This window comes from Variovorax sp. NFACC27, from assembly GCF_048301545.1.
GTDB classification, from domain to species: Bacteria; Pseudomonadota; Gammaproteobacteria; order Burkholderiales; family Burkholderiaceae_C; genus Variovorax; species Variovorax gossypii.
The window spans coordinates 2,293,555-2,408,897 of record NZ_CP157613.1 but is presented as its reverse complement, the minus strand read 5'-3'; the positions used below and the strand labels follow the sequence as shown (position 1 = coordinate 2,408,897).

Annotated in this window: 76 protein-coding genes and 1 pseudogene (1 of these 77 running past the window's edge); 29 read left to right on the top strand and 48 right to left on the bottom strand. The window is 68.9% G+C overall.

Annotated features, from left to right (window positions below):
• The 8 genes from ABL840_RS11275 to ABL840_RS11240 all read right to left on the bottom strand — a co-directional run.
• Positions 1–342 carry the beginning of a M81 family metallopeptidase gene (locus ABL840_RS11275; protein WP_093199003.1) on the bottom strand. It extends 1,131 nt beyond the left edge of the window, so 342 of the gene's 1,473 nt are visible here — the first part of the coding sequence; it begins with the start codon at positions 340–342; its stop codon lies beyond the left edge, outside the window.
• A complete protein-coding gene (locus ABL840_RS11270) occupies positions 339–1,454 on the bottom strand; it encodes an ABC transporter substrate-binding protein (RefSeq protein ID WP_176947444.1) in 1,116 nt (371 codons plus the stop codon). The genes ABL840_RS11275 and ABL840_RS11270 overlap by 4 nt, the downstream gene beginning before the upstream one ends.
• Positions 1,451–2,707 (bottom strand): Zn-dependent hydrolase, encoded by a 1,257-nt coding sequence (locus ABL840_RS11265; RefSeq protein ID WP_093301131.1) that lies wholly within the window; start codon positions 2,705–2,707, stop codon positions 1,451–1,453. Before ABL840_RS11265 ends, ABL840_RS11270 begins: the two co-directional genes overlap by 4 nt.
• A 37-nt stretch (positions 2,708–2,744) precedes the next feature.
• Positions 2,745–3,452: an ABC transporter ATP-binding protein gene (locus ABL840_RS11260; RefSeq protein ID WP_093301133.1), complete on the bottom strand. Its 708-nt coding sequence runs from the start codon at positions 3,450–3,452 to the stop codon at positions 2,745–2,747.
• On the bottom strand, positions 3,449–4,222 hold the full coding sequence (locus ABL840_RS11255; RefSeq protein WP_093301135.1) for an ABC transporter ATP-binding protein: 774 nt from the start codon (positions 4,220–4,222) through the stop codon (positions 3,449–3,451). Before ABL840_RS11255 ends, ABL840_RS11260 begins: the two co-directional genes overlap by 4 nt.
• A complete protein-coding gene (locus ABL840_RS11250; RefSeq protein WP_093301218.1) occupies positions 4,219–5,205 on the bottom strand; it encodes a branched-chain amino acid ABC transporter permease in 987 nt (328 codons plus the stop codon). Before ABL840_RS11250 ends, ABL840_RS11255 begins: the two co-directional genes overlap by 4 nt.
• Before the next feature lie 11 nt (positions 5,206–5,216).
• On the bottom strand, positions 5,217–6,077 hold the full coding sequence (locus ABL840_RS11245) for a branched-chain amino acid ABC transporter permease (RefSeq protein WP_093198984.1): 861 nt from the start codon (positions 6,075–6,077) through the stop codon (positions 5,217–5,219).
• A 93-nt stretch (positions 6,078–6,170) separates the two neighbouring features.
• On the bottom strand, positions 6,171–7,376 hold the full coding sequence (locus ABL840_RS11240; protein WP_093301137.1) for an ABC transporter substrate-binding protein: 1,206 nt from the start codon (positions 7,374–7,376) through the stop codon (positions 6,171–6,173).
• 311 nt (positions 7,377–7,687) lie between these two features.
• Here ABL840_RS11240 and ABL840_RS11235 point away from each other — a divergent pair, with 311 nt between their 5' ends.
• Positions 7,688–8,452, top strand: coding sequence for a FadR/GntR family transcriptional regulator (locus tag ABL840_RS11235; protein WP_093198978.1), 765 nt, complete (start codon positions 7,688–7,690; stop codon positions 8,450–8,452).
• Between the two features lie 11 nt (positions 8,453–8,463).
• Here ABL840_RS11235 and ABL840_RS11230 read toward each other — a convergent pair whose 3' ends face one another.
• Positions 8,464–9,438, bottom strand: coding sequence for a LysR family transcriptional regulator (locus tag ABL840_RS11230; protein ID WP_093301139.1), 975 nt, complete (start codon positions 9,436–9,438; stop codon positions 8,464–8,466).
• Positions 9,439–9,543: 105 nt separating this feature from the next.
• On the opposite strand from ABL840_RS11230, the gene ABL840_RS11225 reads away from it, so the two are divergent.
• The gene (locus ABL840_RS11225; RefSeq protein ID WP_093301141.1) at positions 9,544–10,899 is read left to right on the top strand and encodes an aspartate aminotransferase family protein; all 1,356 of its coding nucleotides are present in this window, start codon (positions 9,544–9,546) and stop codon (positions 10,897–10,899) included.
• A gap of 109 nt (positions 10,900–11,008) precedes the next feature.
• The gene (locus ABL840_RS11220) at positions 11,009–12,451 is read left to right on the top strand and encodes an MFS transporter (RefSeq protein WP_093301143.1); all 1,443 of its coding nucleotides are present in this window, start codon (positions 11,009–11,011) and stop codon (positions 12,449–12,451) included.
• A 15-nt stretch (positions 12,452–12,466) separates the two neighbouring features.
• Here the strand turns inward: ABL840_RS11220 and ABL840_RS11215 are convergent, their stop codons facing one another.
• Positions 12,467–13,768, bottom strand: a complete 1,302-nt coding sequence (locus ABL840_RS11215) for an SUMF1/EgtB/PvdO family nonheme iron enzyme (protein WP_093301144.1) — start codon at positions 13,766–13,768, stop codon at positions 12,467–12,469.
• A 174-nt stretch (positions 13,769–13,942) separates the two neighbouring features.
• Here ABL840_RS11215 and ABL840_RS11210 point away from each other — a divergent pair, with 174 nt between their 5' ends.
• The 3 genes from ABL840_RS11210 to ABL840_RS11200 all read left to right on the top strand — a co-directional run bounded on the left by ABL840_RS11210 (position 13,943) and on the right by ABL840_RS11200 (position 16,613).
• Positions 13,943–14,482 (top strand): TRAP transporter small permease subunit, encoded by a 540-nt coding sequence (locus tag ABL840_RS11210; protein WP_093198965.1) that lies wholly within the window; start codon positions 13,943–13,945, stop codon positions 14,480–14,482.
• A 62-nt stretch (positions 14,483–14,544) separates the two neighbouring features.
• Positions 14,545–16,095: a TRAP transporter large permease gene (locus tag ABL840_RS11205; protein ID WP_093301145.1), complete on the top strand. Its 1,551-nt coding sequence runs from the start codon at positions 14,545–14,547 to the stop codon at positions 16,093–16,095.
• On the top strand, positions 16,092–16,613 hold the full coding sequence (locus ABL840_RS11200) for a hypothetical protein (RefSeq protein ID WP_093301147.1): 522 nt from the start codon (positions 16,092–16,094) through the stop codon (positions 16,611–16,613). Before ABL840_RS11205 ends, ABL840_RS11200 begins: the two co-directional genes overlap by 4 nt.
• A 10-nt stretch (positions 16,614–16,623) precedes the next feature.
• On the opposite strand, the gene ABL840_RS11195 is transcribed toward ABL840_RS11200, so the two are convergent.
• On the bottom strand, positions 16,624–16,935 hold the full coding sequence (locus ABL840_RS11195; protein ID WP_418116249.1) for a hypothetical protein: 312 nt from the start codon (positions 16,933–16,935) through the stop codon (positions 16,624–16,626).
• Between ABL840_RS11195 and ABL840_RS11190 the strand changes: the two genes are divergently transcribed.
• Positions 16,934–17,068, top strand: a complete 135-nt coding sequence (locus ABL840_RS11190; protein ID WP_418116248.1) for a hypothetical protein — start codon at positions 16,934–16,936, stop codon at positions 17,066–17,068. The two genes, ABL840_RS11195 and ABL840_RS11190, sit on opposite strands and share 2 nt — an antisense overlap.
• A 15-nt stretch (positions 17,069–17,083) precedes the next feature.
• Here ABL840_RS11190 and ABL840_RS11185 read toward each other — a convergent pair whose 3' ends face one another.
• The 4 genes from ABL840_RS11185 to xseB all read right to left on the bottom strand — a co-directional run bounded on the left by ABL840_RS11185 (position 17,084) and on the right by xseB (position 21,353).
• Positions 17,084–18,163: a TRAP transporter substrate-binding protein gene (locus ABL840_RS11185; protein WP_093198950.1), complete on the bottom strand. Its 1,080-nt coding sequence runs from the start codon at positions 18,161–18,163 to the stop codon at positions 17,084–17,086.
• Positions 18,164–18,276: 113 nt separating this feature from the next.
• Positions 18,277–20,148, bottom strand: coding sequence for a 1-deoxy-D-xylulose-5-phosphate synthase (gene dxs / locus ABL840_RS11180; protein WP_093301150.1), 1,872 nt, complete (start codon positions 20,146–20,148; stop codon positions 18,277–18,279).
• Between the two features lie 21 nt (positions 20,149–20,169).
• Positions 20,170–21,090 carry a polyprenyl synthetase family protein gene (locus ABL840_RS11175; protein WP_093301151.1) on the bottom strand — a complete coding sequence of 307 codons (921 nt, stop codon included), beginning with the start codon at positions 21,088–21,090 and terminating at the stop codon, positions 20,170–20,172.
• Positions 21,087–21,353 carry an exodeoxyribonuclease VII small subunit gene (gene xseB / locus ABL840_RS11170; RefSeq protein ID WP_007829283.1) on the bottom strand — a complete coding sequence of 89 codons (267 nt, stop codon included), beginning with the start codon at positions 21,351–21,353 and terminating at the stop codon, positions 21,087–21,089. Before xseB ends, ABL840_RS11175 begins: the two co-directional genes overlap by 4 nt.
• Positions 21,354–21,619: 266 nt before the next feature.
• Here xseB and ABL840_RS11165 point away from each other — a divergent pair, with 266 nt between their 5' ends.
• The 8 genes from ABL840_RS11165 (at position 21,620) to ABL840_RS11130 (ending at position 30,160) form a co-directional block, all read left to right on the top strand.
• Positions 21,620–22,762 carry an aromatic ring-hydroxylating oxygenase subunit alpha gene (locus ABL840_RS11165; protein ID WP_093198941.1) on the top strand — a complete coding sequence of 381 codons (1,143 nt, stop codon included), beginning with the start codon at positions 21,620–21,622 and terminating at the stop codon, positions 22,760–22,762.
• Positions 22,763–22,827: 65 nt separating this feature from the next.
• A complete protein-coding gene (locus ABL840_RS11160; protein WP_240652138.1) occupies positions 22,828–23,760 on the top strand; it encodes a DMT family transporter in 933 nt (310 codons plus the stop codon).
• A 49-nt stretch (positions 23,761–23,809) separates the two neighbouring features.
• Positions 23,810–24,718 carry a sulfurtransferase gene (locus tag ABL840_RS11155; RefSeq protein WP_093198938.1) on the top strand — a complete coding sequence of 303 codons (909 nt, stop codon included), beginning with the start codon at positions 23,810–23,812 and terminating at the stop codon, positions 24,716–24,718.
• A complete protein-coding gene (locus tag ABL840_RS11150) occupies positions 24,715–25,296 on the top strand; it encodes a DUF2796 domain-containing protein (protein ID WP_093198935.1) in 582 nt (193 codons plus the stop codon). The genes ABL840_RS11155 and ABL840_RS11150 overlap by 4 nt, the downstream gene beginning before the upstream one ends.
• A gap of 4 nt (positions 25,297–25,300) precedes the next feature.
• Positions 25,301–26,047, top strand: coding sequence for an ABC transporter ATP-binding protein (locus ABL840_RS11145; protein ID WP_093301153.1), 747 nt, complete (start codon positions 25,301–25,303; stop codon positions 26,045–26,047).
• Positions 26,044–27,306, top strand: a complete 1,263-nt coding sequence (locus ABL840_RS11140; RefSeq protein ID WP_093198930.1) for an ABC transporter permease — start codon at positions 26,044–26,046, stop codon at positions 27,304–27,306. Before ABL840_RS11145 ends, ABL840_RS11140 begins: the two co-directional genes overlap by 4 nt.
• Positions 27,307–27,375: 69 nt before the next feature.
• Complete coding sequence (locus ABL840_RS11135) at positions 27,376–27,963, top strand: DUF3299 domain-containing protein (protein WP_418116247.1); 588 nt, start codon at positions 27,376–27,378, stop codon at positions 27,961–27,963.
• A 169-nt stretch (positions 27,964–28,132) separates the two neighbouring features.
• Positions 28,133–30,160 carry a DUF3300 domain-containing protein gene (locus tag ABL840_RS11130; RefSeq protein ID WP_418116246.1) on the top strand — a complete coding sequence of 676 codons (2,028 nt, stop codon included), beginning with the start codon at positions 28,133–28,135 and terminating at the stop codon, positions 30,158–30,160.
• A gap of 43 nt (positions 30,161–30,203) precedes the next feature.
• On the opposite strand, the gene ABL840_RS11125 is transcribed toward ABL840_RS11130, so the two are convergent.
• The 7 genes from ABL840_RS11125 to ABL840_RS11095 all read right to left on the bottom strand — a co-directional run bounded on the left by ABL840_RS11125 (position 30,204) and on the right by ABL840_RS11095 (position 38,068).
• Complete coding sequence (locus tag ABL840_RS11125) at positions 30,204–31,472, bottom strand: glutamate carboxypeptidase (protein WP_093198925.1); 1,269 nt, start codon at positions 31,470–31,472, stop codon at positions 30,204–30,206.
• Between the two features lie 144 nt (positions 31,473–31,616).
• On the bottom strand, positions 31,617–32,711 hold the full coding sequence (locus ABL840_RS11120; protein WP_093301156.1) for an asparaginase: 1,095 nt from the start codon (positions 32,709–32,711) through the stop codon (positions 31,617–31,619).
• A 41-nt stretch (positions 32,712–32,752) separates the two neighbouring features.
• Positions 32,753–34,213, bottom strand: coding sequence for an N-acyl-D-amino-acid deacylase family protein (locus tag ABL840_RS11115; protein WP_093301158.1), 1,461 nt, complete (start codon positions 34,211–34,213; stop codon positions 32,753–32,755).
• The gene (locus tag ABL840_RS11110; protein ID WP_093198914.1) at positions 34,213–35,199 is read right to left on the bottom strand and encodes a Bug family tripartite tricarboxylate transporter substrate binding protein; all 987 of its coding nucleotides are present in this window, start codon (positions 35,197–35,199) and stop codon (positions 34,213–34,215) included. Before ABL840_RS11110 ends, ABL840_RS11115 begins: the two co-directional genes overlap by 1 nt.
• 64 nt (positions 35,200–35,263) lie before the next feature.
• Complete coding sequence (locus tag ABL840_RS11105) at positions 35,264–35,992, bottom strand: aspartate/glutamate racemase family protein (RefSeq protein WP_093301160.1); 729 nt, start codon at positions 35,990–35,992, stop codon at positions 35,264–35,266.
• Positions 35,989–36,939, bottom strand: coding sequence for an N-carbamoyl-D-amino-acid hydrolase (locus ABL840_RS11100; RefSeq protein WP_093301162.1), 951 nt, complete (start codon positions 36,937–36,939; stop codon positions 35,989–35,991). Before ABL840_RS11100 ends, ABL840_RS11105 begins: the two co-directional genes overlap by 4 nt.
• Positions 36,940–37,141: 202 nt before the next feature.
• The gene (locus tag ABL840_RS11095; protein WP_093301163.1) at positions 37,142–38,068 is read right to left on the bottom strand and encodes a LysR family transcriptional regulator; all 927 of its coding nucleotides are present in this window, start codon (positions 38,066–38,068) and stop codon (positions 37,142–37,144) included.
• A gap of 109 nt (positions 38,069–38,177) precedes the next feature.
• On the opposite strand from ABL840_RS11095, the gene ABL840_RS11090 reads away from it, so the two are divergent.
• Positions 38,178–39,800 (top strand): alpha-amylase family glycosyl hydrolase, encoded by a 1,623-nt coding sequence (locus tag ABL840_RS11090; RefSeq protein WP_093301165.1) that lies wholly within the window; start codon positions 38,178–38,180, stop codon positions 39,798–39,800.
• Positions 39,801–39,804: 4 nt separating this feature from the next.
• Here the strand turns inward: ABL840_RS11090 and ABL840_RS11085 are convergent, their stop codons facing one another.
• The 4 genes from ABL840_RS11085 to ABL840_RS11070 are packed head-to-tail and all read right to left on the bottom strand — an operon-like array spanning position 39,805 to position 46,554.
• The gene (locus ABL840_RS11085) at positions 39,805–42,102 is read right to left on the bottom strand and encodes a CocE/NonD family hydrolase (protein WP_093301167.1); all 2,298 of its coding nucleotides are present in this window, start codon (positions 42,100–42,102) and stop codon (positions 39,805–39,807) included.
• Entirely contained in the window at positions 42,099–43,862 is a 1,764-nt protein-coding gene (locus ABL840_RS11080) for an ABC transporter ATP-binding protein/permease (RefSeq protein WP_093301221.1), read from the bottom strand. Before ABL840_RS11080 ends, ABL840_RS11085 begins: the two co-directional genes overlap by 4 nt.
• A complete protein-coding gene (locus ABL840_RS11075; protein ID WP_093301169.1) occupies positions 43,859–45,265 on the bottom strand; it encodes a glycoside hydrolase family 15 protein in 1,407 nt (468 codons plus the stop codon). The genes ABL840_RS11080 and ABL840_RS11075 overlap by 4 nt, the downstream gene beginning before the upstream one ends.
• Complete coding sequence (locus ABL840_RS11070) at positions 45,262–46,554, bottom strand: glucoamylase family protein (protein ID WP_240652135.1); 1,293 nt, start codon at positions 46,552–46,554, stop codon at positions 45,262–45,264. The genes ABL840_RS11075 and ABL840_RS11070 overlap by 4 nt, the downstream gene beginning before the upstream one ends.
• 130 nt (positions 46,555–46,684) lie before the next feature.
• Here ABL840_RS11070 and ABL840_RS11065 point away from each other — a divergent pair, with 130 nt between their 5' ends.
• Entirely contained in the window at positions 46,685–48,829 is a 2,145-nt protein-coding gene (locus ABL840_RS11065) for a glycoside hydrolase family 3 N-terminal domain-containing protein (protein WP_093301173.1), read from the top strand.
• A gap of 32 nt (positions 48,830–48,861) precedes the next feature.
• On the opposite strand, the gene ABL840_RS11060 is transcribed toward ABL840_RS11065, so the two are convergent.
• The 10 genes and pseudogenes from ABL840_RS11060 to ABL840_RS11015 form a co-directional block, all read right to left on the bottom strand.
• On the bottom strand, positions 48,862–49,878 hold the full coding sequence (locus ABL840_RS11060; protein WP_093198886.1) for a patatin-like phospholipase family protein: 1,017 nt from the start codon (positions 49,876–49,878) through the stop codon (positions 48,862–48,864).
• A 242-nt stretch (positions 49,879–50,120) separates the two neighbouring features.
• Complete coding sequence (locus ABL840_RS11055) at positions 50,121–51,536, bottom strand: alpha/beta hydrolase family protein (RefSeq protein WP_093307101.1); 1,416 nt, start codon at positions 51,534–51,536, stop codon at positions 50,121–50,123.
• 22 nt (positions 51,537–51,558) lie between these two features.
• Entirely contained in the window at positions 51,559–52,731 is a 1,173-nt protein-coding gene (locus ABL840_RS11050; RefSeq protein WP_093307100.1) for a hypothetical protein, read from the bottom strand.
• Positions 52,728–53,642, bottom strand: a complete 915-nt coding sequence (locus tag ABL840_RS11045) for a TauD/TfdA family dioxygenase (protein ID WP_093429399.1) — start codon at positions 53,640–53,642, stop codon at positions 52,728–52,730. Before ABL840_RS11045 ends, ABL840_RS11050 begins: the two co-directional genes overlap by 4 nt.
• Before the next feature lie 33 nt (positions 53,643–53,675).
• Positions 53,676–54,656: a TauD/TfdA family dioxygenase gene (locus ABL840_RS11040; protein WP_093307098.1), complete on the bottom strand. Its 981-nt coding sequence runs from the start codon at positions 54,654–54,656 to the stop codon at positions 53,676–53,678.
• An 86-nt stretch (positions 54,657–54,742) separates the two neighbouring features.
• A pseudogene (locus ABL840_RS11035) lies at positions 54,743–62,743 on the bottom strand (amino acid adenylation domain-containing protein); the annotation flags it as partial.
• Between the two features lie 236 nt (positions 62,744–62,979).
• Positions 62,980–66,525, bottom strand: a complete 3,546-nt coding sequence (locus ABL840_RS11030; RefSeq protein ID WP_093307096.1) for a non-ribosomal peptide synthetase — start codon at positions 66,523–66,525, stop codon at positions 62,980–62,982.
• Positions 66,522–82,634, bottom strand: coding sequence for a non-ribosomal peptide synthetase (locus ABL840_RS11025; RefSeq protein WP_093307095.1), 16,113 nt, complete (start codon positions 82,632–82,634; stop codon positions 66,522–66,524). Before ABL840_RS11025 ends, ABL840_RS11030 begins: the two co-directional genes overlap by 4 nt.
• Entirely contained in the window at positions 82,631–83,941 is a 1,311-nt protein-coding gene (locus tag ABL840_RS11020) for an MFS transporter (RefSeq protein WP_176947630.1), read from the bottom strand. Before ABL840_RS11020 ends, ABL840_RS11025 begins: the two co-directional genes overlap by 4 nt.
• Before the next feature lie 749 nt (positions 83,942–84,690).
• A complete protein-coding gene (locus ABL840_RS11015; RefSeq protein WP_176947629.1) occupies positions 84,691–85,494 on the bottom strand; it encodes a cupin domain-containing protein in 804 nt (267 codons plus the stop codon).
• A 149-nt stretch (positions 85,495–85,643) separates the two neighbouring features.
• Here ABL840_RS11015 and ABL840_RS11010 point away from each other — a divergent pair, with 149 nt between their 5' ends.
• Genes ABL840_RS11010 through ABL840_RS10975 form a run of 8 tightly spaced genes read left to right on the top strand, consistent with a single transcriptional unit; the run spans position 85,644 to position 95,412 of the window.
• Complete coding sequence (locus ABL840_RS11010) at positions 85,644–86,801, top strand: NAD(P)/FAD-dependent oxidoreductase (protein ID WP_093198862.1); 1,158 nt, start codon at positions 85,644–85,646, stop codon at positions 86,799–86,801.
• Positions 86,802–86,856: 55 nt separating this feature from the next.
• The gene (locus ABL840_RS11005; protein ID WP_093307092.1) at positions 86,857–88,308 is read left to right on the top strand and encodes a M81 family metallopeptidase; all 1,452 of its coding nucleotides are present in this window, start codon (positions 86,857–86,859) and stop codon (positions 88,306–88,308) included.
• Between the two features lie 50 nt (positions 88,309–88,358).
• The gene (locus tag ABL840_RS11000) at positions 88,359–89,948 is read left to right on the top strand and encodes an ABC transporter substrate-binding protein (protein ID WP_093307109.1); all 1,590 of its coding nucleotides are present in this window, start codon (positions 88,359–88,361) and stop codon (positions 89,946–89,948) included.
• A gap of 60 nt (positions 89,949–90,008) precedes the next feature.
• A complete protein-coding gene (locus tag ABL840_RS10995; RefSeq protein WP_093307091.1) occupies positions 90,009–90,944 on the top strand; it encodes an ABC transporter permease in 936 nt (311 codons plus the stop codon).
• Between the two features lie 21 nt (positions 90,945–90,965).
• A complete protein-coding gene (locus ABL840_RS10990) occupies positions 90,966–91,883 on the top strand; it encodes an ABC transporter permease (RefSeq protein ID WP_418116245.1) in 918 nt (305 codons plus the stop codon).
• Positions 91,884–91,896: 13 nt separating this feature from the next.
• The gene (locus ABL840_RS10985; protein WP_093307089.1) at positions 91,897–92,928 is read left to right on the top strand and encodes an ABC transporter ATP-binding protein; all 1,032 of its coding nucleotides are present in this window, start codon (positions 91,897–91,899) and stop codon (positions 92,926–92,928) included.
• Positions 92,925–93,917 carry an ABC transporter ATP-binding protein gene (locus ABL840_RS10980; protein WP_093307088.1) on the top strand — a complete coding sequence of 331 codons (993 nt, stop codon included), beginning with the start codon at positions 92,925–92,927 and terminating at the stop codon, positions 93,915–93,917. The genes ABL840_RS10985 and ABL840_RS10980 overlap by 4 nt, the downstream gene beginning before the upstream one ends.
• 31 nt (positions 93,918–93,948) lie before the next feature.
• A complete protein-coding gene (locus ABL840_RS10975; protein WP_093307087.1) occupies positions 93,949–95,412 on the top strand; it encodes an N-acyl-D-amino-acid deacylase family protein in 1,464 nt (487 codons plus the stop codon).
• A 108-nt stretch (positions 95,413–95,520) separates the two neighbouring features.
• On the opposite strand, the gene ABL840_RS10970 is transcribed toward ABL840_RS10975, so the two are convergent.
• The 5 genes from ABL840_RS10970 to ABL840_RS10950 all read right to left on the bottom strand — a co-directional run bounded on the left by ABL840_RS10970 (position 95,521) and on the right by ABL840_RS10950 (position 99,573).
• Entirely contained in the window at positions 95,521–95,733 is a 213-nt protein-coding gene (locus ABL840_RS10970; RefSeq protein WP_093198843.1) for a hypothetical protein, read from the bottom strand.
• A 151-nt stretch (positions 95,734–95,884) separates the two neighbouring features.
• On the bottom strand, positions 95,885–96,784 hold the full coding sequence (locus ABL840_RS10965) for a ZIP family metal transporter (protein WP_093307086.1): 900 nt from the start codon (positions 96,782–96,784) through the stop codon (positions 95,885–95,887).
• Positions 96,785–96,901: 117 nt separating this feature from the next.
• A complete protein-coding gene (locus ABL840_RS10960; protein ID WP_093198838.1) occupies positions 96,902–97,798 on the bottom strand; it encodes a dienelactone hydrolase family protein in 897 nt (298 codons plus the stop codon).
• Positions 97,799–97,901: 103 nt separating this feature from the next.
• Positions 97,902–98,645 carry an aspartate/glutamate racemase family protein gene (locus tag ABL840_RS10955; protein ID WP_256228307.1) on the bottom strand — a complete coding sequence of 248 codons (744 nt, stop codon included), beginning with the start codon at positions 98,643–98,645 and terminating at the stop codon, positions 97,902–97,904.
• Positions 98,646–98,682: 37 nt separating this feature from the next.
• The gene (locus tag ABL840_RS10950; protein WP_093198835.1) at positions 98,683–99,573 is read right to left on the bottom strand and encodes a transporter substrate-binding domain-containing protein; all 891 of its coding nucleotides are present in this window, start codon (positions 99,571–99,573) and stop codon (positions 98,683–98,685) included.
• A gap of 177 nt (positions 99,574–99,750) precedes the next feature.
• On the opposite strand from ABL840_RS10950, the gene ABL840_RS10945 reads away from it, so the two are divergent.
• On the top strand, positions 99,751–100,995 hold the full coding sequence (locus ABL840_RS10945; RefSeq protein WP_418116244.1) for a D-amino acid dehydrogenase: 1,245 nt from the start codon (positions 99,751–99,753) through the stop codon (positions 100,993–100,995).
• On the opposite strand, the gene ABL840_RS10940 is transcribed toward ABL840_RS10945, so the two are convergent.
• The 6 genes from ABL840_RS10940 to polA form a co-directional block, all read right to left on the bottom strand.
• A complete protein-coding gene (locus ABL840_RS10940; RefSeq protein ID WP_093307084.1) occupies positions 100,928–102,502 on the bottom strand; it encodes a PepSY domain-containing protein in 1,575 nt (524 codons plus the stop codon). The two genes, ABL840_RS10945 and ABL840_RS10940, sit on opposite strands and share 68 nt — an antisense overlap.
• Positions 102,503–102,518: 16 nt before the next feature.
• Entirely contained in the window at positions 102,519–104,756 is a 2,238-nt protein-coding gene (locus tag ABL840_RS10935) for a TonB-dependent receptor (protein WP_093307083.1), read from the bottom strand.
• Positions 104,757–104,873: 117 nt separating this feature from the next.
• Positions 104,874–105,230, bottom strand: a complete 357-nt coding sequence (locus tag ABL840_RS10930; protein WP_093307082.1) for a hypothetical protein — start codon at positions 105,228–105,230, stop codon at positions 104,874–104,876.
• A gap of 41 nt (positions 105,231–105,271) precedes the next feature.
• Complete coding sequence (locus ABL840_RS10925) at positions 105,272–106,174, bottom strand: LysR family transcriptional regulator (protein WP_093198818.1); 903 nt, start codon at positions 106,172–106,174, stop codon at positions 105,272–105,274.
• A gap of 20 nt (positions 106,175–106,194) precedes the next feature.
• Positions 106,195–107,487 (bottom strand): M20/M25/M40 family metallo-hydrolase, encoded by a 1,293-nt coding sequence (locus ABL840_RS10920; RefSeq protein ID WP_418116243.1) that lies wholly within the window; start codon positions 107,485–107,487, stop codon positions 106,195–106,197.
• Between the two features lie 66 nt (positions 107,488–107,553).
• Positions 107,554–110,373: a DNA polymerase I gene (gene polA, locus ABL840_RS10915; RefSeq protein ID WP_093307081.1), complete on the bottom strand. Its 2,820-nt coding sequence runs from the start codon at positions 110,371–110,373 to the stop codon at positions 107,554–107,556.
• A 97-nt stretch (positions 110,374–110,470) separates the two neighbouring features.
• Between polA and ABL840_RS10910 the strand changes: the two genes are divergently transcribed.
• The 3 genes from ABL840_RS10910 to ABL840_RS10900 all read left to right on the top strand — a co-directional run bounded on the left by ABL840_RS10910 (position 110,471) and on the right by ABL840_RS10900 (position 112,841).
• A complete protein-coding gene (locus ABL840_RS10910) occupies positions 110,471–110,842 on the top strand; it encodes a hypothetical protein (RefSeq protein WP_093198812.1) in 372 nt (123 codons plus the stop codon).
• Positions 110,843–110,903: 61 nt separating this feature from the next.
• Complete coding sequence (locus tag ABL840_RS10905; protein WP_093307080.1) at positions 110,904–111,965, top strand: homoserine kinase; 1,062 nt, start codon at positions 110,904–110,906, stop codon at positions 111,963–111,965.
• Positions 111,966–111,974: 9 nt separating this feature from the next.
• Complete coding sequence (locus tag ABL840_RS10900; RefSeq protein WP_093307079.1) at positions 111,975–112,841, top strand: BPSS1780 family membrane protein; 867 nt, start codon at positions 111,975–111,977, stop codon at positions 112,839–112,841.
• Positions 112,842–112,884: 43 nt separating this feature from the next.
• On the opposite strand, the gene ABL840_RS10895 is transcribed toward ABL840_RS10900, so the two are convergent.
• Positions 112,885–115,308: a UvrD-helicase domain-containing protein gene (locus ABL840_RS10895; protein ID WP_093198803.1), complete on the bottom strand. Its 2,424-nt coding sequence runs from the start codon at positions 115,306–115,308 to the stop codon at positions 112,885–112,887.
• Positions 115,309–115,343 lie beyond the last annotated feature (35 nt).

Below are 115,343 nucleotides of genomic sequence, written 5' to 3'. Positions count from 1 at the left end.
TTCGCCGTCGGCGCTGTTCTGCGCCACCATCGCGCCGTGCAGGTCGAGCAGGATGGCGTCGCAGCCCGGGGCCGCGTCGACGATGCGTTGCGTCAACAGGTCGTAGGCCCGTGCATCGACCGGCCCGCTCGGATTGGCCGAGGCCGACACCGGCGTGACCACTTCAGCGCCTGCCGCCTCGGCCAGTTCGATGAAGGCCGACATCGCGGTGCGCATGCCCTTGTTGTCCTTGTAGGCCTGCTCGCCGAAGGTCGGGCCGTCGGGCCCGAAGGCCGCGAGCGGCGTGGGCACCGGCGAGAAGGTGTTGGTTTCGTGGTTGAGACGTGCGATCAGTACTTTCATTGCGCAAACTTTCCACCGCTGGCCAGCATGGTGATGTCGCCGAAGCTGGAGCCGTTGCGGTTGTCGGGCCTGAAGGCGAGCGTGTATCCGCCCAGGTCCATGGGAGGCGAAGTCTCGATGCTGCGCCGCAGCGACTCGGTGGTCACCGGCCCCTTCACGCGCTGCAGCGCTTCCGCGAATGCCTTGGCCGTGATGTAGCCCTCCAGGCCCAGGTAGGAGCCCTCGCCCTCGCTGCCCGCGCTCCTGCGCGCGCGCTGGTATTCGTCGACGATGGGAAAGCGGGTCTTCCAGAAAGGCGGCATCACCTGCGACAGCACGATGCCGCGGCTCTTGTCCCCCAGCTCCTTGTAGAGCAGGAAGGAACTGGCCACCGAGTTCGTGTAGATCTGCGGATGCACCGGCGCCGCGACCAGCGCGCGGATGACGTTGATGGCCGGCATGCCCGCCGCGATGACGTACACCGCCTGCGCGCCGCTGGCGATGACCTGCTGCGCGGTGCGCGCCGGTTCCTTCTCCTGCGGATCGAAGCGCAGCGAGAGCACCGGGGACAGCCCGTTCTTCTGCAGCGCCTCCAGCGCATCCTTCTCGATGCCCTTGCCGTAGGCGTCGTCGCTCGACACGACGGCGATGCGCACCACGCCCACCGTCTTCAGGTGGTTCATCACGCGGTGCACCTCGTCGGCGTACGACTCGCGCACGTGGTAGATCGGCACCTTCGGCCCGCGCAGCACGGCCGCGCCGGTCAGCCCGCCGAAGATGAAGCTGTCGTACTTCGCCGCGACGGGCACCATGGCCGCGCCGATGCCCGTGCCCATGGTGCCGAAGAGGCAGACCACGCGGTCGGTGCCGAGCAGCTTCTCGGCGTTGGCCGCCGCCTTGTCCGGCGCGTAGACATCGTCGTAGGTGATCAGCTTGACGGGCCTCCCGCCGACGCCGCCGGCCTTGTTCAGCTGGTCGAACAGCAGCTTCTGGCCTTCCATGAACGCCAGGCTGTTCGGCGCCAGCGGTCCGGTCAGCACGGCGGACTGGCCGACGAGGATGGGCTCGGCGGCCGGCGTCGCCGCGGCCCACGCCAGGGTCAGCGCCGCGAGGGCAAGACGCCAGGCCTTCACGACGCGACTCCCGCGCTCTGCAGCATCGCCTGCAGCAGCACGTTGCAGCCGGCTTCGAGATGGTCGGGCTGCGCGTCCTCGATCTCGTTGTGGCTGATGCCGTCGAGGCAGGGCACGAAGATCATGGCCGCAGGGCACACGCGCGCGAGGTACACAGCGTCGTGACCCGCGCCGCTGATCACGTTCATCCATGTCATGCCCTGCGCCTGCGCCGCATCGCGCACGGCCGACACCAGCTTCGGCGTGAAGGGCTGCGGCGGGAAGTACACGACCTGCTCCACCGAGATCTCGACCTTGGCCTTCGCCGCGATGCGCTGCACGGTTTCCTTCAGGGCGGCGTCGAGGGCCGACAGCACCACGTCGTCGGCCGCGCGCAGGTCGACGCTGAGCTTCACGCGGCCCGGGATCACGTTGCGCGAGTTCGGATACGCGTCGATCCAGCCGACCGTGCCGCGCCCATGCGGCGCATGGGCAAGCGCGATGCGGTTGACCTCGATCACGAGCTCGGAGGCTGCGAGCAGCGCGTCCTTGCGCAGCTCCATCGGCGTGGGGCCGGCATGGGCTTCCATGCCTTGCACCACCACGTCGTACCAGCGCTGGCCCAGCGCGCCCTCGACCACGCCGATCACGCGTTCGTTGGCTTCGAGCACCGGGCCCTGCTCGATGTGCGCCTCGAAGTACGCGCCCACGGGCGACGCGGCGGCCGAGGCCGGCGTGCTGCCCGCGTAGCCGATGGAGGCCAGTGCCTCGGACACGCTCACTCCGTCGTTGTCGCGCTGCGCCAGTGCATGCTCGAGCGTGAAGGCCCCGGCGAACACGCCGGAGCCCATCATCACGGGCACGAAGCGCGAGCCTTCCTCGTTGGTCCACACCGCCACTTCGAGCGGCGCCTCGGTCTCGACCTTGGCGTCGTTCAAGGTGCGGATCACTTCGAGCCCGGCGAGCACGCCGTAGTTGCCGTCGAACTTGCCTCCCGTGGGCTGCGTGTCGATGTGGCTGCCGGTGGTGATGGGCGGCAGCGCGTTGTTGCGGCCGGCGCGGCGCGCGAAGATGTTGCCGATGGCGTCCACGCGCACCTCGCAGCCTGCCTCGCGGGCCCAGCGCGAGAACAGGTCGCGCCCCTGGCGGTCGAGGTCGGTCAGTGCGATGCGGCAGACGCCGCCTTTCTCGGTGGCGCCGAGCTGCGCCAGTTCCATCAGCGAGTTCCAGAGCCGCTGGCCGTCGATGCGGAGTTCGTCGTGTGAGTTTTTCATGGCTTTTCCAGGAAGAAGGAAGGGACTGCGGGAAGCCTCAAGCAAGGCCCACGCCCAGGTAGCGGTCTTTCACTTCATGGTCGGCCATGAAGGCTTCGTTGCCGGCCTCGTGCACGATCACGCCCTGCTCCACGATGTAGTGGCGGTCGGCCAGCTGCACGCAGACTTCGAGGTTCTGCTCGACCAGCAAGATCGCCACGCCGGCCGCCTTGATGGTCTTGAGCTGCGCCACGATCTCCTCGACGATCACCGGCGCCAGGCCTTCGACCGGCTCGTCGAGGATCAGCAGGCGCGGGTGGTTCATGAGCGCGCGGCCGATGGCCAGCATCTGCTGCTCGCCGCCCGAGAGCTGCCCGCCGCCGTTGCGCCGGCGCTCCTTCAGCCGCGGAAAGATGCGGTAGATGTCGGCCAGCTGCCAGGGCGACTGGCGCCGCAGGCCGAGCAGCAGGTTCTCTTCCACCGTCAGCAGCTTGAAGATGCCCCGATGCTCCGGCACCAGGCACACGCCGCGCGTGGCGATGCGGTGCGCCGGCATGCCCGCGATGTCGGCGCCCTGGAAGCGCACGCGTCCGCCGGTGGGCGCGACCGCGCCAGCGATGCTCTTGAGCGTGGTCGACTTGCCCGCGCCGTTGCGCCCCAGCAGCGTGACCAGCTCGGCCTCGCCCACGGTCATCGACACGCCCTGCAGCACGTGGCTCTTGCCGTAGTGCGCGTGCAGGCCCTCGACTTCAAGGATGTTGCTCATGCCTTGCCTCCGGTGATCATGTTGCCCAGGTAGGCGGTGCGCACGCGCGCATCGGCACGGATGTCGCCCGGAAGCCCCTCGGCGAGCACGCGGCCCAGCTGCATCACGGTCACGGTGTCGGAGATGTCCATCACGATGTTCATGTTGTGCTCGATGAGAACCACGGTGTGCGCGTCGCGCAGGCCGCGGATCAGCTGCTTCATGTCGTCGAGGTCATCGATGCCCATGCCCGAGGTCGGCTCGTCGAGGAAGATCGCCTTCGGCCTTGCGGCCAGCGCCATGCCCACTTCGAGGCGGCGCTGCTGGCCGTGCGAGAGCTCGCCGGCCGGCGTGTTGGCCAGGCGTTCCAGCCCGATGCGCTGCAGCACCTCGTCCACGACCTGCGTGCGGGCCAGCTCGCCGACCGGCGCCCGCCAGCAGTTCATGGCCTGGCGCGGCGAAATGCCCTGCGCCGCCACGCGCAGGTTCTCGCGCACCGGCAGGCTCGCGAACAGCGCCGTGACCTGGAACGAGCGCGCCATGCCACGCTGCACGCGCTTGTGATCGGGCTCGCGCGTGACGTCGTGGCCGTCGAACAAAATGCGCCCGCCGGTGGTCATGCCGGTGCCGGTGCCGGTGAGCATGTGGAACAGCGTGGTCTTGCCCGCGCCGTTGGGGCCGATCACCGAGTGCACGGTGTTGCGCCGGATCTTCAGATCGACCCCGCCGAGCGCGGCGAACTTGCCGTAATGCTTGGTGACGCCGACGGCTTCGATGAGAACGTCGCTCATGCTTTTTCTCCTTGCGCGGCAGGCGAAACAGGCGAGGCAGGAGCAACAGGCGCGGCCGGAGCCGCCGGCGTCTTGCGGAAGATGCGTTTCCAGGCGCCCTCACCCAGCCCCCAGAGCCCGCGCTGCATGCCGATGCTCACGCCGATCAGCAGCAGCCCCAGCAACAGCAGCCAGCGCGGCCACAGCGTGGAGAGCCAGTCGGCCAGCAGCACGTAGAAGGCCGAGCCCAGCACCGAGGCGAACAGGTTGCCGGTGCCGCCGATCACGGTGATGACCAGGATCATCTCGCTCGTGTGGTACTCGGCGTTCGACAGCGGCGCGATGCCGGTCATCATCGCGTGCAGCCCGCCCGCGAGGCCGGTGACGGCCCCCGAGATCACGAAGGCCAGCAGCTTGAAGCGCTTGAGGTCGTAGCCCACCGCGGCGGCGCGGTCCTCGTTGTCGCGGATGGCCAGCAGCGTGCGGCCGAAGACCGAATCGGTCACGCGCAGCAGCAGGCCGAAGGCGACGAGGAACATCACGGCGACGAAGGCGTAGTACTTCCAGGGCGTGTCCATGAAGCCGGGGCGCGGCACGTCGAGCAGGCCGTTGTCGCCGCCGGTGAGGCCGGTGGCGGTGTAGGCGATGAAATAGAACATCTGCGCGAAGGCCAGCGTGAGCATCACGAAGTAGGTGCCACGCTGGCGGATGGCAACCCAGCCCACCACAGCCGCGCCGAGCGCGCCCATGGCCACGGCAGCGGCCAGCGCGAGCGGCATCGGCAGCTGCAGCCGCGTGAGCAATATGGCGATGGTGTAGCTGCCCAGCCCGAAGAAGATGCCCTGCCCGAAGGACAGCAGCCCGGTGTAGCCCAGCAGCAGGTTGCAGCCCAGCGCGGCCAGAGCGTAGATGAGCACCTCGCTCGCGAGCGAACCCGAGCTCAGCACCAGCGGCAGGCCCAGCACGGCGATGAGTGCCAGGAGGAAAGTGATTTTTCTCGGCATGGCGTGTCCGTTCATGCTTTCCGGCCGAGGAGGCCATGGGGGCGCAAGAGCAGCACGGCCGCCATCGCGATGTAGACCATCAGGCTCGCACCCGGCGGCCAGATGGTGCTCATGAGGCTCTGCACGATGCCGATCAAGAGGCCGCCCACGAGCGCACCGCCGAAGCTGCCGAGCCCGCCGATCACCACGACCACGAAGGCCACGGCCAGCGCTTCCACGCCCATGAAGGGCTCTGCGCCGCGGATGGGCGCGGCCAGCACGCCGGCCAGCGCCGCCGTGGCCGCGCCGAGCGCGAACACCAGGCTGAACACACGGAACACGTTGATGCCGAGCAGCGACACCATCTCGGTCGATTCGCTGCCCGCGCGCACCGCGCTGCCCAGGCGCGTGCCTTCGAGCACCCACCACAGCAGCACCGCGAGCACGGCGGTGAAGCCGATCACGAAGAGCCGGTACTTGGGATAGACGAACGAGCCCCACATGACCACGCCCTGCAGCAGGTCGGGCGTGGCGACGCTGTTGCCCAGCGGGCCCCAGAACACGATCACGATCTCCTGCACCGCGAGCGCCAGGCCCACCGTGACGAGGATGTGGAACTCATGCGCCTTGGCGTACACGCGGCGCAGCAGCAGCTTCTCGGCCAGCCAGCCCAGCGCGCCCACGAAGAGCGGCACCAGCACCAGCGCGAGCCAGAAGTTCATGCCCCATTGAAGGGCCTGGAAGCAGAGATAGGCGCCCAGCAGGTAGAAGGCCCCGTGCGCGAAGTTCACGAAGCGCAGCAGGCCGAACACGATGGACAGGCCGACCGCCAGCAGGAAATACAGCATGCCGATGCCGATTCCGTTGATGGTCTGTAGCAGGTAGACGGACATGGGAGTCGAGGGGTACGCGCAGGTACGTGCGGGCGGACCGGGGCCCCGCCGCACACCGAGCGGGTGCGGGCGAAGGCATCGGTCCGGGCGGCGTCAGGCCAGCTTGCAGCCGGTCTTGTCTACCGGGAGGAAGGACTTGCCCGAGCTGACCACGTCGACGTAGTCCGCCGCGCCCTTCATCTTCGACTTGGCCTTGCCCTTGAGCAGGTAGTAGTCCTTCACCACCTGATGGTCGGCCTTGCGGATTTCCTCGCTGCCCGTGAGCCCGTCGAACTTCATGCCCTCGAGCGCGGCGATCACCGCCTTCTGGTCGACCGAGCCGGCCTTCACGATGCCGTCGATCAGGATCTTGGTGCAGATGTACGAGCCGGCCAGGCTGTAGTTGGGCACGATCTTGAGCTTGTCGGCGGTGCGCTTCACCAGGTCCTTGTTGAGCGGCGTGTCGGCGGTGTGCCAGTACTGCGCGCCGAAGTAGACGCCGTCGCACAGGTCGGCGCCCAGCTCGTCGAACTGCTCGAGCCCCGAGGCCCAGGCCATCAGGATCGTCATGTTCTTGTGCATGCCGAAGCTCACGGCCTGGCGCAGCGCGGCCGACGACTGCGCGCCGAAGTTCAGCAGCAGCAGCACGTCGGGCTTGGCGGCCATGGCGTTGGTGAGGTAGCCGCTGAACTCCTTCTCGGTGAGCGAGTGGTAGCTGTTGCCCACGTGCTCGATGCCCTTCTCCTGGAAGATGTTCTTGGCGGCACTCAGCAGGCCGTCGCCGAACACGTACTGCGGCGTGATGGTGTACCAGCGCTTGGCCTTCGGCATAGAGGCGATCAGCGGGCGCACCGTCTGTTCGATCGCGCCGAAGGTGGGCACCGACCAGCGGAAGGTGGCGGGGTTGCAATCCTTGCCGGTGATCTCGTCCGCGCCGGCGGTGGTGATGAAGAGGCCGCCGGCCTTCTCGGCCTCCTTGCCCATGGCCAGCGCTTCCGACGACAGGATGCCGCCGGCGAAGAACTTCGCGCCCTGCTGCTGCGAGGCTTCCTGCACCTTGCGCACCGCCGTGGCCGGCTTGCCCTCGGTGTCGAGCACCGTGTAGGCCAGCGGGCGCTTCAGCACGCTGCCGTACTGCTCGATGGCCAGCTTCATGCCCAGGTCGGCGAACTTGCCGTTGGCGGCGAAGGCTCCCGACATCGGGACCGGGCAGCCGAAGCGGATCGCCTCGGCCGATTGTGCGAAGGCGGCGCGGCCCGCGAGCAGCGAGGCGGGGGCAGCCGACAAAGCGGCCAGCTGAAGAAGTTGTCTGCGTTGCATGAGTTCTCCGGTCGTGGTGGGAAGTAAGGAAAAGGGACGCCAGCGATCGCGGCGAATTTAAGCGGATAAATTGGATTAATATGTTGGTAAAAACCCGCTAGCAACAGCCGTGCCAAAATCTGCGGCGCTCCCCTTGGGGCCCAATACCTGCTTACAGGTCACCTTCTGTTTTTCCATCGCTCCGAACGCATGAATTCGTCTCCATCTGATCGTGAAATGCCGCGGAACCGGCTTTGCCGGGCCGCTGGCATTGCCCCCGGCGAGGGGATGGGCGAAGCGACACGAAGTGCGCGCAGCCTGGGGGTGAGCGAATGAAAGTGGGGCAGAACCGTCCCAAGCGGCAAAAGCTCTCGGACGTCATCGTCGAAGACGTCAAGCGCTGGATCGTGGCGGAGCGCAAGCAGCCCGGCGACCGGCTACCGAACGAGAAGGAACTGATCGAGCTCTTCGGCTATTCGAAGAGCACTGTGCGCGAGGCGCTGAAGGCGCTGGAGGTGCGCGGCCTGATCTCCATCCGCACCGGCCCCGGCGGCGGGGCCTACCTGCAGCAGGTGTCGGTCGAGCACGCCTCGGAGCCGCTGCGCAACTTCCTGCACTTCCACCATCTCGACGGCCATCACATCTACCAGCTGCGCAAGGCGCTGGAGCCCGAGCTCGCCGTGAGCGTGGTGGGCAAGCTCACGCCGGAGCAGTTCGAGAAGCTGGAAGAGAACGTGCGGCTGTGCACGGTCGAGCCGACCGGCGAGGACGAACTGCGCGCCCAGCGCGAAGCCGAGCTGGCCTTCCACACCATGCTGGCGGAGAGCTGCCCCAATCCGGTGCTCTCCTTCATGTGCCGCTTTCTCAACGACCTGCTGCGCGACCTCGTCGTCTACAAGAAGGCGCTCGACCATCATCACTTCGGCGAAGCGAACGTCGACTACCACACGCAGCTGCTGGCCGCCTACCGCAGGGAAGACGCCGACGAGGTGCGCCGGCTGATGACCGAGCACATGGTCGACGCCGAGCAGCACATGCACGAGATGGAAGCGCACATCGGCGCCAAGCACCTGCTGCTGCCGAGCGGGCAGCGCTGACCCGCTGACTTCTACTTCCGGTGCGCCTGCTCCAGGCACTCCTGGAACGCCAGCACCGCCCGCGACGGCTTCGGCGAGCGCCGCAGCAGGCTGACGAAGCGGCACGCGTAGTTGAAGCGCGCCGGCAGCACCGCCTTCATGAGCCCGCGCTCTTCGAACACCTGCGCGTAGTGGTCGGGCAGGAAGCCCAGGAAGCGCCCCGAGAGAATCAGCGTCGCGATCGCCTCCTGGTCGAAGCCCGTGGCCATGCGCGACAGCTTCGCGCGGTGGCTCAGCTCCATGTTGGGCGAGTGGTAGCCCAGCCCCGCGAAATGATGTTCGCGCAGCCGGGCCCAGGTGAGCCTGTCGTGGCTCACGCCGAAGAGCGGATGCCCCGCGCCGCAGTACAGCAGCATGGTCTCGTCGAACAGGTCGGCGTAGACGAGGCTCTTGGAGGCGCGGTGCGCCGGAATGATGCCGATCTGGAAGTTGCCCTCCAGCACGCCCTGCTCGATGGCGTTGATCGAGCCCACGTGCACGGCAAGCCGCACCTCGGGCGCGATCTCGGTGAAACGCGCGATCGCCTCGCCGATGCGGGCCTGCGGATTGGTCGCGGTCTTGTCGAACAGCGCCACGTCGAGCTGCCCGCCCATGCGGTTGTGGATGTCGTCGATGCTGCCGCGGAAGGCGTCGACCGAGGCCAGCAGGCGCAGCGTCTCGTCGTACACGCGCTGCCCTTCGGCCGTGAGCGCGAAACCCGCCCTGCCCCGGCGGCACAGCACCAGTCCGAGGCGCGTTTCCAGGTCCTTCACGTGGCGGCTCACGGTGGAGGTGCCGATGTTCAGCTCCAGCTCGGCGGCAGCCATGCCGCCGCAGTCGACCACGCTCTTGAACACCTTGAGCAGGCGCAGGTCCATGTCGCTGAGCTGCCCCAGGACGGCGCGGTTGCGGGCACCGCTTTGGGTACCGGCTTCGGTGGCGGTTCGGGCTTTGGCCTTTACTTGCATGAAACGTCAAGTGAACATTGATATTGCGCCATTCTCCACACTGAAGGCTCTGCGAACAATCGGCGCATCCCATCACCCCCGGAGCCCGCCAGCGCGGGAAACGCCATGACCATCGCAACGCCCGTCACCGAATCGACGCCCGCCGTGCGCACCGACGCCGCCTGGCTCGACGCGCACTGGATGCCCTACACCGGCAACCGCAACTTCAAGGCCGATCCGCGGATCGTCGTGGAGGCCAAGGGCGCCTACTTCACCGACTCCGACGGCCGCAAGATCTTCGACGGCCTCTCGGGCCTGTGGTGCTCGGGCCTGGGCCATGGTCGCCCCGAGATCACCGAGGCGGTAAGCCGCCAGATCGCCAAGCTCGACTACTCGCCCGCCTTCCAGTTCGGCCACCCGCTCTCCTTCGAGCTGGCCAACAGGATCAAGGACATGACGCCCGCCGGCCTCGACTACGTGTTCTTCACCGGCTCGGGTTCGGAAGCCGCCGACACCTCGCTGAAGCTGGCGCGCGCCTACTGGCGCACCAAGGGCCAGGCGAGCAAGACCCGCCTGATCGGCCGCGAGAAGGGCTACCACGGCGTCAACTACGGCGGCATCTCGGTCGGCGGCATCGCGGCCAACCGCAAGCTCTTCGGCCAGGGCGTGGAGGCCGACCACCTGCCGCACACGCAGCTCGCCTCGAATGCCTTCACGCGCGGCATGGCCGACAACGGCGCCGAGCTGGCCGACCGCCTGCTCGACATCATCGCGCTGCACGACGCATCGAACATCGCGGCCGTGATCGTCGAGCCCTTCGCGGGCTCGGCCGGCGTGGTGATCCCGCCCAAGGGCTACCTGAAACGCCTGCGCGACATCTGCACCGCCAACAACATCCTGCTGATCTTCGACGAGGTCATCACCGGCTTCGGCCGCTGCGGCGCGCTCACCGGCGCCGAAGCCTTCGGCGTGACGCCCGACATCATGAACATCGCCAAGCAGATCACCAACGGTGCGCAGCCGATGGGCGCGGTAGTCGCGAGCAAGGACATCTACGACACCTTCATGGCGGCGGGCGGCCCCGACTACATGCTCGAGTTTCCGCACGGCTACACCTACAGCGCGCATCCGGTGGCCTGCGCCGCCGGCATCGCGGCGCTCGACGTGCTGCAGAAGGAAGACATGATCGGCCGCGTGCAGGCACTGGCACCGCACTTCGAGAACGCGGTGCACAGCCTCAAGGGCAGCAAGCACGTGACCGACATCCGCAACTACGGCCTCGCCGCCGGCCTCACGATCGCAGCACTGCCGGGCGAGCCCGCGCGCCGCCCCTACGAGATCGCGATGAACTGCTGGAAGAAGGGTTTCTACGTGCGCTACGGCGGCGACACCATCCAGCTCGCCCCGCCCTTCATCGCCGAGAAGGCCGAGATCGACCGCCTGGTGAACGCACTGGCCGACGCGCTGGCCGAGACGGCCTGATCCTTTAGCGCTACAGGGGCCGCCGCACCGCCGACCAGGCGACGGCCCGTGAGCGGCGCGGTCCTACACCCCCGCGGCCCGCAGGTTCCCAGAATCTGCCGGGCTGCCGATGACAACGCTGCAAACAGACATCCCCGCCCGCCTCGACCGCCTGCCCTGGTCGCGCTGGCACTGGCGCGTGGTGATCGCGCTGGGCGTGGCCTGGGTGCTCGACGGGCTCGAGGTCACGCTGGTGGGCTCCATCGGCGCGGTGCTGGAGCGGCCCGACACGCTGGGGCTCACGGCCGGCGAGATCGGGCTGTCGGGCTCGGTGTACGTCGCGGGTGCGGTGCTCGGCGCCCTGCTCTTCGGCCGGATGACCGACCGGCTCGGGCGCAAGAAGCTCTTCCTGATCACGCTGGCGGTCTACACCGTCGGCACGCTGGCCACGGCCTTTTCTCCTGACTTCGCCTTCTTCGCGCTGTGCCGCTTCGTCACCGGGCTTGGCATCGGCGGCGAGTACGCGGCCATCAACTCGGCCATCGACGAGCTGATTCCGGCGCGCGTGCGCGGGCGCGTCAACCTCGCGATCAACGGCAGCTTCTGGATCGGCGCGGCGCTGGGCGCGGCGCTCAGCCTCGTGCTGCTCGACGCGCGCGTGATCGGGCCCGTGTGGGGCTGGCGCGCCGGCTTCGCACTGGGCGCGGTGCTGGCGGTGGCCATCCTGCTGGTGCGGCGCCACGTGCCAGAGAGCCCGCGATGGCTGGTCGCGCATGGGCGGGCCGAGGAGGCGAAGCGCATCGTCGAGCGCATCGAGGCGGAGGTCGAGGCGCAGCACGGGCCGCTGCCGGCAGCGCAGGGCTTCGTCGTGAACTACACGGCCGCGCGCCCCAACAGCCCGCCGATGCGCCAGGTGGCGCGTGTGCTGCTCAAGCGCTATCCGCAGCGCAGCGTGGTCGCGCTGGCGCTGATGATTTCGCAGGCCTTCTTCTACAACGCGATCTTCTTCACCTACGCGCTGGTGCTCACGCGCTTCTACGGCGTGCCCGAAGGCAGCGTGGCGCTCTACATCTTTCCCTTCGCGCTGGGCAACGTGCTGGGGCCGCTGCTGCTGGGCCCGCTGTTCGACAGCGTGGGCCGGCGCCGGATGATCGCGCTGACCTATGTGCTCGCGGGCGTCGGCCTCGCGCTCACGGGCTGGGCCTTCATGCAGGGCTGGCTCGATGCGCGCGGGCAGGCGCTGTGCTGGTCGGCGGTGTTCTTCCTGGCATCGGCCGCGGCGAGCTCGGCCTATCTCACGGTGAGCGAGGTGTTTCCGCTGGAGATGCGGGCGATCGCCATCGCGATCTTCTACGCGGTGGGCATGGGCGCGGGCGGCTTCGCGGCGCCGCTGCTGTTCGGCCTGCTGATAGAGACAGGCAGCCGCGGCGCGGTGATGGTGGGCTACTGCATCGGCGCCGGGCTGGTCATCGTGGCAGGGCTGCTGGCGTTGCGCCATGCGGCGGACGCGGAACGCAAGCCGCTGGAGGAAGTGGCGCCGCCGCTGTCCTCGGAAGCCGGCGGCGAGCGCTGAGCTGCTCCGCTGCGGCTAGAGCGCGCAGGTCCTGAAGCCGATGAAGCCATCGTCGCGCCCGGGAAAGGCGAAGTCGCGGCGGCGCGGCGACCGCAGGCGCGCACGCGTCGCGAACGAGGCGCCGCGCAGCACGCGCGCCCGTCCGAAGGCGGCGGCCGGATCGAACTCGGTGCCGGCGCTCCACGGGTCGGCCCGGTAGCCGGGCCAGGGCTGCAGGGTGCCCGCGGTCCACTCGTGCACGTCGGCCCAGCGGAAGCCGCGGCGCGCCGCCGTGTGCGCGGCGATCTCCCATTCGACCTCGGTCGCCACGCGCCGCCCGGCCCAGCGCGCCCAGGCATCGGCCTCCCACCAGCTCAGGTGCACGGCGCTGTGATGGCCGGCCGCGCGCACGGTGGCACCGAAGCGCTGCTGCAGCACCGAGCCGCCGGTGCCGTTGCGCGCCGCGCCGATCTGCTCGACATGGCGCGGCCCGCGCCGCCCCTCGATCTGCGCCGAGAGCCAGCGCCAGCCTTCGCCGTGCCAGAGCTCCTCGCGGTCGTAGCCGCCGTCCTCGACGAACTCGATGTACTGGTTCCAGGTGACGGGCTGGGCGTCGATCTCGAACTCGGGCACGTCCACCCGGTGCGCCGCGCGTTCCTGCGCGAAGGCGAAGCCGCTTTCGGGCATGCCCAGCTCCCAGCGCGTGGCCGGCAGCAGCAGCGGCTCGCGCGTGACGGCGATGGGCGCCTGCTCGACGCCCAGCGGCAGCCCCATGGTCTGCGCCATCACCACGAACTGCTCGCCGCGCATGTCCTCGTGGAACAGGGCGAGGCGGTAGAAATACAGGCCGGCGTCGGTTTCGGCGGCGTTGTCGAGCAGCTCGAGCGTGCTCTCCAGTGTTTCGAGCAGGTAGGCCTTGGTCTGGGAGAGGTCCGGCAGGTCGGGCGGCCAGCGGCGTCCCGGGCCTGAATGGGCCGGATTCCACCAGTCGTCGGCACCCGGGTCGATGGCGGCCAGCCGCGTGGGTCGCATCGGGCAGTCGGCGCCGAAGGCACGCTGGGTGTTGCGCCCGATCCACCATTCGGCGAACCAGCCGATGTGGCCGGCCAGCCAGGCCGCGGGCACCACGCCGTCTTCCCCGGGCTCCGGCGGCCGGGAAAGCGCCTCGGAGCCCAGCGCCTGTTCGTAGAGCGACAGCAGGTGCAGCGTGTGGTTGCGCGCGTCGATCAGCGCCAGCGACAGCAGCTCCTTGCCGGCCCGGCACATGTCGGGCGAATCGATCGAATGGGGCTGGCCAGCTGCGCCCGAAGGCGTGGAAGGCGGAAGACGCGAAGACATGGAAGATTATGGCGACCGGCCACCCGCCCCGCCGGCCGCCCGGCCCGCATTCCGGGTAAACCCCTCCCCAGGTTGCAAGGCAATACAAAGGTTCACCGGGGTAACATCGCGGGCTTTGCGCAGCCCCCACCAGGGGCCGGCGCTCCATCATCGGGATTCGTGGGAGACACCCCCTTGTCTGCATTCCTCAAGTTCGCGACCGGCATGGACTGGATCAGCGAAAAACTCGGCAAGATCGCCGGCTACGCCGTCCTCGCGGCATCGCTCATCTCGGCCGGCAACGCACTCATCCGCTACGGGCTCGACTTCAGCAGCAACTCCTGGCTGGAGATCCAGTGGTACCTGTTCGCCGCCACCGTGATGCTGGGCGCCCCCGTGGTGCTGCGCTTCAACGAGCACGTGCGCGTGGACATCATCTACGGCAAGCTCAAGGGCTACGGGCCGGTCTACGTCGACCTCTTCGGCCTCATCTTCTTCCTGCTGCCGGTGATGGGCCTCTTCACCTACCTCACCTGGCCCTTCTTCTGGAACATGTGGGTCACGGGCGAGATGTCGGGCAACATCGGCGGCCTCATCCGCTGGCCCGCCGCGCTGCTGATGCCCGTGGGCTTCGCGGCGATGTTCCTGCAGGGCGTCTCGGAAATCATCAAGCGCATCGCCTACCTGCGCGGCCTGATCGAGATGGACACGCACTACGAGAAGCCGGTGCAGTGACGGGCGCAGTTCTTCGCGCGCCTTCCGCCATCGCCCTCTCCCGCACCGCAGGATAAGTAGAAATGCACATGGAAAATTTCGCCCCGATCATGTTCGCGGGGCTCGTGGTGATCATGCTGATCGGCTTCCCGGTCGCGTTTTCGCTCTCGGCCCTCGGCCTGATCTGCGGTTTCTTCGCCATCGAGATGGGCTGGTTCCCGGCCGGCTTCATGGCCAACCTGCCGCTGAACGTCTTCGGCATCCTGTCGAACGAGACGCTGCTCGCGATTCCGTTCTTCACATTGATGGGAGCCGTACTGGAGAAATGCGGGCTGGCCGAGGACATGCTCGACTCCATGGGCCAGCTCTTCGGCCCGGTGCGCGGCGGCCTCGGCTACTCGGTGATCATCGTGGGCTTCATCCTCGGCGCCATCACCGGCACGGTGGCCGGCCAGGTGATCGCGATGGCGATGATCTCGCTGCCGATCATGATGCGCTACGGCTACGACATGCGCTACTCGACCGGCGTGCTCGCCGCGTCGGGCACCATCACGCAGCTGGTGCCGCCCTCGCTCGTGCTGATCGTCATGGCCGACCAGCTCGGCACCGACGTCGGCCAGATGTACAAGGGCGCCTGGGGTCCGTCGATCCTGCAGGTGCTGATCTTCGCGATCTACACCTTCATGGTCGGGCGCATCCGCCCGCACTTCGTGCCGGGCCTGCCGGCCAGCGCGCGCACGCTCAACGGCTGGGCGCTGTGGGGCAAGTGCCTGCGCGGCATCATCCCCTCGGCCATCCTGATCTTCGCGGTGCTCGGCTCGATGGGCGGCCTGCCCTTCATGGACAAGGCCATCGCCACCCCGACCGAAGCCGGCGCCATGGGCGCGGTGGGCTCGCTGGTCCTCGCGCTGATCCACCGCCGCCTGAACTGGCAGCTGCTGAAGGACGCCATGGAAGGCACCATGCGCCTGACGGCCATGGTGGTGTTCATCCTGATCGGCTCGCGCGTGTTCTCGCTGGTGTTCCAGGGCGTGGACGGCGCCAAGTGGATCGAGCACATGCTGTCGGGCCTGCCCGGCGGCCAGGTCGGCTTCCTGATCGCGGTGAACATCTTCGTGTTCTTCCTCGCGTTCTTCCTCGACTTCTTCGAGATCGCCTTCATCATCCTGCCGCTGCTGGGCCCCGTGGCCCACAAGCTGGGCATCGACATGGTGTGGTTCGGCGTGCTGCTGTGCGTGAACATGCAGACCTCGTTCATGCACCCGCCCTTCGGCTTCGCGCTGTTCTATTTGCGAGGCATAGCGGACACGCTCTTCAAGAACGGGGCGCTACCCAAGAAGGTGGAGTCGCGCGACATCTACCTGGGCGCCGTGCCGTGGGTGGCGATGCAGCTGCTGCTGGTGGCCATCGTGATCTTCTTCCCGCAGACGGTCACCGTGTTCCTCGAGAAGGAAAAGGTCGTCGACATCGACAAGGTCAACCTCGACATGCCGGTGGAAGAGCAGCCCAGCTCGCCCGACAACAACGGCGTGAACATGGAAGACCCGTTCGGCAACGAGAAGAAGGACGAGTCCTCCACGCCGCCGCCGTCCACCGATGCGCCGCCGGCTTCCGGTGAAGCCGCCAAGCCGTGAGCGACCAAGCCCGCGGCCCCGCTGAAAAACCAAAACAACAAGACAACGACAACAGCCCCGGCGACGAAGCAGCCGGGGCCATCATCGAAAGCCCCGCCTTCCCGCCGCTGCTGCGCACGCTGGCGGTGGTGCTGGTGATCGATCTCTTCGTCTTCGCCGCCTGGAGCCTGCCCTCGCTGCGCACGGCCGACTGGTCAGCCAGTGCGCTGGTGGTGATGGGCATCGCGGCGCTGTGCGTGGTGTGGGTGGGCTACTGGATCGTCTACAGCCGCACCCGGCTCGAAGGCGACGTGCTGGTGCAGACCTGGCTCTGGGACAAGCGCGTGAGCGCGCAGGAAGTGGCGCAGCTCAAGCTGGTGCACATCCGAATGCTGGAGCGCGTGATCGCGCCGCGCCTGCTGGTGCGCCGGCGCTTCGGCGGCATGACGTGGTTCCACTCGGCCGACGCAAGCGTGCTCGTCGCCTTCGGCGAGCAGGTGGCGAAGCGCTCGATACCGCCATCGCCGCCGCAGACGTAGCAGCAGCGCCTTATCGGTGGAGCAGCCGCTCCATCGCTTCGCGGATGGCCCGCGGCTTTTCGACACCGTCGCCGCCAGCCGGGCAACTGGCCGCCTGCGCCCTCTCCTTGCCCTTCGGCCCCACCGTGGCGTGGAGCCGCTCGCAGTCGCAGCGCAGCCGCCCCTTCAAAGCCTTGGTGCGCGCATTGCGCAGCTCGGCCACCCAGCACGAATCGCCGCAGCCGCACGAGCGGTATTCGAGCACCTCGTCCGGCGTGTTCCACGGCAGCGTGTAGCCGCCCGTGCCGCCGGTGGCCTGGGCGCCCGAAGCGAGCATGGCCATGAACAGCATCGCGGCGAAAGACGGCATTCGGGGCATCGGGCGAGTTCTGGAGATTGGAGAGCGGAGCATCGACGAAAAAAAGCCCCGCCGATACCGGCAGGGCTTCCATCCCGTTCGAGACGAGGCGCCGTGAAGGCGCCGCTGCCTCTTACAGCTTCTGCTGCTGCATGAAGCGGTCGAAGGTACCTTCGGTGTAGCGGAACCAGGCGTTCTGGTCGGCCAGGAATTTCGACCAGTCGCCGTAGATCTTCTTCCACTCGGGGTTGGTGTTGTTCAGGTCCGAGTAGATCTGCTGGGCCGACTTGAAGGCGGCGTTCATCACGTCCTGCGAGAACGGGCGCAGCTTGGTGCCCGATCCGACGAGCTGCTTCAGCGCGATCGGGTTCTTGGAATCGTACTTGGCCGTCATCGTGATGTTGGCGTGCGAGGCAGCCGCTTCGACGATGGCCTTGTACTCGGCCGACAGGCCTTCCCATGCCTTGGTGTTGATGTAGAAGTCCAGCTCGGGGCCGCCTTCCCACCAGCCGGGGTAGTAGTAGAACGGGGCGATCTTGTTGAAGCCCAGCTTCTGGTCGTCGTAGGGGCCGACCCACTCCAGGCCGTCCAGCGTGCCCTTCTCGAGCGCGGGGTACAGGTCGGCGCCGGGAATGGATTGCGGGATCACGCCGAAGGGCTCGAGCACCTTGCCGGCGAACGGGTTGGTGCGGAACTTCAGGCCCTTCAGGTCGGCGACCGACTTGATTTCCTTGCGGAACCAGCCGCCCATCTGCGCGCCGGTGTTGCCGCCCGGCAGGTTGATGATGTTGTACTTGGCGTAGAAGGCGCGCATCAGCTTCAGGCCGTTGCCTTCGTACATCCAGGCGTTCTGCTGGCGGGTGTTCATGCCGAAGGGCACCGCGCAGCCCAGGCAGAAGGTCGGGTCCTTGCCGTAGAAGTAGTACGGAGCCGTGTGGGCCATTTCGACCGAGGCGTTCTGCACGCCGTCGACCACGCCGAACGCGGGCATCAGCTCGCCACCGGCATGCACGGAAATCTGGAACTTGCCGCCCGTCATGTCGCTGACGCTCTTCGAGAACACCTCCGCGGTGCCGAAGATGGTGTCCAGCGACTTGGGAAAACTCGACGCCAGGCGCCAGCGAACGGTGGCTTGCGCGTGAACCGCGGGGGCGATGCCGGCAGCCAGAACGCCCGCGATGCCGGCGTTTTTGATGAGGGAACGACGATCCATTAGATAGCTCTCCGAGTTCTTTGAAAAAACGAAACGCGGCTTGTGACCGCGTTGGGGACTTTTGTGTAAGTCCCGGGGATTGTAAAAACGCGCTTACACGCCCCGGGGCGGGTTTACCCTGCGCTGTTGCTGCTGCCGCGAACGAAGCGCTCACGGATCGACGCCTCGATGCCGATCGCGTCCAGCCCGATCGATGCGAGCAGCTTCGCCGGATCGCCATGCTCGATGAAGCGGTCGGGCAGGCCCAGCTGCAGCACCGGCTTCTGCACGCCGGCCGCCTGCAGCGCCTCGAGCACCGCGCTGCCCGCGCCGCCCATGAGCGCGCCCTCTTCCAGCGTGACGATGGCATCGTGCGTGCCCGCGACCTTCAGCAGCAGCTCGACGTCGAGCGGCTTGGCCCAGCGCATGTTCACCACCGTGGCGTCTAGCGACTCCGCTGCCGTGAGAGCCGGATACAGCAGCGTGCCGAAGGCCAGGATGGCGATGCGCTGGCCCTCGCGGCGGATCTCGCCCTTGCCGAAGGGCAGCGCGTCGAGCGTGAGGTGCGGCGCGACGCCGGCGCCCGAGCCACGCGGATAGCGCACGGCCACGGGATGGTTCTGCTCGTAGGCACTGGTCAGCAGCTGGCGGGTTTCGCGCTCGTCGGCCGGACAGGCGATGCTCATGTTCGGAATGCAGCGCAGGAACGGGATGTCGTACGCGCCCGCATGCGTCGCACCGTCGGCGCCCACCAGGCCCGCGCGGTCGAGCGCGAACACCACCGGCAGGTTCTGGATGGCGACGTCGTGGATCAGCTGGTCGTAGGCGCGCTGCAGGAAGGTCGAATAGATCGCGACCACCGGCTTCAGCCCTTCGCAGGCCAGGCCGGCGGCGAAGGTCACGGCGTGCTGCTCGGCGATGCCGACGTCGTAGTAGCGATCGGGGAAGCGCTTCTCGAACTCGACGAGGCCCGAGCCCTCGCGCATCGCGGGCGTGATGCCGACGAGACGGCCGTCCGCCGCGGCCGTGTCGCACAGCCACTGGCCGAACACCTGCGTGAAGGTCTGCTTGGGCGCCGAGGCCGGCTTGACCAGCCCCACCTGCGGATCGAACTTGCCCGGGCCGTGGTAGGCCACCGGATCGGCCTCGGCCAGCTTGTAGCCCTGCCCCTTCTTCGTGACCACATGCAGGAACTGCGGGCCGTCGAGGTGCTTGAGGTTCTCGAGCGTGGGCACCAGCGAGTCGAGGTCGTGGCCGTCGATCGGGCCGACGTAGTTGAAGCCGAACTGCTCGAACAGCGTGGCCGGCACGACCATGCCCTTGGCATGCTGCTCCAGCCGCTTGGCCAGCTCGAACAGCGGTGGCGCGTTGCGCAGCACGCTCTTGCCGACGCTCTTGGCGGCGGCGTAGAAGTTGCCGCTCATCAGCTGCGCGAGATAGCGGTTGAGCGCGCCCACCGGCGGGCTGATCGACATGTCGTTGTCGTTCAGGATCACGAGCAGCTTGCAGTCGCACACGCCCGCGTTGTTCAGCGCCTCGAAGGCCATGCCGGCCGTGAGCGCGCCGTCGCCGATGATGGCCACGGTGTAGCGGTCCTCGCCCTTCTGCTTGGCGGCCATGGCCATGCCCAGCGCCGCCGAGATGCTGGTCGACGAGTGGGCGGTGCCGAAGGTGTCGTACTCGCTCTCGGTGCGCTGCGGAAAGCCCGAGATGCCGCCGATCTGGCGCAGCGTGGGCATGCGCTCGCGCCGGCCCGTGAGGATCTTGTGCGGATAGGTCTGGTGGCCCACGTCCCACACCAGCCGGTCGTGCGGCGTGTTGAAGACGTGGTGCAGCGCGACCGTCAGCTCGACGGTGCCCAGGTTGGAACTCAGGTGGCCGCCGGTGCGGGAGACGTTGTCGAGCACGCAGGCGCGCACCTCGTCGGACAGCTGGCGCAGCTGGGCCCGGTCGTATTTGCGGATGGGCGAAGGGTCGTGGAGTGTGGGAAGCAGCGGTGCAGCCATGGGGGAAGGTTTGTTCTTTGCTCAGCGGTCGCGGTCGACCACCATGTGGGCCAACGCGCGCAACGCAGCGGTGTCAGCCAGGCCGCTACGTTCGAGCGCGGCGAGCGCGTCGGCCAGCAGCTGGCGGGCCTGGGCGCGGGCGCCGTCGAGGCCGAGCAGCGACACGTAGGTGGGCTTGTCGGCCGCGGCGTCCTTGCCGGCGGTCTTGCCCAGGGTCTGCGAGTCGGCCGTGACGTCGAGAATGTCGTCGACCACCTGGAATGCGAGGCCGATGGCCGCGCCGTAGTCGCGCAGCGCGGCCAGCGCCGTAGCACTCACCGTGCCGCAGGCGGCGCCCATCTCGACGCTGCCCTGCAGCAGCGCGCCGGTCTTCAGGCGGTGCATTTCGCGCAGTTGCGCTTCGTTCAACGCGACGCCGACGCTGGCCAGGTCGATGGCCTGGCCGCCGGCCATGCCCTGGCTGCCGGCGGCGCGCGCGAGCAGGCGGCACAGCTGGGCCTGGGTGGCGGCGGGAATCTCGTCACCCTCGGGTGTCAGCAGCTCGAAGGCCAGGGCCTGCAGCGCGTCGCCGGCCAGCAGGGCGTCGGCCTCGCCGAACTTCACGTGCACCGTGGGCTTGCCGCGGCGCAGCACGTCGTTGTCCATGCACGGCAGGTCGTCGTGCACCAGCGAATAGGCGTGGATCAGCTCGGTGGCGCAGGCCGCGCGCAGGGCGGCAGCCTGGTTGCCGCCGACGGCCTCGCTGGCGGCCAGCACCAGCAGGGGCCGCAGTCGCTTGCCGCCGTCGAGCACGGCATAGCGCATGGCGTCGCCCAGGAGCACCGGGGCATCGACGCCGACCCAGCGCGACAGCGCCGATTCGACGTTCGCCAGGTGAGGCTCGCTCCAGCCGGCGAGCGTGCGGGCGTCCCAGTGGCCGGAATTCAGCGTGGCGGCGCTCATTCAGGCGTCCAGACCTTGAGGCTGCCCGAATCGAGCACCTTGATCTGGTCTTCGACCGCCTGCAGCTTGTCGCGGCAGAAGGCGAGCAGCGCCGCGCCGCGCTGGTAGCTCACGAGCAACTGGTCCAGGGGCAACTGGCCCGATTCGAGTTCCGCAACCAATTGCTCCAGTTCCTGAAGCCCGGCTTCGTAACTGGCAGGCAGCGGACCCGTGTCGGGCGTTGCCGCCGGGCTGGACGAGGAAGGAGGGGGCACCTTGGGCATGCAAGCGAAACGTGGGTGAAACGGGGCATTTTAGGACCGGGACCGGAACAAATGGCGGGCGGGCCGCCCCCCTGCCCTCGCGGAGGCTGATCGCACATTGCGAAACGGCGCGGGAAGCCCCGGGGGCCGAAAAAATGGCCCCGGGTACAATGCGAACTTCTCTCGTTGACGACGTTCAACACTGCTCCGGGCCGCCGAATCCTCATGGCGGCGCCTTCCGTTCTTTTCTTCCTTTTCTCCCTGTGGGGAGCTTGGTCAGGTCCTCCATGTCTGATTTAAGTCTTCAACTGCAGCAGGCCGCGAGCCAACTTCCAGTTTCCGCGTATTTCGACGAGGCGCTCTATGCCCGCGAAATGCAGAACCTTTTCTCGCGAGGGCCCCGCTATGTCGGCCATCGCCTGGCCGTGCCCGAAATGGGCGACTTCCACACCCTGCCCCAGGAGCACCAGGGCCGTGCGCTCGTCCACACGCCCAAGGGCGTGGAGCTGATCTCCAACGTCTGCCGCCACCGCCAGGCCCTGATCCTGCAGGGCCGCGGCCAGCTCGAGAGCCAGTCGGGCGGCAACATCGTCTGCCCGCTGCACCGCTGGACCTACGCCGCGAGCGACCCGCGCACCACCGGCACGCTGATCGGCGCCCCCCACTTCGAGCAGGACCCCTGCCTGAACCTGCACAACTATCCGCTTACCGAATGGAACGGCCTTCTGTTCGAGAAGAACGTCGACGGCTCCGGCCCCGACGTGGCGGCCGACATGGCGGGCCTCGGCCCGCAGGCTGACCTGGATTTCAGCGGCTACGCGCTCGACCGCGTGGAGCTGCACGAGTGCAACTACAACTGGAAGACCTTCATCGAGGTCTACCTCGAGGACTACCACGTCGGCCCGTTCCACCCGGGCCTGGGCAGCTTCGTCACCTGCGACGACCTGCGCTGGGAGTTCAAGCCCCGCTATTCGGTGCAGACGGTGGGCGTGGCCAACCGCCTGGGCCGCGCGGGCAGCCCGGTCTACCAGAAGTGGCAGGAGCAGCTGCTCAAGTACCGCGAGGGCAAGCCGCCGAAGTACGGCGCCATCTGGCTGACCTACTACCCGCACGTGATGGTCGAGTGGTATCCGCACGTGCTCACGGTGTCGACCCTGCACCCCGTGAGCCCGACGAAGACGCTCAACATGGTCGAGTTCTTCTACCCCGAGGAAATCGTCGCCTTCGAGCGCGAGTTCGTCGAGGCCCAGCAGGCCGCCTACATGGAAACCTGCGTGGAAGACGACGAGATCGCCGAGCGCATGGATGCCGGCCGCCGCGCGCTGATGCTGCGCGGCGACAACGAGACCGGCCCGTACCAGAGCCCGATGGAAGACGGCATGCAGCAGTTCCACGAGTGGTACAGAGCTGCCATGCAGCAACCGGCCTGAACCCGAGCCCCTTTCCGCCCCGCATTTGCCGGGGCTTTCTTTTTTCTTGATCCGGATTCGAAACGATGCAAGCGCTGTGGATGGTGCTGGGGGCCTTCCTGTTCGCCACGATGAGCGTGGTCGTGAAAGTCGCCTCGGCGTGGTTCAACAGCGGCGAGATGGTGCTCGGGCGCGGCCTGATCGGCATCGTCTTCCTCTGGCTCCTGGCGCGCAACCGCGGCGTGCCGCTGGCCACGAAGTACCCGGGCATGCATGCCTGGCGCAGCACCATCGGCGTGGTGTCGCTCGGCGCGTGGTTCTATGCCATCGCCCACATGCCGCTGGCCACGGCCGTCACGCTCAACTACATGAGCAGCGTGTGGGTCGCGGCCTTCCTGGTCGGCGGCGCGCTGCTGGCCTGGGTGCCGGTGCCCGGGCGCGACGGCCGCGTGGAGCGCCCGCCGCTGCAGGGCACGCTGGCGATGACGGTGCTCGCGGGCTTCGTGGGCGTGGTGCTCATGCTCAAGCCCACCGTCAACGGCAATGAAGGCTTCGCGGGGCTGCTGGGCCTGCTGTCGGGCCTGACGGCCGCCTTCGCCTACATGCAGGTGGTGGCGCTGTCGCGCATCGGCGAGCCCGAGCTGCGCACCGTCTTCTACTTCGCGGTCGGCTCTGCCGTGGCCGGCGGCATCGCCACGGCATTCACCGGGTTTTCGGGCGGCGGCTCCTGGACGTGGCAGCATGCGCTATGGCTGCTGCCCATCGGCCTGCTCGCGGCGCTCGGACAGCTCTGCATGACCCGCGCCTACGCCACCGCCAAGACGCAGGCCGGCACGCTGGTGGTCGCCAACCTGCAGTATTCGGGCATCGTGTTCGCGGCGTTCTACGGCGTGGTGCTGTTCGACGACCGCATCGACTCCGCCGGCTGGGCCGGCATGGCCCTTATCATCGCCAGCGGCATTGCTGCAACCGTGTTGCGACAGCGGGCGGTGCCCAAGGCGCCGGCCGAGGAACACTGAAGCACGCAACTGCATTTCCAGATCTCGAGACTTCGAAGGAGCAAGCGCCATGTACACCACCCTCATCTCCGTCGAACAACTCCGGCAGCTGCAGGCCGGCGGCAAGCCCTTCATGGTGTTCGACTGCAGCTTCGACCTCATGAAGCCCGAAGCCGGTGCGCAGCAGTACGAGGCCGCGCACATTCCGGGCGCGCTCTACGCCAACCTCGACACCGACCTCAGCGCGAAGCACGGCGCTCCCGGAGCCCACGGCGAAGTGGTCGTGGCAACCGAGGAAGGTCCTCCCGCCTCGGGCGGGCGCCACCCGCTGCCCAGCCGCGAGAAGTTCGCGGCGTGGCTCTCCAGCGTCGGCTTCGCCAACGAGATGCAGGCCGTGGTCTACGACCGCAACGGCGCCAACTACTGCGGCCGCCTGTGGTGGATGCTCAAGTGGATGGGCCACGACGCCGTGGCCGTGCTCGACGGCGGACTGCAGGCCTGGCAGGCCGCGGGCGGCGAAGTCACGAGCCGCGAGGAGCCCGCGCGCTTCCAGTCGAACTTCGTCGCAGGCGAGCCGATTGCAAGGCTCGTCACCACCGACACGGTGGTGCGCCGGCTGGGTCAGCCTGACCAGAACCTGATCGACGCACGTGCCGGTGCACGTTACCGCGGCGAGGTGGAACCTCTGGACCCGATCGCCGGTCACATCCCCGGGGCCCTGAACCGGCCTTTCGCCGAGAACCTCGGCCCCGACGGCAAGTTCAAGCCGGCATCGCAATTGCGTGCCGAGTTCGAAGCGCTGCTCGCGGGACGCGACGCGGCGACCGTCGTCCACCAGTGCGGCAGCGGCGTGAGCGCCGTGCCGAATCTGCTTGCCATGCAGATCGCGGGATTCGGGACGACCGCGCTCTATGCCGGCAGCTGGAGCGAATGGAGCAATACGCCGGGGCTGCCGACCCGGCAAGGCGCTGAACCATGAAGCACATCCGACTCCGACGTACCACCGGTCTCGCAATCGCAGCCGCCGCGATGTTCGCGGCCGCCCCGTTCCTCACCGCCCAGGCCCAGCAGCAGCACGCACACGTGCACGGCCAGCTCAAGCTCGACGTGGCCGTCGACGGCCCCACGGTGGTGATCGACATGGAATCCCCGCTCGACAACATCGTCGGCTTCGAGCGCGCCCCCAAGACCGACGCCGAGAAGAAGATCGTGGAAGACGCCGTCGCCCAGCTGCGCGCGGCCGACAAGCTCTTCATCGTCGACCCGGCCGCCAACTGCAAGCTGGGGCCGGTCGACCTGCGCTCCGGCGCGCTGGGCCTGGGCAACCCAGATCCCAGCGAGCCCGTCGGCCATGCCGACCTCGACGCAACCTTCTCCTTCAACTGCACCAACGCGGCCGCCGCGAAGTTCATCGACCTGAACCTGTTCGGTGCATTCAAGGGCCTGCGCCAGATCGACTCGCAGATCGCCACCGCGCAGGGCCAGTTCAAGCGCCAGCTGAAGCGACCCGCCGGTGCGCAGGCGGCCCAGCCCGCACGCCTGAGCTGGGGCAAGTGACACCGTGAACGACCTTCCACAGGCCGAAACCTCGGCCTTGCGCGTCGTGCTCGCCGCCGAGGCTCTGCGCTTCAGCTGGCCGGCCGCCAAGGCGCCATGCATCGACATAGAGGCCTTTCGCATCACAGCCGGCGAATCGGTGTTCCTGCACGGCCCGAGCGGCTGCGGCAAGAGCACGCTGCTGTCGCTGCTGGCCGGCGTGCTGGTGGCCGACGAAGGCCGCGTCGCGCTGCTGGGCCACGACTGGTCGAAGCTCTCGGGCACCCAGCGCGACCGCAGCCGCGTGGCGCACGTGGGCTACATCTTCCAGCAGTTCAATCTTCTGCCTTACCTGAGCGTGATCGACAACGTGCTTCTGCCCTGCCGCTTCTCGCAGCGGCGCGAGGCCAACGCATCGCGCAGCGGCAGCTCGCGCGGCGAGGCCGAACACCTGCTCGACCAGATGGGCCTGGACCGCAACCTGTGGAAGCGCCAGGCGCTGCAGCTCTCGGTCGGCCAGCAGCAGCGCGTGGCCGCGGCGCGCGCGCTCATCGGCCAGCCCGAAGTGGTGATCGCCGACGAGCCCACCTCCGCGCTCGACGAAGACCGGCGCGAAGCCTTCCTCGACGTGCTGCTCACGGCCTGCGCCGAGCACCACAGCGCGCTCGTGTTCGTGAGCCACGACCAGCGCATCGCGCAGCGCTTCGCGCGGCACGTGCTGCTTCCCGAAATCAACCGCGCGGCCACCAGCGCCATGGCGGTGGACGCATGAAAGCACTCTTTTCCATTGCATGGCGCAGCGCCTGGAACCGGCGCTTCACGCTCGCGCTGACGGTGTTCTCGATCGCGCTCTCTACATTCCTGCTGCTCGGCGTCGAGCGCATCCGCACCGAGCTGCGCGAGAATTTCGCGTCGTCCGTCTCGGGCACCGACCTGATCGTCGGCGCGCGCACAGGCTCCACGCAGCTGCTGCTGTACTCGGTGTTCCGCATCGGCGCGGCCACCAACAACATCTCGTGGAAGAGCGTGCAGGCGCTGTCCGCGCATCCGGGCGTCGACTGGGTCGTGCCGCTGTCGCTGGGCGATTCGCATCGCGGCTTCGCTGTGCTCGCCACCTCCACCGACTACTTCACGCACTTCCGCTACGGCGACAGGCAGACGCTGAAGCTGCGCGAGGGCAAGCCCTTCAGCGAGCTGTTCGACGCGGTGGTCGGCGCCGAGGTGGCCGACAAGCTCGGCTATCACGTGGGCCAGAAGATCACGCTCGCGCACGGCAGCGGCGAGCTCAACGTGGCCGAGCACGCGGACAAGCCCTTCACCGTGGTCGGCGTGCTCGCGCGCACCGGCACGCCGGTCGACCGCACGGTGCACATCGGCCTCGCGGCGATGGAAGCCATCCATCTCGAATGGGTGGGCGGCGCACCGATGCCGGGCGTGCACATCCCGGCCGAGCAGGTGCGCAAGTTCGACCTCACGCCCAAGAACGTGACTGCCGTGCTGGTGGGCCTGAAGAACCGCGCCGCCGTGTTCGGCGTGCAGCGCTGGATCTCGACCTACACCGGCGAGCCGCTGATGGCCATCCTGCCCGGCGTGGCGCTCGATGAACTGTGGAGCGTGATCGGCATCGGCGAGAACGCGCTGCTGCTGATGTCGGCACTGGTCGCGCTGGTGAGCCTCGCAGGACTCGTGTCGGTGGTGATGGCCGGACTCAACGAACGCCGCCGCGAACTCGCGGTGCTGCGCGCCGTCGGTGCGGGCCTGCGCCATGTGCTGGCATTGCTCGCGCTCGAAGGCGCGCTGGTCACCGTGCTTGGCGTTGCGCTGGGCCTGGTGATGGCGGTGCTCGGCATCGCCCTGCTCTCGCCATGGCTGCAGTCGCAGTTCGGGCTGACACTGAGCCTCTCAGAACCTACACTGAACGAATGGCTGCTGATGGCAAGCCTGCTGGTCGCCGGATGGCTGGCGAGCCTCTTGCCCGGCATCCGCGCCTATCGCCTCTCCCTTGCAGACGGCCTCTCGCCGAGGATTTGAACCATGCCCTTCGCACAAGAAAAGACGTTGTCGACGTTGTCCACGAGCAAAGCTTTCACGCGGCTTTCAATGCTGCTCGCAGGCGCCGGCCTCGCCGCTGCCGCCTGGGCCGCCGAGCCCGCGCCCAAGGACACCACCGCCGCCAACCCGCTGGGCGGCAAGGCCGCACCTGCTGCCGCGGCCAAGGCCGCGCCGGGCCAGCCGCGCCAGATCACCTGGGAAGAACTGGTGCCCAAGGACTGGGACCCGGCCAAGGAGTTCAAGGGCATGGACCTGAGCGCGCTCGACGACGGCGATCCGCGCGCCAACGAGCTGCTCATGAAGATGCAGGAGGTGTCGAACAACGCGCCGACCAATCCGGCGATGAACGGCACCGAGATCAAGATCCCCGGCTTCATCGTGCCGCTGGAAGAAGCCAAGGGCGAGGTCACCGAGTTCCTGCTGGTGCCCTACTTCGGCGCCTGCATCCACACGCCGCCGCCGCCGGCCAACCAGATCCTGCACGTGGTGCCGCAGAAGGGAGCCAAGTTCCGCGCCATGGACACCGTGTGGGTCACCGGCAAGCTTCAGACCCTGCGCAACGATTCGATGATGGGCGTGAGCGGCTACCACGTGAGCGCCGCCACCGTCACCAAGTACACCGGCGGCTCGAAGTAGAAGACCTGGAAGGTCGCGGCCTCCGGGCCGTGTGGTTCTGCGCCGACAGGCTTGACGGCACGGAACCGACACAGACCGTTGCATCCGCGGCGCAGGCTCTGTCATCGCCTGCCGCCGCGCTCCGTTGAAGAAGTCCGGGCACGACGCCGGCGTCTTCATGGAAATCCAGATGACAAATCTCCCCACCGCCCCGCGGCTGTTGACGATCTCGCTGTGCATCGGCGCCCTCGTCCTCGCAGGCTGCGACAAGTCCCCCTCGAACACCCCCGCGGCCGTTGCTTCGGCGCAGGATCCGGCGACCACCATCCCCGCGCCCTCCGTGCCGCAGACGCAGCCGCCTGCCGCCGCCCCCGTACCGGCCGCCTACACGCCGCCCAGCGCCGACAAGCTCTACGAGATGGTCGCACCCATCGCGCTCTATCCCGACAAGCTGGTGGCGCAGATCCTGGCCGGCGCCACCTATCCCGACCAGATCACCGCGGCGCACGAATGGCTCGCGCAGAACCGCAACCTCAAGGCCGGCCCGCTGGCCGACGCGGCCAACCAGCAGCCCTGGGACCCGAGCGTGAAGTCGCTCACCGCGTTCCGCCCCGTCATCGACCAGATGGCCGGCAACATTCCGTGGACCCAGGCACTCGGGCAGGCCTACTACAACGACCCGGCCGACGTGATGAACGCGATCCAGGTCATGCGCCAGCGCGCCGCGAAGGCGGGCCGGCTCAAGAACAACGACAAGATGCGCGTGGTCACCGACGCGCCGCCTCCGAACTACGCGCCCGCCCCCGACCTGCAGCCCGTGTACGCGGGCCCGGCGGTGATCGAGCCGCCGCAGGAGTTCATCACCATCGAGCCGATGCAGCCCGACCTTGTGTACGTGCCTGCCTACGACCCGCAGGTGATCTACGGCGCGCCGCAGCCGGTGTATCCGGGCTATGCCTACGCGCCGCCTGTCCAGGTGGTGTCGCCGGGCTACAGCGGCGGCCAGGTGCTTGCCGCCGGCGCGCTCGCGTTCGGCGCGGGCGTGATCGTGGGCGCCGCGCTCGAGCGCCACGACTGGGGCTGGCATTCGTGGAACATGAACTGGGGTGCGCCGCGCTGGCGTGACCGCGACCGCGGCCCCGCGCCGGTGGCGCCGGCCTTCGCGCGGCCCGCGGTGGTCTACAACAACAGCACCTACGTCTCGCGCTCGACCACAGTGGTCAACAACGTGCGCAACGTCAATGTCTACAACAACAATGCCGGACCGCGCGGCGTGTTGCCGCCGGGAGCGCCGCCCAATTTCGCCGCGGGCCCGGGCGCCGCGCAACAGTTGCAGCAACAACAGCGGGCTCTCTTCGCCCAGCAGCAACAGGCCCAACAACAGGCGCAGCAGCAACAGCGCCTCCAGCAGCAGGCCGCGCTCGCGCAGCAGCAGCAACAACAGGCGCGTTCGCAGCAGCAAGCCCAGCAGCGGCAACAGGAACAGGTCCAGCGCCAGCAGGCAATGCAGCAACGCCAGGCGCAGGACCAGTCCCGCCAGCAACAACAGCAGGCAGCCCAGCAGGAGCAGGTGCGCCGCCAGCAACAGGCCCAGCAGCAAGCACAGCAACAGGCGCGCGATCAGCAGGCAAGGCAGGCGCGTGGCCTGATGCAGCCCCAGCAACAGCAGCAGCCGGGCCAGCAGGCACAGCTCGCACACCAGCGCCAGCAACAACAGGCCGCGCAGGAACAACAACGCCAGCAGCAGGCCCAGCTCGAACAATCACGCCGACAGCAGACGCAGCAGGACCAGATGCGTCGCCAGCAGCAGGCGGATCAGCAGGCGCGTGCGCAACAGCAAGCCCAGCGGCAACAGGAACAGATCCAGCGCCAGCAGGCCATGCAGCAACAACAGGCTCAGAACCAGGCCCGCCAGCAGCAACAGCAGATGGCCCAGCAGGAGCAGATGCGCCGTCAGCAGCAGGCGCAGCAACAGGCCCAGCAGCAGGCCGCGCGCGCGCAGCAACAACAGCAGATGCAGGCCATGCAGCAACAGCGCCAGCAGCAGATGCAGCAGCAACAGGCCCGCGCACAGCAGCAGGCGCAGCAACAGGCTCAACACCAGCAGCAGCAGGCCGAGCAACAGCAGCAACGCATGGCTGCCGCGGCCGCCGCACGGCAACAGCAACAACAGCACCAGCAGCGCCGGCCCGGCGACCCCAGGCAGCAGCAGCAATAGCGCGCCCGCGCTACCGCCCGGGCGGCGGCGCGCACCCTCAGCCTCAGTTCTTGCCGATCTCGGTCAGCAGGCGCGTGACGAGATAGATGCGCGGCACGATCGAGTCGACCTCGATGTACTCGTCGCGCGCGTGGTAGCCGAAACCCGCGAGGCCGAAGCTCTCGACCACCGTGGCCTTGCCCGAACGGCCCGCGTAGCCCGCGTCGGTGCCGCCGCCGGTCATCGGCGCCAGCGCGAGGTCGCGGTCGATTTCCTTGTAGATGGCCTGCGCCTTCTCGGCGAGAGCCCGGCCCTTGTCGCCCGCGATGAAGGCCGGGCGGCCCACCTCGACCTTCACCGTGGTCTCGGTGTCGGGAATCAGCTTGCCCGAGGCGATCTTCGCCTGCAGCGCCTCGGCGAGCTTCTTCTCGGCGCCGGGCTGCGTGATGCGGATGTCGCCCTGCGCCTGCGCCTTCTCGGTGATCTGGTTGAGCGGGCCGGTGGCGCGCGCCACGGTCCAGTTGAGCGTGGCGCCGGGGATGTCCTTGGCAAGGTCCTTGGTCTGCAGCATCTGGTACGACAGCTCGTACAGAGCGTTGCGGCCCAGTTCGGGCGCGGCGCCCGCGTGCGATGCGCGGCCCTTCACCTCGAGCGTGGCGGTGGCGATGCCGGCCGCGCCTAGCAGCAGCGACTCGCCCTTGACCACCGACTTCGCGGCCGTCGGCTCGAACGAGAGCACCGTGTCGTGCTGGTCGGCCGTGGTCGCGATCAGTTCGCCCGAGCCGACCGAGCCCACTTCCTCGTCGGGGTTCATCAGCACGGTGAGCGTGTCGTAGTCGCGCCAGCCGGCGTCGGCCAGGATCTTCACCGAGGCCAGCATGACCGCCAGGCCGCCCTTGTCGTCGGCGATGCCGGGGCCGTAGATGCGGTTGCCGTCGACCTTGTACGGCTGGCTGCCCAGGATGCCCGCCGCGTACACGGTGTCCATGTGGCCCTGCAGCATGATCTTTCGCTTGCCCGTGCCCTTGAGAGTGCCGATCACGATGTCGGCGCCCGCGCCGGCCGTGGCCTTGCGGCGCTCGGTCTTGAAGCCGGCGGCCTTCAGCCGGCCTTCCACCACGTCGGCCATCTTGAGCAGGCCGTCGACGTTGAGGCTGCCCGATTCGATCAGCACCATTTCCTTGAGGTTGTCGATCACCGCCGGCTGCGCCTTCTCGGCGGCGGCGAGCAGCTTCGCATCGGGCGCGGCGTGCGCACCGGCGGCGGCGCCGAGCGCGAGGCCGCAGGCCAGGGCCATGGAACGAAGCGGAAAGGAGGGCAAACGCAAGGTCATGGTGTTTTTCTCGGGAGTGGATGACGGCGCACAGCATAGCCAGGAGCCCCCGCATGACGAGCAAATCGGAGACACGCCGCGACCGCGGCTGGCTGCGAGGCTGTGAGACTGTCAGGTGCCGGGATTCAGTCCCGCCCCCGGTACTCAGTACTGTTCGAAGATGCGCTGGAGTTCCTTGGGGTCGTTGGTCCTGGTCAGCCCCAGCATCAGGAGGATCCGCGCCTTCTGCGTGGTGTGCATCATCGAGGTCACGAAGCCGGCTTCGGCGAACTGCCCGGTCGGCGTCACGATGCCGCTCACGGCGCGGGAACCGACGACGATGGCCACGCCTTTCTGCTGCGCGGCCTTCAGGCTCTGCATCGTGACGTCGGGCATGTTCGCATGGCCCACGCCCGCGTTGACGATGCCCTTGGCGCCGGCGGCCACGGCCGCGTCGACGAGCACGCCGTCGGAACCCAGCGTCGTGTAGTTGATGTCCACGCGCGGCAGCTTCTGCAGGCCGGACACGTCGAACTCGCTGTGCACCGTGTGCCGCTTCAGGGGCTGCGCGACGAAGAACGGCGTGGAGTTCTGCATGTACCCCAGGTCCCCGCCGTCCAGGCTCTTGAAGGTGGCGACGTTGGTCGTGTTGGTCTTGGTGACGCTGAACGCGCTGCTGATCACCTCGTTCATGCTCACCATCACGCCCTTGTCCCTGGCCGCGGGGCTCGCGGCCAGCGCCACCGCGTTGACCAGGTTCAGCGGGCCGTCCGCGCTCATGCCGGTGCTCGGACGCATGGAGCCCACCAGCACGACGGGCTTCGCGCTCTTGACGACCAGGTTGAGGAAGTAGGCGGTTTCCTCGAGCGTGTCGGTGCCGTGGGTGATCACGATGCCGTCCACGTTCTTCGACGCGAGTATTTCGTTGGTGCGCTTTGCCAGCGTGAGCCAGTTGTCGATGCCCAGCTTGGAGCTGCCGACATTGAAGATCTGCTCGCCCGTGATGTTGGCGAACTTCTCGATCTCGGGCACGGCGGCCACCAGTGCCTCGATGCCCACGGGCTTGAGCCCCTTGCTCAGCCCGTAGTCCGTGAGCGCCAGGCTGTCCGCGCCCCGGCTGGCGATGGTGCCGCCCGTGGCCAGGATCACCACGTTGGGCTTGGCCGGTGTCTGCGTCTGCGTTTGCGCGGTGGCTTGCCCGGCGCCTCCGAGGAGGCCGATGGCTGCCAGAAACGTCAAGGCGATTTTCTTGGGGTTCATGATTCGACGGTTTTGAAGGAAGGAGGAAGAGAAAGCCCGGATCAGTGCCGTTCGAGCACCCTGCCCGGCCGCAGGCCGGTGGCGCGCTGTCCGTCCCAGACCCGTTGCCCGTTGACCCAGACGCCCTCGATGCCGCGGCTGGCCTGGACGGGGTTGTCGAAGGTCGCGAGGTCCGTCACGCGCTGCGGATCGAAGACCACCAGGTCGGCACGCAGGCCGGGTTGCAGCAGGCCCCTGTCGCGCAAGCCGTAGTTGGCCGCGGCCAGGCCGGTCATCTTGTGGACGGCTGCTTCCAGCGTCAGCAGGCCCTTGTCGCGAACCAGCCGCGACAGCACCCGCGTGAAGGTGCCCCACTGGCGAGGATGCGGATGCGGGTCGAAGGGCAGCCCGTCGGAGCCGACCATGGTGCGCGGGTGCGCCAGGATGCGCTCGACGTCGCGCTCGTCCATCAGGAAGTAGATGGCGCCGGCGGGGGCGAGCCGCTGCAGCATCGCGTCGTCGTCCAGGCCCCATTCGTGCTGGAGCTCCGCGAAGTCGCGGCCCTGGGCCGAGGGATCGCCCTTGGACCAGGCGATGAGCGTGCGGCGCGCCAGCCGTACGCGGTCGAGCCGCAGCATGGTCGAGGTGGCCGGATAGGGATGGCAATCGAGGCAGACCGGCTGCATCGCGCCGGCCTCCTCGATCCGCGCAAGGGTCTGCACCGACCGGCCATGGTTGCGTTCGCCGGCCAGCTTGTGGTGCGAGAACACGACGCGTGCCGCGAGCGAGCGCCCGATCTCCAGGGCTTCCTCGATCGCTTCGTCGATCCGGTCGGATTCGTCGCGCAGATGGACCGCATAGATCATCCCTCCCCGGCCTCGCATCGTCTCGCCGATGTCGATGATTTCCTGGGTGGTGGCGTGCTGCGCGGGCGGATAGAAAGTGCCGGTGGACATTCCGAACGCACCCGCATCCAGCGCTTCGGCCAGCAGCCGACGCATGCCGGCGCATTCTTCCGGGGTCGCGGGCCGCTGCAGGTCGTTCATCGTGCTCACGCGCAGGCTGGCGTGCCCCACGAGGGGAATAACGTTGACCGCCGCGGGAGCCGCCCGCAGGGCGTCCATCCAGGCAGAGAAGGTCGGGTAGCGGAACAGCTCGGGCGGCCCGAGCAGGTCCAGCGGCTGCGGCAGCGGGCAGCCCGGCGGCACGGGCGCCAGGCTCACGCCGCAGTTGCCGGTCACCACGGTGGTCACGCCCTGGGAGACCTTGGGCACCATGTCCGGGTGGGCCAGCAGGTAGCCGTCGTCGTGCGTGTGCGAGTCGATGAAGCCGGGCGCCACGGCCAGTCCGTCGAGCTCGATGCTCTCGGCGCCGGCGACTTCGGCATCAGGCGCCAGGATGGCCGCGATGGTGTCGCCCTCGAGCAGCACGTTCGCACGGCGCGGCGGTGCGCCGCTGCCGTCGATCACCGTGCCGCCACGCAGCAGCAGCAACGGCCGCGATGGGGTCGAGAGGCCCGCCATCAGTCGAGCTTCTCGATGCGGTTGCGCTCGATCAGCTCGCCCCAGCGCCTGGTCTCGCGGTCGATGGTGCGCTGGAAGTCGGCGGGCGTGCCGCCGGCCGGCACGGCGCCCAGCTTGGCGAGGCCCTCGCGCACGCTGGGGGTGGCCAGCGCCGCGTTGATCGCGGCATTGAGCTTCTCGATCACCTCGCGCGGCGTGCCGCGCGGCGCGACCACGCCGCCCCAGGCCACGGTCTCGTAGCCCTTGATGCCCGCTTCGTCCAGCGTGGGCACGCTCGGCAGCAGGGAGATCCGCCTGGCGCTGCTCACCGCGAGCGCGCGCACCTTGCCGGATGCGACCAGCGGGCCGACCTCGGAGGAGTTGGCGAACAGGTAGTCGATGCGCCCGCCCATCAGGTCCTGCAGCGCAGCCGGGCCGCCGTTGTACGGCACGAAGAGCACGTCGATGCCGGCCATGCTGCGGAACAGCTCGCCGCCCATGTGGCCGGTGGTCCCGATCCCGGGTGCGCCGAAGGACAGCTTGCCCGGTTGCTTGCGCGCCGCAGCCACCAGCCCGGACACGTCCTGGATGGGCGAGTCCTTGGGCACGATCAGCACGTTGTAGAGGTCGAACGCCTGGGCCACCGGAACCAGGTCGCGCTCCACGTCGTAGGGCAGTTTCCTGAAGAGCGTCCGGTTGACCGCCAGCGTGTTGACGTTGCCGTAGCCGATCGTGTAGCCGTCGGCCGGCTTGCTCTTGATCTGCATGATGCCGATGTTGCCTGCCGCGCCGGGACGGTTCTCGATGACGACCGGCACGCCGAGCGATTTCGAGACCTCGTTGGTCACCAGCCGCGAGAGCACGTCGGGCGAGCCGCCGGCCGCCGAGGGCACGACGAAGGTGATGGGCCGGTCGGGCCATGCGGCCCACGTCGGGGCCGAAGTTGCCAGCAGGCCGAAGGCGGCGGCCAGCGCGGCCATCGGGCGGGAGAACTTGCAAAGAGTCATCGGAAGGAGTTCTTTCTTGGAAGTGGATGGAAATGCGCGGGCGCGGATCCCGGCTGCGGCGGCTTCAGTTCTTCTGGCGGCAGTGCGCGATCGCCGCGAGCGCCAGGGCATCGATGGAGTCCGTGAGCACGCAATCGAACTCGCCGCGCCTGTCGTGCGGAACCGCCAGCGGCAGCTCGGTGCAGCCGAGCACCACGGCCTTCGCACCGCGCGCCACCAATGCCCGGATGCCGCCGGCGGCCGGCTCCCACGCGGCATCGAGACGGCCGGCCTTCACCGCGGCGATGGACGCCACGCAGTGGCGCCGCACTTCGTCGGGTTCGGGAACGATCGCCTCGTACCCCGCCTGCTGCAGCGTCCGCTGGTAGAGCCCGAGCGCCAGCGTGGCCGGCGTGCCGAGAACGCCCACCGTGCCCCGCAGGATTCCGTGGCGTCGCAGGTTCTGCACCACCGCCTCGGCGATGTTCAGCACCGGCAGCCGGGTCGTTTCCTTCAGGTCGTCGAACCAGAGGTGCGCGGTGTTGCAGGGCACGGCGATGCAGCCGGCGCCGGCCGCTTCCAGCAGGCGGATGCCGCGCTGCATGGCCGGCAGCGGGCTCTCGCCGCCCTGAAGCATGGCGCTCGAGCGATCGGGAATGCGCGGGTCGTTGCACAGGATCGTGGGAATGTGGTCCTGGTCGACCGCCGCTTCGGTCAGCTGCACCATCCGCAGCGCGAAGGTCGCGCCGGCCAGCGGGCCCATGCCGCCCAGGATGCCCAGCGCCCTCGGCGCGGATGCGGGCAGCCCGCTCATGGCAGCGGATCTCCGGCGCCGGTGCGCTCGACGATCAGGCGGTAGTGCTCGGGGCGGCGGTGCTTGGCGAAGTTGAAGACGTGCTCGCGGAAGTGCGCGCCCAATGCCAGGTCGGCGCGCACGCAGATCACCTCGTCCTCCTCGCTCACCGTCCGAGCGACGATCTCGCCGGTCGGCGCCACGATCACGGAGCTTCCGATCATGTGGTGCCCGTCCTCCGAGCCGCACTTGGCGGCCGCGGCCACCCAGATGCCGTTCTGGTAAGCGTTGGCCTGAAGCGATATCAGGTGGGTGGTGGTGCGCAGGTGCGTCGGTTCGTTCCAGTGGATGTTGAGCGAGGGCGTGTTGTAGCCGAGCACCACGACCTCGGCGCCCTGCAGCGCCATCACGCGGTAGGTCTCGGGCCAGCGGCGGTCGTTGCACAGGCACATGCCCATGCGCACGCCGTCGGTGTCGAAGGCGCGGAAGCCCAGGTCGCCGACCTCGAAGAACTTCTTTTCAAGATGCTGGAAGGGAGCCTCGGGCTTGTGCTCCGAATGGCCCGGCAGGTGGATCTTGCGGTAGCGCCCAGCGATGTTGCCGTCGCGCCCCACGATCACCGCCGAATTGAAGCCGCGCCCGTCCTCGGTGAGCTCCGCGTAGCCGAGATAGAAGCCCACGCCGAGCCTGCGGGCCTCGTCGAACAGCGGCTGCGTCACCGGGCCCGGCATGCTGCGCTCGAAGAAGCGCTCGTGGGCGTCTTCCTCGGTCATCCAGTAGCGCGGGAAGAAGGTGGTGAGCGCGAGCTCGGGGAAGGTCACGAACTCCGCGCCGCGGCTGTGGGCCTGGCGCAGCATGTCCACCAGGCGGACCACCACGGACTGCCGGCTGTCGGACAGGTGGACCGGGCCCATCTGGGCGACGGCGAGGCCGAGAAAACGAGGGGGAGAGCCTGGGCGCGATGTCATTTGAACCTTCTTCGTTGCTACCGTGTTGCCGGTGCAATCGATTATTCGAAGCGGTTCGCGCGACGTCGAATGCCGATTTGTCGCTTGGGTTTAACAGCGTGCTAAAGGCCTGCCTTGCGATGGTGCGCACGCGCGGGCCTGCACCGGCGCAGGGCACGGAAAGCCGCGCGAAGTGGTGCCCGGGCGGCGGGCGCCCTGGGGTTCAGCGCAGAATCTCGTCGTCGTCCGCGAGCGGCAAGGCCAGCCCGCGCTGCAGCAGGACGCTGTGCAGCGCACGCAGCAGCGCCTGGGCCGCGGTCGACAGCGGCTCGGTCTGCAGGTACACCAGGTCGGCCACGATCGGAAGCGCGTCGCGCACCGGTATCGCCATGAAATGCGACCCCAGCCAGCCCTGCAGGGAATACTCGTCCACCAGCGCGATGCCCGCGCCGGCATGCACCAGCGAGCAGGCGTACTGGGGCGAGGTGACTTCCACGCTGATGCGCGGCGCGGCATCGCGGGTCGCGAACATCTGGTCGATGCGCAGGCCCAGCGGCGAGCCGTGCGGATAGCCGATGAACTCGTGGGGCAGCAGCTCGTCCAGGCCGACTTCCTCGTATCCGGCCAGCGGGTGGTTGCGCGGGCAGATGCACATCAGGCGGCTGCTCGCCAGCGGCTTGGTGGCGAGGTTCGGATGGTCGACCGGAAAGGTGGAAATGCCCAGGTCGGCCCGCTGCTGCAGGATGCGTTCCTTCAAGGCCTCGTGCGTGAGGCAATGGAAATGAACCTGCACGTCGGGCATCGCGTTGCGCAGCTGCGCGATGGCCAGCGGCACCAGCGTCTGCCCGATGCTGGGGCTCGAGAGGATGCTCAGCAGGCTGCGCCGCCGCAGCGCGAGCTCGTGCGAAAGGCTGCCGATGCGCTGCACGCCCCCGTAGACCTGCTCGACTTCCAGGTACAGGCGCCGCGCCTCTGCAGTCGCATGCAGGCGTCCCTTCACCCGTTCGAACAGCAGGAAGCCCAGCCGGGTCTCGGTATGAGAGAGCAGCCGGCTGACGGCAGGAATGGAAACGTGGAGCAGCCGTGCGGCACCGCTGACGGAGCCGGTGATCATCACCGCACGGAATACCTCGATCTGTCGCAGGTTCATGCCTGATTTTCCGATATCGGCCCGCCGGGGGGCCAGCGGGTCCCCGCTGATGTCCCGCCCGCTTTCTGGAGACAATGGACCGATGCAAACCGGGCATGAGGGGATCGCAATGTCAGCCGACGACTGGTGGAAGCATGGAATCGTCTATCAGGTCTACCCGCGTTCGTTCCAGGACAGCGACGGCGACGGCATCGGCGACCTGGACGGCATCCGCGAGCGGCTGGATCATCTGGTCTCGCTCGGCGTCGATGCCGTCTGGATCTCGCCGATCTACCCGTCGCCGATGGCCGACTTCGGCTACGACATCTCCGACTACTGCGACATCGATCCGCGCTTCGGCACGCTCGATAGCTTCGATGCGCTGGTGCGGGAGGCCCACGCGAGGGGGCTCAGGCTCATCCTGGACTTCGTACCCAACCACACGTCGGACCGCCATCCGTGGTTCGCGCAGAGTCGCAGCTCGCGCGGCGATCCGCGGCGCGACTGGTACATCTGGCGCGACCCGGCGCCGGACGGCGGACCGCCCAACAACTGGCTCGGCAACTTCGGCGGCCCGGCCTGGACCTTCGATGCGGCCACCGGCCAGTACTACGCCCATTCGTTCCTGAAGGAGCAGCCCGACCTCAACTGGCGCAACCCCGAGGTGCGCGCCGCGATGTACGAAGTGCTGCGCTTCTGGCTCCGGCGCGGCGTCGACGGGTTCCGCGTCGACGTGCTCTCGCAGATCGTCAAGGACGCACAGTTCCGCGACAACCCGCCGAACCCGGACTTCGTCGAGGGCCAGGACCCGTTTCTGCGCCTGACGATGCTCTACAACACCGACCTGCCGGAGGTGCAACCGATCGTGGCGGAGATGCGCCGCGTGGTCGACGAGTTCAGCGACGCCCGCTCGTCGCGCGTGCTGATCGGCGAGCTCTATCTGCCGCTCGACCGGCTGGTCGCCTACTACGGCCTCGATGCGGAAGGTTTGCAGCTGCCCTTCAACTTCCAGCTGATCTCGACCGAGTGGCAGGCGGCGCACATCGGCCGCTTCGTGCGCGACTACGAAGCCGCCCTGCCCCCCGGCGCCCAGCCGAACTGGGTGCTGGGCAATCACGACAAGTCCCGCATTGCGAGCCGCGCCAGACCACGGCTGGCCCGGCTCGCGGCCATGCTGCTGCTCACGCTGCGCGGCACGCCGACGCTCTACTACGGCGACGAGATCGGCATGACGGACGTCCCCATCCCCGCCGACGAAGTCCAGGACCCGTTCGAGAAGAACAAGCCCGGCATGGGCCTCGGGCGCGACCCGGTGAGAACGCCCATGCAGTGGAGCGCCGCGGAACATGCGGGCTTCACGACCGGTACGCCGTGGCTGCGCCTGGCGGCCGACTGGCCCACGCACAACGTCGAGGCCCAGTCGCATGACCCGCGCTCCATGCTGACGTTCTACAGGCGCCTCATCGCGCTGCGCCGCGCGCAGCCTGCGCTGCACCGGGGCACCTATGAAGCGCTCGAGGCCGGAGACGAGCTGCTCGCCTATGCGCGCGACAGCGAAGGACAGCGGCTGGTGGTGATACTGAACTTCGGCACCACCCCGGCGCCGATGCCACAGACGCTGATGCCGCACATGCCGCGCCAGCCGGTCGTGCTGGCATCGACCGACCCCGAACGCGCCGAATCGATCGAAGGCCCCCTGGTGCTGGCACCCGGCGAAGGCATCGTGATCGGCAAGGGTCCGGCGACGCGCTGACGAATCAGGACTTGGCGGCCTGGATCTCGACGTAGCTGCGCGCATGCCAGCGCACGCGCACGGGCCACTTCGCGTCGGCGATGGTTTCGGAGTTCACGTCCTTGCCGCTGCCGTAGTTGACCTGCCGGTCGGGGCGCCTGTTGAGGCTGACCAGCAGCACGATGCGGCTGCCCGCCGCGAGCCTGGAAGCCGTCACGCGCTCGGTGGTGAACGCAAGCAGCTGACGCTCGCCGGCCCGAAGGAGCCGCCGGCGCACGCGATGGCCGGCGTAGCTGGCGCGGAAGTCGTAGGGGTCGAACAGCAGCTGGTACTCGCCGCTCGCCGTCTGCTCGTACAGCGAGACGTTGAAGTCCATGTCCTGCCGCGAGGGCGTGATGTCGAACACGCCGCGCAGGCTGCCGGCGATCTCGGTGTCTTCCGGCAGCGGGTCGCTGACGAAGCTGATGCTGTTGCGCGCCGGCAGCTGGCTCGCGCGCAGTGCGTCCGGCCACGGGATGCGCGCGTCGCGTCGATCGGCCAGGTCGACCGAGAGCCGCGCGTTGCCGCCGCCCTCGGACGGCGACGGCAGCAGGCCGTGCGGCTCGTCTCGCCCCCGGGTGTCGAGATAGAAACGCAGCCGGGTGCGCTCCGGCGCCTCAAGCACCGGCGCATGGCGCCACCGGTCCGCGCCCATCACCTGGTAGTTGACGCGGTCCAGCAGCAGCGAGGGCTTGTCCGCGCCCTTCAGGACGTGGTCGAGCCACTGGTAGCGCAGCTCGGGCAGGTCGACGCGCGCGACCGGGTCCAGCGTGTAGCCGCGCAGCGCCGGCACCGTGCCGCGCCGGATCGAGATCGCGTCGTAGGGGCCGAGCAGCAGCGTGGTGTCGGCCTGCGGCCGGTTGCGGCGATGCTCGTTGTGGAAGTAGAGCGCGCCGGCGTCGGCGCCGAAGTAGCCGGCGAAGCTCAGCACCGGGATGTCGATGCGCGCGAACTGCTCCGCCGACGGCAGGAACTTCTGCCAGTAGCGGTCGTGGCTCGGGTGCGTCAGCCAGGTCCGGACGAGCCTGCTGCGCTTGCCCAGCAGGACGCGGTCTATGTCCCAGTAGGGGCGATTGCCGCGGTGCCAGCGCGCGTCGAGGGCCTGCCAGATCGCATCGGGGCCCGCATCGGCGTCGGCGCCGGCAGCGGCCGGCAGGGGTTCGGCAGCTGCGTGCTCCTGCGCCCAGCGGACCATCGCGTTGCGGAAGATCTGCCCCGCCATCGGGAAGTCGATGCCCGGCGCCATCGGCGCGATGGTGGCAATGGCCTTGAGCGCCGCCGGTCTCCTGCGCGCGGCAGCCCAGGCGGCGTAGCCGGAGTAGCCGTCGCCGAGCATGGCGACGCGGCCGTCGCTCCACTCCTGCCGGGCGATCCAGTCGATGACGGCGGCGGCGTCCTCGCCGTCGCGAACGAACGGCCACGCGGCGCCCTTGCCGTCGGGCGTGCGCCCGCGCACGTACGCCGTGATGCCGACATAGCCCTTGGCGGCGCTCAGGCGCGCGTCGTCCTCGGCCGGGTCGAGCGTGAAGCGCAGCAGCGCCGGCAGGGCCGTGTCCGCGCGGCCGGGCCGAACCAGGCTGGCATGGATGACGCCGCCGCGCACCGGAATCCTGAGGTCGGCCTCCGCCACGTAGCGGCCGCGGTTTTCCGCCGCGAACAATTCGGGCAGCAGCGCACTGAAGCTGCGGCGCGAATCGTAGGAAAGCCAGGTCCGCACGAGCGCCAGGGCGTCGGCCTCCGGGAGGCTGCCCTTCGCGCGCCAGAGGTCGAAGGCCCGGCGCAGTTGCTCCCTGTAGGTCGCCAGCGGGGTTTCGAGCCGGGTCATGATGGCCTGGGCCTGCGCGTTGTCCAGCGGCGACACCAGCTCACGGAACGAGCGCGCGTAGGCCTCGGCGAAACCGACGCGCCCCTCCGCCTCGAGCATGCGCGCGTTCGAATAGATGCCGTCGAGGATCGCCCGCTCGACCAGGCCGTCGAAGGGCTTGCCCTTGCGGCGCTCGCGCAGGGAGCGACTGCTGTCCTGCGCCGCGCGGTAGGCACCGCTGACGATCTGCAGGGCCGTCACGTTGGCCAGGAAGGCATCCTTGTCCGCGTCCTGGTACACCGGCAGGATGCGCTCGGCCAGGTCCCGCATCAGGCCCTCGGCGGCGGCATCGTCCGGGTCGCGCGGCGGCCGGAAGCCGAAGTCCGCCGCCCTGGACCAGGTGGGCCAGGCGGGCAGCGCGAGAACCACCCGCATGAGGGCGCGGCGCGCGCGGCTGACGGTCGACACGGGGCGTCTCATGGTCGCTGCTCCTCGGGAACTGCGTGCGGCGCCTTGACCAGATGAACCACCTGCGTGAACAGCCGGTCGTGCGCCCCGCCGGCCGAGCCGATGTGAATGATGCCCGTGCGCGTGAGCTTGCCAAGTGCGCTGACGATGAGTTCGAGCGTGTCGTCGTCGAACGCGCCGAAGGCTTCGTCCATCACCAGCCAGGGCGGTGCCTGCAGCACCACGCGGGCGAAGCCCAGCCGCAGCTGCTCGTCCATGCTGAGCTCGCTTTCCCAGCGGGCCGTCCTGTCCAGCAGCGGCTCCAGGCGCTGCAAGCCCACGCTCTCCAGGGCGGCCACCATCGCTTCTCTCGGGTAGGTCGTCGGCTCCATCGCATACGACAGCACTTCGGCCAGCGTGCCGCGCGGAATGTAGGGCGTGCCGCGCGGCATGTAGTGGATCGTCTCGCCGTCGGGCCGGCGCACCGTTCCCGAGCCCCAGGGCCACAGGCCCGCGATCGCCCGGAACAGCAGGGTCTTCTCGGTGCCCGGCGTGCCCAGGATCAGGGCGCACTGGCCGCGCTGCACGACGAGCGCCGGAACGTCCAGCCGGTCGTGGCCGCTCCAGGAACGGACCTCGAGCGCTTTCATCGCGAGCGTCCCGGCGTCGCCCTCCTCGTAGGCGACGCGGCTGCCGCCGGCCTGCGCCTCCAGGTCGTCGGACGCCAGCATCCGGCGCAGGTCGGTCACGCGCAGCAGCGTGGCGCGCCAGTCGGCAATGATGCTGAAGTTGTCGACGAACCAGCGCAGCGACGACTGCGCCTGCGTGAAGGCCGCGGCGGCCATCATCAGGCCGCCGAACGAAACCTTGCCCGAGAAGTAAAGCGGCGCGGCCACCAGCGTCGGCGCGATGACGGTGACCCAGCCGAAGCCCGCGGTGGCCCAGGTCAGGTTGGTCAGCCCCAGCACCACCCGCGACGTGGCGCGCAGCACGTCGCCGAAATGCACGGCGACGCGACGCTTCTCGTCGGTTTCGCCGCCGGCCAGGGAGATGCCGTCGAGGTGCTCGTTGATGCGCGTCAGCGAAAAGCGCAGCTCGCCCTCGCGGGCGTAGCGCTCGGCGTTGCGCGAGATCAGGCCGTTGCCGACCCAGTAGGTGACCAGCGAGCCGGCGACCGCATAGGCGATCGCCGCCCACAGCATGAAGCCCGGCAGCACATGGTCCTGGCCATTGAAGAAGATGCTGAAGTCCTTGGAGAGAACCCACAGCACGCTCGCGAAGCTGCCGAACAGCATCGCCGACTGCAGCAGGCCCACGCCGAGGTTGACCGACAGGTCGCACAGCTTCAGCGTGTCCTCGTGCATGCGCTGGTCGGGATGGGCACCCATCGGGCCGCTGGCCTGCAGCCAGAACGCCCGGCGCGGCTGCAGCCAAAGCCCCACGAGGTCGTTGACCACGGCCTCGCGCAGCCTCAGCTGCAGGGTCTCGCCCAGCCACCTCTGCGCGACGTTCAACACCAGCAGTGCGCCCGCGATCACCGCGAAGACGCCGACCTGCACGATGAATTCGCTCAGGTCGCGCCTCGAGATCGCGTCGTAGAAAGGCTTGTTCCAGCTGTTGAGCTCGATCTGCCCGTACGCCGTGAGCCCGACCACCACGACGATCGCACTCATCAGCACGACAAGCTTCTTCGCGACCGGGGACACCCGCAAGGCACCCAGCAATTCGCCGACCTGACGGAAGACGCCGGCCTTCGCGACCGGCTCGACATGGTTTTCCGGCCTCGCGCTCATCGCCCCCGCGTTGCCCTGGAGGCGGCGGCCGCGATGCGGCGCGCCGAGACGCACGAAATGAAGGCGGCGTGGCTCCAGGCGAGCTGCTTCGCCGAGGTCTGCGCGCCGCTGTGCTGGTCGAACTGCTCCGACAGGTCGCCGCTGTCCGGCGTGTATGCGCGCACGGTGGCCAGGTAGGCGTCGCCGCGCGCCATCCACTGGCTCCAGCGGCCTGCGTCGTCGCCCTCCGCCGCCGCGGCGCGGAAACAGAACTCGGCGGCGCCGAGCGTCGAGAAGTAGTACGCGCCGCCCGAGCAGTACACGTCGCCGGCGTACCGCCCCATCGCCGTGCCGCGGCCTGCGGCACGGCCGTGGTTGATTGCATAGGCCTCATCGAACAGCGCGTCGAGCCGCTCCAGCGTGGCCTGCATGCGCGCATCGGAGGGGCCATGCGCGAACTCGCTGCCGAGGCTGTGGATCGCCGACAGGATCACGGCGATGTCCAGCGCCTTCGGGCTGGGTCGTGCGTCCGCGAGAACACGTGATCGGTAGTAGCCGTGCGCCAGGGCGCGATCGTCGTCATCTCGTTCATCCACCCAGTACCCGTCCAGCACTCGCAGCACGGCCTGCGACTCTTCACGGCATCGCTGCGCCTGCGCCGTCTCGCCCTGCGCCTCCAGCCATGCCGCGCCCTCGGCCAGCGCCGCGGCCGAGACGCGCAGCGTGTAGTAGTGATGGCCGCTTTCCTCTTCCCAGATGTCGAACGACGGCTCGCGCCAGCGGCGCAGCGTGAAGTCGAGGTCGAAGCGGATCAGCGGCGCGACCTCGGCCAGCAGTGCCGCATCGAGATGCCCGCCGCCCGCCCAGCGCAGCAGCGCCAGCGCGCGCAGCGGCGGTCCGTCGTGCTGGGGGCGCGCCCAGCGGAGGATGTCGAGCGTGCCGTCGGGGTTCACGCGCGTCTCGGCGACGACCGCGTCGCCGTGGACGCCTGCGAGCTCATGGTCCTCGCGCAGATACTGCAGGAGTTCGGGCGCCACGCGCGCCCTGCGGTCCTGCACCGCGGTCACCGCGCGGCCGTCGAGTCCGTTCAGGGCCAGGCTGAAGCGGATGAAATCGCGCAGGTGCCGCAAGGCTTCGTCGCCGATGCGCCGGTCGGCATGGAGCAGGCGCAGCGCATCGATGACGACGGCGGAGTCGCGGAACCAGTGAAAGAAGTAGTCCGGGTCCGGGTCGTAGTTGCCGAGGACGGGCGAGGCGACGATGGCACCGGCGACCGGCCGCACGGTCTGGCCGAAGCCTTCGCGGTGCTTGACGATCGACACCGGCGAGATGCTCGACAGCATCGCGCTCGCCGAATGCGAGAGCTGCCGCTCGATCCAGGCCTCGAAGGCCGGGTCTTGCCGGTTCGCCGCGCCGAAGCTCACTCAGGCGACTCCAGGTGCGGGCTGCTGAAGTCCAGCCGGCGCAGCCCGGCCTGCACTTCGGGCACGCTCATGAACAGTTTCCACAGAAGGCCCGTGCGATGGTTCTCCATCATCACGACGATCGGGCCCTGGTCGATGGCAAGGTAGGTGTCCGCGAACCAGCCGCGCGACTCGCAGAACGCGTCGACGAAGCCGTAGTCCCTCCACACGCGCTCGCCATGCGCGGTGAGGAAATGCCGCAGCACCTTCATCACCTCGGCGGGCGCGTACGGCAGGCTGGCCAGCGCGGCCGTCGGCGAGATGGTGCCGTTGTCGTTGTTCGGATCGTGCGCGAGATAGCCGTCAGGGTCGTCGCTCGCGGTCAGGCCCCAGCACGATTCGCCGTAGCCCGCGAAGCCCCGGGGATTGGCGATGCAATGCGCGCGGTTGACCTGCACGTGCCGGCTGTTGAGCTCCCAGTAGTCCGCGTAGCGATCCTTCAGGCCGCGCGGATCGAGGCCGCAGAACGAGTAGTGCGCGAAGAACAGCGGACCGCCGTTCGGCGGGCCCAGCGGCAGCTCGATGCCGTGGTACGAGCGGCCGTTGAGGAAGTCGGGGCCCGAGGCGAAGCCGCGGTGGTAGACCCGAGGGTCGATCGCATGGCGCGGCGCGGCAGCCGCCAGGAAGTAGGTGATGAGGCACTCGTTCCAGCCGTGCACCTCGTGGTTCATGGCCCAGCCGTGGTTCGGGCTCCAGTGCCAGTACAGCACGTCGCGCCCGCCCTGGGTGAACCAGTTCCACTCGACCTCGTGCCACAGCGTGTCGAAGTCGGCGCGCAGCCGGCGCACCATGGCCGTGTCCTCGTTGAAATACTGGCGCGCGCAGAGCAGGCCCATGCAGAGGAACGAGGTCTCGACCAGGTCGCCCGCGTCGTCCTTGGGGCTCATCGGGATCGTCTCGCCGCTCGCCCCGTCCATGAAGTGCGGGAAGGTGCCGTGGTAGCGCCTGGCGCGAAAGAGGGCGTCGCGCATGCGCCCGAGGCGCTCCAGCGCCGCGTCCCGTGAGACCCAGCCGCGCTCCACCGCGACGATCAGGGCCATGATGCCGAAGCCCGTGCCGCCGATCGCGACCCTTTCGTCGGCCAGGTCTTCGCCCGTGGCGCGGACCAGCGTGCGGCGGTCGAGCGCCAGGCCGCTGGCGGCATCCGCGCCCTCCCAGAAATAGCGGAAGGTCCGGCGCTGCACGGCGTCGATCAAGGCTTCATCGGGCAGGGCAGCCAGTGCCCCGGGGCTCTTGTCATCCTTCAGCACGAACGCTTCCTTTCGTGGTTGTACCGGCATGTCACTTCCGGTTTCATCGAGGCATCGACGCCACACGGCCGATGGTCCTCACCCGCAGCATGCCATCATTAGGTCCCCTGGGTTCTATTCGAAATCCCTGATGAGTCGCATCGATACCCTCATGGCCCGGATGACGCTTGCCGAAAAGCTGGGCCAACTGACGATGACTGCCTCCAGCTACACGGTCACCGGACCGGTGCTCGCGGGAGACTCCACGCAGTCGATCATCGACGGCACCGTCGGCAACCTGCTGAACATGGTGGGCGCCGGGCCCACGCACGAGATGCAGCGGCTGGCCGTCGAGAAGTCGAGGCTGGGCATTCCGCTGCTGATCGGCCTGGACATCATCCACGGCCATCGCACGCTCTTCCCCATCCCGCTCGCGGAGGCCGGCGCCTTCGACGAAGAGCTCTGGGAGCGCACGGCACGCGAGGCCGCGCGCGAAGGCGCCGCCGACGGCCTGGCGATGACCTTCGCGCCAATGCTCGACGTATCGCGCGATCCCCGCTGGGGCCGCACCGCGGAAGGGCCCGGCGAAGACCCCTGGCTCAACGCGCGCATCGCGCAAGCCAAGGTGCGCGGCTTCCAGGGTGCCGACCTGTCGTCGGCCGAATCGCTGGCCGCCTGCGCGAAGCATTTCGTCGCATATGGCGGGGTCAATGCGGGGCGCGAGTATGCGTCGGTCGACATCTCCGAGCGCACCTTGCGCGAGGTGCATCTGCCGGGCTTCGCGGCAGCCGTGCGCGCCGGCGTCGCGACGCTGATGCCCGCCTTCACCGATCTCAACGGCGTGCCGATGACGGCGCACATCCCCTTGCTGCGCGACTGGCTGCGCGGCGAGATGGGCTTCGACGGCGTCATCGTCAGCGACTACAACGCGATCGCGGAACTGATCAGGCACGGCGTGGCAGCCGATCTCGTCGATGCCGCAGTGCTGGCATTGAAGGCCGGCGTCGACATCGACATGATGGCCGACGCATACCGCAAGGGCCTGCCGGTCGCGATCGAGCAGGGACGGGTGACCATAGAGGAGATCGACGCGAGCGTGCGCCGCGTGCTGCGGCTCAAGGAGCAGCTCGGCCTGTTCGACGACCCCTACCGCCGCGGCGCGACGCCCGAACCAGCCGAGGTCGTCGTGAAGCGGCACGCGGTGGCGCGCGACGCCGCGCGCAAGGCCATCGTCATGCTGAAGAACGAGGGCGACACCCTGCCCTTGCCTGCGACGGCAAAGACGCTGTGCGTCATCGGCCCGCTGGCCGATGCAGTCACCGAGATGAAAGGCCCATGGTGGGGTGCCGGCGAGCACGAGCCGGCCGTCACCGTGCTGGCCGGCCTGCGCGCCGCGCTGCCGCAGGCCGACATACGCCACGCGCCGGGCGTCGCCATCGAAAGCGACGACGACAGCGGCATCGAAGCCGCCGTCGCGCTGTGCGACGGCGCCGAGGCCGTCGTGCTGTGCCTGGGCGAGCGTGCAACGATGAGCGGCGAGGCGGCGAGCCGAGCCACGCCGGCGCTTCCGGGCCGGCAACAGGCGCTGGCCGAAGCGGTGACGGCACGCGCGCACGCGCTCGGCATCCCCGTCGTCGCGATCCTGTTCTCGGGTCGCCCGCTCGTCGTTCCCTGGCTCTCCCAAAACGCCGATGCGCTGCTGGCAGCGTGGTTCCTCGGCGTCGAAGCCGGCCATGCGATCGCCGACGTTGTCACTGGCCAGGTGTCGCCCAGTGGCCGCACGCCGATGAGCTGGCCGCGCGCCGTGGGGCAGGTGCCGATCTTCTTCGGCCAGCGTCCCACCGGCCGGCCGATGAACCCTGCCGACTACTTCACGAGCAGGTACCAGGACGTCGAGAACTCACCGCTGTATGCCTTCGGCCATGGCCTGACCTACGGCCGGTTCGTCTACGACGAGCTTCTTGTCGAGCCGCGGAGCGTGCGCGAGCAGGACACGCTGAAGATCGGCGTGAGGCTGCGCAACGTCGGCGCGCGCGAGGCCGAGGAGACTGTCTTCCTGTTCGCTCGCGGCAAGCTCGGCCGTGTCACCCGGCCTCTGCTGGAACTCAAGGGCTACGCGAAGCTGCGGCTGAAGCCCGGCGAAGCCGGCTCGGTGAGCCTGGAGCTGCCGGCGTCCGAGCTGCGCTATCTCGGGCCGGACCTGCAGCCCCTGTTCGAGGCGGGCGAGGTCGAGATCCTCGTCGGGCCGAGCGCCGAGCAATCAGGCTTGCTGCGCCAGACCGTCGAGCTGCGTTGAAGCCCGGGCCCGGGCGGCAGGCAACGGCCGGGTCAGGTCCAGTTCTCCTGCACCCAGCTGCGCACCTGCGCCCACTGCGTCGAGGTCTCGATGTAGTTCAGCGTCGCGCTCACCAGCTCACCCACGTTCTTGTAGTCGTCCAGGCCGAACGGCTGGGCGAGCGGCAGGTTGGCGCGCATGTAGTTGCCGCCGAGCAACTGGCCGGCCTGGGTCGCCGCCAGTTCCGCGGTGGCGTCCATCGTGAGATTGAGCAGTGCCGTGGCCGGCACCACGCCATTGCTGAACGGCCAGAGCCAATGCGTGACGCCCCAGTCGAGCGGATTCGGCACGGCGCTGGTCGGCACGCCCACCGGGTTGGCGCCGGTGCCCAGCGACAGCATCACGATGTCCGACGTGGCGCTGGCGTAGCCCTGGTAAATGGCTTCCACGATCGCCGTCATCGAAGGGTTGTTGGCGAAGGTGCCGCCGTCGGCGAAGTAGCCGAAGTCGCCCACCTGGTAAGGCGGGAAGTAGGTCGGCGCAGCCGAGGTGGCCAGCGCGGCCTCCACCATGCTGATGCCGCGATAGGCGTTGCTCGGGCCGTTGGAGATGGTGCACGGCTCCCAGCTGTTCTGGCTCGCGTCCCACAGCCGCGCGGAGTTGACCGCCACGAAGCGGCTCGCCGAGGACAGCGCGCCGTTGCCGACCAGCGTCTCGGCGACCGACTGCAGGCCGGTGTTGACGTACTGGCACTTGAAGATGCCCGGGCCGCTGCCCAGCAGCTCCTCGGGCGACTGCGCGGGTGCCTTGTCCTGCTGCTTGGCCTGTGCGTCCAGCAGCCAGCCGTTGGGCTTGAAGATGGTGGAGCCCTTGGTCTCGTAGAGATCGACGATGGCGTCGATGCCCACGTCGTTCACGAGGCCCAGCGAGATCAGGCCGCCGGTGGAAGTGCCGGCGAAACCGTTCGCGTTGGCGACGATGCCGAAACTCTTGTCCAGGTCCTGGATCATCAGTGCCGTGATGACACCGCGAATGCCGCCGCCGTCGCAGCAGAGAATCTTGAAAGACATGGCTGTGCTCCTTGCTCGGGTGAATGGATGTCAGCGCGCCTTCTCCTCCTCTCCTTCTCCCCCACTACTCACCTGCCTTCACGCCCTGACGGAAATCGAAGGCCAGGGCACTGTGGCCCCTCTTCATGCGTCGATCCATTTCGTCCCATTACAGATTCGCAGGCTCGGATCGCATCGAACGGGAATGAGAACCTAAGGACTCCCGAGGCTGCCGGGGCCCAATGAAAAAGGCATCAGTTCGGCTACGGTCGAGTCCCTTCGCCCGACCGCGACGATAGTGCTCCGCCGCCCAGCCCGGAATGCCGCGCCGCCGCAGCAGCGACATCGGCCGGCGCATCCGGCAACGGTCCCGCGAGAAACGCAGCCAGCACGTCGTTGCCGGCCGCCTGCGTAAGCGCGGGGCCGCGCGACCCGCCGATCAGCACCACGGCGGCGAAGCGCGCCGGCGCCGACAGGTACAGCGGCACGTCCGTGAAGCCATAGTGATTCGCCTCGGCGATCTGGTAGCGATACCCGCCCGCGCGCGCATGCTGCACGAGCGAGAGATTGCCTTGCAGGTAGTGCCGCGAATGCCGCGTCTCGCGATGATCGCTTTCCAGCAGAAGAAACGGCACCGGCATCGGGTCGATGGCAGCGCGGCCGTACAGCGTGCCGTCGATGTTCGCGACAGCGCGAATGCGCGCATCGCCCATGGCCGCCTCGACCGCGCTCGCGCCGCCGAAGGAATGGCCGATCGCGGCGATGCGCTGCGGATCGAGCCGCTCCGACAGCAGCGGGCCGAAGGCGCCAGGCCGGCCGATCTGTCCGGCGACGAAGCGCAGGTCGGCCGCCCGCACCGACTGCCGCTCGCTCATGTAGCGCAGGCGATCCGGATCGTCGGGCAGGAAGCGCTCGACCGGCGTCGCGAGCCGGCCATCGGCCAGTTCGACCACTGGCGCTTCGTAGGCATGGTCCAGCGCGAGCACCACGAAGCCACGGCTCGCCAGGTCGGCAAGAAGTCCGGAATAGAACGCGCGCGACGCGCCATACCCCGGCGAGAACAGCACCACCGGCCAGCGCGTCCGTTGCGTGGCCACCGGCGCGTCGACGCGCGCATGCGTGTCGATTCGGTCGTAGCGCTGCATCACCAGTCCGGGTATCAGCGACACGAAGGACGGCAGCCGGCCGAGGCCGTCGATGTAGCGCGGCGCCGCGCCCTGCCCTGACACTGCCGGATACCAGGCCTGGACCACGACGTTGCGCCGGTCATCAGGATCGGCGGTCGCATCTTCCGCCCGCTCGCCGTCCACCCATCGGAACACCTGGGTGCCGACCGCATACGGCCCGCGCAGCGCGGGCAGCTCCGGCACCGGCACGAAGCTCCACGCAAGCAGCGTGACCATGGCCAGCCCCGCCACGCCGCCACGACCCAGCCATGCCAGCGCGCGTCGCGGCGACGGCCGGCTTCGCCTCCAGCCCAGCACCAGCAGTGCCGCAAGCAGCGCATGGACAGGCAGGTATTGCCAATAGAGGCCATCGCGCCAGAGCTGGAAGACGCAAGCCACCAGCAACGCAACCGACACGGCGATGACCACGCGCCCATTCACCCGCCTCGTCACCGCCGCGATCAGCGCAAGGCCGACCGCGACCAGGACGATCGCGCCATCGAGCATCGACATCGCCCGGCTCCGTTGTCGTCCGTCAGCCGGCGTACCTGGCCAGCATGCCCAGCTTCTCGTTCAGCGCGGCCTGGAAATGCTCGCGCTGCGAGGGCACCCACATCGGCGCGTCGAAGGAGGCGACGATGCGATGGCTCTCGATCCGGATCGTGCCCGCGAGCGGCTCGCGCACCGCGAAGTCGTCGCCCTGCGGCTCGATCCTGAAGCCCAGTGCCTCTACCTCCTTCAGCTGTGCCTTGAGCGCTTCGCGCAATAAGGCCGGGCGTCCCGCATGAGCAACGGCGATCTCGATCGGCCGCAGTTCCGGCAACGGCAGCAGCACCGGGGCGACGAGCTTCGACGGCCCGCCTGCAGCCGGAAAGCGCAGCTTCGCCGCCGCATCGAGCACCAGCGCGCGCGCCGCCGCGACTTCGTCGTCGGACTCATAGCCGCTTTGCGCGGTGACGAAGTTGTCGGTCAGCACCTCGACCGACTCCACGCCGCCGCCTGCCGCCACCGCGAGGCGGAAGCTCATCACGCCCTGCACGTCCCTGAAGGGCTTCAGCGGCTCCGCGAGCGCGCGATGGAATCCGGTGACCACTTCCCGTGCGGCTGCTTCGTCCAGCGGCCCCGTCACCACGGGCGAAGCGGCGCGCAGATGCCCGACCAGCGCGATGCGCGCCTCCAGCGGGTCCATGCTGCCCTGGATGGTGGGCGTGCCGTGGACGATGCGGTCGTCGAACAGCAGCAGCTGGTTGAACTGCGCCGGCACCAGCTCGTACAGCGCCTCGCCGTGCACGTGGTGCTTCTTGTAGCTGGGCACGCCGTCGCGCATCAGCAGCGTTTCGCCGCCGGCGAACTTGCGCGACTGCCAGCGCGTGAGCGAGTAGACGAAGCCCAGCGTTCCGTTCTGGAAGTCGCTGTGCAGGCCCAGCGTGCAACCGTTGACCATCAGGTGCAGGTTGGGCTCGCCGGTCGGCACCAGCCCGGCGTGTTCCATGCACCACTGCCTCAGGTGCCGGTCGAAGCGCCGCCACAGCGGCAGCGGAAACACCTGCTGCGGCGTCGTGCGCAGGTAGGTGTACATGCGCGGATCGCAGAAGTACTGCCACTGGACCGACTGCCGGTAGGCGTTGCCGACCTTCTCCTCGTAGGCCGCGCGCATGGCCTCGGCCTCCGGAAAGAAGTCGGCGGCGATGTGCTGGCGCCGGATCACGCGGCCACCTCGCGCATGTCGCCGAGCGCCACGCGCACCTGGCGGTTGCCGCTGTACGGCAGGCGCCCGTGGGCCATCAGCAGGTTGTTGACCAGCAGCACGTCGTGGGCCTCGGTGGGAATGCGGACCGAGCACTCCATCAGCACCCGGTCGATGGTGCGCACCCATTCGGTCGGAATCGGGCTGCCGTCGCCGAAGAACACGGTGCGCGGAAACTGGTCGCGGCGGAAGTGCTTGCCCAGCATCGCATCGACCTCGGCCGGCAGCGCATCGGGGTGGTGCAGCAGGATCTGGTTGAACCAGGCCTCGGTGCCGCGCTCGGGAATGCGCAGCACGGCATGGGTGCGGTACGACACGGTGAGATCGTTCTCGGAGATCGCGTCGATCTCGTGCCCGCTGCCCGCGATCTTCATGCGCAGCTCCTGCAGGGTCTCGACCTTGAAGAACTGCTGCCACGAGGTGTCCAGCCCTCGGATGAAGCGCCGCCGGTAGACCAGCCCCAGCTCGCGGAAGCGCTCTAGCATCTGCGCGGGCAGCCGCTCGATCACCTGGCGTCCGTCCGACAGGGTCCACTCGCCGCCCTCGGTGGCCGGCTCAAGGCAGAAGAACAGCTGGCGCGAAGGCCAGCTCTGCGTATGCGAGGCCTCGTTGTGGAATCGGATCTCCAGGTGCCTGGGGTACGGCGTGGAGAAGTAGACGTTGTCGCTCGCGCTGGCCAGCGGCAGGTCGCCGTAGTGCCTGTAGAGCGCGTCGCAGGCCGAGCCAGCGCAGTCCTCGAAGCCGGGCAGGCCGCCGACCTCGAAGCCGCGGAACAGCACGTGGCCGTCCCTCCACAGCGCCTCGTCGATGCGATCGCGGTTCTGCCGTATCCAGGGCGCTAGCGGCTCGCGGGAAGCTGAAGTGATTTGCATGGGTTCGTTCACACATTCGGTTCGTTGATCTCTTCAGGACATGGCCACCAGGATGCGGCGCGGCCCGTCGAATGGCAGCCGCCCGTGCGCCGCGAGGAGGTTGTCCACCACCAGCAGGTCACCCTGGCGCCACGCGAAAGTGCGCCGCTGCGCGCGCAGCACCTCGCGCACGTCGGCGAGCGTGGCGCTGTCGATGCGGCCGCCGTCGCCGTAGTAAGCCGCCATCGGCAGCCCGGCCTCGATGCGCGCATCGACCTTGGCGCCCATCGGCGTGTTGGAGGCATGGAACAGGTGCACCTGGTTGAACCAGACGCGCTCGCCGCTCAGCGGATGCACGCGCGTGGCCGGCCGCCGCTCGTGGATGCGCAGGCCGCCGCCGGGCTGCCACTCGCAGCCGATGTCCATCTCGCGGCAATGCGCCTCGACCTGCTCGCGGTCGGCGGTCTCGAAGGCCTTGCTCCAGGCGTTGTAGGGCGCGTGCGCCGGCGCGAGGTTGCGCACGTACATCAGCTCGCGGCGCTCGAACTCCTCGACGATGGAGACCGGCATTGCCTGCAGCACGCGCCGCGAGTCGGCCAGCGGCGTCTCGCCGCCCGTCTGCGGCGGGGTAGCGCAGAAGAAGTAGAGGCGTTGCGGCCAGCGCAGGCTGTACGACATCTCGTTGTGCAGCGGTATCTCCAGTTGCTTCGGGTACTCGGTCGAGGTGTAGACGCCGTCGGCCACCTTGCTGCGCGGCGAGGTACCGCCCGCGTAGTCGCGCAGCTGCTGCGACGCCATCGCCGCGACCGCGCGCCGGAAGTCCTCGGCCTCGCGCAACGGAAAGCCGCGAAACAGCAGCGCGCCGGCACGCAGCAGCATGGGTTCCAGGCGCGGCATCGCTTCACCGAACCAGCCTTCGGCATCGGCCGCGCTGCCGCCGGCCAGCTCCGCATCGGCGTGGATGAGATGCGGAAAGTCGTCGTCGAAGTCCTCGGCCTCGCGCAGGTCCGCGACGGTTGCTGCCGCCCCGCTCATGCGCGCTGCCCCAGGTACCAGTGCCGCCCGACGATCTCGATCACCCGATCGACGTGCGGCTGCCTGAGGATCGACAGGTGATCGCTGCCGGGCACGTCGAAGCTGCGCAGCCGGGGCTCATGCGTGCGCCAGGCGTCGAGGCTCACGGCTTCGTCTCCATCATCGGAAACCGCCCGCAGCAGCAACGCGAGGCCGGTGAACTCGCCCTCGGGGCGATAGCCGATCGCGCACTGGCGGCAGAACATCTCAAGCACCGGCGCGAAGTCCGCGCGCCGCGCGCTGGGCGGCAGGAGGCGGGCGCGCCGCATGGCCTCGAAGACCGATGCCGTCTGCTCGCCTGCAGGCAGCGCGGCCAGCGTGCCGGCGTCGAGCCCGTGCTCCTTTCCGCCCTGCAGCCGGATCAGCGCCAGGTACTCGCGCAGCGCGTGGGCGCGGTCGCCGAAGCCTTCGGCGCGCGGCGCATCGGTGTCGACGAGCACCACCGGTGCGACCGTGGCACCGGCCTCGGCCAGCTGCCGTGCCGTTTCCAGCGCGACCCAGCCGCCGAAGGAATGGCCGATCAGGTGATAGGGCCCCCGCGGTTGCAGCGCGCGTATCGCATCCACATGCCGCCGCGCCGCCTCCTGCAGCGTCGGCGGCTCGCCGTCGCGGCCCAGCAGCGCGGGCGCCTCCAGGCCGATGAAGCTGGCATCGCCGGGGCTGCGCGAAGCGAAGTCGAGGAACGACGTTGCGTTGGCGCCCGCACCCGGCAGGCAGAACACCTTGCGTGCATGGGCGGTGCCGTTGCTCCCGCTCCTGATGGTCACCACGGCACCTGGCGCTGGCGGGCGGTTGGCCATGGCCGGCTGCGCTTGCGTGCCATCGAGCCGCTCGAGGATCGAGTCGATCGCCCCACCGACACGCGCTGCGTGTCGGCCGTCCATCATGATGCTCCAGTGGTCGCCGCCCACCGGATGCACCTGCAGCCGGTTGCCAAGCACCGGGCTCCAGCCGTTGGCCGGATCGCCCGTATCGCCTGCCGGTAGCGCCGAGAACAGATGCGCATCGATCTCCAGCGGCCGCGCGTGATAGCGATGCGCCGCCGCGCGCAGCTCGAACCAGAGCCCCGCGCGCGCGTCGAACTCCGCCGGGCTCATGTCCTTCTTCAGCCACCCCTCGGCGCGCGCCAGCGCGATCGCGGCGGGCAGGCCGTCGGTGGCGAGAAGCCGCTCGATCTCGCCCGCCTCCAGCTTGCGCCCGTAGTACTCGGCGAAGGCCACCAGCAGCAGCTTGCGGTCCTGCTCGCCCAGCTCGGAAACGCCGCGCTCGCCCTCGCCGCGGTGCCAGCTGTCGATCAGCCCGAGGAACTCGACCTGCTCGCCCGCCGAGAGCAGCTGCCGCGCGACCTCGAAGGCCAGCACGCCGCCGGCCGACCAGCCCGCGAGCCGATACGGCCCCTGCGGCAGCGCCTCGCGGATCAGGCGCACGTAGCCGGCGGCCAGGTCCTCGTAGCGGCTTCCGGCCTGCACCGCGTCGCGGTCGGCGCGGATGCCGTAGAGGCCGATTTCCGGATCGACGTGCCGCGCCAGCCGCTCGTACGACAGCACCTCGCCGCTGGGTTCGTGGATGAACACCAGCGCGCGCCGCGTGGCGCCACCCTTGCGGATGGTCACCCACTGTGCGTTCGGACCGGCCTCCGCGATGTCTTCGCGCGGCTTGCCGATAAGCTCGGCCAGCGCGCTGAGCTGCTGCGCCAGCAGCACGTCCTGCAGCGCGACCTCGTAGCCCTTCTGCTTCAGCCCCTCGATGACCTGGAACACCATCAGCGAGTAGCCGCCCAGGTCGAAGAAGTTGTCGTGCCGGCCGATGCGCTCGACGCCCAGCAGCTGCGACCACAGCGCGGCGATGGTGCATTCCGCCTCGCCCCGCGGCGCCTCGTAGCGGCCGAGCGCCAGGCCCTGAGCGTCGGGCGCCGGCAGCGCCTTGCGGTCGAGCTTGCCGTTGGGCGTGAGCGGCAGCGCAGCTAGCGTCACGAAGGCCGAAGGCAGCATGTATTCGGGCAGGTGCGCGGCCAGGCCAGCGCGCAGCTGCATCGGATCGGGCGTCTCCGTGCCGGCCACCACGTACGCGACCAGGCGCCTGTCGCCGGGGCTGTCCTCGCGCGCGACCACCGCCGCCTCGCGCACCCCCGGCAGCCGCGCGAGGCGTGCCTCGATCTCGCCGGGCTCGATGCGAAAGCCGCGCAGCTTGATCTGCTGGTCGTTGCGGCCGAGGTATTCGAGCGTGCCGTCCTCGCGCCAGCGGCCGAGGTCGCCGGCGCGGTACATGCGTGCCTGCGCGTCGTCCACGAGCGGATCGCGCGGGAAGCGCTCTGCAGTGAGTTCGGCCCGGCCGAGATAGCCGCGCGCGACGCCGGCACCGCCGATGTGGATCTCGCCCGCCACGCCGACCGGCACCGGCTGCCCCGCCGCGTCGAGCAGGTAGATCCGCGCGCCCGGCATCACCTGCCCGATGTGCGGACGGCGCCCGTCGATGACACCGCAGCTCGCGTCCACGGTGCATTCGGTCGGCCCGTACATGTTGAAGAAGAGCCGCCCTTCGACGGCCGCCAGCGTGCCCCAGGTGGCCGCGTCGATCGGCTCGCCACCGAGCAGCAGCTTGCGCAGACTCGGCGCGCGGCCTTGCAGGAGGCCCGCGCCCTGCATCAGCCGCAGGTGCGAAGGCGTGCACTCCATCGCCTCGATGCGATGGGTTTCCAGAAAGCCGAGCAGCTCCTGCGCGCCGAGTCGGTCCGCCTCGGGCAGCAGGAACACGCTGCGGCCGAAGGCGAGTTGCCCCCAGGCCTTCACGGCCATGTCGAAGCCGAAGGAGGAGTTCCACGCCACGCGCCGGCAATCGGGTGCCGTGCCGTGCACGCAGGCCTCCATCGCGCGCAGGAAGAAGGCCACGTTGCGGTGCTCGACCATCACGCCCTTGGGCTCGCCGGTCGATCCGGAGGTGTAGATCACGTAGGCCAGGTGCGAGGGCGTGAGGCCGACGGCGGCCGGGTCCGGGTTGGTGGACGGCGCCGTGGCCCAGTCCGGCTGTTCGGCGTCGAGCAGCACGCGAGCGCATCGTTGCGGCACCTGCAGCCGTGCGTCGAGGCGCTGCTGGGTCAGCAGCACGACCGCACCGCTGTCTTCCAGCATCTGCGCCAGGCGCTCGTCCGGATGAACCGGATCGAGCGGCACGTACGCGCCGCCGGCCTTGAGCGTGGCCAGCATCGCCACGACCATCTCGAGGCTGCGCTCGGCGCAGATCGCAACCCTGTCATCGGGCTTCACGCCGAGCGCGCGCAGGTGATGGGCGAGCCGGTTGGAGCGCGCATTGAGCTCGCCGTAGCCCAGGCTCTGGCCCGCGTATTCGATCGCCTGCGCATCGGGCTGGCGCGCCGCCTGTTCCTCGATGAGTGCATGCACCAGCACCGGCTGGGCTGTGACGGCATGGCTTTCGTTGAAGCCTTCCACGATCGCCGCGCGCTCGTCGGCGTCGAGCAGGTCGATGCGGTCCACCGGCTGGCTGTCGTCGGCGACCATGGCGCGCAGCACCGCTTCCAGGCAACGCCATTGGCGGCGCACCGTGGCCTCGTCGAACAGGGCGCTGGCGTAGTTGAGCTGGCCGGCGATGCCCTCCCCGTTCTCGCGCAGCTCCAGCGAGAGCTCGAACTGCGCACTGTCCGCGCCGCCGCCCAGGCTCTGCGCCTGCAGGCCGGGCAGGTCGAGCCCGGCCTCGGGCGTGTTGTGCCACGACAGCATCACCTGGAACACCGGATGGTGGGCCAGCGAACGCGGCGGGTTGAGCGCCTCGACCAGCCGCTCGAAGGGCACGTCCTGCAGGCTTTGGGCCTGCACCGCGGTCTGCCGCGCCTGTGCCAGCAGCGCGCCCACGCCCGGGCTGTCCGAGAGGTCGATCTTCAGCGCCTGCGTGTTGACGAAGAAGCCGATCAGCGGCTCGACCTCCACGCGGTTGCGGCCGGCGTGCGAGCTGCCGATCACCACCTGCTCCTGCCCGCTCAGGCGGCCCAGCACCACCGCCCATGCCGCGAGCAGCGTCATGTACAGCGTTGTACCATGGCGCTGGCCCAGCGCGCGCAGGCCCTGGCCCAACTCGGCGTCGAGTTCGACCGCGATGTTGGCGCCACGATAGTCTTGCACCGGCGGGTGCGGCCGGTCGGTCGGCAGGTCGAGCAAGGCCGGCGCGCCGCGCAGCTGCCGCACCCATTGCTCCAACTGCTGCTGCAGCAGCGGCCCCTGCAGCCATTGGCGCTGCCACATGCCGAAGTCGGCGTACTGGATGGCCAGCGGCGGCAGCGGGTCGGAGCGGCCTTCGCGAAAAGCGCCGTACAGCGCAGAGAACTCCTTCGCCAGCACCCCGCCCGACCAGCCGTCGGACACGATGTGGTGCATGGTCACGAGCAGCACGTGGTCGTCAGGACCGAGCACGAGCAGGCGGCCCCGGATCAGCGGGCCCAGCGCGAGATCGAACGGGCGCAGCGCCTCCTCGCGCACGATGCGCTCCAGCGCCTCGTCGGTGATGCCGCGCCGGTCTTCATGCAGCAGCGCGAAGCCGCGCGGCGCGTCGATGACCTGCCGAGCCTCGCCCCCGATGCCGACGAAGCGGGTGCGCAGCACCTCGTGGCGCTCGACGATGCGATCGAAGGCGGCCTGCAGCGCCGCAACGTCCAGCGGGCCGCGCAGCCGCACCGCGTCGGGCACGTGATAGGCCTTGCTCGCCTCGGGGTCGACCCGCGCGATGAACCACAGCCGCTGCTGCGCGAAGGACATCGGCAGCGGTGCCGAGCGGTCGGCGCGCGCGATCGCACCCAGCGTGTTCTGGCTCGCCTCGGCCACGTCGCGCGCCAGGTCGGCGAGCTGTGGATGGGTGAACAGCACGGGCAGCGGCAGTTCCACGCCGAGCCGCTCGCGCAGCTGCGAGACCAGCCGCACTGCGAGCAGCGAGTGACCGCCGAGCTCGAAGAAATTGTCGTTGCGCCCGACGCGCTCCATGCCGAGCAACTCGCACCAGATCTGCGCGAGCGTGTCCTCGATCTCGCCGATCGTCGCCTCGTAGCTGCGATGGGCGAAGGCGAGACCCTCGGGCGCCGGCAGCGCCTTGCGGTCGAGCTTGCCGTTCGGCGTCAGCGGCAGGGCCACGAGCGACACGAAGGCGCCCGGCAGCATGTGCTCGGGCAGGCGCGCGGCCAGTTGCTGGCGCAGCCCGGCCGGGTCGATGGCGTCCTGCGCGCCGTTCGCGACGACGTAGGCGACAAGGCGCTTCTCGCCGGGCACGTCCTCGCGCGCGACCACTGCCGCTTCGCGCACACCGGGCAGCTCGTCGAGGCGCGCCTCGATCTCGCCGGGTTCGACGCGGTGGCCACGGATCTTGAGCTGGAAGTCGTTGCGCCCGAGGTATTCGATCGTGCCGTCGTCGCGCCAGCGGCCGAGGTCGCCGCTGCGGTACATGCGCGCGAATTTGTCGTCCGCGAACGGATCTCGCAGGAAGCGTTCGGCGCTCAGCGCGGGCTGGTTCAGGTAGCCGCGCGCGACCTGTGCGCCGGCGATGTGGATCTCGCCTGCCACGCCGCGCGGCACGGGCCGGCCTTGCGCGTCGAGCAGGTACAGCCGGCAGTTGTCGACTGGCGTGCCGATGGGCGGCAGGTCGCTCCACTCCTCAGCGGGGCCTGAGAGCGTGTACGTCGTGACCACGTGGCTCTCGGTCGGACCGTAGTGGTTGTGCAGGCGCGCCTTGCCGCCGCCTTCGAACAGCCGCCGCATCGCCGGCGGGATGCGCAACTGCTCGCCCGCGACGATCAGGTCGCGCAGCGTCGGCGGCAGCGCCGCCCCGTCCTGCGACCACAGCTCGCTCAAGGCGTTGAGCGCAATGAAGGGCAGGAAGAGCCGCTCGACACCCTGCTCGCCGAGCCAACCGGCCAGCGCGGGCAGGTCGCGTCGCAACTCCTCGGGCACCGGCACCAGCGTGCCACCCGTGGCCAGCGTGGAGAAGATTTCCTGGAACGCGACGTCGAAGCCCGGCGCCGCGAACTGCAGGGTGCGCGCCGCGTCGGGCAACTGCTCACGCTGCCAGGCCAGCAGGTTGGCCAGGGCACCGTGCGGCATCGCCACGCCCTTGGGCACGCCGGTGGAGCCGGAGGTGTAGATCACATAGGCCAGGTGCTCGCCACGCAGGCCCAGCGCGTGCGGATCGGGCCGGGGCGCGGCGGCCTGTGCCCATGGCGCTGTGGCGATGTCGTCGAGCAGTACGCACTCGCAGGTCGGTGGCGTGCCGAGGCGGCCTGCCAGCCGCTCCTGCGTCAGCAGCACGAGCGGCGCGCTATCGGCGAGCATGTGCATCAGGCGTTCGTCGGGCAGCGCCGGGTCCAGCGGCACATAGGCCCCGCCAGCCTTGAGCGTGGCCACGATCGCGATCACCGCCGCGGCCCCGCCCTCCAGGCAGATCGCCACGCGCTGATCGGGCACCACGCCGAGCGTGCGCAGATGATGGGCCAGCTGGTTCGAACGGGCCTCCAACTCGCCATAGCCCAATCGTTCGGTGGCGGATTCCAGCGCGACCGCGTGCGGGTCGCTGTCGGCCCGGCGCTCGAACAGCGCGTGCACCAGTTCGCCGATGTCTCCATGGTCACGGCGGGTGGCATTGAAGCCGTGCAGCACCTGCTCGCGCTCGGCCGCCGGCAGCGTCTCGATGTCACGCATCGGCGTGTCGGGCGCCTGGTCGAGCGCGCGCACGAGGTGTTCGAGGGTTTCGCGCATCCAGCCGGCGATGCGCGCGGCGTCCACCAGCTTCACGATCTCGGCGGTAATGGAGAAGCCCTGGCCGTGGTCGTCCACATGCAGCACGAAGGGGTAGTTGGTGCGGTCGCGGCTCTCCAGATGACGGATGCCGGCGATGCCTTCCTCGCCCTGCACCGCCTGCTCGCGGCTGTGGCGGTAGTTCAGCAGCGCCGAGAACAGCGGCGTGTTCGCGGGCAGGCCGCTGCAGCGCTGCGCCAGCGTCAGCGACGCGTGCTCGTGGCGCAGCAGTTCCGCGAGCGCGGCGGCCGTCTCGCCGAGCGCCGCCCCCGCGCTGAGCCCCTCCAGCCGCACCCGCAGCGGCAGGGTGTTGATGAACATGCCCATCGCGCGGTCGGCGCCTTCGCCGCCCTGCAGGCGGCCGAGCAGCACGGTGCCGAACACCACGTCGCCACCGCCGTTGCCGCTGCAGCGCGCCAGCACCTGCGCCCAGGCCAGGTGGAACACGCACGCGGCGCCGACACCGCGCCCGCGCGCCACGCGCCGCAGGTCTGCGCACAGCGCCGGTTCGAGCCGCAGCTTCGCCTGCACCGCGTCGCTGCCGTTGCCCTGCACGTCGAGCAGATCGAAGGGCGCGGTCGGCTGCACGACGTCGCCCAGCATCGCGCGGAAGAACTGCTCATGCTCGGCTTCGCGCGCGCCCAGCCGGGCCTGCGCGACGAAGTTGCGGAAGGGCACGGGCTGCGGCAACTCGGCGCGACGGCCCTGCATCACGAGGCCGACTTCGTGGGCCAGCAGCTCCAGCGTGACGTGGTCCATCGCCAGGTGGTGATAGAGCATCTGCAGCAGCCAGCGTCCACCTGCCTCATCGAAGGCCGCGAAGCCGCGCATCATCGGCGCGCGGCGCACGTCGAGGCGATAGCGGGCCGGGTCGGCATGGGCCTGCAGCCGCGCCTGCAGGTCGCCGCCGTCGAACTCCAGCGTCTCGACTTCCAGCCGCGCCCGGCGCCACACCACCTGAACCGGCTCGGCCAAGCCGTCCCACTGCACGGCGGTGCGCAGCACATCGTGGCGCGCGATGGCTTCATTCATTGCGGCGACGAAGCGGTCCAGCAGCTCACGGCTGTCGAAGGCCATGAGCAGCCGGGTCAGGTAGGCGTCGCCCTGCTGCTGCAGCAGGTGATGGAACAGGATGCCCTCCTGCAGCGGCGCGAGCGGATAGATGTCCTGCACGTTGCCCGCACCACCCGGCGTGGCGGCGACGATGCGGTCGATCTGGGCCTGCTCCAGCCTCACCAGCGGCAACATGCGCGGGGTGATGCGCGGCTGCTGCTCCTGCTGCCGTGTTGCTGCAGCAGCGCGATCATCGTTGGCGGCGACCCAGCTCATCAGCGCCTGCTTGTGCAGCTTCAGCGATGCCATCACGCCGGGGGTCAGCACGCCGCGCGGCGCCTTCAGAACCAGCTCGCCCTGCTCGATCCGCGCCAGGACCCTGCGCTCTTCGAGCAGGCCGATAAGGGCCGGCGCGTCCAGTGATTGCGTGCTCGCGACTTCCAGATTCACAGTCTGAACTCCTCAGTTTCCGATTCGGTGTCCCATCCGGCTTCCTGCTGGGCAAAGTGGGCCGGGATGGCGTTGTGCGGTACGTGGACCTCGGCCACGTCCGGTGCGGTGCGAACGGCGGCAGCCATCGCTGCCAACGCCGGCCGGGCGAAGACCGCGCGCACGTCGATGGCCCAGCCGCGCCTGCGCAGCTGCTCCAACATCTGCACCGCGAGCAGCGAGTGCCCGCCGAGCGAGAAGAAGCTGTCATGGCGGCCGATGCGCTCCACGCCCAGCAGCCGCGACCAGATCGCGGCCAGGGCCTGCTCCACCTCGCCCTGCGGAGGCACGAAGGCGCGGCGGTCGAAGGCTTCGTCTCCCGGCGCAGGCAGCGCCTTGCGGTCGAGCTTGCCGTTGGCGCTCAGCGGCAGCGCAGCGAGGCGCACATAGGCGGCGGGCAGCATGTGTTCGGGCAGGTGCTCGCCGAGCAGGCGGCGCAGCCGCGCGGGCTCCGGCGCTTCACCGGATGGGGCCGGCACCACGTACGCGACCAGCGACGGCGTGCCGGACCGGTCCTCGCGCGCCAGCACCGCGGCGTCGGCGATCCCGTCGATCGCGCGCAGCCGCGCTTCGATCTCGCCCGGCTCGATGCGCTGCCCGCGCAGCTTGATCTGGAAATCGGCGCGGCCCAGGTATTCGATCGCGCCGTCGACGCGCCAGCGGCCGAGATCGCCGCTGCGGTAGAGCCGGCCGCTCCCGCCGAAAGGGTCGACGATGAAGCGCTGCGCCGTCAGCTCCGGCTGGTTCAGGTAGCCGCGCGCCACCTGCACGCCGCCGATGTAGAGCTCGCCGGCAACACCGATCGGCACCGGGCGCAGCGCATCGTCGAGCAGGTACAGGCGGGTGTTGGCGATCGGTTTGCCGATCGGCACCGAGTCGCCGTCGTCGCTCCCGCAGATCCAGGCGCTCACGTCCACCGCCGCTTCGGTCGGGCCGTAGAGGTTGTGGAGCTGCGCGTGTGGCAGGCTCTCGCGGCACCGGCGCGCGAGCCCGGCGGAAAGCGCCTCGCCGCTGCAGGCCACGCGCCGCAGGCTGGCGCAGGCGGCCGCGTCACCGGCTTCATCGAGCCGGGCAAGAAATAGCTGCAACATCGAAGGCACGAAGTGCAGCGTCGTCACGCCGCCCGCGCGGATCAGCTCGCAGAGGTAGGCAGGGTCCTTGTGTCCGTCGGGCCTCGCCAGCACCAGCCGCGCGCCCGCCATCAGAGGCCAGAAGAACTCCCACACCGACACGTCGAAGCCCAGCGGCGTCTTCTGCAGCACCACGTCGTCCGGCGTCAATGCGTAGGCCTGCTGCATCCAGTGCAGGCGGTTGACGATGCCCCGGTGCTCGTTCATCACGCCCTTGGGCCGACCTGTGGAGCCGGAGGTGTAGATCACGTAGGCGAGATGGCTTTCGTGAAGACCTGTGTCGGGTACATCGGCTTCGGCGCCGGCGAAAGCCTCCATGGGATCGTCGCGATCCACCGACAGCGTGCGCACCGTCGCCGGCAAGGCAGATGCAAGTTCGGCGTCGGCCAGAACCACCACCGGGCCGGCTTCTTCAATCATCTGCAGCGACCGTCGCGGAGGATGCGAGGGATCGAGCGGCAGGTATGCACCGCCTGCCTTGAGCACCGCCAGCAGCGCCACGACCAGCATCTCGCTGCGCTGCATGAAGATGCCCACACGCGCGTCGGGCACCACGCCCATTGCGCGCAGTTGCAGCGCCAGCCGGTCGGCGCGTGCATCGAGCTCGGTGTAGCTGAGGCTGCGGCCTTCGAACACCACGGCGGTTGCGTCGGGACTTCTCGCGGCCTGGCGCTCGAACAACTGGTGCAGCAGGCCGTGCGGGTAGTCAGCAGCAGTCGCGTTGAAATCGCCAGTCACCTGCCGGCGCTCGTCTTCCGGCAGCACGTCGATGCGCCGCAGCGGCCGCCGGGGCTCTGCCTCGAGCGCATCGACCAGCGACCGCAGCGCCTGCTCGACGAAGCCACGGATTCGCCGCGCATCGACGCTGCGGTCGATCTCGGCGGTGATGCCGAAGCCGTCGCCGTGGTCGTCCACGTGCAGCACGAAGGGATAGTTGGTGCGGTCGTGGCCGCCAAGCGATTCGATGCCCGGCACGCCCGTGGCACCGTCTTCGCCCTGGCGCTCGCTGTAGCGGTAGTTGAGCAGGCTGGTGAAGAGCGGTGCATCGGCCGGCAGCCCGCTGCAGCGCCGCGCGAGGCTCAGCGAGGCATGTTCGTGGTGCAGCAGCTCGGCCAGGTCGGCGTGCACGCGGCGAAGCGCGGTCTCGGTGTCGTCGTCGATGCGCACGCGCAGCGGCAGCGTGTTGAGGAACATGCCCATCGCCCGCGTCGCCTCCGCGCCGGCCTGCAGGCGGCCGAACAGCACCGTCCCGAACACCACGTCGTCCCGGGCGCTGCAACGCGCCAGCACCAGCGCCCAGGCCAGATGGAACACGCTGGCCGCGCCCACGCCGCGCAGGCGCGCCTGTTCGCGCAGGCGCCGCGCGAGCCCGGGTTCCAGCCCGGCGCGCGACTGCAGCACGCCGCTGCCGTCGCCGCGTACCTCGTCCAGCCCGAAAGGCGCGGTGGTTGCCTCCACGTCACCCAGCACACGACGGAAATAGGCTTCATGCACGGTCTCCGCCCCGCCCTGCCGTGCCTGCGCGACGAAGCGCCTGAAGGGCACCGGCACGGGTAACTCGTTGCGGCGACCCTGAAGAATCAGCATGACCTCGCGCACCAGCAGCTGAGAAGCCGTGTGGTCGAGAATCAGATGGTGGTGCAGCAGCTGCAGCAGCCAGCGACCGCTGCCCTCTTCCTCGATGGCGTGGCCGCGCAGCATCGGGGCGCGCCGCACGTCGAGGCGGCAGCTGCGCGGATCGGCCAGCGCGCGCAGACGTTCCCGCGCCACTTCGGCGGGCGCCGAGGCCAGCATCGCGATCTCCAGATTCGCCTCGCGCTGCACCAGCTGCACGGCTTGCTGCAGCTCTTCCCAATGCACGCTGGTGCGCAGGATGTCGTGGCGCGCGATCACTTCGCGCAGTGCCTCAACGAATCGCTCGAGCCGCTGGCGGCTGTCGAAGCGCAGCAGGGTCGGCATGACGTAGGCGTCGCCTCCGTCCTCGCTCTCGCGGTGAAGGCGGTGATGGAACAGGATGCCCTCCTGCAGCGGCGCGAGCGGATAGATGTCCTGCACGTTGCGCACGCCGCCGGGCACCTTCGCCACGAGGCGGTCGATCTCGTCCTGCCCCAGCGCGAGCAGCGGCAGCATCTCCGGCGTGATCGCCTCGGCCGACTCGTCGATGCGGTAGTCGAGCCGATCGACACCCCGGCCCTCGCGCAGCAGCGCGATCAGCTCGGCCTTGCGCTCGCGCAGCGCCTGCACCAGTGTCGTGTCGGCGAGCAGCCGCGCGTCGCCCTGCAGCGCGAGCTTCTCGCCGTCGAGGCGCAGCGTGAGGCCGCGCGAAGCCAGCGCTTCGAGCAGCTCCGACGATGTCACGTTCTGATGGCTCACAGGACGATCTCCTCGATCTGCACGGTGGCCGCGGCAAGCTCGGCCAGCGTCGCCGCGTTGAACACCATCTGCACGTCGACCTGCAGTTGCTGCTCTCCCATGGCGTGGATCAGCTGTATCGCGAGCGCCGAATGCCCGCCGAGCTCGAAGAAATTGTCGTGGCGGCCGACCTGTGCCACCCCGAGCAGCTCGCCCCAGAGCGCCGCCAGCCGGACCTCGATTTCGGTCTGCGGCGCGGCGTAGGCCCGACGCGCAAGGCCGCTGTCGTCGGGTGGCGGCAGCGCCTTGCGGTCGAGCTTGCCGTTGGCGTTCAGTGGCCAGGCCGCGAGCACCACGTAGGCGGCGGGCAGCATGTAGTCAGGCAGCTGCGCACCGAGCTGCGCGCGCAGCTCGGAAGGCTCCGGTGTCATGCCCTGCCCTGCCAGCAGATAGGCGATCAAACGGGGCTCGCCGGGCTGGCTCGCATCGGCCATCACCACGGCCTCGCGCACGCCGTCCAGCCGCGCGAGCCTTGCCTCGATCTCGCCGGGTTCGATGCGGTAGCCGCGGATCTTCACCTGGTGGTCGTTGCGGCCCAGGTACTCGATGCTGCCGTCGGCGCGCCAGCGGCCCAGGTCGCCGGTCCTGTACATGCGCGCTCCGCCGCCGGTATCGAAGGGATCGGGCAGGAAGCGCTCCGCCGTGAGCTCCGGTCGCCCAAGGTAGCCCCGCGCGACACCGGCGCCACCGATGTGGATCTCGCCCGCGACGCCGATGGGTACCGGCTCGCCATGCGCATCGAGCAGATAGACGCGCGCGCCCGGCATCGGCCGGCCGATGTGCGGCACCACGCCTGCGACCGGGCCGCAGGTGGCGTCCACGCTGCACTCGGTCGGGCCGTACATGTTGTGGAACTGCACCGATCCGGCCTCGGCAAGGGCTTGCCAGGTATCGGCGTCGAGCGCCTCGCCGCCCAGCAGCAGCTTGCGCAGCGAGGTGCCGCGCCGCTGCGGAAAGCCGGCCGAGCGCAGCATGCGCAGGTGCGAGGGCGTGCACTCCATCGCCTCGATGGCGTGGCGCTCCAGGAAATCGAGCAGCGCCTGCGCATCGAGACGGGTGCGCTCGGGCAGCAGGAACACGCTGCGGCCGAAGGCCAGCTGGCCCCAGGCCTTCACGGCCATGTCGAAGCCGAAGGAGGAGTTCCATGCCACGCGCCTGCAGTCCGGCGCGGGCCCGTGGATGCGCTGCTCCATCCCGCGCAGGAAGTTCAGCACATTGCGGTGCTCGACCATCACGCCCTTGGGCTCGCCGGTCGAGCCCGAGGTGTAGATCACGTAGGCCAGGTGCGCCGGGGTCAGCCCCACCGCATCGGGATCGGGGTCGTGCCCTGGCTCATCCGTCCATGGAGACGTGGCGCCATCGAGCACCAGCACCGCGCATCCTTCGGGCACCGCCAGGCGCCCCAGCAGGCGGGACTGGGTCAGCACCGCCGCCGGCGCGCTGTCGCGCAGCATGTGGGCGAGTCGGTCGTCGGGATGCACCGGGTCCAGCGGCACGCAGGCGCCGCCGGCCTTGAGCGTGGCCATCAGCGCCACGCCCATGTCCACGCTGCGCTCCAGGCACAGCGCGACGCGGTCGTCGGGACGCAGACCCAGGCCGCGCAGGTGGTGGGCGATGCGATTGGCGCGGGCGTTGAGCGTGGCGTAGTCCAGCGCTTCGTCTTCGCACGCAAGCGCCAGCGTTCGCGGCTGGCTCGCGGCCTGCGCCTCGAACAGGCGATGCAGAAGTTCACCTTCGCCGCTTTCCCCGGCTGCGGCATTGAAGCCGTGCAGCACCTGCTCGCGCTCCCGTGGCGCCATCAGGCCGATGCGCTCCACCGGCACGGAGGCATCGGCTGCCATGCCGCGCAGCATCGCCACCAGTGCATGCCAGTGGCGCCGCACCGTGGCCTCGTCGTACAGCGCGGTGGCGTAGTTGAACTGGCCGGCGATGCGATCGCCCTCGGGTTCCAGGTCGAGCGAGAGATCGAACTGCGCGCTGCCCGCATGGCTGGCGAGGTTGTCGAACTCCAGCCCTTCGAGCGCCAGCCGTGCGCGCGGGGTGTTCTGCCATGCCAGCCGGACCTGGTAGACCGGGTTGAAGGCGCTGGAGCGCTGCGGGTTCAGCGCTTCCACCACCTGCTCGAAGGGCACGTCGCGGTGCTGCTGGGCCTCCAGCGCGACCTGCTTCGCTTGCAGCAGCAGCCCGCCCACGTCGAGGCCCTCGTCGACATCGAAGCGCAGGGCCTGTGCGTTGACGAAGAAGCCGATCAGCGGCTCGAGCTCGGTGCGGTCGCGCCCCGCGACGGCGCTCCCGAGCACCACGCGCGGCTGGCCGCCCAGGCGCGCGAGCACCGCCGCCCATGCCGCCAGCACCACCATGTAGACGGTGACACCGTGGCGCTGCGCCAGGGCGCCCAGTTCGCGGGTCAGTACCTCGTCGATGCCGACCTCGATGCTCGCGCCGCGATAGTCCTGCTGCGGCGGGCGTGGCCTGTCGGTGGCCAGGCCGATCAGCGGCGGAGCATCGCGCAGGCGATCCACCCAGTAGCGCAGCTGCGCCTGCGCGGCTTCGCCCTGCAGGCGCCGCCGCTGCCATGCAACGTAGTCGCCGTACCGGATCGGCAGCGCCCGCAGGGGATCGGGTTCACCACGGCTGAACGCACCGTACAGCGCAGAGAACTCGTGCGCCAGTACAGCCAGCGACCAGCCGTCGCAGACGATGTGATGCATCGTGAGCAGCAGCACATGCTCGTGCGCGGCCAGTCGCAGCAGGCGTACGCGCAACGGCGGCTCGCGCTCCAGGTCGAAAGGCGCGGCGGCCTCTGCCTGGCACAGCGCGCGCAGGGTGCTGTTGCCGAGTTCGTCGAGACCGTCGATCTCATGAAGGCTCACCGCCACGCTCTGCGCCTCTTCGATGCGCTGGCGCGGCTGGCCGTCGACCACTACGAAGCGCGCGCGCAGCGACTCGTGCCGCGCGACGATCCTGTCCAATGCACGCTGCAGCGCGATGCGGTCCAGCGCGCCGCGCAATCGCAGCGCGGCAGGCAGGTGATAGGCCGCGCCGGCCTGCACGTCGATGCGCGTCACGTACCACAGGCGCTGCTGCGAATGCGAGAGCGGCAGCAGCACGCCGCGTTCCGCGGCGACGATCGGGTCGGCCGCCTCGGGCACTGCGCGCATCACCTCCGCGGCAAGCTCCGCGAGCCGTGGCCGCGCGAACACCGTCGTGAGCGCCAGCTCGATGCCGAAGCGCTGGCGCAGCTGCGAGATCATGCGCACCGCCAGCAGCGAATGGCCGCCGAGGTCGAAGAAGCCGTCGTCGCGGCCGATGCGGGCCACGCCGAGCAGCGACTCCCATATCAGCGCCAGCGCCTGCTCATGCTCGCCCTCGGGTGCGCGGTAGCCGCGCCGTGCATGGGCTTCGTCGTCGGGTGCGGGCAGCGCGGCGCGGTCGAGCTTGCCGTTGGCGTTCAGCGGCAGAGCGTCGAGCGGCACGAAGGCGGCAGGCAGCATGTACTCGGGCAGGCGTTCGGCCAGGCGCGCGCGCAGCTGCGACGGATCGTTCGGCGGGCCGAGCGGGTCGGCAACCACATAGGCCAGCAGGTGCCGTTCCTCATCGCGTTCCGGCGTGGCGATCACCGCCGCTTCTAGGATGCCGTCGATGCGCATCAACTCGGCCTCGATCTCGCCCGGCTCGATTCGGAAGCCACGGATCTTCAGCTGCCGGTCGTCGCGGCCGAGGAACTCGATGGAGCCATCGGCGCGCCAGCGGCCGAGGTCGCCGCTGCGATACATGCGCGGCGACGATGTGCCCGCAGGAGCGGCCACGAACGGGTCGCTTGCGAAGCGCTGCGCCGTCAGCTCAGGGCGATTCAGGTAGCCACGCGCCACGCCGGCTCCGCCGATCCAGATTTCGCCGACCGCACCGAGCGGCACCGGCTCGCCGTGCGCATCGAGCAGATAGACGCGTGCGTTGGCGACCGGGCGGCCGATATCGAGCGGCGAGTCCCCGGCGCGGCAGCGCGCGACGGTGGCGTTGATCGTGGTTTCCGTCGGCCCGTAGGCATTGGCCAGCGCGGGGCGATGGCCCCCGCGCCGCCACCATGCATCGAGCGCGGCCGCTCCGACCGCATCGCCACCGATCACGATCTGGCGCAGCGACGGCGGAAACACCGCTTCGGACGACAGCGCCAGCCGCTGCCAGAACAGCGTCGGCAGGTTGGCCACGCTGAGCCGGTGCTCGCTGCACAGCTCGCACCAGCGCGCGGGCTCGGCGAGCCATTCGTCGGTGCGCAGCACCAGCGTCGCGCCATGGCTGAGCGCGCCGAAGATCTCCTCGCCCGCGACGTCGAAGCTCAGGCTGGAGAACTGGAGCACCCTGTCCTCCGCACCGAAGCCGTACAGCGCCTGCAGTGCCGCGATCTGGTGGGAGAGCTGCCGGTGCTCGACCATCACGCCCTTGGGCGTGCCGGTGGAGCCGGAGGTGTAGATCACGTACGCGAGGTGCGAGCCGTCTTCGGGCAGATCCCTTGCTTCGGGCAGGTGCACGGGATCGTTCGCCAGCGGCTCGTACCCGTCGAGCGCGATCGTCGTGCAGCGCGGCGGCGGACGCAGGCGCGGGCGCAAGGTGGAATGGGTCAGCAGCACCGCCGGCGCGCAGTCTTCGAGTTGCCAGGCCAGCCGCTGGTCGGGGTAGGCGGCGTCGAGCGGCACATACGCGGCCCCCGCCTTGAGCGTTCCCAGTACCGCGACGATCAGGTCGAACCCGCGAGGCAGGCAGAGCGCGACTCGACCCTCCGCGCCGACGCCCAAGCCGCGCAGGTGGTGCGCGACCTGGTTGGCGCGCTGGTCGAGCTCGGCATAGCTCAGTCGTTCGCCATCGTGTTCCAGCGCGATGGCCTGCGGCCGTAGCGCGGCCTGCTTCTCGAAGGCAGCATGGGCGAACGCATGTGCAGGCAATGCGGGTGCGCTTTGAGTGAAGGCGTGCAGCAGGCGGTCGCGCTCCGCATCGTCGAGCAGCGCGATGCGCTCGACTGGACGGCTGTCGTCGCCCTCGACCATGCCTCGCAGCATCGCCACGAGCGACTGCCAATGGCGGCGCACCGTGGCTTCGTCGAACAACGATGTGGCGTAGTTGAGCTTGCCGACGATGCGATCACCCTCTTCCTGCAGATCCAGCGCCAGGTCGAACTGCGCGCCGCCCGGCAGGCTCTCGACCCGCTCGACCTCGAGGCCCGCGAGTTCCAGAGCAATCGGCGGCGTGTTGTGCCAGGCCAGCATCAGCTGGAACACCGGGTGATGGGCCATCGAGCGCGGCGGATTCAGCAGCTCTACGAGGCGCTCGAAAGGCACGTCCTGGCGTGCCTGCGCCTGCAGCGCGCTTTCGCGCACCTGCGCCAGCAAGTCGGCCACGCTCGGGGCGCCGTCCAGCGCGATCTTCATCGCCTGCGTGTTGATGAAGCAGCCGATCAGCGGCTCGACTTCCACGCGGCCGCGGCCGGCGTGAGAACTCCCGATCACCACCTGCCGCTGGCCGCCGTAGCGCGCCACCACCGCGGCCCAGGCTGCCAGCACGACCATGTACAGGGTCGCGCCGTGGCGCTGTCCGAGCGCGCGCAGGGCACGCGTGGTGTCTGCGTCGATGCCGACCTCGATGCTCGCGCCGCGATAGTCCTGCAACGCGGGCCGAGGGTGGTCGTGCGGCAGCTCGACCAGCGCCGGCGCGCCTTGCAACTGCTCGGCCCAATCGCGAAGCTGGGCCTGGGCCGTCGCGCCCTGCAGATGACTATGCAGCCAGGCGGTGTAGTCGGCGTACTGGATGGCCAGCGTCGGCAGGCCTGGCTGCTGCCCGTCGCGCAACGCGCTGTAGGCAGCGGCGAACTCGCGCATCAGCACGCCCAGCGACCAGCCGTCGGAAACGATATGGTGCATCGAGACCACGAGCACATGGTCGTTGGCGGCGATGCGCAGCAGACAACCACGGATAGGCGGGCCGGCCGCGAGATCGAAGGGCTCGGAAGCGGCTTCGCGGCATAGCGCTTCGATGCGTGTCGGTTCTCCGGCCTCGATGTCTTGCTCGCGCAATTCGAAACCGCGCGGCGCGTCGATGTGCTGCCGAGGCTGTCCGTCCAACTCGATGAAGCGCGTGCGCAGCGCCTCGTGCCGGGCCACTACATGATCCAGTGCTGAGCGAAGGGCCGCGCTGTCGAGTTCGCCACGCAGCCGCAGTGCACCGGCGATGTGGTACGCGACGCTGGCTTGCGCATCGACACCGGAGATGAACCACAGCCGCTGCTGCGCCGGGGACAGGGGCAGCGGGCGGCTGCGGTCGGCAGGCGTGATCCCGCTCAACGCGCCGGGGCCCGACTCGGCCACGGCGCCGGCCAGCGCGGCAAGGCGCGGCCGGGCGAACAGCGTGGCGAGCGGGAGTTCGGCGTCGAGGCGTTCGCGGATCTGGGAGATGAGCCGGATGGCGAGCAGGGAGTGACCGCCGAGTTCGAAGAAGTCGTCGTCGCGGCCGATCTGCGGGATGTCGAGCAGATCGGACCAGATAACGGCGAGGACTTGTTCGAGTTCGCCCTGTGGCGCTTCGTAAGTGCGCTGGCTGTGAGCCTCAGGTGCAGGCAGGGCCCTGCGGTCGAGCTTGCCGTTGGGGGTAAGCGGCAGTGCGTCGAGCGAGACGTAGGCCGAGGGAACCATGTACTCCGGCAGGCGCTCGCGCAAGGCACTACGCAGCAAGGACGCGTCCAAGGCGTCGGCGAGGACGAGATATGCGACCAGCCGCTTGTCGCCCGGCTGGTCTTCGCGCGCGATCACCGCTGCTTCGCGGATTCCGTCGAGCTTCGCCAGCTGCGCCTCGATTTCTCCAAGCTCCACGCGATAGCCGCGCAGCTTCACCTGATGATCGTTGCGCCCCAGGTACTCGATGCTGCCGTCGGCGCGCCAGCGGCCCAGGTCACCGCTTCGGTACATGAGCGTGCCTTCGTGGTTGAACGGATCGGGCACGAACCGCTCGGTGCTCAGTTCGGGCCGCGACAGATAGCCGCGAGCCACCTGGACTCCGGCCAGGTACAGCTCACCGACGACACCCACCGGCACCGGATTGCGCTGCGCATCGAGCACATGGATGCGGCTGTTGCCGACGGGCTTTCCGATCGGCGGCAGGTCTTTCCATTTTTCGGGAAGGCCGCTCAGCGTGTGCGTGCTGACCACGTGCGTCTCGGTCGGTCCGTAGTGGTTGTGCAACCTCGCCTGCGGATGCCGGGAGAACATCCGGCGGATCGCTGGCGTGATGCGCAATTGCTCGCCCGCAGTGATCACGTCCCTCAGCATCGGCAGCGGCGCACCGCGCTGCGACCACAGCTCGCAGAGGTTCTGCAGCGCGATGTAGGGCAGGAACAGGCGTTCCATCGACTCCTCCGCGAGCCATTCGGCCAGGGCCGGAAGGTCCTGGCGCAGTTCTTCGCGCAGCAGCACCAGCGTGCCGCCGCTGGCCAGCGTCGAGAAGATCTCCTGGAAGGCGACATCGAAGCCCAGCGCCGCGAACTGCAGCGTGCGCGCGGGTTCGGGCAGTTGCTCTCGCTGCCACTCCAGCAGGTTGGCCAGCCCGCGATGCGGCATCGCCACACCCTTGGGCTCGCCCGTGGAGCCGGAGGTATAGATCACGTAGGCCAGATGCGATGCAACTAGTCCTTCGACCTGCAGGTTGTCGGCGGAGACTTCGGCCCAGGCTACGTCGGTTTCATCAAGCGGTACCGCTGCGACGTCCGGCGCGAGCCGTTCGATCGAAGCTTGCTGGCCCAGCACGACCGCAGCCGCGCTGTCGCGCAGCACGTGGATCAATCGCTCCTTCGGATACGCCGGGTCCAGCGGCACGCAGGCACCGCCGGCCTTGAGCGTGGCCAGGGTCGCGACCACCATCGCGAAGCCGCGCTCGGCGCAGATGGCGACACGGACATCAGGTCCGACGCCGAGCCCGCGCAGATGCCGTGCAAGCCGGTTGGCCCGCTCGTTGAGTACGCGATAGCTCAGCTGCGCGCCATCGAGCTCCAAGGCAATGCGCTCGGGATGTGCCACCGCTTGCCGCTCGAAGGCCTCGTGCACCAAGGCAGTCGCGTCGCATGCGCGATGCGTTTCGTTGAAACCATGGACCACGCGCCGGTGTTCCCCGGCGGGCAGCACATCGAGCGTCATCAGCGACCTGTGCGGCTCCTCTTCCAAAGCCCGCGAAATCGATTGCAAAGATTGCTGCATGAACTCCGCAATGCGCTGGGCCGACAGCGAAGCATCGACCTGCACCGTCAACCCGAAGCCGCTGCCGTCGTCATCCACATGCAGGCCGAACGGATAGTTGGTGCGGTCGCGCACGTCGAGCAGGCGCATGCCGTCGAGAACTTCGGTGCGCGCAAGCCGGCCGTGCCTGTAGTTGAGCAGGGCCGAGAACAGGGGCACCTGCGCAGGCATCGCACTGCATCGCTGGGCCAGCACCAGCGATGCGTGCTCGTGGCGAAGCAGCGCGCTCAGCGCGGCGTGGGTTTCGTGCAGTCCCTGCACCGCTCCACGCCCGCCCAATGCAATGCGCACAGGCAGCGTGTTGATGAACATGCCCATCGCGCGGTCGATGCCTGCGCCGCCCTGCATGCGCCCGAAAAGCACCGTGCCGAACACGACGTCGTCGCGACTACTGCAAGCCGCCAGCACACGCGCCCAGGCCAGATGGAACAGGCTGGCCGTGCTCACCCCGTGGCGCATGGCCAGTACGCGCAGTTGCGACGACAAGGCGGATGGCAACATCAGCCGCACCTGCTCCGCCTGCGAGCCGTCGCCCTGCACGTCGAGCAGTCCGAACGGTGCCGTGGGCTCGTCCACATCGCCGAGCATCGCGCTGAAGAACGCTTCGTGTTCGGCTTCGCTCACGCCCTGGCGCGAGCGTGCGACGAAGTCTCGGAACGGCACCGGCGCGGGCAGCCCGGCAACATCTCCGCGCTCGACCGCCGCGACTTCCTCCACCAGCAACTCCAGCGCGGTGTGGTCCATCACGAGGTGGTGATACGACAGCTGCAGCAGCCAGTGCCCGCTGGCTTCGTCATGTGCGGCGAAACCATGCAGCATGGGTGCGCGGCGCACGTCGATGCGCAGGCCGCGCACCCGCGGATGCTCCCGCAGGCGCTGCGGCGCTGGCAGCGTGCCTGCCGCCAGCGTCAATGTCTCGGGCGCGAATTCGATGCGCCGCCACACTACCTGCACGGGCTCGGCGAGGCCTTCCCAGTGGACCGCGGTGCGCAGGATGTCGTGGCGCTCGATCACGCGCGACAGCGCCGCGATGAAGCTGTCCATGCGCGGCCTGCTGTCGAACTCGAGCAGCGTCGGCAGCACGTAGGTGTCGGTGTCGCGCTCCAGCAGGTGATGGAACAGCAGGCCCTGCTGCAGCGGTGCGAGCGGATAGATGTCCTGGATGTTGGCAGCGCCCCCCGGGGTGGCTTTCACGATCCGCGCGATGGCGGTCGGGTCGAGCCGGACCAGCCTCAGCATCGCGGGCTCGATGGCTTCGCAGCCCGGTGGGATCAGGTTGGGCGGCACCGCTGCCGCGTCCTCGCCGCGCCGGATCGTCGAGGCGAAGGCGCGCAGCTTCGGGTGCGTGAAGAGCGAGCGGATGTCGGTGGACCAGCCGCGCCGACGCAGTTGTTCGAACAGCCGGATGGCCAGCAGGGAGTGGCCGCCGAGTTCGAAGAAGTCGTCGTCGCGGCCGATCTGGGGGATGTCGAGCAGATCGGACCAGATGTCGGCGAGGGCTTGTTCGAGTTCGCCCTGTGGCGCTTCGTAAGTGCGCTGGCTGTGAGTCTCAGGTGCAGGCAGGGCCCTGCGGTCGATCTTGCCGTTGGGGGTCAGCGGCAGTGCGTCGAGCGAGACATAGGCCGAGGGAACCATGTACTCCGGCAGGCGCTCGCGCAAGGCAGTACGCAGCAAGGACGCGTCCAAGGCGTCGACGAGGACGACATAGGCCACCAGTCGTTTGTCGCCCGGCTGGTCTTCGCGGGCGATCACCGCTGCTTCGCGGATTCCGTCGAGCTTCGCCAGCTGTGCCTCGATCTCTCCGAGCTCCACGCGATAGCCGCGCAGCTTCACCTGATGGTCGTTGCGCCCCAGGTACTCGATGCTGCCGTCGGCACGCCAGCGGCCGAGGTCGCCGCTTCGGTACATGCGGGAACCTTCCTTGCTGTCGAACGGATCGGGAAGGAAGCGTGCTTCGGTGAAGCCGGGCTGCGACAGGTAGCCCCGAGCGACCTGCATGCCGCCCAGATAGAGCTCCCCTGCAACTCCCACCGGTACCGGATTGCGCTGCGCGTCGAGCACGTAGATGCGACTGTTGCCGACTGGCTGGCCGATCGGCGGCAGGTCTTCCCATTGCCCGGGTGCGCCGCTCAGCGTGTGCGTGCTGACCACATGCGTCTCGGTCGGTCCGTAGTGGTTGTGCAGACGTGCCTGCGGGTACTTGACGAACATGAGCCGGATTGCCGGCGTGATGCGCAGTTGCTCGCCCGCGGTGATGACGTCCCTCAGCATCGGCAGCGGCGCACCGCGCTGCGACCACAGCTCGCAGAGGTTCTGCAGCGCGATGTAGGGCAGGAACAGGCGTTCCATCGACTCCTCCGCGAGCCATTCGGCCAGGGCCGGAAGGTCCTGGCGCAGTTCTTCGCGCAGCAGCACCAGCGTGCCGCCGCCGGCCAGCGTCGAGAAGATCTCCTGGAAGGCGACATCGAAGCCCAGCGCCGCGAACTGCAAGGTGCGCGCAGGCTCGGGCAGTTGCTCTCTCTGCCACTCCAGCAGATTGGCCAGCCCGCGATGCGGCATCGCCACACCCTTGGGCGCGCCCGTGGAGCCGGAGGTATAGATCACATAGGCCAGGTGCGATGACGAGAGCCCTTCGACACGCGGGTTGTCCGAGCAAGCTTCGACCCACGCTGGCACGTTCTCGTCGAGCAATATCACGGCCGCATCGATAGGCATCAGGCGCTCGATCGATCCACGCTGGCTCAGCACGACCCTCGTACCGCTGTCGCGCAGCATGTGGGTCAGCCGCTCCTGGGGATATGCGGGGTCCAGCGGCACGCAGGCGCCGCCGGCCTTGAGCGTGGCGAGGATCGCAACCACCATCTCGAAACTGCGCCCGGCACAGATCGCCACGCGGGCATCCGGGCCGACGCCGAGCTCGCGCAGATGCCGCGCGAGCCGATTGGCCTGCTCGTTGAGTGCTCGGTAACTCAGCTGCGCGCCATCGATTTCCAAGGCGATGCGCTCGGGATGAGCCACCGCTCGCCGTTCGAATGCCTCGTGCACCAAGGCAGCCGCGTCGTATGCACGATGCGTGTCGTTGAAGCCATGGATCACGCGCCGATGCTCCGCAGCCGGCAAGACTTCGAGCGCCAGCAATGCCCTGCCCGGCTCTTCTGCCAGGGCTACCGCAAGCGCCCGCAGTGCCTGCTCGACGAACCCGCATACGCGTTGTGCGGACACCGAGACATGAATCTCGGCAGTAAGCACGAAATCCTCACCCAGGTCATCGACGTACAGGCTGAACGGATAGTTGGTGAGATCGCGGCCGCCGATGTAGTGGATGCCTTCGACGATCTCGATTTCGCCTTCGCCGGAAAAGCTCTCGCCGCGGCTGTGCCTGTAGTTGAGCAGCGCAGAGAAGACCGGCGTGTTCGGCGCCAGGCCGCTGCAGCGTTGCGCCAACGTGAGCGATGCATGCTCGTGGCGAAGCAGCTCGCTCAATGCTGCGTGCGTCTCGCGCAGGCCTTGCACCGCGCCACGCCCGCCCAATGCAATGCGCACAGGCAGCGTGTTGATGAACATGCCCATCGCGCGGTCGATGCCCGCTCCGCCCTGCATGCGTCCGAACAGCACCGTGCCGAACACGACGTCGTCGCGACCGCTGCAAGCGGCCAGCACACGTGCCCAGGCCAGATGGAACAGGCTGGCCGTGCTCACGCCGTGACGCATGGCGAGCGCACGCAGCTGTGTCGACAGGCCCGACGGCAACATCGACTTCGCCTGCTCGACCTGCGAGCCATCGCCCTGCACATCGAGCAGACCGAAGGGCGCCGTGGGCTCGTCCACATCGCCAAGCATCGCGCCGAAGAACGCTTCGTGCCCGGCCTTGCTCACGCCCTGGCGCGAGCGCGCCACGAAGTCGCGGAACGGCACCCGCGCGGCAAGGCTCTCGCCGCGCCCCTGCAGCAGTGCCACCACCTCGTGCAGGATCAGCTCGGTGGTGGTGTGGTCCAGCGTCAGGTGGTGATGCAGCAGCTGCAGCAGCCAGCACCTCGACGCCGGGTCGAAGGCCGCATGGGCCTGCAGCATCGGCGCACGGCGCAGGTCGAGGCGCACGGTCCGCGCGTTCGCGTGGGCCTGCAGTTGCGCCTGCACATCGCCATCGGCCGGGTCGAAATGCTGCTCCTGCAGCATCAGCGAGGCGCTACGCCAAACCACCTGCACGGGCGCGTCCAGCCCTTCCCACTGCACGGCGGTGCGCAGGATGTCGTGGCGCGCGATCACCTGCTGCAGCGCAGCCACGAACCGGTCGAGCCGCGCACGATCGTCGAAACGCAGCAGCGCCGGCAGCACATAGGCATCGCCTTCGCCCTCGCCTTGCAGCAGGTGGTGGAACAGGATGCCTTCCTGCAGCGGCGCGAGCGGATAGATGTCCTGGATGTTGCGCATGCCACCCGGAACGCCGGCGGCGATCAGGTCGATCTGCGCCTGCGTCAGGCTCGCGAGCGGGAGCATCTGCGGCGTGATGCGCTCGCATCGCCCGGGTATCGCATTGGCCGGAACGGGCGTCGGCGCGACGGCTTGCCGCATCCCCGCCATGCTGGCCGCGAGCGAACCCAGCGTCGGTTCGGTGAAGAGCTGACGGATGTCGACCTCCAGCCCTTCGCGCTGCATGCGCTCGACCAGCCGCACCGCGAGGATGGAATGCCCGCCGAGTTCGAAGAAGTTGTCGCCACGTCCGACCTGCTCGATGCCGAGCACTTCCGCCCACAGCCTTGCAAGCGCCTGCTCGGCCGCGCCCTGCGGCGGCTCATGGTCGCGTTGCCGGCGCCAGGCGTGAAGCTCGGGCACGGGCAGTGCCTTGCGATCGAGCTTGCCGTTGGGCGTCAGCGGCAGTGCGTCCAGCGGCACAAACGCCGCAGGGATCATGTAGTCGGGCAGGCTTCTGCCAAGTGCCGTGCGAGCAGCGGAAGGATCGAAGGCGGTGCCTGCATCGGCGAACACGAGGTACGCGACCAGGCGCAGATCGCCCGGCTGGTCCTCGCGCACGACTACCGCCGCATCGGCCACGCCGTCGAGCCGCATCAGCCGTGCCTCGACTTCGCCCGGCTCGATGCGGAAGCCGCGGATCTTGACCTGCTGGTCGTTGCGTCCGAGGTACTCCAGGCTGCCGTCGGCGAGCAGGCGGCCCATGTCGCCGCTGCGGTACATGCGCGCGCCCGGCACGCCGCTGAACGGATCGGGCACGAAGCGTTGCGCATCGAGTTCGGGCCGTCGCAGGTAGCCGCGCGCCACACCCGCGCCGCCGACATGGATCTCGCCTGCGCAGCCCACAGGCAGCGGCCGGCCGCGCGGATCGAGCACATACAGGCTGAGGTCGGGAATGCGCTTGCCGATCGGGCTCGAGCCGGCGCGCACCGCATCGTCCGGGCCGAGCACGCGGCAGGTGACGTGCACTGTCGTCTCGGTGATGCCGTACATGTTGACCAGGCGCGTGCCCAGGTTGCTCTGCTGCGCGTACCAGGGCACGAGCGTGGCCGGCTCCAGCGCCTCGCCGCCGAGGATCACATGGCGCAGCGCATGCGCCGACGGTTCCTTCGCCGCGGACTGGCATGCGGCGGCGAACTGGCGGAACGCGCTGGGCGTCTGGTTGAGCACGGTCACGCCCTGCTCGCACACCAGGCGATGGAATTCCTTCGGCGCGCGGCTCACCGCATGCGGCACGATGACCAGCCGGCCGCCGTGGATCAGCGCGCCCCACAGCTCCCACACCGAGAAGTCGAAGGCGAAGGAATGGAACAGGGTCCATACGTCGTCACGGCCGAAGTCGAACCAGCCGCGCGTCGCGGCGAAGAGGCGGCCGACCTGCGCGTGCTCGACCATCACGCCCTTGGGCAGCCCTGTGGAGCCGGAGGTGTAGATCACGTAGGCCAGGTGCGATGGAGCGAGGCCTTCGACCCGTGGATTGCCGGTGGGAGCGTTGGCCCACGACGTCTCTTCCCATGGCAGGTCCAGACGCACCTGCCGGCACGAAGCCGACCCCGTCAGGCGATCGAGCGAGGCGCCGTCGCCGATCAGCGCCACCGGCGCGCTGTCGCGCAGCACGTGGGCGAGACGTTCGTCCGGATGCACTGGATCCAGCGGCACATAGGCGCCGCCGGCCTTGAGCGTGGCCAGGATCGCCACGACGATCCCGGGCCCGCGCTCCATGCAGATCGCGACGAGCGCATCCGGGCCAACGCCCAGCTCGCGCAGATGATGAGCCAGCTGGTTGGCACGCCGGTCGAGCTCGCCGTAGCTGAGCCGCTCGTCTTCGAACTGCACCGCGATGGCATCGGGGTCTCGCTGCGCCTGGCGCTCGAACAGCGTATGGATCAATGAAGGCGCGCCCGTATCGAGCACCGGCCGGTTGAAGCCATGCACCACCAGTTCGCGCTCGGCTTCGTTCATCAGCGGCAGCTCGCCCACGGGCGTGTCCGGCGCATCGGTCGCCGCGCGCGCCAGCACCTGCAGTCGCCGCAGGTGGGCGGCCATCTCCTGTGCGGAGAACAGGGCGGGGTCGTGGTTGAACTCGATGTGCACCGGGCGCCCCTGCTCGTAGTCGCGCACATAGACCGCGAGCGGCTGGCGCTCGTAGCCGTTGTGCAACGGGAACACCGCGCTGCGGATGCCTTCGAGCCGGATGTCGCCCTGGAAGCTCTCGATCGACAGGGACATGTCGAACAGGCCCCGGCGCTCGCCCGTGCCGGCCAGCAGCTCGCGGTGCAGGTCGGCCAGCGGATAGCGCTGGTGGCGGTAGCACTGCTTCAGCTCGGCCGCGACGCGGCGCAGCGTCTGCGCGAAGGTCTCGCGCGGATCGACCGCGATGCCGACGGGAATCGCGCCTGAGAACATGCCGGGCATGCGCCTTTGCGCCGCGGTGGTGCGGTTGTGCACCGGCATGCCGATCACGACTTCACCTTCGCTGCCTTCTTCGCGCCCGTGCAGGCGTGCGAAGTACACGGCCAGCAGCGCAGCCAGGAAATGCGTGCTCGATGCGCCCTGCGCCACGGCCACCTCGCTCAGGCGGTCGTGGTCCTTGCGTTCCAGCTGCCAGACGGCCTGCTCGACCTTGCTTCGGCCCGCATGGGCGCGCCGGGCGGGCCCTTCCTCGAACAGCGGCGCGGCAAGGCGTGCATGGCGTTGCAGCCAGAAGGCGCGGTCTCTCGCATAGCGCGGCGAGGCCTGGTATTCGGCATCCAGGCGGATGAAGCCGGCATAGTCGTCGCCCTCACCGTCGCCGTCTCCCTTCTCTTCGACCGCGGCCTCGCCGCGCCCGAGGCGGTTGTAGGCCTCGGCGATGGCGTTGCCGGTCAGCGAGACCGACCAGCCATCGGCAACCAAGTGATGGAAGAACGCCAGCCAGTAGCCGCGTTCAGGCGCGACCTGCAGCCATTGCATGCGCCACAGCCGCCCGCCATAGAGATCGAAGGGAGCCAGGAAGGCGGCGCGCAGATGTGCCCAGGCGCTCGCTTCGGGATCGGCCTCGCCGCTGAAATCGAAGCGCTGCAATACCGTGCCGGCGGCAGCGTCGTCATCGGGCGCGGCGAAGCGCTGCATGGCCTCGCCGTCGTTGCCGCGCTCGAGCACGATGCGCAGCGCCTGGTGGCGCGCGACGACGGCACGGATCGCCGCTTCGAGCCGGTCGAGGTCGGTCGGCCCGTCGAGGCTGGCCGCAACGCCGATGTTGTGGCAAGGCAGGTCGGGCGCCAGCGACTGGTCGAGCCAGACGGCCTGCTGGGGCGAGCTCAGGGACTGCAGGATCTGGCCGCTCATGCTTCACCGCCATCCGGTACCAGCGTTTCCAGCCGGCGCAGGCGCCGATGGAATAGCGCGAAGACTGTCAGCACGAGGCCGGCCGCGCCGGTCGCGAAGAACAGCAAGCCGATGCCCCGGCCCGGCCCGGTGCCGAACCAGGCACCCACCACGGTGTCGCCGAGCGCGCCGCCCGGGCGCATCGCCGGCTCCAGCACCGCGTCGGCGAGCCAGCCGCCGGCCAGCAGCACCGCGCACATCACCAGCATGTTGGATGCGGCGATCAGGGCGAACACGCTGCCCTGCCGGCCCGCCGGTGCCTTGCGCATCCACAGTGCGTGCGAACACGCGACCGAGGTGCTGCCGCAGAACAGGCAGACGAACGCCGCCGCGCACCACAGGGCCGGCGTGGTCACGCATCCCGCCACGAGCACGGCGGCGCATTGCAGCGCGTCGCAGGCCAGCACCCATTGCATCAGCCCTTGCCGAAGCCGCGCGGTGGCGACCAGGATCGAGCCGAGCAGGCCGCCGACGATGCCCACGGACATCACCAGGCCCAGCACGCCGCTGGAGTGCGTGGACAGCACCAGCGGCGTCACCATGGCCGTGGCCAGCACCATCAGGCACTGCACCAGCGCGCCGTAGCCGAGCAGAGCGCGCATCAGCGGCTGCTCGCGCAGGTATGCGAGCGCACCGGAGAAGCTGGCGCCCGCGCCGCGCCACAGCGACGCATCGCGCCTGGCGGCGCCGACGTTGCCCTGCCCGCCGCGCACCTCCGCCCCGGCGCGGGTCAGTGCCGCGAACACCAGCGCAGCCGCGGCCAGCAGGAGGCACAACTGCGTCGCCATCACGCCCTGCAGGCCGCCCGTCAGCGACATCAGGAAGCCGGCCGCGGCGGGCGCGCCGACCTGCACCAGCGCACGCGAGATGCCGGTCAGCCCGCCTACCTGGGCGAAGCGATCCTTCGGCACGAAGAGGCTGACCGCCACCCGGATCGACGGACGCCGAAGCGCCCCCACCGCCGCCGCGACCGCGGCGTAGGCATACAGCGCGCCGACACCGAGCCGGCCGGAGAGCAGCGCCATCGCGATCGCGAAGGTGCAGGCGATGGCGGCGATGTCGCACGACAGCACCACCCAGCGCCGGTCGTGGCGGTCGGCAAGCACGCCGGCGAAAGGCGTGACCAGCATCGCCGCCAGCGCGGCGGCCAGCACCGAGAAGGAGTAGTCCTGCGCCGAGCCGGTGCGCGAGAAGATCCATACCCCCACGGCGAAGCTGACCAGCGTGGTGCCCAGATCGAAGGCGGTTTCGCTCAGCCAAAGGAGCACGAACGTCGATCGGGCGCCTTGCCGGCGGAATGGCAGCGGCGGCAGTCTGGCCGGGTCGTCACGGGTCGGGGGCGCAGCGGCTTCCACGGTCACTTCCTGCATAACGGGCGCTCCCCGGGAGCCCACGCTGTCAACTGATGAAAGTAGAAAAAAGCGCGAGTGCTGCGGGTGGCGGGATGGATTTTTTTCGCGGCATAGCCGCGAGGCGACACACGATTATTCCGCGCTGCAGCACAGTAATTGGCAGGCTGCACAAATGACGCATCATTTAAATTTCCTGACGCCGGAGGACTAGAACTTCGGAATTGGCAGACCCACTGAATTACGAAAATCCGTTCTACTTCAGCGCATTGCGCCGACGTGATCGGCACTGCAACGCCCCTCGATTCACGAGGAGCAAACCGAAGACGGCAACCGAGTCAAATCGAAAATGAAACACCATGTCATTGCTGCGGTGTTCAGGTCGCCGCAAGGTATTCATATTCGGGCCTAGCCGGATATAACTAATAGCTTATTTCCGGTGGAAAGAGGCAAATCCGGGGCGCGGCCAACTCGCCTCCGATTCCAATTCGAAAGAATCCAATGAGGCTTTTTCAGCGCCTCTTTTTTGGAAATTCGCGGACTAAGGTTTTACGTCGAACCACCGCAGCGTGGAGCCGGATGAATGGGTCGATATGGCCTCCCCGCGAGGAGGCTTGCGCGCCCGGCTTCGGCTGCGCGAACGAAGCCCGATTGCCGCCCGATCGGGCCTAGCCGCCCTTTGCCTTCCCCGGCTTCCTGGGAGCCTTGGCCGAATGCTTCGGGGCCTTCGCAGGCTTGCTCGCGGCCGGCACCGGCAGGCTGCGCGCCTCGCCTTCGCGCGCCGACTTCATGTGCCCGCTCTCGCCGATGGTCATGCCGACGATGCGCGCGAGCTGCCGGCTCACGCTGATGTATGCGTGCCCCAGACGGCTGTCGAAATAGAGCGAGTCGCCGCGCGCCATGTGCACCACCTCGCCGTTCTCGAAGTGCACCTCGATCTCGCCCGAGAGCACATAGGCGAACTCCTCGCCCCCGTGCCGCACGAAGTCTTCCGGCCCGTGGATCTGCCGCGCGTGCACCGTGCCGACGATGGGGCTCATCTGCTTGCCCGCCGCCGTGGTGCCGAGGAACTCATAGGCGATGGAAAGCCCCTTGTAGACCACGCCCTTGCCCGAGCGCGTGACCACCGGGCCGTCGAGCTGCGCGGGCTTGACGCCGGCGCCCGCGAACATGGCGTTCATGTCCATCTCCAGCGCGCGACCCAGCGCGGTGAAGTTCTCGTAGCCCAGCGCGAGCTGGCCGCGCTCGGCGCGCGATATGGTGGTGATCGACACGCCCGAGCGCTCGGCCAGTTGCGCCAGCGTCCAGCCGAAGCGCTTGCGCGCGGTGCGCAGGCGGTTGCCGAAGGTGACGCGGTCCAGCGTGGGCGGCTCGTCCCTGGGCTTCATCCCCGTCTTGGTCCCTGTGTGTGGATTCACGCTTGGCTTTCTCTTGTGATGCCGGTGGATTCTGCCAGCCGGCGCCTGCGCCATCCATGCCAACCCGCATGACGCGGGCCCGGAAGTTGCGTATACGCAAATTGCGTTGACGCAAATTTCACCGATGCGGTGCACCATGGTTTCCCCTTGGTACCCTCGAATCAATTTGCGTATCCGCAAATTTCTTCCTACACTTTTCGGCGATGACTTCCAGCACTGCAGAGCCCATCGTGGCTGACTTCCTCGTGATCGGCGGCGGCATCGCCGGGGCCTCGGTGGCCCACTGGCTCGCGCCGCACGCACGCGTGATCCTTCTCGAACGCGAATCGCAACCGGGCTACCACTCCACCGGCCGCTCCGCCGCGCTCTTCATGGAAAGCTACGGCACCGCGCAGGTGCGCGCCCTCACCATGGCGAGCCGCGCCTTCCTCGAGCACCCGCCCGAAGGCTTCTCCGAACACCCGCTGCTCACGCCGCGCGGCGCGATGATGGTCGCGGGCGCCGAGCACATGGCCGAGCTCGAAGCCCACTGGGAAGTGCTTCGCGCCATGGACACCGGCGCCTCCCGCCTGAGCGGCGAGCAGGCGCGCGAGATGGTGCCGGCGCTGCGCCCCGAGCAGGTGCAGGGCGCGGTGTACGAACCCGACGCAGCCGACATGGACGTGCACGCCATCCACCAGGGCTACCTGCGCGGCATGCGGCGCGCGGGCGGCAAGCTGGTGTGCGATGCAGGCGTGACGGCCATCGAGCGCGTCGGCGAACGCTGGCGCGTCGAGGCCGGCGGCGCCGTGTACGAGGCGCCCGTGGTGCTCAACGCTGCGGGCGCATGGGTCGACACCATCGCGCGCATGGCCGGCGTGCCACCGCTGGGCATCGAGCCACGCCGGCGCTCCGCATTCATCTTCGCGCCGCCCGAAGGCCAGAGCGTCGCGCACTGGCCCATGGTGTTCGGCGCCGACGAGGGCTGGTACATCAAGCCCGACGCCGGCATGCTGCTCGGCTCGCCGGCCAACGCCGATCCGGTCGAGCCGCAGGACATCCAGCCCGAGGAGATGGACATCGCCATCGCCATGCATCGCATCGAGGAGGCGACCACGCTCGCCATCCGCCGCCCGACGCGCACCTGGGCCGGCCTGCGCTCCTTCGTGGCCGACGGCGACCTGGTCGGCGGCTTCGAGCCCGGCGTGCCCGGCTTCTTCTGGGTGGCGGCGCAAGGCGGCTACGGCATCCAGACCTCGGCCGCCATGGGCGAGGCCTGCGCCGCGCTGGCGCGCGGACTGCCGCTGCCCGAACGCATCGCCTCCTTCGGGCTCACGGCGGAAATGCTGGGCCCGCAGCGGCTGCGCACGGCCGCGGGCTGAGCCCGGCCACGCACGCGACAACAAGAAACGACACACCACCCCACGAGGTTCGACCATGCGCGTCTTCAGTGCTTCCCTTGCCACCGAAACCAACACCTTCGGTCCGATGCCGACCGGCCTGGCCTCCTTCAAGGACCGCGGCTACTTCCCCGCGGGCAAGCACCCCGACGCGATGACGCTGTTCTCGGGCCCGCTGTGGGCCGCCCGCATGCGCGGCGCCGACAAGGGCTGGACGCTGTTCGAAGGCATGGTGGCCGGCGCACAGCCCAGCGGCACCACCACGCGCCACGCCTACGAGACGCTGCGCGACGAGCTGCTGAACGACCTGCGCGCGGTGCTGCCTGTCGACATGGTGCTGCTCGGCCTGCACGGCGCGATGGTGGCCGACGGCTACGACGACTGCGAAGGCGACCTGCTGGCGCGCGTGCGGCAGATCGTCGGGCCCGACGTGGTGATCGGCGCGGAGCTCGATCCGCACAATCACCTCACGCCGGAGATGATCTCCAACGCCGACGTGATGATCTCCTTCAAGGAGTACCCGCACACCGACGTGCTCGAGCGCGGGCTGGAGCTGGTCGACATCTGCACGGCGACGGTCGAAGGCAAGGTGCGGCCGGTGCCCGCGGTGGTCGACTGCGACATGATCGTCACCGTGCACACCTCGCGCGAGCCGGCGCGCGGCTTCGTCGAGCGCATGCAGTCGCTCGAAGGCAAGAACGGCGTGCTCTCGATCTCGCTCACGCACGGCTTCTCGTGGGGCGACGTGCCCGAGATGGGCACCAAGGTGCTGGTCTACACCGACGGAGACAAGGCACAGGCCGACCTGCTGGCACGCCAGCTCGCCGACGAGGTCATCGCCATGCGCGACGGTCTCACCGTGAACTACCCCGGCATCGACGCCTCGCTCGACGAGGCCCTGGCCTTCGACGGCGGCCCCGTGGTGATCTCCGACGGCGCCGACAATCCCGGCGGAGGCGCAGCCAGCGACTCCACCTTCATCCTGCGCCGCATGGTCGAGCGCGGCATCACCAATGCGGCGCTGGGCCCGCTGTGGGACCCGATCGCGGTGCGCATCGCCTTCGATGCGGGCGTGGGCGCCAGGCTGCAGATGCGCATCGGCGGAAAGATCAGCCCGCTGTCGGGCGACCCGCTGGATCTCGAATGCACCGTGAAGGCGCTGAAGCACGACCTGGTGATGACCGGCCTGGCCGGCACGCCCACGCTGATGGGCGACTGCGCGCTGGTCGAGGCCAACGGCATCGAAGTCGTGCTGATCACTCTGCGCAACCAGGCGATGGGCACCGACCTCTTCACGCAGCTGGGCTGCGACCTCGCCGCGAAGAAGATCATCGTCGTGAAGTCGTCGCAGCATTTCTACGCGTCGTACTCCAAGGTGGCGAAGCACGTCATCTACGCGGGCGCACCGGGTGCGGTCACGCTCGACCTGAACACGCTGCCCTATCGCAAGGCCCGCCTCCCAAAGTGGCCGATCGGCGCCGCGGCCTGAGCCCCTCCACTTTCTTTTTCCTGCTGCCTTCCCTCACCGGAGAACCGACGATGAAACGACGGACGCTTGGCGCTCTCGCCGCCCTGGCCATTTCCACCGCCTTCGCCGCGAGCCTTCCCGCGCATGCCCAGACGCCCCAGGCCAAGACGCTGAAGGTGGTGGCGCACGCCGACCTGAAGATCCTCGACCCGACCTTCACCACCGCCTACATCTCGCGCAACTTCGGCTACATGGTCTACGACACGCTGTTCGCGCAGGACGCGAACGGCAAGCCCCAGCCGCAGATGGTCGAGAAGTACACCACTTCGAAGGACGGCAAGCAGTGGAGCTTCACGCTGCGCCCGGGCCTCAAGTTCTCCGACGGCAGCGCCGTCACCTCCGCCGACGCCGTTGCATCGCTGCAGCGCTGGGCCGCGCGCGACAGCCTGGGCCGCGCCATGACGGCTGCCGGCGCCGAGTGGAAGGCCACCGACGCGCGCAACTTCACGCTCACGCTCTCCGAGCCCTTCGGCATGGTGCTCGACGCGCTGGCCAAGCCCTCGGGCTTTCCGCCGGTGGTCCTGCCCGAACGCGTGGCGAAGATGCCGGCCACCGCGCCGCTGACGGAAGTGCTCGGCTCGGGCCCCTTCATCTTCAAGCGCGACGAGTGGGTACCGGGCAACAAGGCCGTGTTCGTGCGCAACCCGAACTACGTGGCGCGCAGCGAGCCGCCTAGCGGCCTGGCCGGCAGCAAGAAGAGCAGCTTCGATCGCGTCGAGTGGCTCTACCTGCCCGACGCCAACAGCGCGGTGGCTGCGCTCAAGCGCGGCGAGGTCGACATCATCGAGCAGCTGCCGCCCGACTACATCGCGCCGCTGCGCACCGACACGGGCGTGAAGATCGGCTCGGGCGGCGCCTACCAGGGCTTCCTGGTGATGAACCAGCTGCATGCGCCCTTCAACAACCCGAAGGTGCGCCAGGCGCTGCTGCAGGCCGTGAGCCAGGAGCGCTTCATGGCGGCGATGGGCTTCCCGCTCGACATGCGCATGGCCTACTGCGCCACCTACTTCATCTGCGGCAGCCCCAACGACACGGCCGCCGGCGCCGAGCCCTACCGCAAGGCCGACCTCGCCAAGGCGAAGAAGATGCTCGCCGACGCCGGCTACAAGGGCGAGAAGGTGGTGCTGCTGGTGCCCAGCGACGTGCCCTACCTGAACGCCGAGGCGCTGATGGCTGCGCAGACCATGAAGAGCATCGGCCTGAACGTCGATGCCCAGACCATGGACTGGGCCTCCATCGGCGCGCGCCGCGCCAAGCGCGATGCGCCCGACGCCGGCGGCTGGAACATGTACGTCACCGTGGCCGGCGAGTTCGATGCCAACTCGCCCGTCAGCAACGCCTACCTGAGCGCGGCCTGCGGCAACACCCTGCCCGGCTGGCCCTGCGACAAGCCGCTGGACGACCTGCGCACTTCATGGCTGAAGGAAACCGTGCCGGCCAAGCGCAAGGAGCTGCTCGACGCCTTCCAGACCCGCGCCTACGAGGCCGTGCCGTACATCAACGCCGGCCAGTACTCGGCCGCCTTCGCCGCGCGCGCCAACCTGAAGGGGCTGGACAAGCTCTGGTCCGGCATGCCGACGGTCTGGGCGCTCGACAGGTAAGGGCCAGCCCGCCAGCCAGCATTCCGCCAGCAAGCCAGTCAACAGTTCAAGGGCATCGCCATGGGCTACATCGTTCGACGCTTTCTCTCGACGCTTCCGGTCATGGCGGTGGTGGCCGTGGTGGTGTTCCTGCTGATCCACCTCTCGCCGGGCGACCCTGCGGCGCTCATCGCGGGCGACCTCGCCACCACCGAGGACATCGAGAAGCTGCGCGCCGCGCTCGGCCTGAACCTGCCGCTGTGGCAGCAATTCGGGCTGTGGATCGGCAAGCTCTTCACCGGCGACCTCGGCACGTCGATCTTCACGCAGATGCCGGTGACGCAGCTGCTGGGGCAGCGGCTGGAGCCCACGTTGTCGATCGCCGCGCTGACCATGCTCATCACGCTGGTGGTGTCGGTGCCGCTGGGCACGCTCGCGGCGTATCGCGCGGGCAGCTGGATCGACCGGCTGGTGATGCTCTTCGCGGTGCTGGCCTTCTCGGTACCGGTATTCCTGGTGGGCTACCTGCTGGTCTACAGCTTCGCGATCCAGCTGCCGTGGTTCCCGGTGCAAGGCTACGTGCGCTTCGCCGAGGGCGCGGGCGAATGGCTGCGCTCGCTGGTGCTGCCTTGCGTGAACCTCGCGCTGGTCTACATCGCGCTGGTGACGCGCATGACGCGCGCCACGGTGCTCGAGGTGCTGCACGAGGACTACATCCGCACCGCGCGCGCCAAGGGCCTCGGCGTGCTGCCCGTTCTGGGGCATGCGCTGCGCAACGCGGCCATTCCCATCGCCACCACCGTGGGCGCGGGCATCGCGCTGCTGATCGGCGGCGTGGTGGTCACCGAGACGGTGTTCGCCATTCCGGGCGTGGGCCGGCTGGTGATCGATTCGGTGCAGCGGCACGACTACCCGGTGATCCAGAGCGTGCTGCTGCTGTCGGCGGGCGTGTACGTGCTGATCAACCTGCTGATCGACCTGAGCTACCGACTCTTCGATCCGCGCATCCAGTACTAGACCGACCCACTGACCCGCTCCATGTCCACCGTACTTCCCATGAGCGACATCGACATGCCCGCGACGCCTGCAGCCGAAGTCGCGCAGCCGGTCGAGGCCCCTTTCGTTCCTCCGCGCTTGCGCTGGCTGCGCAAGCACCCGACGCTGATCGTCGGCGCGCTGCTGCTGATCGCGGTGGCGGCGCTTTCCATCGCCGCGCCGTGGATCGCCACGCACGACCCGCAGGACATCGATCCGCTCGCACGCATGCAGCTGCCCTCGTCCGAGCACTGGTTCGGCACCGACGCGCTGGGGCGCGACGTGTTCAGCCGCGCGGTGTGGGGCGGGCGGGTGTCGATGATCGTGGGCGCCTCGGTGGCGCTGCTGGCCACCTTCTTCGGCGTCGCGCTCGGGCTGGTGGCGGGCTTCGTGCGCTGGGCGGACGGGCCGATCATGCGGGTGATGGACGGCCTCATGGCCATTCCGGGCATCCTGCTTGCCATCGCGCTCATGGCCGTGACCCGCGCCAGCCTGACGACGGTGATCGTCGCCATCACGGTGCCAGAGATACCGCGCGTGGTGCGGCTGGTGCGCTCGCTGGCGCTCACGCTGCGCGAGCAGCTCTTCGTGGAGGCCGCGCATGCGGTGGGAACGCGCCTTCCGGTGATCCTCGTGCGCCACGTGCTGCCGAACACCGTGGCGCCGCTGATCGTGCAGGCCACCTTCGTCGCGGCCGCTGCCGTGCTGACGGAAGCGGCACTCTCCTTCCTCGGCGTGGGCGTGCCTTCGCAGACGCCGAGCTGGGGCAACATGATGGCCGAGGGCCGCAACTTCGTGGCCGTGGCCTTCCACATCATCCTGTACCCCGGTCTGCTGCTGGCGGCGACGGTGCTGGCCATCAACCTGCTGGGCGACGGCCTGCGCGACGCGCTCGACCCGCGCCTGGCACGGCAACTGTGAAGGAGGACATGCCATGACGATCCCCATGTCCCACACCGCGCTCGCACCCGGCGAGCCGCTGCTCGAGGTCGACAACCTGCGCACGCACTTCCACACGCTGGCGGGCGTGGTGCGCTCGGTCGACGGGGTTTCCTACACGGTGCGCGCGGGCCGAACGCTCGGCGTGGTCGGCGAGTCGGGTTGCGGCAAGAGCGTGACCGCCCTGTCGATCCTGCGGCTGGTGCCCACGCCGCCCGGACGTCACATGGGCGCGGTGCGGCTGCGCGGCACCGACCTGATGCAACTGAGCGAGCGCGAGATGCGGCAGATCCGCGGCAACCGCATCTCGATGATCTTCCAGGAGCCGATGACGTCGCTGAACCCGGTGCTCACCGTGGGCCGGCAGATCGCCGAGACAGTGCAGCTGCACCAGAAGGCCAGCCGCGCCGACGCGATGAAGCGTGCGGTCGAGATGCTGCGCGTGGTGCAGATCCCCGAGCCCGAACGCCGCGTGAACGAGTACCCGCACCAGCTCTCGGGCGGCATGCGCCAGCGCGTGATGATCGCCCTGGCCCTGGCCTGCAACCCCGAGGTGCTGATCGCCGACGAGCCGACGACTGCCCTGGACGTGACGATCCAGGCGCAGATCCTCGACCTCATCAAGCGGCTGCAGAAAGAGCTGGGCATGGGCGTGGTGATGATCACGCACGACCTCGGCGTGGTGGCCGAGAGCTGCGACCGCGTCGTGGTCATGTACGCTGGAAAGAAGGTGGAAGAAGCCGACGTGGTCGACCTGTTCGACCGCCCGTTGCACCCCTACACGCGCGCTCTGATGGCCTCGATGCCCGCGATGAACACCGCGAGCACGCGGCTCACCGAGATTCCGGGGCTGGTGCCCGCCGCGCACGAACTGGGACGCGGCTGCGCCTTCGCGGCTCGCTGCAGCCAGGCACGCGAACGCTGCCGCGCCGAGACACCGAGGCTGGTGCAGCAAGGCGGCGACCACGTTGTGGCCTGCTTCGCCGTCGAAGAAAACTGGGCGGGTGCCGAGGAGATCGCCGCATGACGACAACCGCTGCAACGCCATTGCTGCAGGTGCGCAACCTGCGCAAGCACTACACGTCGCCCAAGCGCTGGCTGCGGCCGGCCAAGCCGTCGATCCAGGCGGTGGACGGCGTTTCGTTCAATGTCGCGCGCGGCGAGACGCTGTCGCTGGTCGGTGAGTCAGGCTGCGGCAAGACCACCACGGCCAAGTCGGTGATGCGGCTGGTGGAGCCGACCTCAGGCTCGGTGGAGCTCGAAGGCCAGGAGCTGCTGTCGCTCTCCGCCGAGGACATGCGCATGCGCCGGCGCGACCTGCAGATCATCTTCCAGGACCCGTATGCCTCGCTGAACCCGCGGCTGACGGCCGGGGACATCGTGGCGGAACCGCTGCGCAACTTCGGCATGGGCGCATCGGCCGAGCGGCGCGAGCGCGTGCAGTGGCTCTTCTCGCGCGTGGGGCTGCGGCCCGAGGCTGTGAAGAAGTTTCCGCACGAGTTCTCGGGCGGCCAGCGGCAGCGCCTGGGCATCGCGCGGGCGCTGGCGCTGAACCCGAAGCTGATCGTGTGCGACGAGCCGGTGTCCGCTCTCGACGTGTCGGTGCAGGCGCAGGTGGTCAACCTGCTGATGGACCTGCAGGCCGAATTCGGCATCGCGTATCTCTTCGTCGCGCACGACCTCGCGGTGGTGCGCCACATCAGCCATCGCGTGGCCGTGATGTACCTCGGCCACATCGTGGAGATCGCCGACCGCGACACGCTGTTCTCAGCGCCGCTGCATCCGTACACCGAGATTCTGCTGTCGGCGGTGCCGGTGCCCAATCCGCGCACGCCCGCGCGGCGCATGCTGCTGCAGGGCGATCCGCCGAGCCCGGCCAATCCGCCTTCGGGCTGCCGCTTTCACACCCGCTGCCCGATGGCGCAGGCCGTGTGTAAGGAAAAGGCGCCGGAGCTGGGCGAGCGGCCGTCGTCGTCCGCGAACGGAAGCCATCTGGTCGCCTGCCATTTCCGCTGAAGAGAAGAAGCAAGAAAGAAAGGATTCCCCCGTGTCCGAAAAGCTCCCCCACTACGAACTGCTGATCCGCGGCGGCACCGTGATCGACGGCACCAAGGCGCCGCGCTTCGATGCCGACATCGGCATCGTGGGCGACCGCATCGTCGCCATCGGCAAGCTCGCGGGCCATACGGCCGAGCAGACGATCGACGCCACCGGCCGCATCGTCGCGCCCGGCTTCATCGACTCGCACACGCACGACGACCAGGCCGTGCTGTCGCAGGCTCGGATGCCGTTCAAGGTGTCGCAGGGCGTGACCACGGTGGTGGCGGGCAACTGCGGCATCAGCGCCGCTCCGCTTCGCGCCGACATGGACCTGCCCATGCCGCTGAGCCTGCTCGATTCGCCCGCAGAGGGCCGCTTCACCAGCTTCGCCGCGTACCTCGATGCGCTGCGCGCGACGCCGTCGTCGGTGAACGTGGCGGCGATGGTGGGCCATTCGACGCTGCGCGCCGTGGCGATGGGCGACCTCGACCGGCCCGCGAACGAAGCCGAGATCAAGGCCATGCAGGCGATGGTCGAGGAAGCGATGCAGGCCGGCGCCATCGGCCTGTCGACCGGCACCTTCTACCCGCCGGCAGTGAAGGCCACGACCGAGGAGATCATCGAGGTCGGCCGCCCGCTCACTTCGCGCAAGGCGCTGTACGTGACGCACATGCGCGACGAGAGCGACCGCGTGATGGAGTCGCTGGAGGAAACCTTCCACATCGGCCGCGCGCTCGGCATTCCGGTGGTGGTGTCGCACCACAAGGTGCAGAACACGCGCAACTTCGGCAAGACGAAGGTCACGCTGCCGTTCATCCAGGAGGCGATGAAGCACCAGTGCATCGGCCTCGACTGCTATCCCTACACGGCCGGCTCCACCATGATCCGCACCGACCGCGGGATGATGGAAGGCCGCGTGCTCATCGCCTCTAGCGTGCCGCACCCCGAATGCGCGGGCCGCGACCTGAAGGACATCGCCGCCGAATGGGGCGTGTCGGGCGAAGAGGCCGCGAAGCGGCTGCAGCCCGGCAGCGCGATCTACTTCATGATGGACGAGGACGACGTGCAGCGCATCCTCGCCTTCGACGAAACCATGATCGGCTCCGACGGCATCCCGCTGGGCGACAAGCCGCATCCGCGCCTGTGGGGCACCTTCCCGCGCGTGCTGGGGCACTACAGCCGCGACATCGGCCTGTTCCCGCTGGAAACGGCGGTATGGAAGATGACGGGGCTCACCGCGCGCAACTTCGGCCTGCACGAACGCGGCACGCTGAAGCCGGGCAACCACGCCGACGTGGTGATCTTCGATGCCGCGACGGTGCGCGACACGGCCAACTACGAATCGCCGATGCAGCCGGCCGAGGGCATCGATGCGGTGATAGTGAATGGCGCCCTGACCTGGCGCAACGGAGCGCACGGCGGAGCGCGCAACGGGCAGGTGATCACGCGGCGCGAAGCGCGAGTGAACTGATCCCGTCCAGGGATACCGCGGAACCGGCTTTGCCGGGCCGCTGGTATCGCCCCCTGCAAGGGGGTTGGCAAAGCGACACGAAGTGCGCGGAGCCTGGGGGTCAGCCTGTCAATCCGGGGCGTTCATCACGCGGTCGAACTCCTCGTCGGCCGGCACGTTGTCGGCGTCGAGCTCGCTCGCGTCGGTGAGGTCGATGCCCGTTTCCTCGGACAGGTCGTCGGAGATCTCGTCATCGGGCTCTTCGAAGTCATCGGCGGGCAGGTTGTCCTCGTCTTCGTCGGCGGAAGAGGCGGAACGCGCAGTGGCGTCGACGGTGCTCATGATCAGCTCCTCGGCTTGTTTCTGACAGGTCCCCTATGGTGCGCCTGTTTCGGGCGTTGCGGGTCATCCGGCGCGCGGCGTCGGTGTCGGAACGTTTCCGGCGAAGGCCGCCGACCGGCCTTCGATCCCCTTCAGCCCTCCCGGCCCGCCCTCAATCCTTGTGCACGTGGCCGTGTTCCCCATGGCCCGGGTCGTCGTGGCCGTGGTCGTGCCCGTGCTCGCCGTGCGCGAGGCGGCTCACCAGCGTGACCAGCACGATGCCCGCGGCCAGCCAGAGGATCTGCGCGGCCGTCTGGCGCGCGGGCAGACGCTTCTGCAGCTGCGGAATCAGGTCGGCCAGCGCCACGTAGACGAAGCTGCTGCCGGCCAGCACCAGGAAGTACGGCAGCAGGCCGTGCAGCTGGTCGACCAGCCACCAGCCCGCGATGCCGCCCAACGCGGTCATGGTGCCGGCGAGCGACACCTTCACCAGCGCGGCGCGCTGGTTGGCCGAGCTCTGGCGCAGCACGACCAGATCGCCGATGTGGTGCGGGATCTCGTGCGCCAGCACCGCGAGGGCGGCCACCAGGCCCAGGCGCAGGTCGGCGGTGAAGGCCGAGGCGATCAGGATGCCGTCGCCGAAGCAGTGCACGCTGTCGCCGGTGAGCACGGCCCAGCCGCCAGTGCGGGGGCCGTGGTCGTGCGAATGGGGGTGATCGTGGCCGTGGTCATGTCCGTGGTGGTCGTGGCCCTCGTGCCCGTCCTTCCCGTCGCCATGGTGATGCTCATGCCCGTGGTGCCACAGCTCGGCCTTGTCGAGCAGGAAGAAGAACACCAGCCCGAACAGCAGCACCCCGAAGAGCAGCGCGGGCTCGATGCGGCTTTCGAAGGCCTCGGGCAGCAGATGCATGAAGGCCGTGGCGAGCAGCGCGCCGGCCGCCAGGCTCAGCAGGTGCTGCGGGTTCACGCCGCCGGAGCCGCTTCGCACGCCCACCTTCAGCAAGAGGGCCGCGAGCCAGACGCTCCCGATACCGGCAACCAGGGTCGCCACGATGATGACTATCAAATTCATAGCTGCTTGCGCAAGAAAGACGGCCCCCGAGACTATTTCAGGGCCGCATACCGTTCATAAAAAGAGAAAGGCCGTCACGTGGACGGCCTTCGGCGGGGATTGGCTGACGGGCGCCGTTCAGGCGACGCCGTTGGCTTTGAACCAGGCCGTGGCGCGCTGCCAGCCGTCTTCCGCCGCGCTCTTTACATAGCTGGGGCGGTAGTCGGCATGGAACGCGTGGCCCGCTTCGGGATACACGACGAAGCTCGACGCCTTGGCCGCCGGGGTTCCGGTTGCCAGAGCTGCTTTCATCTTATCAACCGTGTCAAGGGGGATGCCCTGGTCTTTTCCGCCGTAGAGACCGAGCACCGGCGCCTGCAGGCTGGCAGCGATGTCGACGGGGTGCTTCGGCTGGAGTTCGCTGGCCTGGCCGACCAGCCGGCCGTACCACGCCACGCCCGCCTTGACCTTGCCGGTGGCGGCATAGAGCCAGACGATGCGCCCGCCCCAGCAGAAGCCGGTGATGCCGGCCTTGCTGGTGTCGCCGCCGTTGGCCTTGGCATAGGCCAGCGCGCCGTCAAGGTCGGCCAGGACCTGCGCATCGGGCACCTTGGTGACGATGTCGGCCTGCAGCTTCGGGATGTCGGTGTAGCCGCGCGGATCGCCCTGGCGGGCGTAGAGCTCGGGCGCGATGGCCAGGTAGCCGAGCTTGGCGAAGCGGCGGCAGGTGTCGGCGATGTATTCGTGCACGCCGAAGATCTCCTGGATCACCAGGATCACCGGCAGGCCGGTCTTGCCCTCGGGCGCTGCGGCGTAGGCGGGCACATCGAAGCCGTTGACGGTGTACTTGACCGGGCCGGCCTTCAGGCCGTCGGCCGGGGTGCTGACGGCGGTCTGCGCCATTACCGGCATGACGGCGGCCGCGTAGCCCACGCCGATCGCGGCCTTGAGGGCGGTGCGGCGCGTGGCGCCCTGCTCTGTGCTTTCGCCGGGGCGAAGCGAGTCGAAGTCGGAACGGCTGTCGTCGAGAGGCATGGAATGGGCTCCGGTTGGATCGTCGGACAAGGGACGTTGCGCCATGAAAAAACGCACGCCGCAATGTAGGCGAAATCGGTCGGGGCCTCCATGCCCCCTGGTCTCAGTGGGGTTGCGGCACCCCGTAGGCGCGCCGGGCCAGCGCCGCGGCCAGCACCTGCGCGGGATCGACCAGATCGAGCCCCGCCACCGCGGCCGAGCCCTGCAGGCCCAGGGGCACCTCGGTGCAGCCCATGACGATGGAGACCGGGCCGTGGCGCCCGGCCAGCCGCAGCGCCACGTCGGAGAAGCATTGCTCGGCGAGCTGCATGTTGCCGGCCTTCACGCCCTCGAAGATGCCGCGCGTGATGATCTGGCGCTCCTCGGGCAGCGGCACGTGGCATTCCAGGCCCTCATCGGCCAGCGCCTGCTCGTAGAGGCGGATGCGGTAGGTGCCTTCGGTGGCCATCAGCGCCACGCCCGTCGCGCCCTGGGCGGCGAGGTGGCGTGCCGTCTCGCGCGCCATGTGCAGCAGCTCGACCTGGGGAAAGCGCTCCTGCAGGTTGGCGTGCCATGCGTGCGCAGTGTTGCAGGCGATGGCCACCGTGCGGCTGCCGAGGGCGGCCAGCCGGCCCAGCGCCTGCAGCATCGGCTCCAGCGGCTGGTGCGCGCCCTGCCCGGCCGAAGCCAGCGCCTCGGTGCGGTCGGGCACCGGCACCTGCGCGAGCCAGTGCTCGGGAAAGGACTGGTCGCGCACCGGCTCGCCCCGCGCACGCATCTGCTGCGTGCAGGCCTGCACGAAGAGCCGCACGAAGTCGGCGCCCGCCGCGGGGCCCATGCCTCCAAGAATGCCGACAACCTGCGTCACTGCAACTTCCTTTTCTTTCTCTCTCGCCGCGCCGTTGTCAGGTCGCAGGTTTGTCGCTGAGAGCCTTGAGGTTCTCTTTCAGCTGCGGGCTCATCGGCAGGTTCAGCGGCACGTTCTTCGGCGGAATCGGCTGCATGAACCACTTGTTGTAGAGCTTCTCGAACTCGCCGCTCTTCATCATGCCGGCGAAGGTGTCGTCCACCAGCTTCTTGAAGGCCGGGTCGTCCTTGGGCAGCATGCAGGCGTAGGGCTCGACCTGCAGCGAATCGCCCACCACCTCGAAGTCGCCCGGCGTCTTGGCATTGGCGATCAGACCGTACAGCAGGATGTCGTCCATGGCGAAGGCCGCGGCGCGGTCGCTCTCGACCAGCAGGAAGGAGTCGGCGTGGTCCTTGCCGAGCACGATGTCCATGCCGAGGCTCTTCTCGGTGTTGTACTTTCGCATGACCAGCGCGTTGGTGGTGCCGGTGGTGCTGGCCACGGTCTTCTTCGCGAGGTCGGCGTAGTTCTTGATCTTCGAAGACTTCTTCACCAGCAGGCGCGTGCCCGTGTAGAAGTGGTTGATGGCGAAGGCCACGTCCTTGCCGCGCGCGGTGTTGTTGGTGGTGGAGCCGCACTCCAGGTCGACGGTGCCGTTGGTGATGAGCGGAATGCGGTTCTGCGAGGTCACGGGCATGAGCGCCACCTGCAGGTTGGGCTTGTTCAGCTTCTTCTTCACCGCCTCGACCACGGCGTTGGAAAGATCGACCGCCATCCCGATCGGCTTGTTGGGGCCGTCGAGGTAGCTGAAGGGCACCGACGACTCGCGATAGGAGAGCGTGATCTTGCCGGACTCGGCGATCTTGGCCAGCGTGTCGGCGGCCTGCGCGCCCGTGGCGGTGAAGAGCACCGTGGCGGCCAGGGAAGACATCAGGACGGAGAGTTTCATTCGAGCCTTCATTCGGTTGAACTGAACAGGCGGCCAGTTTAGGAAGTAGCGAAGCAAAACGACAATTCCAATTGAAACCTGGCCCATGCCCAAAGGTTATGGGCGGGGGTTCTTTTGGCATTTCCGCCCCGAGCCGCGCGCGCCTACAGTCAAAGCCTCGGTTCTCAATCAATCTCCTTGCGGAAAGTCGCCCCCATGCATGTGTGTGTGCTCGGCGCCGGCATCGTGGGCCTGGCGACCGCCTGGCAGCTCGAACGCCGGGGTCATCAGGTCACCGTGATCGACCGCGCCGCGCCCGGCTCGGGCGCGAGCGGCGGCAACGGCGCGCAGCTCAGCTATTCGTACGTTCAACCGCTGGCCGATCCGTCGATCTGGAAGCAGCTGCCCAAGCTGCTGCTGTCACCCAGCTCGCCGCTCAAGCTGCGGCCGCAGCTCGATCCGCTGCAATGGCGCTGGGGCATGGAATTCCTCGCGGCCTGCAACGCGCAGACCTCGCGCGACACCACGGCGAAGCTGCTGGAGCTGGCCGCTTCGAGCCGCGTCGAATTCGAGGCGATGCGCGCGGAGCTCTCTCCCGAATGCGATTTCTCGGCCACCGGCAAGCTGGTGCTGTATGCCAGCCAGGCATCGCTCGAAGGCGCACGCGCGCAGCTCGAACTGCAGCGCACCATGGGCAGCGAGCAGCGGCTGGTGACGCCCGAGGAGTGCGTCGCCATCGAACCCGCGCTCACCGGCTACCGCAGCCATATGGCCGGCGCCGTTCATACGCCCAGCGAATGCGCGGCCGACTGCCTCAAGGTGTGCATCGAGCTGACGAAGGCATTGAGCGCACGCGGCGTGCGCTTCATGTCGGGCGTCGACGCGCACGGCTTCGTGCGCAACGGAAACCGCGTCGCCGCGGCACGCACCGGCGATGGCGACGTGGAGGCCGACGCCTTCGTGATGGCGCTGGGCTCCGCATCGCACAGGCTGGGCCGTGCGCTCGGCGCCTACCTGCCGGTGTATCCGCTCAAGGGCTACAGCATCACGGTGGAAGTCGATCCCGCGCCCGGCGCCGCGCCGCGCGTGAACGTGACGGACAGCGCGCGCAAGGTGGTGTTCGCACGCATCGGCTCGCGCCTGCGCGTGGCGGGCATGGCCGAGCTGGTGGGCCACGACGCGAGCATTCCGGCCACGCGCATCGAGACGCTGGCGGCCGCCACGCGCGCCCTCTTCCCGCATGCGAGCCGGCTAGAGGAACTCCATCCGTGGACCGGCATGCGCCCTGCCACGCCCAAGGGGCTGCCGATCATCGGACGGCTCGGCAGCGCCCCGTCGAACATGCTGTTCAACACCGGCCACGGCGCGCTGGGCTTCACGCTGGCCTTCGGCTCGGCGCTGCGGATCGCGCAGGCTCTGGACCCTTCGGCTTCGGCAGCCTGAGCTTGCGGCCGAGGCGCCGCCAGCCGATCACCACGCCGGTCAGGCTCAGCACCGCGCCGCCCAGGCTCAATGCGACCAGCAGCACGTCCCACAGGGGACGACGCTCCAGCAGCGGCAGCCAGTCCCAGCTGTGGAGCATGGCGAACAGCCAGCGGCTCGCGCGGCGATGGCTGTCGATGCGGCCCAGCACGGTGCCCGTCAGCGGATCGACGTGCACCCAGCTCGCGGGCGCATCGGTGAACACGACGCGCCAGACGGGCAGCGGCTTGTCGGTTCCGCCGGTCATGGTGTGCGCCTCGCGTGCGTAGTAGTGAATGTCGTAGGCGTGCAGCACGTCGATGCGCGCGACGGCATCTGGCAACAGGCGTGCGACCGCGCCCTTCAGTGCCTCGGCGTCGAGCGCGTAGGGCTGCGCGGTGAGCGCAGCGCGCACCGCGGGCCGACCCGTGGCGGTATTGGCCAGCACCAGCGTCTGCCCGGCGCGCCGCACCCAGCTCAGCTCGCGCACGCCGCCGCCCGTCGAGGCCAGCAAGGCAGATGGCGGAGCGTCCTCCGCGCGCACCGTCAGCGCCCCGCCGTTCATCGCATCGACGCGCAGCGCGGCTGCCTTGCCGTCGAACACGCGCCAGGGGTTCATCGACATCAGCCCGCTGAAGATCCATGTCAGCGTGACGATCGCGAACAGCAATCCGCTGACGTGATGCCAGCGCATCATGAAGCCCTGGTACGGCGAGTGCGAGCCGCTGCGGTAGACGCGCCTGAAGCGCCAGCGCATCACGCCCACGACCGTTCCCGTCAGCGCGACGGCGATGCCGACGATGGAGAGCCAGTTGACGATGTCGGCCCAGTACGGGTCGAGCGCAGTTCCACGCAAGGGGTACAGCCAGTGGATCCATGCCCCCGCGTAGTTCCAGAGGCGCTCTGTTCTCGGCGCGTCACGCACCACCTCGCCGGTTTTTCCCGACACGTACAGCCGCGTGGCCTGCGCGTCACCGAGCTCGACCACATGCAGCGGGCGATGAGCATCGAGCCCGCGCGAATGCGTGAAGGCGTCTTCGTCGACGGTGCCGCGATAGTCCGCTGCCACGCCGGCACCCGCATAGGCCAGCGCGCTCGCAATCGCCCGCTGGCGATCGACCTCGCGCAGCACGCTGCCCGTCCGCGCATCGATCACGACGGTGCCGCTGCCCGGCGGGAGCCTGCGCCCGCCGGCTGCTGCCTCCCGTGCCGGCACCGCGAGATACACCGCCTGCCCGCTACTCGCCGCCGCCAGCCGCAACGACTGCAGCGGCCCCTGGATGCCCGCCGCCTGAAGCGCCTGCCCAGGCCCCAGGAGCGGCTGCGACGCGTCGAGCGGCGGCAGGTGCTGCAGCCGCTCGGCTTCCGTGAGCTTGGGATAGCCCACGTACATCATCACGACGCCCGAGACGAACCACATCGCGAAGAAGGCGCAGGCGACAACGCCCAGCCAGCGATGGACAAGAAACAACCAGCGCTTGAGATGCATGACGCCTCCCCTTCCGCTAGAAGCTCACGCGCAGCGCGACATCCGCCGTGCGCGGCGCGCCGAGGTAGGCAAAGGTGGTGCCGACGTTGGCCGCGTAGACCTTGTTCGTCACGTTGCGGATGCGGCCTACCACGGTGACGGAGCGGCTCAGCTTCCAGCTCAGCCCCAGGTCGAGCAGCGTGTAGGCGGGCCAGCTCGTCGTGTTGGCCGCGTCGGCATAGACCTTGCCGACATGACGCAGCCCCGCGCTGACCTGCAGCTGCGGCGTGATGGCATACGACGCCCAGAGGTTGGCCACCACGGCCGGCGTGTTGGTCGGCGTGCGGCCCGCGAGCGAAACGCCGCCCTGCGTGAAGCGCTCGTAGCGTGCGTCGACGTAGGTGACGTTGCCCTGCAGCGACCACTGCGGCGCGGGCTGCAACCCCAGCGCCAGCTCCACGCCCTTGGACGACTGCTCGCCGACGAGCACCGTGAGCGCGCTGTTGTTCGGGTCCTGCGACGCGATGTTGCTGCGGCGGATGCTGTAGGCCGCGAGCGTGGCCGTGCCCTTGCCCTGCCAGAAATCGAGCTTGCCGCCGACCTCCGCCTGCCGGCCCGTGGTGAGCTCGCTGTTGTTGCGCACGTCGGCGAAGGAGGCCGTGGAAAGCACGCCCGAGGGCGGATCGGCCGCGGTGGCGTATTGCGCATAGAGGCTGGCGCCGGGGGCGACGTCCCACACGAGGCCGATGCGCCCGGTGGTCGGCTTGTAGCCGCGATGGAAGGTCGCCGGATTCGCGGCATCCACCGTGCGCCGGTTGACCAGGTCGAGGTCGATGCGCTCGTGGCGCAGCGCCGTCACCAGGTGCAGCGAGGGCTGCAGCGCGGTGCGGTTCTCGAGGTAGAGCGCCGTCGTGGTGACCTTGTTGCCGCGGTCGGGGCGAAAGCCCGGAACCATGCCCGGCACCTCGAAGAAGCGCTCGGTGGCGAAGACGTAGGGGTTCACCGTGCTCACCACCCCGGGCAGGCTGTTGGGAAAGCGCGTCTGCCGGTTCACGCTGAAGTCCAGCCCGAAGGCCCAGTCGCTGCGCAGGCCGCCGAGCTGCCCCTTGTAGACGCCCTCGACGCGGTTGCCGACAAGGTCCTGGTCGTGCCGCTGCAGCAGCGCGCCGGAGCGGATCACCGCAGTATTGGCCGCGTTGTAGCGGTAGCTCTCGACGTTGCGGTAGTCGCGCAGCGCGTCGTAGGCATAGAAGGTGTTCCTGAACTGCAGCGCGTCGCTGGCCTGCCACTCGGTCACCGAGCGCAGCCACTGCACGCGCTGGGCGTAGATGCCGTCGGCGCTGTTGTAGTTCTTGAAGCGGATGCCACGGTCGATGCGCATCGTGCCGGTCACGGGGTTGAGGACCGGCGTTCCCCAGTAGGGCCGGTCGACGTGCTCGTCCTGGTACTCGTAGGCCAGCGTGTGCTTCAGGCCGCCGCCGAAGTCGGACACCAGCGAGGCCGCCATCTGCGTGGCCTTGCCGTGCGTGCCGTCGGTCCAGCCGTCGGCCTCGCGCCGGTTCACGTCGATGCGCGCGTAGTGGCTGCCGGCGCCGCCGTCTCCGGCAATGCGCCGGTTGAGCCCGAACGAGGCCTCCCTGAGGTTCTGCGTGCCCAGCCGCAGCTGCGCCTCGGTGAAGTCGCCGCGCTCGGCGATCCTGGTGATGTAGTTGATCGAGCCGCCCAGCGCGCCAGAACCGAAGAGAAAGCTCGACGGGCCGCCGATGGCCTCGACGCGGTCGTAGATCCAGCTGTCCACCGGACGGGCCGCGATCGAGTACTGCACGTTGATGCCGTTGAACAGCTGGGCAATGGAGTTGCTGCCGAAGCCGCGGTAGCTCACGCCGATGTTGCCCGGCGCGTCGTGCGCGGTCACGCCCGGAATCGCGCGCAGGATTTCCTGCGTGTTCTGCGCGCCGCGCGCATCGATGACGGCGCGGTTCACCACCGTCACCGAGGCGGGCGTCTCGCGCGGCGAGAGGCCGAGGCGGCTCGCGGTGTCCGAAGGCGTGTCGAGGTCGAGCCTGCCGTTGGGCGCGATGGCGTCCTCGGCGACCTCGACCTGCGGCAGGGAATGCACGGCGGGCGCGACCGGCGTGGCGGATTGCTGGGCCCAGGCCGACGCGCCGGCCGTGCCGAACAGGGCCAGCAGCCCGAGCGTGGAAGTGGATGGAACAAGAACGGGCAAGGCACCGCGCAAGACGGCGCCGCCCCTGAGCAGGGAACGACGTGACATGGAATCTCTCTTTGCGGCGGCGCGCCCGGACGGCGACGCCGGCCGCGCAACGACCGGAAGCTCACCGCGCCGCGGGTCCTGGCCGGACGGCGGCGGGTGAAGGAAGAAGCTACGGTGTCAGGAGAGCGTCGGAGGCCCGCGCGCAGGAAGCGGCGAAGCCGTGGCCGCCGCGATGCGGGCGGCCGGAATGGACTGCAGCGCGCGACCCAGCGGCAGTGGCGTCGGCAGCGCGATTTGCGCTGTCACGGGAAGCGGCACGGAGATCAGGCACAGCGGGCAGTCCATGGCAGTGGCGCCCAGTTCGACCGGACCATCCTCGCCCTGGACGATGGCCTTGACGGCGCCGGCGCTGGAGCACACCAGTTCGATGGCCTGCGGATGCACGATCGGCGAAGCCGTCGCGATCAGCAGCGACGCCATGAACCACGCGAGCACCAGGCGGTACAGCGAGTGGGAGCGTCGAAGGGCGTGCATGGCGCCGGATTATGGCCCGGCACGCTTTCGCCCCACGGTTCCTAGACGGTCTGCTCGATCGCCTCGCGCATGCAGCGCGTGATGCCGCGCACCGCCACAGAGTCGGGCCGTGCAGCGAAACGCAGCGCGCGGATCGGCACCGGGATCTGCGGCTCCAGCATCAGCACGTCGACCTTCTCGCGGTCGGCCGATCGCGCCGTGCAGCCGTCGACCAGCGCCACGCCGATGCCGTGGTGCGCCATGGCCAGCGCCGCGTGGTAGGTCTGCACCGTGACCACCGCCTGCTGGAAGCCCACGCCCGCCTGCCGGCAGGCCTGGCTCAGGCTGGTGCCCACGGGGTCGCGGCTGTCCAGGCCGATCACCGGCCGGTCGACAAGGTCGTGCAGCGCAGCCGAACCGTTGCGCACCAGCGCGCGCGGCAGCATGCCCTTGGGCGCGATGCACACCATGCGGCTGTCGGCCAGCGTCTCCTGCGTGAGCGAGGGATGCACCGCGGGGCTGAAGGCGAAGCCCACGTCGGCCTCCTGCAGCAGCAGCGCCGACATGATCTGCGGCGAATGCAGCGACTCCACGGTGATCGCGTAGCCCGGATGCCTTTCGCGGAAGGCCTTGAGCGCGCGCGGCAGGATGTCGTAGCTCAGCGCCAGCACGCTGAGGATGCGCAGCTCGCCCGTGTCGCCCGCCGTGCGCAGGTTGGCGGCGAGCCGCTGCACCTCGTCGAGCTGCGCAAAGAGCCGCTCGATGTGCGGATACAGCGTGAGCGCCTCGGTGGTCGGCGTGAGCCGGCCCTTGGCGCGCTGGAACAGCGGAAAGCCCAGCTGCAGCTCGGCATGCTGCAGCGTGCGGCTGACCGCCGGCTGCGTGATGTTGATGAGCCGCGCCGCCGCGCTCACGCTGCCCGTGAGCATGATCGCGTTGAAGACCTCGATGTGGCGCAGGCGCATCGCGAGCGGCGGCTGGTGTGTCAGTTGCCGGAGGAAGCCTTGCCGCGAGCCAGGTCCATGACCATGCGCGTGCCGAGGTACAGGCGCGGCTCGATCGAATTGACCAGCACGTATTCGGCATCGGCCGAGTGCGCGCCGAAGCCCTGCAGGCCGAAGCGCTCGACGACCGGCGCCTTGGTCTTGAGCGCGGCGAAGGCCGCGTCGGTGCCGCCGCCGGCGGCCTTGTCGTCGGCGCCCAGCGGCAGGCCGAGCTCGTCCTTGTAGATCCGCTGCGCATGGCGGGCCATGGCGATCGAGGCCTCGGAAGACTCCAGCGGCGGACGGCGGCGTTCGAACTTCAGCTCGACCTTGGCCTCGGGAATGAGCTGCTTCTTCACGCGCTCGTTCACCTGCTGTTCGATGCGGTCGTAGTCGCTGACCTTCAGCACGCGCACGTCGGCCGCCGCGGTGGCGCTGGCCGGGATCACGTTGCGATTGGTGCCCGACTTCGAGATGGTCCAGTTCATCTTCAGGCCCGTGGCCGGGTCGGACAGGTCGCGCATCTGCAGGACCTGGTGCGACAGCTCGTACAGCGCGTTCACGCCCAACTCGGGCGCCGAGCCCGCGTGCGAGGCCTTGCCCGTGACGTTCAGCGTGACCGAGGCGATGCCCGCGGTGGCGAGCGAGAGCTTGTCGTCCTTCACCGAGGCGCCTTCGAAGGACAGCACCGCGTCGTGCTCGCTGCCCATGCGGGTGATGAGCGCGCGCGCGCCGGGCGAGCTGATTTCCTCGTCGCCGTTGATGAGCACGGTGAGCGTGCCGTACTCCTTGAACTTCATCGCCTGCAGCATCGACACGATGTGCGTGATGACGGCCACGCCCTGCTTGTCGTCGGCGATGCCCAGGCCGTAGGCCTTGTCGCCGTCGATGCGGAAGGGCTGCTTGTTGAGCATGCCCACGGTGTAGACCGTGTCCATGTGCGCGATCAGCAGGATCTTCTTCTTGCCCGTGCCCTTGAAGGTGGCGCGCACCACGCGGCCGATCTTCTCGGGCGTGTCTTCCATGCGGTAGGCCTCCGCGCTCGGGTCGATCAGCTCGACCTCGCCGCCCAGCGCCTTGAACCTGGCGGCGATCAGGTCGGAGATCTTCTCGAGGCCGTCGAGGTCGCGGCTGCCGGACTCGATGGAGACCAGCTCCTTCAGCGTCTCGAGCAGCGCGGGCTTTTCCTTGGCGGCGAGCGCGGCGATGCTGGCGTCGGGCGCCGCGAAGGCGGTGCCCAGGAAGGCCGCGCAGGCGGCGGCGATCAGGAGTTTGCGGTGCGGGAATTGAATCATTTCTGCTTGCTTCTTCTCGGTTGGTTGTCTCGTCTCGTTCTCTGCTTCTTCAATGAAGTGAAGCCGTCAGTGCGCCTTGTCCCAGTTGGGCCCGACGCCGATCTCGGCCAGCAGCGGTACCTTCAGCGAGGCGACGCCGGCCATGAGACGAGGGATCTCGGTGCGCACCCATTCGATCTCGGCCTCGGGCACTTCGAACACCAGTTCGTCGTGCACCTGCATGATCATCCGGGTGCCTCGCTTCTCCTCGTCAAGCACGTTCTGTACCTTGACCATGCTGAGCTTGATCAGGTCGGCTGCGGTGCCCTGCATCGGCGCGTTGATGGCCGCGCGCTCGGCGCCGCCGCGGCGCGGGCCGTTGGGCGAATTGATCTCGGGCAGATAGAGGCGCCGGCCGAACACGGTCTCGACGTAGCCCTGCTCCTTGGCGAGCGCCTTCGTCTCGTCCATGTAGGCCTTCACGCCCGGGTAGCGCGCGAAGTAGCGCTCGATGTACGAGGCCGCGGCCTTGTTCTCGATGCCCAGGTTCTTCGCCAGGCCGAAGCTGCTCATGCCGTAGATCAGGCCGAAGTTGATGACCTTGGCGTAGCGGCGCTGCTCGCTCGACACCTGGTCGGGCGTGGAGCCGAACACCTCGGCGGCCGTCGCGCGGTGCACGTCGATGCCTTCGGTGAAGGCGCGCAGCAGCGACTCGTCGCCGCTGATGTGGGCCATGATGCGCAGCTCGATCTGCGAGTAGTCGGCGCTGGCGATCACGCTGCCCGCGGGCGCCACGAAGGCCTCGCGCACGCGGCGGCCTTCGGGTGTGCGGATCGGGATGTTCTGCAGGTTCGGGTCGTTGCTGCTGAGCCGGCCCGTGACGGCCACCGCCTGCGCATAGTGCGTGTGCACGCGTCCGGTGCGCGGGTTGGCGAGCTGGCCGAGCTTGTCGGTGTAGGTGCCCTTGAGCTTCGACAGGCTGCGGTGCTCGAGGATCTTGGCCGGCAGCGGATAGTCTTCCGCCAGCTTCTCGAGCACCTCTTCGTCGGTGCTGGGCGCGCCGCTGGGCGTCTTCTTGACCACGGGCAGGCCCAGCTTGGTGAAGAAGATCTCGCCGATCTGCTTGGGCGAGCCGAGGTTGAAGGGCTGGCCGGCGATTTCGTAGGCCTCCTGCTCCAGCTCCATGATGCGCTTGCCGAGCTCGTGGCTCTGCGCGGCCAGCGTGGGGCTGTCGATCATCACGCCGTTGCGCTCGACGCGGTAGAGCGCCTCGCTCGAATCCATCTCGAGCTGGTAGATGAAGCTCAGCTTCTCGTCGGCCTGCAGGCGCGGCCACAGGGTGTTGTGCACGTCGAGGGTCTGGTCGCTGTCCTCGCACGAATACTCGGCGGCCTTCGCGATGTCGACCTGGCTGAACGGGATCTGGTGCGCACCCTTGCCGCACAGGTCTTCGTACGAGATGCCGCTGCGGCCCAGGTGGCGCTCGGCCAGGCTCGAGAGGCCGTGCGGCTTGTGCACCTCGAGCACGTAGCTCTGCAGCATGGTGTCGTGCGCGTAGCCCTGCACCTCGATGCCGTGGTTGGCGAACACGTGGCGGTCGTACTTGATGTGCTGGCCGAGCTTCTTCTTCGCGCCGTTCTCGAGCCAGGGCTTGAGCTTCGCCAGCACTTCGTCGATGGGCAGCTGCTCGGGCGCATCGGGGTAGTTGTGCGTGAGCGGAATGTAGGCGGCCTCGCCGGGCGTGACGCTGAAGCTGATGCCCACGATCTGCGCGACCATCTCGTCGAGCGAGGTGGTCTCGGTGTCGATGGCGGCGAGCTCGGCCGCCTCGAGCTTCGCGAGCCAGCCGTCGAGCTGCTCCCAGGTCGTGATGGTGTCGTACTTCAGGTTGCTCGCGGGGGAAGCGGCCTCGAGCGCCTGCATGTCGGAGGGCTCGTCGAACAGGCCGCCCTGGTCGGTGCCGGCGGCAGCGGAGCCCGCCTTCTTCTTGAGGTTTTCCTCGATCAGCTCGGGCGGCACGGCCTGCGCCTCCAGCGCCTTGACCAGGCTCTTGAAACCGAACTTCTCGTAGAACGGCTTCAGCTCGGCTGTCTGCGGCGCGCCCACTGGCAGGCCGTCGAGCGACGGCAGGCCCGTGACGTGGCCGTCGAGGTCACAGTCGGTGCGGATGGTGACGAGGCGCCGGCTCAGCGGCAGCTGGCCGAGGGCCTGGCGCAGGTTCTCGCCGGCGGCGCCCTTCACTTCGGCGGCGCGCTCGATCAAGGCGTCGAGCGAGCCGTATTCGAGCAGCCACTTGGCCGCCGTCTTGGGGCCGACCTTCGGCACGCCGGGCACGTTGTCGACCGAGTCGCCCACCAGCGTCTGGTAGTCGATCATCAGGTTGGGCGGCACGCCGAATTCGGCCGTGACGCCGGCCACGTCGCGCTTCTTGCCGTTCATCGTGTCGATGATGGTGATGTGCTCGTCGACCAGCTGGCTCAGGTCCTTGTCGCCGCTGGAGACGATGACTTCGACGCCCTGGGCGGAGGCGACCCTGGCGAGCGTGCCGATGACGTCGTCGGCCTCCACGTCGGGCACGCTGAGCACGGGCCAGCCGAGCAGCTTCACCACTTCGTGGATGGGGTCGATCTGGCTGCGCAGGTCGTCGGGCATGGGCGAGCGATTGGCCTTGTACTCGGGGTACCAGTCGTCGCGGAAGGTCTTGCCGGGCGCGTCGAAGATGCAGGCTGCGTAGTCCGCGCGCACCTCGCGGCGCAGCGCGGTCATCATGTTGATCATTCCGCGGATGGCGCCGGTCGCCGGGCTCTTCGGATCGCCGGGCACGGCCCGCAGGTCGGGCATGGCGTGGAAGGCGCGGTAGAGGTAGCTCGAGCCATCGACGAGCAGCAGCGTTTTCTTGTCGGTCATCGGGGCATTTTGCCGTGCCCGCGACGGCCCCCGGAACCACGTCGCCACGAGGTGCCAACCGACGCCCCTGAACCGGGCGCGCGCCTACAATGCATGCATGCCTAGCTCCACACTCCTGGTCGCCCGCCGCATCCTGCTGGCGCTGGCCTTCGCAACCCCCTTTGCCGCCGTGCAGGCGCAACAGGCAGCGCCCGCCCCGGCGGCGGCTCCAGCCGAAGCGCTACCAAATCAGGAGCAGGCCAAGGCCGAAGGCCGACGCAACCAGAAGGTCGAGCACATCCACACCGAGGACAGCGGCGCCTCGGTCGACGAAGTCCGCTATGGCGGCCGCACGCAGAGCATCAACGTCAAGCCCAAGTCGAACATGCCGGGCTACGAAGTGCTGCCGGCCGACGCCGCCACGGGCCGCCAGGGTTCGAGCGAAACGGGCGCCAACGGCCCCCGCGTCTGGAACGTGATGAAGTTCTGACCGTGACGGAGGCAGTCTCCTTTCCGGTTTTCGCGGCAGCAATGCGGCGCTGAGTACCTCCATGGCAGTTTTTACCGAAGTCGGCTTCGGCGAGGCAGACGCGCTCGTCCAGAGCCTGGGCCTGGGCCCGCTGCGCGAGTTGCGCGGCATCGAGGGCGGCATCGAGAACACCAACTACTTCGCGACCACCGAGTCCGGCGAGTTCGTGCTGACGCTGTTCGAGCGCCTGAGCGCAGAGCAGCTCCCTTACTACCTTTGTCTGATGAAGCACCTGGCCGGCGCAGGCCTGCCGGTGCCCGCGCCCGTGGCAACGCCCACGCCCGATGCCCCCGAGAAGCCCCGCAAGGGCCAGCAGCCCCCGGTACCCGCCGAAGCCGCGTGCGACCTGCTGCACGTCGTGGCCGGCAAGCCCGCGGCGGTGGTGCAGAAGCTCTCGGGCCGCAGCGAGCTGGCCCCCGGCGCTGCGCATTGCGCCGAACTGGGCGCGATGCTGGCGCGCATGCATCTCGCGGGGCGCGACTACCCCCGCATCCAGCCGAACCTGCGCGGCCTGCCCTGGTGGAACGAGACGGTGCCCGTGGTGCTGCCGTACATCGAGGAATCGCAGGCGAACCTGCTGCGCGCCGAACTGGCCTACCAGAACCACGTTGCCGAGTCGTCCGCCTACGCTGCCCTGCCGCGCGGGCCGGTGCATGCAGACATGTTCCGCGACAACGTGATGTTCGCAACCGATGGCGACGCAGGCGACGCCCCGCGGCTGACCGGCGTGTTCGACTTCTACTTCGCCGGCACCGACACCTGGCTGTTCGACCTGGCCGTGTGCCTGAACGACTGGGCCATCGACCTGCCGACCGGCCGGCACGACCCCGAGCGCGCCGACGCGCTGCTGTCGGCCTACGAGAGCGTGCGCACGCTGAACGCGGCCGAGCGCGCCCTGCTGCCCGCGATGCTGCGCGCCGCGGCGCTGCGCTTCTGGATCTCCCGTCTCTGGGACTTCCATCTGCCGCGCGAGGCGAGCATGCTCAAGCCCCATGACCCCACGCACTTCGAGCGCGTGCTGCGCGACCGCGCCACCCATCCGCATGCCATGGCGCAGGCCCTCGAGCCGCTGCTGGCTGCCTGACCTTCACACATGAAACTCAACCTCGTGCCGGCGCGAACCGGCGTCGAATGGGTCCGCCTCGGGCTCAAGAACTTCTGGCGACAGCCGCTGGCCTTCGTGTCGCTGTTCCTGATGTTCATGGCGCTGATCTCGACCATCTCCCAGCTTCCGCTGATCGGCAAGTTCCTGCCGTTCGTGCTGCTGCCCTTCTCCACGCTGGGCTTCATGGTCGCAGCGTCGGTGGCCGACGCCTCGGGAGGCAACGGCAACAACAACGGCACCTCCGCCGGCACCGACTTCCCTGCGGACACCACGGGCGGCCTGAAGCGGCCTACGGGCGCGATCATGTTCCTGTCGGTGGCTCGCGCCATGCGCACGGAATGGCGCTCGCTGGCCGTGCTCGGCGTGATCTCGGCCGTGTACTGCTTCCTGACGGTGTTCCTGACGGCGCTGGTCGATGGCGGCCAGTTCATGCGCAGCTATTTCCTCGGCGAAGCTCCGGCCAAGGAAGTGCTGGAAAGCAGCCGCTTCCAGATGGCGAACCTGCTCCAGATGTGCCTCGCGCTGCCGCTGGTCGCGGCAATGTGGCACGCACCCGCGCTGGTCCACTGGCACCGCGTGGAGCCGGTGAAGAGCATCTTCTTCAGCCTGGTCGCGATGTTCCGGAATTTCGGCGCCTACGCGCTGTACTGGCTCGCATGGTGCGGCGTGCTGCTGCTCGGCCTGCTGGCGGCTGCGCTGGTCGGCACCATCGTGATCGGCGTGGGCTCCCTGGGCTCGGGCACCGGCGCGATGACCGCCGGCAACATCCTGATGCTCGGCACGGTGATGACGCTCGCCGCGATGGCGCAGGCGTCGAACTGGTTCACCTTCCGCGACACCTTCAATCCGGACTGAACGCCGCCGCGGCCGGCGACGCTCCCCAGCCCTTCCGGCAGCGTCAGATCGGCGTGAGCTTCGCCACCGACAGCGCCAGCCACTTCACGCCGTGGCGCGCGAACTTGACCTGCGCACGCGCGTCGTCGCCGCTACCTTCCAGCGCGGTCACCGTGCCTTCTCCGAACTTGTTGTGGAACACCTGCATGCCCGAGCGCAGGCCGTGCGAGGGCGCAGTCTTCTGCGGCGGCACGGGCGGGCTGGCGAAGGTGTCCTTGTCGCGGCTTCCGCCCGAACTGCCGCCGTATCCGCCACCGTATCCACCGGAGCCACCGCGCGTGCTGCCATAGCCGCCGCCGTAGCCGAAGGCCGAGGGCGCGAAGCCCTGGTTCCTGGGCGTGAGCCACTTGAGGGCGCTCTCGGGCAGCTCGTCGAAGAAACGGCTCTTGACGTTGTAGCGGGTCTGGCCGTGCAGCATGCGGGTCTGCGAGTGACTCAGGTACAGGCGCTTGCGCGCGCGCGTGATCGCCACGTACATCAGGCGGCGCTCTTCCTCGAGGCTCTCGAAATCGCTCATCGAGTTCTCGTGCGGGAACAGGCCCTCCTCCATGCCCGTGATGAACACGCAGTCGAACTCCAGGCCCTTGGCGGCGTGCACCGTCATGAGCTGCACGGCGTCCTGCCCCGCCTGCGCCTGGTTGTCGCCCGATTCGAGCGCGGCATGCGTGAGGAAGGCGGCCAGCGGGCTCAGCGTTTCGCCGGTTTCCGCATCAGGCGCGAGCGGCTCGTCGAGCACCGGGCGGCTCGGGTCGATACCCTGGCTCGCGGGTGACTGCCGCAGTTCGTCGACAGGCAGCGCCACGGCGTCGCGGCCGAAGCCTTCCTGCGTGACGAAGCTCTCGGCCGCGTTCACCAGTTCGTCCAGGTTCTCGATACGGTCGGCGCCTTCGCGGTCGGCCTTGTAGTGCTCGACGAGGCCGCTGTGGTCGAGCACCAGTTCGATGATCTCCCGCAGGCTCACGCCCTGCGTCTGCTCGCGCAGCACGTCGATCTTGGCGACGAAGCCCGTGAGGTTGGCGCCGGCCTTGCCGCCGACCACGCTCACCGCGTCGTGCAGCGAACGGTTGGCCGCGCGCGCGGCGTCCTGCAGGGTTTCGAGCGTGCGCGCGCCGATTCCGCGCGGCGGAAAGTTGACGACGCGCAGGAAGCTGGTGTCGTCGTCCTTGTTCTCGAGCAGGCGCAGGTAGGCCAGCGCGTGCTTGATTTCGGCGCGCTCGAAGAAGCGCAATCCGCCGTACACGCGGTACGGCACGGAGGCATTGAAGAGCGCCGTTTCGATCACCCGACTCTGCGCATTGCTGCGGTAAAGCACGGCCATTTCCTTGCGCTCATAGCCGTCGCGCACCAGCTGGCGCATTTCCTCGACCATCCACTGCGCCTCGGCCAGATCGGTGGGCGACTCGTACACGCGCACGGGCTCGCCCGGCCCCTGGTCGGTGCGCAGGTTCTTGCCCAGGCGCTTCTTGTTGTGGCCGATGAGCTCGTTGGCGGAGTCGAGGATGTTGCTGTAGCTGCGGTAGTTCTGCTCCAGCTTGATCTGGTGGCGCACGTCGAACTCGCGCACGAAGTCGGTCATGTTGCCCACGCGCGCACCGCGGAAGGCATAGATGCTCTGGTCGTCGTCGCCCACGGCGATCACGCTGTTGTGCTGGCCGGGCACGAAGCGGCCTTCGACGGTGTTGCCCGCGAGCATCTTGATCCACGCGTACTGCAGGCGGTTGGTGTCCTGGAACTCGTCGATCAGGATGTGGCGGAAGCGCCGCTGGTAGTGCTCGCGCACCGGCTCGTTGTCGCGCAGCAGCTCGTAGCTGCGCAGCATGAGCTCGCCGAAGTCGACCACGCCTTCGCGCTGGCATTGCTCTTCGTACAGGCGGTAGAGCTCGACCTTCTTGCGGTCGTCGTCGCTGCGCACCTCGATGGCGTCGGGGCGCAGGCCGTCTTCCTTGGCGCCGGCGATGAACCACTGGGTCTGCTTGGCCGGGAAGCGTTCGTCGTCGACGTTGAACTGCTTCATCAGGCGCTTGATGGCCGAAAGCTGGTCCTGCGTGTCGAGGATCTGGAAGGTGGAAGGCAGGTTCGCCAGCTTCCAGTGCGCACGCAGCAGGCGGTTGCACAGGCCGTGGAAGGTGCCGATCCACATGCCGCGCACGTTGACGGGCAGCATCGCCGTCAGCCGCGTCATCATTTCCTTCGCGGCCTTGTTGGTGAAGGTCACGGCCAGGATGCCGCCCGCGGAAACCTGGCCCGTCTGCAGCAGCCAGGCGATGCGGGTGGTGAGCACGCGCGTCTTGCCGGAGCCGGCGCCTGCCAGGATGAGAGCGTTGCCTTCGGGCAACGTGACCGCGGCGAGTTGCTCCGCGTTCAGGTTCTGGAGCAGCGGCAGCGCTGGGGAGTGGGCATCGTCAGCCGCAGGATCGTTAAACAACATCCTCCAATTGTAGAAACCACGGCGTATGCGGGTTA

What these genes read in the sequence shown, in the direction of transcription:
- ABL840_RS10970 (WP_093198843.1), bottom strand. Translation starts at nt 95,733, where the DNA reads ATGAGCACCGTCGACGCCACTGCGCGTTCCGCCTCTTCCGCCGACGAA.
- ABL840_RS11060 (WP_093198886.1), bottom strand. Translation starts at nt 49,878, where the DNA reads ATGTCTTTCAAGATTCTCTGCTGCGACGGCGGCGGCATTCGCGGTGTC.
- ABL840_RS10910 (WP_093198812.1), top strand. Translation starts at nt 110,471, where the DNA reads ATGCCTAGCTCCACACTCCTGGTCGCCCGCCGCATCCTGCTGGCGCTG.
- ABL840_RS11080 (WP_093301221.1), bottom strand. Translation starts at nt 43,862, where the DNA reads ATGAGCGCGAGGCCGGAAAACCATGTCGAGCCGGTCGCGAAGGCCGGC.
- ABL840_RS11110 (WP_093198914.1), bottom strand. Translation starts at nt 35,199, where the DNA reads ATGACTCTTTGCAAGTTCTCCCGCCCGATGGCCGCGCTGGCCGCCGCC.
- ABL840_RS11260 (WP_093301133.1), bottom strand. Translation starts at nt 3,452, where the DNA reads ATGAGCAACATCCTTGAAGTCGAGGGCCTGCACGCGCACTACGGCAAG.
- ABL840_RS11235 (WP_093198978.1), top strand. Translation starts at nt 7,688, where the DNA reads ATGAAAGTGGGGCAGAACCGTCCCAAGCGGCAAAAGCTCTCGGACGTC.
- ABL840_RS10960 (WP_093198838.1), bottom strand. Translation starts at nt 97,798, where the DNA reads ATGCCTCTCGACGACAGCCGTTCCGACTTCGACTCGCTTCGCCCCGGC.
- ABL840_RS11065 (WP_093301173.1), top strand. Translation starts at nt 46,685, where the DNA reads ATGAGTCGCATCGATACCCTCATGGCCCGGATGACGCTTGCCGAAAAG.
- ABL840_RS11140 (WP_093198930.1), top strand. Translation starts at nt 26,044, where the DNA reads ATGAAAGCACTCTTTTCCATTGCATGGCGCAGCGCCTGGAACCGGCGC.
- ABL840_RS11010 (WP_093198862.1), top strand. Translation starts at nt 85,644, where the DNA reads ATGACTTCCAGCACTGCAGAGCCCATCGTGGCTGACTTCCTCGTGATC.
- ABL840_RS11195 (WP_418116249.1), bottom strand. Translation starts at nt 16,935, where the DNA reads ATGGCCATGCTCGCTTCGGGCGCCCAGGCCACCGGCGGCACGGGCGGC.
- ABL840_RS11265 (WP_093301131.1), bottom strand. Translation starts at nt 2,707, where the DNA reads ATGAAAAACTCACACGACGAACTCCGCATCGACGGCCAGCGGCTCTGG.
- dxs (WP_093301150.1), bottom strand. Translation starts at nt 20,148, where the DNA reads ATGGCTGCACCGCTGCTTCCCACACTCCACGACCCTTCGCCCATCCGC.
- ABL840_RS11100 (WP_093301162.1), bottom strand. Translation starts at nt 36,939, where the DNA reads ATGACATCGCGCCCAGGCTCTCCCCCTCGTTTTCTCGGCCTCGCCGTC.
- ABL840_RS10905 (WP_093307080.1), top strand. Translation starts at nt 110,904, where the DNA reads ATGGCAGTTTTTACCGAAGTCGGCTTCGGCGAGGCAGACGCGCTCGTC.
- ABL840_RS11245 (WP_093198984.1), bottom strand. Translation starts at nt 6,077, where the DNA reads ATGTCCGTCTACCTGCTACAGACCATCAACGGAATCGGCATCGGCATG.
- ABL840_RS11115 (WP_093301158.1), bottom strand. Translation starts at nt 34,213, where the DNA reads ATGGCGGGCCTCTCGACCCCATCGCGGCCGTTGCTGCTGCTGCGTGGC.
- xseB (WP_007829283.1), bottom strand. Translation starts at nt 21,353, where the DNA reads ATGCCCAAGGTGCCCCCTCCTTCCTCGTCCAGCCCGGCGGCAACGCCC.
- ABL840_RS11190 (WP_418116248.1), top strand. Translation starts at nt 16,934, where the DNA reads ATGAACAGCATCGCGGCGAAAGACGGCATTCGGGGCATCGGGCGAGTT.
- ABL840_RS10930 (WP_093307082.1), bottom strand. Translation starts at nt 105,230, where the DNA reads ATGCACGCCCTTCGACGCTCCCACTCGCTGTACCGCCTGGTGCTCGCG.
- ABL840_RS10900 (WP_093307079.1), top strand. Translation starts at nt 111,975, where the DNA reads ATGAAACTCAACCTCGTGCCGGCGCGAACCGGCGTCGAATGGGTCCGC.
- ABL840_RS11090 (WP_093301165.1), top strand. Translation starts at nt 38,178, where the DNA reads ATGTCAGCCGACGACTGGTGGAAGCATGGAATCGTCTATCAGGTCTAC.
- ABL840_RS10940 (WP_093307084.1), bottom strand. Translation starts at nt 102,502, where the DNA reads ATGCATCTCAAGCGCTGGTTGTTTCTTGTCCATCGCTGGCTGGGCGTT.
- ABL840_RS11135 (WP_418116247.1), top strand. Translation starts at nt 27,376, where the DNA reads ATGCTGCTCGCAGGCGCCGGCCTCGCCGCTGCCGCCTGGGCCGCCGAG.
- ABL840_RS10895 (WP_093198803.1), bottom strand. Translation starts at nt 115,308, where the DNA reads ATGTTGTTTAACGATCCTGCGGCTGACGATGCCCACTCCCCAGCGCTG.
- ABL840_RS11155 (WP_093198938.1), top strand. Translation starts at nt 23,810, where the DNA reads ATGTACACCACCCTCATCTCCGTCGAACAACTCCGGCAGCTGCAGGCC.
- ABL840_RS11015 (WP_176947629.1), bottom strand. Translation starts at nt 85,494, where the DNA reads ATGGCGCAGGCGCCGGCTGGCAGAATCCACCGGCATCACAAGAGAAAG.
- ABL840_RS11185 (WP_093198950.1), bottom strand. Translation starts at nt 18,163, where the DNA reads ATGGATCGTCGTTCCCTCATCAAAAACGCCGGCATCGCGGGCGTTCTG.
- ABL840_RS10985 (WP_093307089.1), top strand. Translation starts at nt 91,897, where the DNA reads ATGACGATCCCCATGTCCCACACCGCGCTCGCACCCGGCGAGCCGCTG.
- ABL840_RS11160 (WP_240652138.1), top strand. Translation starts at nt 22,828, where the DNA reads ATGCAAGCGCTGTGGATGGTGCTGGGGGCCTTCCTGTTCGCCACGATG.
- ABL840_RS11005 (WP_093307092.1), top strand. Translation starts at nt 86,857, where the DNA reads ATGCGCGTCTTCAGTGCTTCCCTTGCCACCGAAACCAACACCTTCGGT.
- ABL840_RS11105 (WP_093301160.1), bottom strand. Translation starts at nt 35,992, where the DNA reads ATGAGCGGGCTGCCCGCATCCGCGCCGAGGGCGCTGGGCATCCTGGGC.
- ABL840_RS11215 (WP_093301144.1), bottom strand. Translation starts at nt 13,768, where the DNA reads ATGTCTTCGCGTCTTCCGCCTTCCACGCCTTCGGGCGCAGCTGGCCAG.
- ABL840_RS11255 (WP_093301135.1), bottom strand. Translation starts at nt 4,222, where the DNA reads ATGAGCGACGTTCTCATCGAAGCCGTCGGCGTCACCAAGCATTACGGC.
- ABL840_RS11120 (WP_093301156.1), bottom strand. Translation starts at nt 32,711, where the DNA reads ATGAACCCCAAGAAAATCGCCTTGACGTTTCTGGCAGCCATCGGCCTC.
- ABL840_RS10980 (WP_093307088.1), top strand. Translation starts at nt 92,925, where the DNA reads ATGACGACAACCGCTGCAACGCCATTGCTGCAGGTGCGCAACCTGCGC.
- ABL840_RS10965 (WP_093307086.1), bottom strand. Translation starts at nt 96,784, where the DNA reads ATGAATTTGATAGTCATCATCGTGGCGACCCTGGTTGCCGGTATCGGG.
- ABL840_RS10935 (WP_093307083.1), bottom strand. Translation starts at nt 104,756, where the DNA reads ATGTCACGTCGTTCCCTGCTCAGGGGCGGCGCCGTCTTGCGCGGTGCC.
- ABL840_RS11250 (WP_093301218.1), bottom strand. Translation starts at nt 5,205, where the DNA reads ATGCCGAGAAAAATCACTTTCCTCCTGGCACTCATCGCCGTGCTGGGC.
- ABL840_RS11130 (WP_418116246.1), top strand. Translation starts at nt 28,133, where the DNA reads ATGACAAATCTCCCCACCGCCCCGCGGCTGTTGACGATCTCGCTGTGC.
- ABL840_RS10995 (WP_093307091.1), top strand. Translation starts at nt 90,009, where the DNA reads ATGGGCTACATCGTTCGACGCTTTCTCTCGACGCTTCCGGTCATGGCG.
- ABL840_RS10990 (WP_418116245.1), top strand. Translation starts at nt 90,966, where the DNA reads ATGTCCACCGTACTTCCCATGAGCGACATCGACATGCCCGCGACGCCT.
- ABL840_RS11150 (WP_093198935.1), top strand. Translation starts at nt 24,715, where the DNA reads ATGAAGCACATCCGACTCCGACGTACCACCGGTCTCGCAATCGCAGCC.
- ABL840_RS11085 (WP_093301167.1), bottom strand. Translation starts at nt 42,102, where the DNA reads ATGAGACGCCCCGTGTCGACCGTCAGCCGCGCGCGCCGCGCCCTCATG.
- ABL840_RS10920 (WP_418116243.1), bottom strand. Translation starts at nt 107,487, where the DNA reads ATGATTCAATTCCCGCACCGCAAACTCCTGATCGCCGCCGCCTGCGCG.
- ABL840_RS11165 (WP_093198941.1), top strand. Translation starts at nt 21,620, where the DNA reads ATGTCTGATTTAAGTCTTCAACTGCAGCAGGCCGCGAGCCAACTTCCA.
- polA (WP_093307081.1), bottom strand. Translation starts at nt 110,373, where the DNA reads ATGACCGACAAGAAAACGCTGCTGCTCGTCGATGGCTCGAGCTACCTC.
- ABL840_RS11055 (WP_093307101.1), bottom strand. Translation starts at nt 51,536, where the DNA reads ATGTCGATGCTCGATGGCGCGATCGTCCTGGTCGCGGTCGGCCTTGCG.
- ABL840_RS11220 (WP_093301143.1), top strand. Translation starts at nt 11,009, where the DNA reads ATGACAACGCTGCAAACAGACATCCCCGCCCGCCTCGACCGCCTGCCC.
- ABL840_RS11205 (WP_093301145.1), top strand. Translation starts at nt 14,545, where the DNA reads ATGCACATGGAAAATTTCGCCCCGATCATGTTCGCGGGGCTCGTGGTG.
- ABL840_RS11225 (WP_093301141.1), top strand. Translation starts at nt 9,544, where the DNA reads ATGACCATCGCAACGCCCGTCACCGAATCGACGCCCGCCGTGCGCACC.
- ABL840_RS11125 (WP_093198925.1), bottom strand. Translation starts at nt 31,472, where the DNA reads ATGACCTTGCGTTTGCCCTCCTTTCCGCTTCGTTCCATGGCCCTGGCC.
- ABL840_RS10950 (WP_093198835.1), bottom strand. Translation starts at nt 99,573, where the DNA reads ATGAAACTCTCCGTCCTGATGTCTTCCCTGGCCGCCACGGTGCTCTTC.
- ABL840_RS11000 (WP_093307109.1), top strand. Translation starts at nt 88,359, where the DNA reads ATGAAACGACGGACGCTTGGCGCTCTCGCCGCCCTGGCCATTTCCACC.
- ABL840_RS10925 (WP_093198818.1), bottom strand. Translation starts at nt 106,174, where the DNA reads ATGCGCCTGCGCCACATCGAGGTCTTCAACGCGATCATGCTCACGGGC.
- ABL840_RS11025 (WP_093307095.1), bottom strand. Translation starts at nt 82,634, where the DNA reads ATGAGCGGCCAGATCCTGCAGTCCCTGAGCTCGCCCCAGCAGGCCGTC.
- ABL840_RS11230 (WP_093301139.1), bottom strand. Translation starts at nt 9,438, where the DNA reads ATGCAAGTAAAGGCCAAAGCCCGAACCGCCACCGAAGCCGGTACCCAA.
- ABL840_RS11040 (WP_093307098.1), bottom strand. Translation starts at nt 54,656, where the DNA reads ATGAGCGGGGCGGCAGCAACCGTCGCGGACCTGCGCGAGGCCGAGGAC.
- ABL840_RS11175 (WP_093301151.1), bottom strand. Translation starts at nt 21,090, where the DNA reads ATGAGCGCCGCCACGCTGAATTCCGGCCACTGGGACGCCCGCACGCTC.
- ABL840_RS11045 (WP_093429399.1), bottom strand. Translation starts at nt 53,642, where the DNA reads ATGCAAATCACTTCAGCTTCCCGCGAGCCGCTAGCGCCCTGGATACGG.
- ABL840_RS11095 (WP_093301163.1), bottom strand. Translation starts at nt 38,068, where the DNA reads ATGAACCTGCGACAGATCGAGGTATTCCGTGCGGTGATGATCACCGGC.
- ABL840_RS11240 (WP_093301137.1), bottom strand. Translation starts at nt 7,376, where the DNA reads ATGCAACGCAGACAACTTCTTCAGCTGGCCGCTTTGTCGGCTGCCCCC.